The organism is Curtobacterium sp. 'Ferrero' (genome assembly GCF_002412165.1).
In the GTDB taxonomy this organism is placed as follows: domain Bacteria; phylum Actinomycetota; class Actinomycetes; order Actinomycetales; family Microbacteriaceae; genus Curtobacterium.
The window spans coordinates 55,768-138,897 of record NZ_NXIA01000008.1; the positions used below are offsets into that span (position 1 = coordinate 55,768).

Consider the following 83,130-nt stretch of genomic DNA (forward strand, 5'->3'; position numbering starts at 1 on the left):
CGAGGACCCGCACGGCGTCCGTGGTGTCGGCGACGACGACCCCACCGAGCCGGACGACGACCCGCTCGGCGACGGGTTCGACGGCGGGCGGCCGGGGGTAGTCCCACACCGACTCCTGGCCCGGTCCTGGTTCGATCCGCTGGGGTCTGCGCATGCACCCGTTCTACCGCCGCCGGACCGGAGCCGCCCGTGAGGGTGCAGAGTGGAGCGATGACAACGACGTCACCACGTGCGACCCTGTTCCGCCGCAAGCCCATCGACACCATCGAGGACGAGGCCGGGACCGAGGGCGGCCTGCAACGGCACCTCGGGCTCTGGCAGCTCACCGCGATCGGCATCGGCGGCATCATCGGCGCGGGCATCTTCACCCTCGCCGGGACCGTCGCGCACGGGATCGCCGGACCCGCCGTCCTCATCTCGTTCCTCGTCGCCGGGGTCGCGAGCGCCGCCGCCGCCCTGTCGTACGCGGAGTTCGCGGGACTCATCCCGAAGGCCGGCAGCGCCTACACGTACGGGTACGCCGTGCTCGGCGAGATCGTCGGGTGGTTCATCGGCTGGGACCTGCTGCTCGAGTACACCGCGATCGTGGCCGTCGTCGCGATCGGCATCTCCGGGTACGTCGGGTTCCTCGTCGGCCAGTTCGGCGTCGACCTGCCGGCGTGGATGCTCGGCGCGCCCGGCACCGGGGACGGGCACGTGGTCGACGTGTTCGCGATCATCCTCTGCCTGCTCACCGCGTTCGTCCTCACCCGGGGCATCCGGAGCGCGGCCCGGTTCGAGCTCGTCGCGGTCGGCATCAAGGTCGGCCTCGTGGTGCTCATCGTCGTGCTCGGGGTGTTCCACATCAACAGCGCGAACTACTCGCCGTACTTCCCGTTCGGGTTCGGCGGCGTGATGACCGGCGCCGCGACCGTGTTCTTCGCCGTGTTCGGCTACGACGCCATGTCGACCGCGGCCGAGGAGTCGAAGGACGCCCGGAAGCACATGCCGAAGGCGATCCTGCTGTCGCTCGGCATCGCGATGATCCTCTACGTCCTCGCGACCCTGGTGCTGACCGGCATGCAGAAGTACACCGACATCGACCCCGCCTCCGGCTTCTCGTCCGCGTTCGCGTCGGTCGGCCTCGGCGGCGTGGCGAACGTCATCGCGATCGGTGCCATCGTCGGCATCGTCACCGTGCTCATCACCTTCATGCTCGGGGCGTCCCGCGTCTGGTTCTCGATGAGCCGCGACGGGCTCATGCCGAAGTGGTTCGCGCACACCGACCCGAAGCGGCACGTCCCGACCCGGGTGACGTGGATCATCGGCATCGCGTCGGCGGTCCTCGCGGGCCTGCTGCCGATCAGCATCGTCGCCGAGCTCACGAACATCGGGATCCTGCTCGCGTTCGTCGTCGTCTGCTCCGCCGTGATCGTGCTCCGCTACCGGCAGCCCGACCTCCCCCGCACCTTCAAGCTGCCCTTCATGCCCGTCATCCCCGCGATCGGCGTCATCGCGTCGCTGTGGCTCGTGACGTTCCTGCAGTGGGAGACGTGGGTGCGGTTCGCGGTGTGGTTCGCGATCGGGCTCGGCGTGTACCTGGGGTACTCCCGGAAGCACAGCAAGCTGGCGGGTTCTGAGCCCGTCAAGAGCCAGTAGTCCGCAAATCGTCCGCAGAATCGGCCATGGAGCTCATCAGCGCCGACGCTGCAGCCCGGGTGCGGTCCGCAGCGTCGGGCCAGATGTGGGCGTAGACCTCGAGCGTGATAGCTGGCGAGGAGTGGCCGAGGGCTCGCGAGACGGCTACCGCGTCCAGCCCTCCGCGGATGAGTCCGGACGCGTAGTGGTGTCGCATGTCGTGCGGTGTGATGCCGGAGATGCCGGCCGTGCGGCACGCATTGACGAAGTAGTGGCGGAGCGCGGTCGGGGACGGCGGATGGCCGAACATCCACCCCTGTTCGCCGTGCACGCCCACATGCTCGATGTGCAGCGAGAGTCGTTCGACCAGGGCATCCGGTACCGGCACCACGCGCTCTGACCCGTGCTTGGGTCCGACGATGTCGAGTCCTCCGACGCGGTTCTGGATCTGGCGCTGCACGTGGATGGTCCGTCGGAGGAAGTCGATGTCCCCGACTTGCAGAGCGGCAGCCTCACCGATCCGGAGGCCGGCGTACGCCATGACATCGACGAAGGCAGCCCAAGCGGGGTCGATGGCTGCACGGATCGCGCGCACTTCCGCGGGCGACGGCACTTTCATCGTGTGCTGCGTCTTGCGTGCGACGGGCAGCTTCACACCGTCGAGTGGGTCAGCAGCAAGTCGTCGGTCAACGATCGCGGCGCGGAGCGTCATCCGGACGTAAGCAGCGCGTGTCTTGACGGTCGTCGGCGCGAGCCTGCTCGCGAGCTCCTTGACGTACGCCTCGCCGTGCGAACGCCGTAGTCGTCCGAACGGCACCGACTTGAAACTGCACTCCCCCACGGCTCGGTCGGCGAGGCGCCGAGTGTTGTCGGTCCACATCTGCCGGCTCGACCAGTCGGCGTAGAACTGCTCGAGTGTGCCGCGGCTCTCCGCTGGCGCGACGTAAGTGCCAGTGAGACGTGACGATGCGACCTCGTCCAGCCATGTTTGTGCGTCGCGCTTCAGCTTGAAGTGCTTCGCGTGCTCCTTGCCGTCGTCATCGCGGTAGCGGGCTCGCCACTTCCCATTCGGACGCTGTTTGATGCTCATCGAAGGACCTCCGGTTGACGGATGAATCCCGAGGCCTTCGCCTTCGCAATCCAGTTCGCGGCGGTTCGCGGGGGCAGGCCGAACTGCCGTTCGACTGCCTTAGCCGGGGGCTGCGAAGAGAGCTGCGCGATCATGTAGCTCTGCGCGATCAGCTGAAGGTTGCTGTCTATCGGGCCCCGGTTCCTGATCACGTCGCCGATCTCACCGGCCGCGTACCGGGGTTCGCCTTCGGGTCCGAACCAGCTCAGGAGTGACTGCGCGGGTTCGCCTTCGTTCATATGCACGAACACTCCTCCGCTCACGCCCAGTCGTGCAATCTCCCCAACACGGACCTGACGCAGCAGGACCGAGTTGATCTCGTGCAAGTCGTTCTCGCGGAAATCGAGAGCTGACGTCGCAGCGCTCCGCAGCTTCGCCTCTGAATCGATGCCAACCTCGACACTTCTGACGAGGTACCGCACCTCGGGGACCGAGAACAGCATGGTCATCTTGACGTAGTGGTCCCACGAGTCGTCGCTGACGAAAACCTCGAGCCACGAGACCAGGTTCGCACCGATGTCGAGACAAATGTCCGCGTCGCGGGGGCCAGGGACTCGGCCAGATGACGTCCGCACAGTTACCTTCACTCGCCTCATTATGCCGAGGGTTGACACGGCTCCGCAATCCCCTACTATGGACACCAGCGGAGCCATGACAAGGCAACGCCACTGCGGCAGAAAGGTCGCGTCAGCTTCAACGCTGAAGTCCGAGACCCACTGTTGCCTTACCCGAAGGAGCAACCTTGACGATCCTCAGAGACACGAAAGAAGCGGGGCCTCAGTTCCGCAAGTCGGAAGCCGCCTTCCGGTGGTGGATGAAGCAGCCCGACTTCCCCCTACCCATCGTTCGCATCGGGCGCCGTGTGTACGTCACGCAGGAGTCCATCGACAAGTTCTTCGCGGACGCGACCAAGGACGCGGCGCGATGAACAACCCCAGCGTCTTTCGCCACGACCAGCTCGACCTCCGCGCGGGCATCGACGAGCAGGGCGAACCCTGGTTCGCCGCTGCCGACGTCGCCCGGTTCCTCGGCCACCGAGACGCCGCGAACCTCGTCCGCTCACTCGACCCGGACGAGAAGGGTACTCACCAGACGAGTACCCCCGGCGGATCGCAGCTCATCACCACCATCACCGAGGCCGGTTTCTACCAGGCGATCATGCAACGGCAGACCGGCCGGATGGATGAAGTGCAGGCCGCCGCGATCAAGCGGTTCCAGCGGTGGGTGACGCACGACGTGCTCCCCAGCATCCGCCGCACCGGCTCGTATGCGGCGCCGGTCCAGTCGGACGACGAGATCGTGGCTCGGGCGCTGCAGATCACCGCGGCTCGTGTGCAAGCGCTTGAGGCAAAGGTCGCCGAGGACGCGCCGAAGGTGCTGTTCGCCGACTCCGTCGCGACGTCGCAGACGACGATCCTCGTCGGCGACCTCGCGAAGATCCTCAAGGGCAACGGCTTGGACATTGGCGGTACGCGCCTGTTCGAGCTGCTCCGCAACGACGGCTACCTGATCAAGCGGCAGGGCACCGACCGGAACATGCCGACGCAGAAGGCGATGGAGCTGGGCCTGTTCAAGGTGAAGGAGACCGCGGTCACGCACTCCGACGGTCACGTGACGATCTCGAAGACGCCGAAGGTGACGGGCAAGGGTCAGGCGTACTTCGTGAACCGGTACTCGGCGCTTCGGGCGGTGGCCTGATGGGCCCCGCCATTGACCACCAGCTTGGTCCCGTCATCCGCCGGGTGCGCGAATCGCACCAGCTGGACGCTCAGGAGATCGCCGCGCGAGCGGGCATCAGCACTCGAATCCTCCTGCGGGTCGAAGCCGGCGAGGTCGCTCCAACAGATAGCTGGATCCGTCGGGTCACGTTCGCCATCGCGAGCCTCATGCCCACCCCGCAGCCCGCCTGCGAGGTCGTGGGTTGCGACGGGACCCATCAAGACCTGCGCCAGATCATCGGCGCCAAGAAGAAAGCCCCTGGAAACCAGAGCGCCAACTCTGCCAGGGGCGAGATCGAAACCAACCGCCAGGAAGGAACGACCATGTCTACGAACATCACGGTACAGGAAACGACTGACGCAGCGCGACCCCCGAAGGGGTGCATGACGCTGGGGTGCGACAGCTCAGGGATGCACGAGGCGAACGAGCCGCTGTGGCACCACGCCTCGAGCTTCAGCAGTGAAGGCTGGGAGGTCTCGGTCGACCGCTTCGAGGGCCAGCTCAACAAGTGGGCCGTGTACGTCACTGTCGAAAACGACGACGCCCTCTCGGTCGAGAACTTCAGGGCTCTTGCTGTTGCTCACGAGAAGGCGACCGCTCTCGCCACCTCGCTGAACCGTCACCCTGCGGCGGTGGCCCGATGAGCGCGTGGGAGCCGACGCCGGCTGAACGTCGCAAGTACGCCGGCTACGAGGTGGAGTTCCGGGAGGCGCGGGCGCACGCCGTCCGCATCACCGAAGTCGACGGGCAGGTCGGGCGTGCGGTGACGCTCTACTACCGGATCCCGTCGCTGCGAAAGTTCGTCGTCTACTACTACGCCGACACCTCGGCGCGAGAGCGTCGCCTCATCACCTCATGGGGTCGCGCGCTGCCGTCCGGCGGATGGGCACGACACGCTGACCGTTGGCGGCGGCGTCGCATCGCGGGGCGATCCGTTCACGTGCAGGAAATCGCTGTGCTCGCCGAAGACCCATTCGCGCAGCTCGAGCTCGAGCTGATGATCGACGCAGACAGCGAGGTGACGGCATGAAGCGCGGGACCGTCGTCGGCATCAACGACGACCCGGCATGGGCGCAAGTCTCGGAGTTCGACGATGACCGCGTCGCCTACCACTGGGCCGAGCTGCTCACGATCGACCTCCCTGGCGTCGTCGGAGAAGGTGGGGTGAGCCCCGCCGTCTGCGTCGAACGGGTGGACCAGGTGACCGCAGACGAGCAGCAGATGGTCGTCGGCGACTACACCGCCACCCTCGACCTGCAGGCGGCTGTCTGCCGCCTCTCCGGGCCGGACGACCTCGATGCAATCGCTGCAGCGTTCCGCTCTGCCGGCGACAGGCTGCGCGCCTTCATCGCCGCTGAGGACGTCACGAGCATCACGACGCCGACACCTTGCGCGAAGAGCATGGGGGCGTGATGGCAGTGTCGCAATCGCTGCTGATCGATCCGGACTTCATCCCAATTCGAGCTGCGCTCGTTCGGGAGCTCGGCGCTATGGAAGCGATCGTCTGGCAGCTGATCTACTTCCGAACGGCCGAACGCAGCCCGCACCGGTACGAGCAGGAGGGGCAGTCATGGTGGCGCGCCAACCGGGAGGAACTCGCCCTGGCGTCAGGACTTTCTCCGGACCAGGTGAAGCGCGTCATCGCCAAGCTCGAGAAGTCTGGCCACCTCGTCGCGGCTGAACACCGGGACGGCGGCATCACGGACCGGACCAAGTCCTACCACTGCGTTACGGACGAATCCGCGCAGTCGATTGGTGCGAATCCGCCCAGTCAAGAGCGGGGTGATTCCGCCCACTCTTCCTCTAAGAAGTCAGAAGAAGGAGTGAGTACTTCGAACTCACCACCATCGGACGGATCCGCACTCTCGGAGCTCTTCGAGGAGGCGTGGAAGCACTGGCCGAAGAAGGACGCGCGGAAGCCCGCCTTCGAGAAGTTCCAGCTGCTCATCCGGGACCGAGTAATGAGCGCCGAAGACCTCGCCGCCGCGATCGTCCGGCATGGAGACGCGTACGCCGCCTCAGGACGTGACGTCCAGTTCGTCCCGGGGCTGCGGCCGTGGCTCCATCAGAGGCGCTGGTCCGATGACCTCGCTCGGCCCGCTACCACTCAGCCCAAGCAAACCGCATTCCGCCGCAACCTCAGCACCGTCGAATACTTCGCCCAGGAGGCACAGCATGAACAAGCTCGAGCTCTCGAAGCTGCTCACCACGTTCTCCCTCGTTGACCACCGCAACGTCGACCCAGAGACCGTCAACGCCTGGTACGACGTACTTGGCGACCTCGACGTGGACTTCGCTTATCGGGCGGGCGTGGAGCACTTCCGTGAGTCCACGGACTATCTGACGGCAGCGCACATCGTGGCCGGCGCCATGCGGCTGCAGAAGCGCAACGCAGCCGATGTCCGCGAGGGCCAGGCTCGTGGCGTCGTCCCCTCCGACTGGCCGGCGTCTCGGGCTCTGACACCGCAGCTGGCTGACGCTCTGGCAGCAGATCGCGTTGCTCGCAGCGGCGTGTGGATCGGAAAGTCCTGGTTTGAGTCCTGGGACGACTTCCACGAGCACGAAGAGCAGCGAGTACTCGCGATGGAGAAGGCCGGATCGGGAGCGATCGCGCGTCCGGCCGAGCCCGCGGCGCAGGAGTATCTCCGATGACCTCGCCCGAGCCCAACGCCACCGCTTTCGACCGAAACAGGAGCAGCATGACCCCGCACCAGCATCAGGAGGAGACCATCGACCCCGTCGCGCTGCTCTCGCTGGCAGCCGCCCGAGCCCGCCACCGGCTCAACGAAGCACCCGGCCTCATCGCCTACATCCGCACTCTGGTCGTCCCTGCGGGGGCACAACGATCGGACGGGCTCCCCCGGCCCGCCTCAAAGGAAGCTCCGGCGCCTCTCCGAGTCGATGCGGTCGACGAGTCTGACTCTGCCTACGCGCAGCTGCTCAACTGGGTGTCGTACTGGTCGGACGAGTTGCGCATCGCTCCCCCGGTCACGGCGACGTACGCGTGGGCCAACGGGCGGGAAGTGCAGGGCTTTCGGGCCGGCGTCACTCCGGAAGGTGCTGCAGCGCTGGTGCTGAACGTAACCATGTGGCTGCTCACCCACCAGGACAAGGTCGAACGACACCAGCAGGCCGGCGCCTACTTCGACGACGTCGCTACCATCGTCTGGGAGCTCCGCAAGAAGTTCCCGCGCGACGGGCGCGGCCTCCGTCCGGTACTTCCCCGGCCCTGCTGGCTCTGCGGCGGCGAGTCGATGGGGGTCGAATGGCATTCTTCCGAGCTGCGCGACTTCACTCTCGTCTGCTCGTACTGCGGCGCCGAAGGCGACACGGCGCTCCTCTTGAAGGAGGCGGACGTGCGTCTGCTCCTCGGCGACATGCGAGCAGAAGACGCCCACGAACCCACCACCTGGTGGACGAAGAAGCAGGGCGCTCGTGAGATGAGAATCACACCGCAGACCCTCAACCGGTACATCCAGAACGACGGCCTGAAGACCCACACGGCCGATGGCGAGGTGTACGTCAACGCCGACCAGCTGCGGGAGATCTGGCGGAACAAGCGAGCACGCGACCGGAATCCCCGGGCGGCTCGGATGGCCTCGTAGTCGATCGGACGGGGCGCTGTCGGTAGAACGGCGCCCCGTCCGATCGCATCAAGAGTGCTGGTCGTCATCGACCCACTGCATGGACTTCAGTCGCAGTCGCCGTTGGTCCGGTGTCAGAGTGTTGGTTCGCCACTCGGTGATGAAGGTGCTGCGTCGCTTGAAGGCTTCGGCGCGCTTGTAGCGGGGCTGTTTTGATGCAGCCTCGAAAGCATGCAAAACGTCCTGCACCACCGCCCTGTCCCCGCGGCGAGATGTCAAAAGTGCGACCTGCAGGGCAGCGCGCAAGTCACCCTCTCGAGGCGTCGCGAGCGTTAGGCCGATCGAATCCCAAGCATCGGGACTCGAGATGCGGCGGTCGATCAGAGCTTGCTCCTCATTCCCGACCTGCCTAGTCCACTCCTCCGCCTCGTCGGCCGCTCGATGAGCAGCCTGGATCACCTTGGCAAGTGACTCATCGAGTCGGGTGCGGTAGGCAGCTCGCCGCTCGATGGCGACAGGCAGCAAACCCACAGCTGCGCCAGCCAACGTCGCGATGAGCGTACTCAGGAACGCAACGGGATCCCAGCCCCCGAGACTCGCCCGCAGTTGGTCGATGGCATGGACGATTCGTTCGAGATCCGGACTCACCTGGGCAGGATATTCGACCGAGGCATGCTCGCCCGAGATGGTGGGCGGGGCTCGGTTGGGCCTCAGTTCTGGTGCGGGGGTCCGCTAGATATGGTGATTTCGGGCACGGTCCAGCCGAGCTCCGGCTGGCTGCGAACCACATCCTCTCCGGCAGCACGGCCGGCCGCAGCGACCGCAGCCTCTAGTTCTGGAACCCGCTGTGCGTTCAGCTCGCGAAGCAGCGTTGCAAGGCGTCGCAGCTGCGTGATTCCGGTCGCATCATCAGCGACCCGTCGGGCAGAAAGATAGCCGGTTCCGACAACGTCCCAGGGGTCCCCTGGTCGCGTAACGATGACGCCGATACGAAGTTCCGACTGGTCTGAAACGGCGTGAGCGACGTGACGGTTTCGCATCGCAATGATGTGACGATGGAAGTTGACTGCGCTTGGGCCGGCGACTTCGCTGATGCTGCGCTCTGTGATCTTGTCTCTGCGGCCGCTGTTGAAGCACCGCGCATATGAGATAACTGCCGACTCGTACAAAGCCTGTACGAGTGGTCCTTGCTGCCCGAGCCGTCCAGCAAGCAATTCATCGCAGCAAGCGATGACGTGGTCCAGGTCACCGATGTGCTCCAATGCTCGACGAAGCTCGTCGACCTCCGGTCCGTTCAGCTGGTGAGCGGGCAGCTCAACGCCGAGCGCATCTTCCATGTACGAAGCCTAAAGCCGCTGGACGTGTCGATGCATCTCCGACCTTCAAAGCTCGCTCCACATGGTGCGCCAGAACAATAGCTATGTTGCGAACACGGCTCGGAGCTGACGCATCGGCTCCCGGTAAGGAGACCCGACCGCATGGGAGTCGTTCAACGGCGGAAGGAGCTCCCCAATGATGGCAGCTTCAGCATCGGCAGGGCCCGGCAGCTCTAACACTCCGTGATCATCAATGTGGGCAGGTGTTCGCCTCTCGGCTATGATGTTCGTAACACCGCATGCCCGCCCGAGATGGCGGGCATTGTCGTTTCATCATCCGCCGGGGTTCACGATGGCGACTAGGACAAGCGCCGCGCCGACGAAGCTGGCCCAAACCGCGACGGCAGACACCCAACCAGAGGCACGCTTAGCGTCGGCACCCCACTGGTCCCACATCGCCGTGATTCCCTGAAGGACGACGGCGAACCCAACGAACGCGGCTCCGATCAGGTCCGCTTGTTCACGAGCCCAGCCGTCTTCGGGTGAGTACGCCACGAAGGACCAAGCCGCGAGCCCAAGAGCAATCGCGACAACGATGACTCCAACGAACGACGTCCACAGTTCCCAGCGCTGAACCGGCTTCGACGCGATCTGCCCGTTGAGTGACCGTGTCTTCTCGTCTAGCTGATTGAGCTCTGCTTGTAGTTGTGTGATGGTTCGCGCCACGCGGGCCGTGCGCTTCGCCAGTTTCTTCCTCTTCCAATCTTTGAACACATCTCAGCTATCGGCGCTTCGGGTGTAGCCGTTAGCTCGGGATGGGAGCGCTGCCGCGAGTTGGGCTCGCCGGCAGCACATGGTGGTCAAACCCACCCGCTGAGTAACACAGCGACAACAAATCGCCTACGGATCCGGGCTGCGAACGGCGGTGCGCCAGGCACCGAGGGTCGAGCGGACGTCCACCGCACCTGGCACCACATACTTCCTCGTCGACCCGCAGATCACACACCGCCATCGCGCTGCGTCGAGTCACGAGGAGCTACCTGGCCGAGACCCCTGACGGAAGCCGCGACTGACGATGCGGACCGCAGACGGGTCGGCCGACCACCATCGAGGAGGACGTCATGGCTGACCCGATCGTCGAGACCGTGTACTGCGTCGCCCGCGGCAAGCAGGCCATCACGTCGTACGTCACTACTGAGGACGCCGCGGCGAACGACCTGTACCGGGTGCAGCAGAACATGCGCGCCGCGATGCTGGAACCGGACGTGTACCTCGCCACCGTGTCGAAGACCACGAGCTACGGGGAGCCGGTCGAGGTGAAGGCATGAGCGCGGCGTGGGCACCGATGATGGCTCCTCCGCTCCCGCTCCGAAACGACGCCGAGCGGAACACATGTCCGCACGCCTACCCTGACGAGGACTGCCTCGGTGGGGTCACCCACATCGACGACAGCGGGGACGTCTACTACGCCGCGCTGACGCCCGAGGAGCGCGCCCGCGGCGAGTTCGACCAGGCCGCCTACCTCGACCACCTCCGGCGAGTAGCGGCGGCCTTCCATGTCCGGTGACCTCAGCCTCGGCGAGTACCGGGCCGCGAAGCTCAACCTCCTCGCCGGCATCGAGGCGAACCTCGCCCTCATCGTCGCGAACACCGGCCACGCCGACGTGCACCTCACCACCGAAGCCGTCGAAGCCGCCTGGGAGAACCAAGGGCAACGGATCGACGCGGACATCGTCATCGAAACCATCCGCTCACTCGGCATCGACGTCGACTGAACGGGGTACGAAAGGCTCGGCTGAGACGGGCCGAGAGGTAATCAGCCTCCGAAACGGGGTACATCGTGAGCATGGGACACCGACAGCGGCGCACCGCGTCCGAGTGGGACGCCTTCAGCCGATGGGGCCGGCGGTACCTCGCGTACATCCAACGCCCCGGCGTGCGCAGCAGCATCAAGCGAGGCGCACGCCGACGCGACCGGCACGAGGCGCGGCAGGCGGTACGCAATGAGCACTGACGACGACGTCAGCAGCCACCGAGTCCGCTCCAACCGGTGGCCCCAACCCGCACCCCCGCACCCCTCCGCGGCCCTCGGACAAGCCGTCGAGGACGTGTACGACGCGTTGGAAGACCGGGGCTGATGCCTACTCGCCCACCGGTGCGATGCTCAACCCTCGACTGCGACGAACTCGCCACCAACCGGGGCCGGTGCGCTGACCACCAGCGGAAACGCAAGAGCGGCGCACACCGGGTAATCCCAGGCGACGACAGAGACACCCACCGATGGCGGACAGAGTCACGCCGCTACCTGGTCATGCACCCACAGTGCAAACTCTGCGACCAGCCCTCGACCGACGTCGACCACATCGTGGAGATAGCCGACGGCGGAGCCATGTGGGACCACGCCAACTGGCAGCCCCTCTGTCACCCACACCACCTGACCAAGACCAAGCAAGCAGCACGCAACCGTGCAGCACGCCTTGCCAAGCAACGCCGAACCGAAGCCAACGAACCATCCCTCGCGATGAGGATGTGGAACCAACTCCCCTGATCGGGCGCAGCCACCTGACGGTGAGCATCGCAGGGCAGTCCACATCCCATTCGAGGCGGTTGTTCGAACGTGATTTCGAAAATCCGGGAAATTCGGCCCTTGTACCAACGGTTGTACCGGGGTAGGGGCGTGTGCGTCACATGTCACATGTCAACTGCTGCGCCCGCCGGTCCATCAGATGTTCGCGTCTCACTACGACGACTAGGGGGTCCCCGATGCCTCGTGCGGCGAAGCCGGCAGCCCTCCGTCTGATCGAGGGCAGGGGTGGTGGACGCGACAGCGGTGGTCGGAAGGTCACGGATGGTCCGGCGTTCAAGCGGGTGCCTCCGTCGCCTCCGGAGTGGTTGTCGGATGAGGCGGTTGAGGAGTGGAACCGGGTTGTTCCTGAGCTGGCGCGGTTGGACATCGTGAAGGCGGAGGATCGGGCGGTTCTGGCGACGTACTGCGAGACGTGGGCGGAGTTCAGGTCGGCGACGTTGGCGTTGCAGGCGCATGGGTCGTTGACGATCGAGGCAAAGCAGGGTGAGATCCCGCATCCTGCGGTGGCGATCCGGCGGAATGCGGGGCATCGGCTGCAGCTGCTGGCTCGGGAGTTTGGACTGACGCCGAGCTCGGAGCAGAGCTTGGCGAAGGAGTCCGACGATGGGGACGACGACAACCCGTTCTGATGCGCTCGATGAGGCGACTCTCGAGCGGCTGAAGCTGTCTCCGGAGGTCGCCTGGTACTTGCAGGATCGCGGCTACCCGCTGCCGGAGATCCCGCCGAAGTTCAAGACGCCGGAGCCGCGCGAGGTTGAGGGCGCGCAGTTCGACCCGGAGCGGGTCGACCGGGTACTGAAGACGTTCCACCTGCTACGTCATACGCAAGGCAAATGGGCCGGTCGCCCCTTGGACCCGGACCCGTGGCAGATCGCGTACGTGATCGCGCCGGTGTTCGGGTGGGTGCAGTGGGACGAGGACGCTCTCGCGATGGTGCGGATCATCCGTGACGTGATGGTCGACGTTCCCCGTAAGAACGGCAAGAGCACTCTGGCGGGCGGCATCGCCGTGTACATGACCGGCGCCGATGGCGAGTCGGGCGGTCAGGTGGTGACGGCCGCTTCGACGGAACGTCAGGCGGGGTTCGTGTTCGGGCCGATCAAGCAGCTGGTGGAGAAGACGCCGGCTCTGGCTGGTCGGTTCAAGGCGCATCAGAAGCGGATCGTGCACCCGAAGTCGGGGTCGTACATCGAGGTCATCTCGTCGGCTGCTGACGCGCAGCACGGCGCGAACCTGCACTGCTTCATCGTCGACGAGCTCCACGTTCACAAGACGCCGGACCTGGTTCGAACGCTCGAGACTGGTCGTGGTTCGCGGACGCAGCCGTTGGGCATCCGGATCACGACGCCGGACGCGTCAAAGTCGGGGACGATCTATGACGAGACGCGACTGTACGTCGAGAAGCTCGCCGCGGGCACGCTCGTGGATCCGTCGTACTACGGCGTGATCTGGGGTGCGGACGAGACGGACGATCCGTTCGCTCCGGAGACGCAGAGGAAGTCGAACCCCGGGTACGGGATCAGCCCGTCGCGGAAGTACCTCGAAGCTGCCGCGCTGAAGGCGAAGAACTCCCCCGCGGAGCTCGGCGACTACCTGCGGCTGCACCTCGGGATCCGCACGAAGCAGGAGGCGCGCTTCCTGACGCTCGACTCGTGGGACCGGAACGCCGGCAAGGTCGATGAGGCGAAGCTCGCGGGCCGGAAAGCGTTCGGCGGGTGGGACCTTGCGTCCGCGTCAGACCTCACGGCCTGGGTGTTGCTCTTCCCGGATGGGAACGGGTACGACGTCCTGGCGCGGTTCTGGATCCCGGAGGGCGCGTTGGACGCGCTGAACAAGCGCACCGCGGGAAACGCTTCGGCGTGGGTGCGGCAGGGCCACCTGCGGACCACGCCAGGCAATGTGACGGACTACGCGTTCGTGCAGGCGCAGATCCAAGCGGACCTGGACCGGTTCGATGTCGTGTCGATCGGGTTCGACCCGTGGAACTCGACGCAGATGGTGAACAGCCTGCAGGACTCGGGCGTGAAGAACCTGGTGCGCGTGTACCAGGACTTCCGGCGCTTGTCGCCTCCGTTGAAGGAGTTGCAGCGGCTGCTGCTGACGGGCACGGAGGAGAAGCCGCTGTTCCGGACTGGCATCAACCCGGTGCTGCGGTGGAACGTCGACAATCTGTCGGTGGACATTGACGCGAACGGGAACGTGAAGCCGAACAAGGCGAAGTCGATGGACAAGATCGATGGTGTCGCCGCGGTGGTGAATGCGTTGTCGGAGGCGTTGGTCACGAAGCCGAAGAAGAAGAACCCGTACAACGACCCGGACGCGAGTGTGTTCGGGAGCTCGGAGGTGGCGTGATGACTCGTGCAGCTGTTGTGGTCCTCCTCGAGATCCTGGGCGTGCTGCTCGTCACTGCGGGTGTCGCTGCCGTGTTCTGGCCGGCGGCGCTGGTCGTTGCTGGTGTCGCGCTGCTGCTGATTGCCTGGAGGATGACGTGAGCCTGTTCTTCAAGAAGTCGTCGGAGCAGTCGAACGGTCAGATCCTTGCGGAGTTCCCGTCGATGGGGACGCCGTGGCGGTACGACGGGCGTGCGATCGTCGCGGACCCGGGCATGCCGTTGACGGAGCATGCGCAGACGGCGTACGGCATCTGGCAGACGCAGCCGTCGGTGCGGAAGGTCGTTGACTTCATCGCGTCGAACATCGCGTCGATCCCGATGAAGGTGTACCGCCGTGAGGGCGACACCGATCGGAAGCGGGTCACGGACGGGCCGCTCGCGGAGCTCATCAAGGAGCCGCAGAAGCACCTGACGCAGTACCGGTTCTGGCACACGTTGCTGTGCGACTTCCTGGTTTACGACCGGTTCATGGCGCAGCTGGTGCCGTCCGCGGATTCGCGGGCGGGTGTGGTGCTGCAGCACTGGCCGGCGCAGTCGTGGCGGTTCACGTACACGGGGACGTCGCTGGTGGACGGTGTCGACCTGATGGTCGGGGACGGGAAGCCGAAGCACATCGGCCTTGACGGGCTGCTGTTCGACCGGGGGTACGGGTCCGGGAATGGCACTCCCCCGATCGAGACGTTGCGGCACATCCTCGAGGAGTACGTCGAGTCGGTGAAGTACCGCCGGTCGATCTGGCGGAAGGGGGCCCGGTTCCCCGCCGTTGTGACGCAGCAGGCCGTGCAGGATGTGGAAGGCCTCAGCGGCGATGCGATGAAGCGTCTCGAGGCGGAGATGTCGAACTGGACGGACGGCGGCGGCAGCGAGGGCAAGATGCCCGTCCTGCCGATCGGCGCGGACGTCAAGAAGGTCGACGTGTTCTCCCCGAAGGACATGCAGGAGGTTGAGGGGCGCACCCTCACCGACATCGAGGTCGCGTCGGCGTACCACATCCCTCCGGAGATGATCGGGGCGCGGCAGGGGAACTACTCCAACATGGAGGCGTTCCGTCAGTCGCTGTACCGGGACGCTCTCGGCGCGACGATCGTGCAGTTCGAGCAGGCGTTTAACGCGCACATCACTCCGCTGCTGAACGGTGGCGACGAGTCGGTGTACGTCGAGTTCGACCTGGGTGTGAAGCTCCGCGGTTCGTTCGAGGAGCGCGCGGCGATCATGTCGACCGCGACTGGTGGGCCGTGGCTGACCGTCAACGAGGCTCGGGCGATGGACAACCGGCCTCGCATTGACGGTGGTGACGACATCATCACCCCGCTGAATGTGGTTCGTGGTGGTGGCCCGCAGGCTTCCCCGGGGGATGCGACGCCGGAGGTTGCGAAGGCGTACGACCTGCTCCGCAGCAAGGGTCTGGACCCGAAGCAGGCGATGGAAGTGCTCTGGGCGACCGGGCAGTTGGAGCAGAGCGCATGAACGTGGCTGCCTCGACTTCCTCACGCATCTGCACCGTCCGAGGATGCATGCAGCAGCTCGAGTGCCGCGGTCTCTGCAAGAAGCACTACTACCGGTGGCGAGCGAACGGCGATCCGAACATAGTCAAGAAGCCTCATCGCGTACCGGTGGTCGATGGTAAAAAGCCGTGCTCGAAGTGCCAGCGGTTGCTTCCGGTCAGTCAGTTCTCGCCGAGCTCCGTCGCATCGACCGGTCTGATGTCCCAGTGCTCTGGGTGCCGGTCACATGGTAAGCGGGCGGCCAAGTACGGACTCAGTCGGGCTGACTTCGAGCGCATGGCCGAGGAACAGTCCGGCCGGTGTCGTATCTGCGGCGAGCAGCCTGGTGTGAAGGGGCTGGTGGTTGACCACGACCACAGCACGGGCGCTGTCCGAGCGCTGCTCTGCGGGCCGTGCAACTCGGCGATCGGGCTCCTGCGTGAGGATCCCGCCGTGTTTGCGTCCGCTGTCAGCTACCTGAAGCACTACAAGGAGGTGTGATCGTGCAGACGAAGAACTTCGATGCTTCGATCAAAGCAGTAGGTGGTTCGGGCGGTCTCTCGGCTGGCCAGTTCACCGCGCTCGTGGCCGTTTTCGGCAACGTCGACCACGGCGGAGACGTCATCGTCCCTGGCGCGTTCAAGGACTCGCTGGCGCAGTGGGAGGAGTCGGGTGCACCGATCCCCGTGATCTGGTCGCATCAGTGGGCTGACCCGATGGCACACATCGGACATGTTCTCGCGGCTGAGGAAACCGCGGACGGCCTCCTCATCACTGCCCAGCTCGATCTCGACAACCCCACCGGCGCTCAGGTCTTCAAACTCCTCGACCAGAAGCGAGTCAAGGAGTTCTCGTTCGGCTACGACGTCCGAGAAGCAGGTCCTGTGACCGTCAACGGACAGGATGCGTTCGAACTCCGACAGCTCGACCTAATCGAGGCGGGACCAACGCTCCGCGGCATGAACCCGGAGACGCAGCTGCTCGGCACGAAGTCCGACGACGAGATCCGCCGCATCGTCCGTGAGGAGATCGCTGCGGACAAGGTCGTCGAGGACACCACGGGGACGGCGGAGCTCGAAGCGCCGCCCGACCCGATCGAAACTTCCGGCACCCCGCCGGAAAGCTCACCTCCCCAGGGTGGGGAACCGTCAGGCCCGTCGAAATCGGCGGGCCTTTCTCATGCCCAAGTCGCGGCCTGGGCGACCGCAGCAGAACTGATCCTGATGGAGGAACGATGAGCAAGACGCTCCGTGAGCAGCTGTCGGCCGTCCTGGCCGAGGCCAAGAGCATCGCCGACGCGGCGAAGAACGAGGACCGCGAGTTCACCGCGGACGAGATCACCAAGATCGGTGAGCTCAAGTCGCAGGCGGACAGCCTCGACACGCAGGTGAAGGCAGCGGACGACGCGCAGCAGCACATGAAGTCGCTGCTCGCCTCGACCGCTCCAGCGAAGACCGACGACGAGCCGAAGGCCGAGGTGGAAGCCCCCGCCGGTGCGAAGTCGTTCGGTGAGGCGTACACCGAGTCGGAGCCGTACAAGCAGCTCCTGAAGTCGAACCCGGGCGGGTTCGGTGAGGGGTCGCTGATCGCGCTCCCGAAGGTCACCGTCGGCGCGAAGGGCCGTGGCTTCAAGGCCGACCCGAACCCGCTGTCGGTCGCTGTCGGTCAGCTGCAGCCCACCCGGCTGCCGCAGGTCGACCTGACCTACCAGCGTCCCCTGACGCTGCTCGACCTCGTGTCGACGGGTTCGATCACCGGCAACAGCTTCGACTACGTCCAGATCACTTCCGTCGCCCGCAACGCGGCGATCGTGAAGGACGAGATCCTGCCGACGGACCCCGCGTCCGCGCTGAAGCCGCTGTCGGACCTGTCGACGGCGATCGCGACCGGCAAGGTCTTCACCTATGCCGACGGCTACACCGTCACCAACGAGCTCCTCGCCGACGCGGGCGCGTTCGCGTCGTACCTGAACGGGCAGCTCGCCTACAACATCCGCGCCGTCATCGAGAACTACCTCCTGAACGGTACGGGTGCTGCGGGGCAGCCGACGGGCATCCTGAACACCACCGGCATCCAGCAGATCGCTGCTGCTGGCACCGACCCGGTCAAGATCCCCGTGTCGATCCGCAAGGCCCTCACCGCCCTCGACGAGGTCGGCGCGCAGGTCACCGGCATCGTCCTGAACCCGGCTGACGCTGAGGTTCTCGACCTCATGCAGGACGGCAACCAGCGGTTCTACGGCAACGGCCCGTTCGGCGCCGGCCCCCGCACCCTGTGGGGGCGTCCGTACGTCACCGCGCAGTCGATCCCGGAGGGCACCGCGCTTGTCGGTGACCTGTCGACGATCAACGTCCTCGAGCGTGAGGCGCTGTCCGTGGTCGCGTTCAACCAGCACGCCGACTACGCACGCCGCAACCTCGTGTACGTGCGCGCGGAGCTCCGTGCAGCGCAGGTCATCTACAAGCCGGCGCACCTCGCCCTCGTCGAGCTCGGCACCGTCGCGGCTGCCTGATGACGGACGGCATGGTCGTCGTCAACGGGATCCGCTACCGCATCGAGGACGCTCACCGGCTGGGTCTGGTGAAGAACAAGGCGCGTGGCGTGGAGGAGGCAGGCAATGGCTCTGACGGACCTGGAACTGCCTCCTCTGGCCGATCCGGCCGATCTCGCGGCAAGGCTCGGCAAGCCGAGTGAAGACCCTGGGATCGTTCTGGCGCTCCGAATGGCGTCGGAACGGTTCCGGGGTCAGACCCGCAACCCTGTCAGCCTCGTCGAGGACGACACGGTCGTTCTCGACGGGGCGGGGGCGCGGGTTCTGCGGCTCCCGGTGTGGCCGGTCCGGCAGGTCACTAGTCTGACGGTGGCGGGGCAGACAGTCACGGACCCTGAGTGGTCTGAGGCTGGTCTGCTCCGCCTCCCGGCACGGTTCCCGGACGTGTGGCGGTCGATCGAGGTTGTGTACACGCACGGCTTCGACCCGATCCCCGGGGACGTGCAGGAAGCGGTCCTCGACCAGGCGTCCGCGATCTCGGAAGCGTCGCCGTGGTTGTCGCAGGTCACGTCGGGGCAGGAGCAGGTTGCGATGGCGTCGGCTGCGACGGTGGGGACGACGTCGCAGTGGGCTCGGGCTGTGGCCCGGTATCGCATTGGCGGTGACCACTGGTGAGCCTGACGAATCTGCTGCACCGCGATGAAGTGACGGTCAAGCGCACCACGGAGGGTGAGCCTGACGATGACGGTGTCCCCACGGACACGGTCATCGAACAGACCATCGGCGGGTGCACGGTGCAGCCGGTCGGGACGAAGGAATCGCTCGGTCAGAACGACATCGTCACCTCGAGGTGGATGGTGTCGACACGGGAACCGCAGGACTGGGTGCAGGCCGCGGACACCGTCATCTGGCGCGGTCAGACGTACTACGTGGATGGCCGGCCGCAAACGTACTGGAACGTGCTCCCGCACACGGAGTTCGTGATCACCGAGACGAAGGGCTGACTGATGTCGGACAAGATCAGCGTGAACGGCAACGAGTACTGGCTCGTGGACGCGGTCCGTCTGGGGCTGGTGCAGCCGAAGCACACTCCGGACGTGGACGTGGTCCCGTCGGAAGTGTGGACGAACGCGGAGATCGATGCGTGGGCTGACAGCCGCAGCATCGATCTGGCGGGGGCGAAGACGAAGGCGGAGAAGCTGGCTGTCATCGCGGACTTCGAGTACACGGTCCAGCCGGAGGCATCGTGAGTGTCTGTTGGCGCACGCTCGGCAAGCGTGTGTCGTGGCTGACGGGTCGTCGTTGGTCGTGGCGCGCTGCCGACCAGTACCACCGCCCGGTGTTCTACCGCGGCCGACAGGGCCGGTATCAGTCGACCAAGTTCGGTATCGGCACGGTGGCCGTGTTCATCGACTGGAAGCTGGGGCACAACCTCCCGCACGAACCGAATCGAATCCGGCGGTGGCTCACGGGGCGACTCGACTGATGCCGAAGGTCGTCCTCGGGAAGAGCATCCTCGACGAGGCTGCACGCACCGCTGAGGTACGGCGAGCCCTCCGGGACAAGGCCGCGCGGGTGCTTCCTCGGGCGCAACGGTTGGCGTACGCGGCCGGCGCGAAAGCGTTCGGTGACTCCCTCCGCGTGGAGGAGGGCACCCGGCCGGGTACGAAGTCGCCGACCGGAATCAAGCGGCCGTTCGCGCGGGTCATCGCGACGTCTGCTGACGCGTCTGCTGTCGAGTACGGCGACGTGAACGTCAACAAGCAGGCGATCCTGCGGAGGGCGATGGGCGCATGAACGTGTACGGGCAGTGGCCCAACGTGGAGCGTCTGCTTCTGACGTACCTGAAGCAGGAAACCGGTGTGACTGTGTACACGGAGACCCCGTCGAACCTCGAAACGAGGGTGCCTGCCGTCGTGGTGGAACGCATCCCTGGCGGGTTCGGCGAGGACTACGAGAAGACGTTCGTGGTCGACGTGACCGCGTTCGCTGCGACCCGTGGCGCCGTGTGGGACCTCGTGCAGAAGCTCGAGGTCGCGATGGTCCGCTGTCCCCTGTTCGACGAAGTCCGGGAACCCGATTCGTTCGGGATGGTCGCGTACTCGAACCCGGCGCTGCGGCGTGCTGTCGGCACGTACGAGCTTGATGCGCGCCCCCAGTAGACCGCTCACCAACAACCATCCATCCATCAGCCGTCCGCACGTCGGGCGGCTTTGTCGTTCAAGGAGAACGCATGCCTGACGTGGTCGACCAGATGGTCAACGACAACCGCAACGTCCACAAGTGGCGGAGGGTCATCCTCGCGCTCGCGGACATCACCGCCGACGTGCCGGAGGCGTTCTTCGGCTCCGACGGGCTGCCGATCGCGCTGCCGACCGGCTACAAGAACATGGGCTACGTCACCACCGACGGCATCGCCCACTCGTACGACGTGTCGTCTGACGACACGGACATGCTGCAGGACCTCGAGCCGGTCCGTTCCGACACGACCAGCCGGGGGCACACGTTCCAGGTCGCGTTCGGTGAGACGAACGGGTGGACGAAGGCCCTCGCGTTCGGGAAGCCGGTCGCTCACTGGCCGACGGACAAGAACGCGGCGTGGATCTACGACGACGACCCGGACTCGGGTGACACCTACTACCGGGCGATCACGCTCGCGCAGGACGGTGTCGGCGCTTCGGCTGTGTACCGGGTGGAGGCGGCGTACCGCATCAAGGTCACCGACATGGGTGACCGGTCGCTGAACAAGTCGGACGTGGAGGAAGTGAACCGCACGTTCACGATCTACCGCGACCCGGTGCTGGGGAAGTCGTACACGGAGGCGCAGTCCGCAGCGGCCGGCGTCGTCGTCGCTGGCGGCTGACCCTCCCCATAGACCAGGTGGCGGCGTCGTTTGGTGAGCTGCGCCGCCGCCACCTGTTACCTGCTCACGAGCTCACCAAGCTCACTAGGAGACACGCATGACCAGTCAAGGCGAGAAGAACCGTCGCACGTCGTACACGCTTGCGCAGGCGCGCAAGAAGGTGGAGGACTCCGTCGGCGGTGACCGCATCGAGATCTTCGTGGAGGAGGGTGGGGAGCCGTTCTACATCCCGCACCCGTACTTCTACGACAAGGCGACGAAGGACGCGCTGCAGGCGCTGTCAGAGAGCGACAGCGACGACGAGGACGCGCAGACGCGGCTCCTCCTCGGCGATGAGCAGTACGGCCGGTTCGTGGAAGCCGGCGGAACCACGGAGCAGTTCAACTTCGTGATGATCGCCGTCGGTCAGGACCTGAAGAAGTCCCAGGGAAACTGACGGGGGTAGACCTCGACGACTACGACTCGGTGATCGGGGACCTGCCAGCCACTGACCCGGTGGCTGTGCAGGTCCGCACCGAGGCGATGCTGCACCTGCTTGGCGACGAGTTCCGTCGTGGGGATGCTGCATTGCAGGCCACGTACGGCGGCAGGGATGTGCTGCGTGAGTACCTCCGCGGCGACATGTCCACTTGGCAGCTGCGTGGCTTGGTCGAGGCTCTACCACCTGACTCTGCGCTGCATCGGGCGCATCGGGAGAACGACTGGTCCGACTCGGACTGGATGCTCCGCGACTCGAACTGGGTGATGAAGCGGCTGCTGTTCTTCGTTGAGGGGTTCCTCGGGAAGGGCACTCCGGAGAAGCCGGAGCCGTTGCCGTCGCCGCTTGATGGGCGCGACTTCCGAACTGAGGCGGAAGCGGAGCTGGACGCTCAGCAGAAGGCCGAGATGGACGAGCTCGCCGTCGGGTGGTTCGCGAACAACTAGACAGAGGAGTCCACCGTGGCCGGTTCCGCCGTATGGCTCGATGTTCTGCCCTCAATGTCGAAGTTCGGGGCGCAGCTGTCGAAGCAGGCTGGGACTGCGGCGAAGGCTGCTGGGGTCACGGCGGGTCGGCAGTTCTCGGCAGCGGTTGCTGCGGGCTCCACGAATGGTGCTGCGACTGCGATGGTCGCGGAACTCGAGCAGGCGGCGAAGAAGGCTGCCCGGGTGGTGCAGACCGAGAAGGTCGCGATCGCGAAGGCGCGTGCTGATGAGGCGGCGGCGGCGAAGGGTGTTGAGGCTGCGGAAGCGCAGCTGGCTGCGTCTCGGGTGAAGAACCAGGCTGCTGCTGCTCGGATCGCTTCGGCGGATGCGCAGCTGGCTGCTGCCCGTGTGAAGCACGGGGCGTCTTCAACGCAGGCTGCTGCGGCTGAGCAGTCGCTGTTGCGTGCGCAGGCTGCGGCAGCGACGGCGTCTGCTGGGTCGTTGAAGGCGGAGCAGGCGCTGATCGGTGCGCGTGGGAAGGCGGAGAACGCCGGCCTGAAGGTGGTCGCGGTTGAGGATCAGCTGCGGGCTGCGTTCGGTGAGCAGAAGGCGGTGACGTCGCAGCTGGCTGCAGCGCAGTTGGCCGGGTCGAAGCAGACGGCGCTGATGGAGTCCCGGTTCAGCAAGCTTGCTGCTGCCGGGGCTCCGCTGTCGTCGGGGTTGGGGAAGGTTGCTCGGGGCGCGAAGAACGTCGCCACGAACGCTCTCGCCACGTTGAAGCCGCTCGCGGGGATGGCTGCCGGGTTCGGCGCGATCATCGGCGTCGGGCAGGTCATCAGCCTCGGCAACCAGTACACGGCGACGTTGAACGAGCTGCAGGCGGTTGCTGGTCTGACGGACAAGCAGATGCAGCAGGTGTCCGCGGCGACCCGTCAGCTCGGTTCCGACCTGACATTGCCGGCGACGTCCGGCAAGGACGCAGCCGACATCATGCTCGAGCTCGCGAAGGGTGGCCTGTCCGCTGCTGACGCGATGCAGGCGGCGAAGGGGACCATCCAGCTTGCTGCTGCAGCGCAGGTCAGTGGTGGCCGGGCGGCTGAGATTCAGGCGAACTCTCTGAACCAGTTCGGCCTGGCTGCGAGCGACGCGTCGAAGGTGGCGGACGTTCTCGCGAACACGGCGAACGCGGCGGCTGGTGGTGTCGATGACATCGCCCTGTCGCTGAAGTACGTCGGCCCTGTCGCTCGCGCGTTCGGGGTGAACATCGAGGACACCGCATCGTCGATTGGTCTCCTCGCCAACCAGGGCCTGAAGGGCGACACGGCAGGTACCGCGCTGCGGGGCATGCTCGCGTCGTTGGCGTCCCCGTCGAAGGCTGCGAGCAACGCGCTCGAGGATCTCGGGGTTGTCGCGTTCGACTCCTCCGGGAAGTTCGTCGGGATGCGCACGATCATCGATCAGCTGTCGAAGGCGCAGAAGGGTATGACGCGGGAAGCGTTCGCGTCCGCTGCTGCGACCGCGTTCGGTCGGGAGCCGCTTGCTGCGGTCACCGCTCTCGCGAACGAGGGCACGAAGGGCTTCGACAGCATGTCGAAGGCGGTTGCCCGTCAGGGTGGCGCTGCCGCTGTCGCGCAGTCGAAGATGAAGGGTCTCGGCGGTGCGATGGACAAGCTGCAGTCGCAGCTTGAGGACGTCGCGCTCGGCATCTACCAGACCGTCACCCCTGCACTGACGGGGATGGTTACCGGGTTCGCCGGCAGCCTCGACGGTGTCGGCAACAAGGTGCAGAACTTCCTCGACCTGGTCGGGGGCATCGGGAACCTTGCTGTCACGGGGAAGGTGTCTGGTGACCTGACCGCGGTCACGAACTGGGTTCCGGACACCGCAGCGGTGCAGGCGATCCTCGCCGCCCGCAAGGTGATCATTGACGCGTTCACGGACATTCAGGTGTTCGTGACGCAGGCGCTGATCCCGTCGATGAAGAACCTGTTCATCGCGGTCGGTCCGGTCGCTGCGATCATCGCCGGCGCGCTGCTGGGAGCGTTCCGTGCTGCTGCCGCGGTGCTGAAGTTCATCGGTCCCGTCCTGGTGGCGGTGACCGGGTTCTTCCGCAACAACGTCGGTGCGACGCTCGCTGTCGCTGGTGCGATGGCTGGCCTCGTGTTGGCGTACAAGGCGTTCCTGGTGCAGCAGAAGATCGCTGAGGCCGGCGGATTCGTCACATGGGCGAAGAAGCTGCGCATCGTTGCGGCCGCGACGAAGGCTTGGTCGTTCGCCACGTGGCTAGCGAAGGGTGCGCAGGAAGCGCTGAACTTCGCGATGCGGCAGAACCCGATCGTGAAGGTCATCGCGCTGATCGGGTTGCTCGTCGCTGGGTTCGTGTGGGCGTACAAGAACATCGGCTGGTTCAAGACCGCGGTCGACGCGGTGTGGGCTGGCATCAAGATCGGCGTGAAAGCCGTCGGTGACGCGTTCGTGTGGCTGTGGACGAACGGCATCAAGCCGGCCGTCGACTGGATCGCGCAGGCTGCCACCTGGCTGTGGACCACGGTCCTGCAGCCTGTGTTCGATGCGATCGCAACCGTGGTGAAGGTCGTTGTTGGCATCTACATCAGCTACGTGAAGATGTGGATCGCCGTGTTCAAGGGCATCGGCGCTGCTGCGGTGTGGCTGTACCAGAACGCGCTGGTTCCGGCGTTCAACGGCATCATGGCGGCGGTCCGGTTCGTCGGGTCCGTGTTCACCTGGTTGTGGCGCAACGTCGCCGCTCCGGTGTTCAACGGCATCGCCGCTGTCGTGGGTTGGTTCTGGAACACGATCAGCGCCATCTTCGACCTCGTTGTCGCGATGGTGAAGGCTGTTCTCGCTCCGGTGTTCCAGCTGCTGCAGCAGGTTGTTGCGGCTGCGTGGGCGGGCATCGTCACCGCCGTGCAGGTCGCGTGGGGTGCCATCTCCGGCGTGTTCAACCTGGTTGTCGGGTTCATCCGAGCGACGCTCGCTGCCGCGTTCACGTGGCTGTGGACCTCAGTGATCAGCCCTGTCGTGAACTGGATCGTCGGCGGCGTCACCTGGCTGTGGTCGATGGTGAAGACCACGTTCACCGCCGTGGTGACGTTCATCCGCGCCACGCTCGCTGCGGCGTTCCTGTGGCTGTACCAGTCGGTCGTCCAGCCGGTCGTGAACTGGATCGTGACCGCGTTCCAGACGTGGTGGGCGAGCGTCAAGGTCGTGTTCAACGCGGTCGTGTCGTTCCTCCGCAACACCCTCGGGACTGCGTTCACGTGGCTGTACCGCAACATCATCAAGCCCGTGTGGGACGGTATCCAGTCGACGATCTCGGCGGTGTGGAACAAGGGCATCAAGCCCGTGTTCGACACGGTGTCGAAGTTCGCGACGAAGACGATCCCGGACGCGTTCAACGCGATGCGCGACGCGATCGGGGAGGCGTGGAAGGCGATCAGCGACACCGCGAAAGCGCCGATCCGGTTCGTGGTCGACACGGTCATCAACGGTGCGCTGATCGGGAACTTCAACAAGGTCGCGAAGGTGTTCGGGACGAAGAAGATCGACCCGATCTCACTGCCGAAGGGCTTCGCTCGAGGCGGTGTGATTCCCGGCTACCAGCCGTCACGTCGCGATGACGTGATGACGCCGATGCGTCGCGGTGAGGGTGTCCTCGTTCCGGAGGTTGTGAAGGCGCTCGGGCCGGGGTTCGTGCACTCGTTGAACGCTGCCGGCAACACTGGCGGTGTTTCCGCTGTGCGCCGCGCGACCGGTTACGCGTCGGGTGGGATCGTCGGCGTTGGGAAGGACATCCTCTCCGGCGTTGTCGACACCACCCGCAATGTGGCGTCGTTCGCGTCGGACCTGGTGACGGACCCCGCTGGGACGATCACGTCCGCGGTGAAGGCGCTGATTGGGAAGATCCCTGGCGCCGGGTCCATGGTCGAGCTCGCTGGCGGGTTCGGTCGGAAGGTGCTCGATGGGGCGGTGCAGTCGCTGCAGAACCTGGTCGGGTCGTTTCTGCCTGCTGGTGGGACGGGCGCAAACGGGTCAATCCCAGCAGACCAGTTGGGGAAGGCGGCGAACTACCGTCCGGGCAGTGGTGTCGGTCGGATGGGCGGCTACCTGCGGGCTCCGGCTGCTGCTGCGTGGAACGCGATGGTCCGAGCGTCCGGCGGACTGCTGACTCTCACTGAGGGGTACCGGGACCTTGCGTCGCAGCAGTACCGGTGGGCGCAGTACAAGGCCGGCCGCGGGAATCTCGCGGCAGCTCCTGGCACGTCAGTGCACGGGTACGGGTTGGCGGCGGACATCGGTGTGGGTCAGGCGTGGGCTCGTGCGAACGGTGCCCGGTACGGCTGGTACCCGACCGGGTTGTCGTTCAGTCAGCGGGAGCCGTGGCACTTCGAGTACAAGGGCGCGAAAGCGAAGGGGTACGCCTCCGGCGGTGTCGTCGGCGGGTTGCAGCCCACCTTGTACGACAAGGGCGGCGTGTTGCCGCGTGGCCTGTCGTTGGTGCAGAACAACCTCCGCGACCCGGAGTTGGCGCTGCCGATGGGGACGCTGCGGGAGCTCGTGTCTGAACGCGGTGGCGGCGACACCTATCAGATCACGGTCGGGTCGGACGCTCGCCCTGACACGGTGCGGACGCTCGAGCGCTGGATGCATCAACGCGACGTGTTGGCGAATGGCTGAACGGAAGGGTGCTCATGGCGACTCTGATCGACGGTGGATCACCATCATCCGCGTTGGAGGACGTCCTCGACGGCGGGTCGCCGGACACTAAGTACGACGTGGTCGACGGGAACGGCGCATCTCCGGGTGTGCCGTTCCCGACGGTCCCGCCGGTGCTGCCACGCGCCGACTCGCGTGTGTACTGGTTCGAGTCGATGGACGGCTCCACGGTGATCCCGTTGAACGTGGACGCGGAACGGATCCTGATGTCGGGCGCGACCGGCTTGTACTTGCCGCCGGTGGATGTGGTGACCGCGACCATGCCGGGTGTTCCCGGGTCGTGGCTGCAGGAAACGAACATCCTCGAGCGGGAAGTGTTCCTGCCGATGAAGTTCGCGTCGGACACGGCGCAGGAGAACTTCTTCACCAGCTTGGCGGAGATGGCTGGGCTGGTGACGTCGAACTGGTTCGGGCAGTCGTTGGGGTCGTCGGGTTCGTTCCGTCTCGGGGTGCTGTCCTCGAAGGGGGAACGGCTCCTCGACGTCACCTACAAGGGCGGCATGGAGGGCAAGTCCGGCGGTGGTGATTCCGGCACCCGGTGGGAGAAGTTCGGGTTGACGTTGGTCGCGACGGACCCGTTCTTCCACGCCCGCGAACGGACCACCTTCACGTATCAGGTGGCTGACGGGGAAGTGTTCCTGTCTTCGACGGACGCGAACCCGTGGCCTCGAGCACTGTCAGCTTCGACGGTGATCGGGAACGGCATGCAGATGCTGGTCCGTGGGGATGTGCCGGCGTGGATCGACATGGACGTGTCGGGGCCGGCGACGTTGGCTTCGGTGACGTTCCCGGGCACGGATGTGGTGATGACGTCGGCGATTCCGTCGGGGTCGCAGCTGTCGTTGGTGACGGATCCGCGGAAGCGGTCGGCTCGGCTGAACGGTGCTGTGGCGTGGTCGAAGATCGCGTTCGATTCGACGTTCGCGCCGCTGATGCCGGGGTCGAACATGGTGAACGTGTCGCTGAACTCTGCCGGTGATGGGACGTCGTTGACGGTCGGTTGGACGGAACGGTTCCTGTCGGCGTACTAGGAGGTTCGGATGGCGACGTGGACGATTCAACCTCGGGACAAGAACCTGGTTCGGTCGTCGGATCCGGTGCGGTTCTGGTCGCAGCTGGTCGTCATCGAACGGCACAACGTGACTGGGGCGGCGGCGGGTACGTGGCAGGTCACGGCCCGCAATGAGGGGCTCGTGGGGCTGCTGACGGCTGGTGCTGGGGTGATCATCACTTGCGACGACGATCTGCGCATGTCGGGACCGGTGACGTCGATTCAGCGCGGCCCGACCGTGTCAACAGTGTCGGGGGTGTCGGACACAGCAGTGTTGGGTGATCGGATCATCTACCCGGATCCGACGCAGCCGATCACCGCGCAGCCGGCGGCGTACGACAACCGGTCCGGTCCTGCTGAGACGGTGCTCCTCGGCTACGTGAACGCGAACGCCGGTCCGGGAGCTTTGACCGCCCGGCGAGTGCAGGGGCTTCGTGTTCCGGCGTCGCAGGGGCGGGGGAAGAACCAGTCCATCAAGGGCCGTCTCGGGCTGCTCAGCGATGTCGTGTCCGATGTGGCCGAGTCGGGCGGGTTGCACGTCGACATCGTGCATGGTGAAGACACAGCCCCGTACCGGCAGTTGAACGTCCGCACGGTCCGTGACCTGACGTCGAACATCCGGTTCGGGTCCGCCGCTGACTTCACCGGTTCTGTCATCGGGCAGGACTGGTCGTACACACTGTCCCGCCCTACCGTCACCGACGCGATCGTCGCGGGTGGCGGGCAGGGCGTGAACCGGCTGTTCAACGAGCAGACCGACAGCACGTCGGAGGCGTTGTGGTCGGCGAAGGTGGAGCAGCTGATCGATCAGCGGCAGACCACTGACGTGTCGGAGCTGCAGCAGGCCGGTGAGGATGCGTTGTCGGATGGTGCGAACCCGGTGTCGGTGTCGTTCACGATCACTGATTCGGCGGACATCCGCTACCGGGAGGACTGGCGGGTTGGCGACAAGGTCGGTGTGTTCATCGACGGTCTCGACCTGTCGAACGTGGTCCGTGAGGTGACGACGACTGTGCAGGCGCAGACGGGTTCACCGTCGGAGACGGTGTCCGCGGTGGTCGGGTCTCGGGACTCGTCGAACTGGGTGACGAAAAGCAACGCGGATGTGGCCCGCAAGTTGAAGCAGCTGCAGCAGCTGCAGACGATCTAAGGAGCTGACCATGACGGAGACTTCGTTCCCGATCGTTGACGCGAAGCTGTCGGATGAGACGTGGGGTGTGACGGTTGGTGCTGCCGGGAACGGCATCATCGACGACTGGGGGGCGCCGTACGCGTTGGTGGTTAACACGAACGACACGGTGACGGTGAAGCGGTCGTACCGGACGGGTATCGCTCAGGCGGTGGTGAACGGGTTCCAGCATCAGATCGACGCGGATGTGGTGTTGTCGGTGCCGGCGGTGACGTCGTTGACGACGTACCAGATCGGGTTGCTGTACGACCCGCAGAACGCGTCCCTGCCGGTGAAGCTGGTGGTGTTGAAGGGTGACCCGCCGACGTTGGGTGACGGTCAGGAGTTCCTGCCGTTTTACGTCATCGTCCGCGGGTCGGGGCAGACGTTGGCTGCGGCGCAGCTGTTCTCCCCGAAGCCGCGTCGGCAGTACCGGATCCTGGTCGCGAAGGAGGGCGACTTGGATGCGTTGAACGCGTCCCTGTTCCCGTACGGCACTGAGGCGTACGCGACGGACCTGAACGGCACGTGGCGTGCTGCTGGTTCGTACGCGTCGGGTGGCGAGTGGGTGCGGAACGCGACGGAGGGGACGATCACCCCACAGTCCGGGTACTCGGTGTACTCGGGTGCGTCGTTGCGGATCGTTGAGGGCATGGTCGAGCTGTACCTGCACTTGACGGGTTCGTTCCCGACGCACACAGCCCGGGTGGTTGCGAAGATCCCGTCCGCGTACGCACCGTCGGGAACGGTCCTGGGGACTGCGATGGCGAACGGTGGCGACTTCCCGGAAGCGGTCGGCATCTCGATCAACAGTTCCGGGAACGTCACCTACTACGGCGGTTCGGGTACGCACAACCAGTTGGGCGGGTTCGTGAAGTTCCGGTACTCGCCGTCCTGACCCCTGTTCCCTGCAAGCTCATCTCAGCCACCCCTGCCGGGTGGCTTTCGTCGTTCTAGGAGGCTCCCTGTGGGCTATTCAGTAGGCCGGTCGTCGTTCGGCGACCTCAACGGCGTCGAGCAGTTCGTTTCGACGCTGATCGTCGCTCAGCAGGTGGCGTCGCTCTGCTACGAGTTCGACACGCAGTTCCCCGGCGCACGCGGACGCGGCGACCGCCTCACCGTCAACGAGGGCATCCGTTCGAAGCGGCGGATGGAGCTCCTCCGTGCTGCGTGGGAGACGTACCTCCGCGACGGCCATCCGTGGGCGGCTCTCGCAGCTGCCCTGTACTTCTCCACCCACCGGGAGGAGATCGGCACCGCACTCGACTTCGGCATCACCCGGAAGGACGGCACGAACCGGGCGATGACCGCTGCGGAAGCGCAGTGGGTGCACGACCACGGACCCGCCCGCGGGATCCGGTGGACCGGGCAGTTCTTCAACCCGCAGGAGTCGTGGCATCACAACGGCGGCTACGCGTACACGCTGCCGCCGATCACCGGGGTGAACCTCCCCGGCGCCCCGTTCTTCACCGACGTCGCAGAGACCCACGAACAGATCAGGAGAGCCCTCATGGCTGCCAAGGACACCCTCACCTACTACCAGCGGACGGAGGGCGGTAAGGACCAGGACGTGTACTTCATCGCCGGCGGCGGGGTCTTCCTCGACCTCGAGCGTCGCGGCGAGAAGTCGAACACGTCGTGGATCGTGAAGCGCACCGGCCTCGACTCCCGCGCCATCCGCGTCCTCATGAACGCGGAGGGCATCAACGCGGTGAAGCTCGACGCCCGCGCGTACGACGAGCGCCGCATCTTCTACGCCGCCATCTCCGAAGCCGCCCTCGGCGCGGCAGTTGGGAAGTGACCCGATGAACACGTTCCTCTCCCGCTACTCCACCGCACTGCTGCCTCTCGCCGTTGGGGTGCTCGGCATCCTGCAGGCTGCTCAGGCCGCTGGTACGGGCACGCTCCTCGACTGGCAGACCCTGACCCAGATTGGTCTGCTGCTGCTCGGCACGGGCGTCGTGTACTGGCTGCCGCTGGTCGACAAGCGGTGGCAGGGTGCCGCGAAGACCGGTTCCGCGATCGGGTTCGCGGTCCTGTCGGCTGCGGTCGCGGTCGTCCCGGACGGTCACTTCACGAAGGCGAACGCGATCCTGGTGATCACCGCGATCGTGAAGGCTGTCGCGACGGAGCTCGGTGTGCAGATCCGCACGGACGCCGCGAAGACGATCGACGTCCGCGACACGGTGGGGACACCGATCGTCACGTCACTGCCGTCGACGTCGCTGCCGGCGTCGGACGCGCTCGTCGTCGGTGATGGTCTCGCCGACCCGGGCAACAGCAGCATCCCGGAGTCCGACGAGCCGAAGCACGCCGCGAAGTCCTGACCTCGGGGAGGCACGAACGATGAAGACGATCTGGTCAAAAGACGCGCTGCCGCTCGTGCCTCCCCGGTTCCGGAGCATCTACACGGTGCTCCTGCCGACGGTTGATGTGGGGCTGATCGTGTTCGGCATCACGTCGCTCACTGTCGGCTCGAGGATCATCGGCGACTTCGCGTTGCCGTGGTTCCGGGTGGCGTGGGGGTTGGTGATCCTGCTCGGCGCCGCCGTCGCTTTGGTGGCGCTGATCTTGCAGCTGAAGCGGACGGAACTGTACGGCCGCTTCGCGGTCGCGTTGGGGTTGCTGATCTACGTCGCCGCGATCGTCGTGTACATCGCGTCTGGGCAGGCGAACTCGACGTTGACGCTGGTTCTGGTCCTCATACGGCTTGCAGCGCTCTCCTGGCGGGTCAACGACCTGATCAGTGAGATCGCCCGTGAAGAAGCGGACCGGGAGGCGATGTCGAGGGGGGAACGTGTCTGACGAGGTCTGGACCACACTCATCGCGACTGGCGGCACCATCGTTGTCGCGTACATCGGGCAGGTTGCCGCGAAGCGGGTGATCGCGCAGCGGAAGTCGAAACGGCAGCATGAGGTCTCTGAGGACGAAGCGGAAGCGGTTGATCGGTACACGTCCGATCCGGGGCAGTTCGTCCGTGACGTGTTGAAGTCGAACGATCAGCTGACGAAGCGGGTTGAGGCGGCGGAGGACAAGGCCGACAAGTTGCAGCGCGCGTTCGACGCGTTCCGGGACAAGGACCGGAAGTTCCGCAACGCGTTGGCTCGGTGGTTCGTCGACATCATGGCCGCGTTCGAGCACAACAACATCGACATGCCGTACCCGCGTGAAGCCGACTCGGAGATCCTCGCGGACGTGATCCCGTCCGCTCTTGAAGCTACGCAGCCGCGACGACCTCCGCGTCGTTGAGAGCTCACCGAACGAAAGGACACGTCCATGGCGACGGAGTACAAGACCCTGGTGGTGAAGCGGGGTTCCGCTGATGAGTGGGCGGCGTCCACGAACCCGTTGGAGTCGGGTGAGTGGGGGTTGGACGAGACCAACGGCATCGTGAAGATGGGTGACGGGTTCAACCTGTGGCCCGGGTTGAAGGCGGGCGTGTCGGCGGACGCGGACGGCCAGCTCCCCGACGCGGTACGCGAGGCGCTCGCAGCGAACCTGGTCGACCCGGCCACCCCGGAGGGCGCAGCCGTCGCTCAATTTTCCGGCAGCGACGACCTCACAGCATCGTGGCTTCGGGGGTCGGACACCGAAACCCGAGCAGCAGCAGAAGAACTCGTTACTGTCACGGTGTCCGCTCAAGTGCCAGCCGAGGTGGCTGCAGCCATTGCGGCAGACCCAACTGTTGCCGATGCTGCAGCAGACGCGGTGACGAATGCACTTGTCAGCCGCAACGTGCCAGAAGTGGTCGACGCCTACGATCGGAACTTGCTTTGGAGTGTCGTCGACAAGACGGGTCGGCGGACCGCCCTCGAGCTTGACGGGGCCGGCAACCCTACGCCCCGCATGGCGGGAGCCGTGGCATCTGCTGGCGCGCTGCCAGCAACAGCGCCCATGTACTCGCCTGGCCTGGCTGTGACGGACTCCAACGGACGGATCATCCCGGACGCGCAATACGGATCAGACGGCACGTTCGCTGCACCGGTCGTGGCGCGACTGGTCTCCCGCCTCGATGCGGCAACTCCGAAGAAGATCCCTCGCATGGTTCGTCGTCTTCCGAGCGCCGCGGACGGGAAACTTCTCACCGCCACGAACACCGCCGCGAAGTTCATGCTCGGAACGTGGATCCCGGGACGGTTCCCGGGAACCGCTCCAATCACCCCCACTGATGTCGGGGCGACCGGCGCGAGCACGGACGAGGGGAAGGTGCGGCACCCCTGCGCGGCGGCATTCTCTGTCGCCGCATTGATCTTCACGGGTACGTACGACTCATCGGTCACCGGTGTCACGTTGGCTGACGCGAAGGCGCAGGTGCTGCGAGTCATCAAGGGAATCGCGAAAGCTCACCAGGCAACCACCGCCGGAGGGTGGGGTAGGTACTGGCAGTCGTCCGCGTGGGCTCAGATGCTTGACGCGGCAGCCTGGATGATGGGCGCAGACGTCGACTCTGAGGCGCAGGGGTACCTCAACGCGCTTGTTCCGGTCGAAGCAGACTTCGTGCTGAGCGGCTACAACGGCGGCCTCGGAACCGGGGTGATCCCGTACTGGACCCGCTACGACGGAACGGTGATCACACCTGGCGACTCCAAGGCTGAGGAGAACGCCTGGATGGGTGGTTTCCTCGCCTGGGCGGCAACGCATTACCCGTCAGCGACTAACGCCGCCGCATGGCAGTCCGCCGCCTACCGTTGGCTCCTGTCGGCGGGCACTGTACCGAGCGACATCCTGACCGACCGGACCGTGCAAGGCGTGAACCTCACGACGACGTTCGATGGGTGGAACGTGAACCAGGACGGTTCGATCATCAACCACGATCGGCTGCACCCGGACTACATGTGCTCGTCACCGGAGCTCGCCTGGTCCGCTGGCGTCCTCTGGGCGCACGCCGGCAAGCGCATCCCCGACGCGTTTGTGCTGAACGCGGAGAAGATCTACCGGGCTCTCGCGCAGGTGTCGTACGGCGGGCGTTCGATCTACACGCCGGGATCGTGGGAGCTGTTCTACCCGCAGGGCAACGACTGGGGTACTGGACGCATGGCGGACAAGGCGATGGCTGATGTCGTCACCTACTGCATGGGGCTCGATTCGCAGGTCGCGACTTCAGCGGCCGACTGGGCGGACCTGCATCTGCAGCGCTGCCTCGACATGCAGAACCGGTTCACCGATGGTCACACATACCTGAACTCAACGGAGGACACCTACTCGGGGGCCGAGCCGTGGGTCGCTCGAAACCTCGCTCTCGGCCTACTCGCGGCCCGCATGCCGACCACGACCCGTTACACCTACGCAAGCATTGGAGCGTGACATGGGAACCGTCCTCCGAATCCCCGGTCTGATCATCAACAACCCGTCCGCACCCGTCGCTCTGACTGAACCATTCGGGGTGTCAGGGTTGTCACATCGCTACGAAGCGGACTCGTTCGCAACGGTGCCCACCGGAACTGCTGTCACACCCCCGTGGCCGGACAAGGTGACGGGTGGCGGCACGACGGTCTCAAGCGGTACGACGAAGAAGGGGCCGCAGCTGCAGGCGTACGGAAGTCTGGACAAGTTCGACTCCCTCGACTGGTCGACCTCGACAGGTGACGTGGGTGTCGATTCCTACCCGACCGGCGACAACACGGTGGCGATCGTGTTCGGTTACACCGGCACGGGTGCTGCGAAGGTGTTCGATCTCCTCGGCCGCAAGATGGTTGTCGGAACTTCCGGGTGGGTCGTGCAGCCGAACGACGCTAGCTCGGGAACGGGGATTCAGTACCCGTTCACCTCGCAGCCGAAGCCTGACGCGAACCAGATGGCTGTGGCGGTTGTGACTCTCCCTGCTGACACAGCGGCGGCAGTCGGTCTGACGCTTCGGACTGCGGGTGTGACGTCGAAGGCATCTGCTGTCGCTTCGATCATCACGTCCGTACCGGCTCGTCTACGCATCGGTGCCGGGTCCCAGGGGGGTAGCGGGAACTCCCCGCAGATCGCAGCGTTCGGTATCTGGCCGCGGCTGCTCACTGACTCCGAGATCACCGGGACGGTTGTTCCTGCGCTCCGAACTCGGTACGGGATGCAGTAGAACCATCGTCAAGGGACACGGGTAACCGGCCGTCGCCGCGGAGCCGCTTCTCGAGCGGCTTCTCCACGTACTCACAGAGCACCGCGGCGACGGCCACCCCGATGACGAGCCCGAGAGCTGATGTGGCCCACCACGGCATCGGAACAGTCCGATTCGTCACCGCGATCACGACGCGCAGCACCACGAGGTGCACCAAGTAGAAAGCGAACGACCACTCGCCGAGCTTCACGATGGGCTTCCACGCGAAGATGCTGCGTTTCCCCGCACGGTCAGCGTCTGCAGCGCTCGCGAGGAGGAGTACGAACGGGATCGCGGTGGCCGCGACGAGCAGCCAGTATCGGGGCAGCCAGTTCGACGCGATCGACACGGCGAGGGCGAAGGTTGCAGTTGCCGCCACCGGAACGGGGAAGCGCACTCCGCTGCGGAGGATCATCGCCAGGCTCATGCCGACGACGAACTCAAAGAACCGGGTCACGGGGAACAGGTAGATCAGCCAGTATCGGATGCCTGCTGCTTCGGTCGGGTGGAGCGTCAACGGGATCGCGAAGATGAAGAACAGCGCGACAACGGCGACGATCACGGTGCCGCGGACGCTGAGCCTGCGCAGGAGGACAAACACAGCCGGGAACATCAGGTAGAAGAACATCTCCGCCGACAGCGACCAGCCGACAGAGTTGCCTGCGAAGTGAATGTCCTTCTGAGGGAACCAGCTCTGCAGCAGGACGACCGACGGAACCAGGCTGCTGAATCGCTGGTGGTCGGCGACGATCGCGTAGGCACCTCCGACGATCCATGCGATCCAGTACAGCGGGAGGATACGCGCGGCGCGGCGGCGGTAGAACTGCCCCGGGGTGTCGGTTGCTCGTCCGTTCCACGCGAGGACGAAGCCGGACAGCATGAAGAAGAACGAGACTCCGTCGTCGCCGGCGTTCGTAATGAAGCCCGCCCAGTCAGGAGACTCCTGGTAGGCAGTTGCGTGATGCAGGAATACTGCCAGCGCTGCGAACGCTCGAAGTCCGGTCAGCGAGTCTAGGCGCGGCATTCGGTTGAGAGATTCCCCCACGACACCGATCCTAAGCGACCCTCACGATGCGCCCCACCCCCGTCACTGGGGGTGGGGCGTTTTCGTCGTTCACCGGCTGATCCGCCGATGCGTCACCTGCCCCCGTTCCACCCACACATGATGCGTCCGCCCGAGGTACTGCAGCTGCACGTACACGGCGAGCGGTGACGCTTTCAACGCGAACCCGACGACGCGCTGCACTCCCATGCCCTCGACGTCGATGCGGACCCATACGGGCGGGGGCGGGTTGAGGTCGCGGGCGTCCGGGTCGGGCGCCATCTGCACGATGTTCGGCCGTCGTGGATCGGAGTGATGCGGCGGCGACCACTGGTAGTCGGACATGACTGCAGCATCACCCCGACTGCCGACATGCCCTACTCGAAGCCGCTACTCGCAACCCGCTTGAAGCCTTCAACGATCCGCACCCGCCCTCGGGATGGTCTCCGTGGCTCCACGAGCCCCGGGCGATGTGAGTGGTCGCGTCTACCGTTGGTGCCATGAGATGCCCGAACTGCAGGAGCAGACGAATCAGCCACGTCCAAAACGCGTCCATCGCGGATGAGTCCCGCATGTGCCAGGACTGCGGTCACCACTTCACGCCGGACACGACAGACGGCATCGCTTAGTGTCAGACCGCTTCGCTGGATGAGCCTTGCTTTCGGGCGCGCGTCGCCCCGATGGTCGGTACTCGCCGCTCCGCCGCCGATCGCTCGGCTTCTTCCCTACATCGAACCGCTCACTCCGGGGGCATGCGTCTTCTTGATCTCGTCGGAAATCTTGTTCGCGATCTGGTTCTGCGAGTAGGTCCCGTAGCTCTTCACGATCAGATGCGCCTGCGACTGGATGTCTGTAGCGGCGACTGCGTGGGCGGTCCCGGCTGCGAGAATGAGCGCTTTCGCGGCGGAGTAGATTCGGCTCGAGAGATCGGACATTGGGGTCTCGTTTCTGCTGATGCGGTCGATGCGACGCTGAACTCCGGACGTCGCGGGAGATAGCTGGGGTCAGCTGCTCGGTTCGAACTGCTTGGTGTAACCGGTGATCTTGTCGTAGAGGTACTTCGACGGCGCTCCTGCCGATTGCGGATCATTCGGATCGCCGGCCTCGGGGCGGATCCATCGGGGCGCGATCGTGAAAACGGCCCAGTCACGCATCGGGTATATGAGCTGTTCGCGTATCGAGTCGAGCTCGTACCCTTGCGACAAGAGGTAGGCCACGACGGCGCTGAAGCGCTCGAGAATGGCATCAGCGCCACCCCGAGGGTCAGCGCCGCTCTCGGTGATGGCTTGTTGATAGGCGCCGACTTCGTCGAGTAGCAGTTCGGCGTGCTCGGTATCCCGGATGTGCATGAGGTGCCGCCTCACTCTTGAGCTGCTAGCCGCACCCACGGTGCGTGAGCCGAGACTAGTGACGTTTCCTCCGGTAGCACAAGCGTCGAGGCACGTGGAGAAGCGGTGTCTCGGTCAGCGCTTTCACGTCGCGGTTGCCTCCACCTCGTCGAAGCCGCCAGCTGGCATGACGGTGACCCGCCACGCGGAGGTCACGGGCGAGGGAAACGCCACGATGGCCGTGCCTTTCGCGCCCTTCGCAAGGTCGAACATGGCGTACTTGCTCTCCGTGTCGATGAGCGCGTTGTACTTCTCAGCGTCGTCGCCGGCGGCATCCCGCCAGCTACTGAAGTAGTCGGCGAGGTCGACACTGTCGATTTGCTGCCCGTCTTTCGTGATGACGGTGATGCTGTACATGTTCAGGGGCTCCGTACCGTTGGTGTTGTCGATCGTCACCGGGACGAGAGTGACCGCTTCCCCGTTGACCGACGCTCGGGCTTGCTCGATGGCGGCGACCGCCGGATCAGTTTGGTCGCCTGCGAGCTTGAACGTGCCGGTCGCACCTTGGTAGTCGAACGTCCAGTTCTTGCCCACATTCTCGACCGGTGTCTGCTCCGTCGGTGTCGGTGTCGGTGTCGGTGTCGTTTCGACGCCGGCGGCTGATCCGTCGGCGGTCTCTGCCTGCCCACTGCACCCTGTCATCAGAAGTGCGATGAGAAGTGCGGACGCAGCCGCGACGGTGCGTGCAGTTCGGATCATGTGGTTCCCCCTTGTTCGGTGGCAGATGCAGTGGTGAATGGCTTGTAGGCACGAATGAGTGCGTCACGAAGGTTCCGACGGTTGCCGCGGGTCCTGTACTTCCGCGACATCAGGTAGGTGGAGTGTCCGACGAGCTCAGCGATCGTCGCCTCGTCAACGTCTTCGGCCGTGTAGAGCAGATCGACGGCCGTGTGACGGGCGGAGTGCAGCGTCGCGTCGGGGAGGCCGGCAGTTCGTAGTGCGGTGTGCCAGGCTCTGTTGTCGTCGCGCGGGTCGATAGGGCGTCCGGTGAGTGTTCCGATTCTTCCGTTCGGATCTGAGGTCCACAGCAGCCCGTGCGGGTTCGGTTCCGACGCTGCAGTCTCCACCCGCCGTTCGATGATGGACCGCAGCGGGTCCACGAGGGGGATGATCCGCCAGCCCGCTTCCGACTTCGGCCGTGACAACCAGAGCCCACCCTCGAGGTGCCGGTACTCCCGGTCCTCGGGAGCGTCCAGGTATCGGGCGGGGCACTTCGCACCCTGCCGCTCGCCGCAGGATCGCTTCCACCGCTTCAAGGGGTCGCAGCCGTGTGACCACGAGAACCGCTTGAGTTGCCAGGACAAGTCGAGCTCGTCGGACACTCGGTCAAGCTCGAGGCCGAGGAGTTCACCCTGACGGGCGCCCGTCAAGAGCGCAGCGGCAACGCGAGAACCGAGACGGTCGTGCTGCACGGATTCAAGAAGGCGGATCCCTTCTGCCGCGTCGAGGACGGTCATCGTTGGAAGTTTCTTCTTCGGCAGGTCGACCAACGTCGCGACATTGCGGGTGACCCGTCCGTCGCGCATCGCATCACGGAGGGCCAGGGACAGCACACGATGCGCCTGCTGCGCGCTGGCACCACCCAGCCCCTTCGACCGGATGTAGTCCTCCACCTTCCGGACGTGCTGCGGGGTGAGCTTGTCGAGGCGGGTCTTCCCTATCGCCGGCACGATGTACTGCTCAATCGAGGTGCGGTACGACGCGATCGTCTTCGGGGCGATCCTCTTCGAGTGGATGTGCGCAAACCAGAAGCGGATCCACGACTCGAGCGGTTCCGATCGCGAGTCGTCGACCGCAGCAAGAGCGGCGGCGAGCGAGCGGCGGCTTTCGGCGCTCATCTCCCCGACGATCGTTTCCCAGGTCATGCCTGGAGACTGCTGGCGCATGCCGTCTCTCGTCAAACGTCCAATCGGATACATCCGCGCATTCATGGGTATCCACGCCGGTCACGATCGCGTAACGCTGCACGTCGGGCCTCTTTTCGAGCGCAGCTCATCCACTTAGCGTCAGCATCGAGAGCCACCCCGGCTCAGCAGGAGGAGTGACATGAGAACCATCTGGATCGACCACGTCAGCCACTGGAAAGCAGCTGGCGAAGAGCACGCGGACGGAAGCATGTCCGACGCGACGGTGGACGACAACAACGGAACGACGCGCACCCGAAACGCATCGTTTTCTTCGAAGTCGGACTTCTCGTCCTGGGTGAAGTCGCATCAAGGCCGCAGCTACTAGTCACCCCGGCGCCACCCACTCCCCGCCGCTGGGAGGGATTAGACAGCTGATCACCCGGAACGCCCCGCCCCGCCTCGCGAGGCGGGGCGTTCTGTCGTTCGTATCGCCCCGGAGTACCGGGACAATCGGATCGGAGAACGACCGTTCCCGTTCTGGGGGTCGCCAACCCACGGGACACCTGATTGGCTCATCCCTGCTGAGCGCCTCTGGATGCCGGTAAGTCGGGAGCCGCAGTTACCTCTAGGCGAGGGTCCCTGCTGGCTGTGATCGACTGTGATGAGCGTCGTCGTGTCGATTCGGGTTCGGCACGGCGACGACATCCTCTTGTCGGCGAGCCACTGCCGTCGTACCCTCGCAGCAGCCCGGTTTGAGCAGGCTCCTGGATCTGGGGCTCCATCCGATCGTTCGGGGTTCCCGGCTGAGGCGTCGAACCGCGAACGGAGTTCGACGCCTCGAGCGCGCGGGGGTCATTCTGCCGCTGGACGGACGTCCCCCGCGGCCGAGCCTTCGTCCTGGATCAGGAAGGAAGACGCTCTCGCCGGTAACCAGCCGGCGACTCCCAACCCTCTCACAGCGTCAGACTCGGCTTGCACCACGCGTAGGTCGAGGCCCGGACGCCTACCAGCGACCGAGGTCGAAGTCCCACCGCTCGACAGCCGTCCGTGGGTCGGGCACGGACGCAGCAAGATCCTCGAAGTCACCCCGGCGCACACGGCGTCGGACTGATCGGAACGTGGCGATCTTGGCCGGCTTCACGCCGGCCTGCCCTTGGTGCTTCGACTGCGCCATGCTCAGACCCCTCGCTGCCTCATCCACCAGCATGGACCGACGCGGTGGACATGTCCGGTACGCGAGCCGGGCAGAGGAGCGGACCGCACGATTTTCACCTTTCCCAAACTGCCCTCAAACTGCAACACAGCTTCACCAGACGGGCCTTCGCGCCAGACGCGCAGAAGTCAGTGGTTGCCGAGACGATCGGGGCATGAGCCACCGCCGCAGCGATCGTTGGGATCCGCCGGAACCCCTGACACTTCCCGCCGAGGCTCGTGGTGGCCCCGAGCGCACGATGACACCACCCGCTGACGTGAGAGTCTGGGTGCAGCTCGGGAACAGACTGGTTCGAGTTGAGGCTCGAGCAGTTCGGGCGACCGACGACGCTGTCCTCGTCGAGTGGGGCGAACGGTCGACGCGTCAGTCTGCGTGGGTGTGGCGCAGCGCCGTGAAGCGGCGTCGGTCTGACTAGATGCGCCGCACCTTTCTGTCACGCCTCAACCGGGTTGCCCTCGTCGTTTCGTTCGAGCCTCTGCCGATCTTCCATCGCCTGTCGCAGCTTGCGCAGCTCAGGACTGATCTCGCCAAGACGCTGAGAGATTCCTGGCGTGAAGGGGCGCGTTGGTCGCCTCCGGCTCGGACGGGTCGCGGCGCTTCTCGAAGCGGAGGAGACCTTTGCGTGAAACGCGTCGTCGCGGGCGAGCGACTTGCTATAGATGCCAGCGTCGCTGTCATGGAACCGGATCTTCGAGTCCGAGATGCATCCGCCGGCTCCGAAACATCGTCGGAAGAGCTCTGTGGACCAGCCGAACTCAGACCCCTTGACGAAGTGGAAGTGGGAGCTGCGCGCAAGCATGGCGCAGATCCAGTCGGCGTACTGGGTGGTCCCGTAGAAGTGACTCTCAAGCTGCATGGGAACTTCCATGACTCGCTTCACGTGCTCGGGTCGACCCGAGTAGATGAAGCTGGCTGTCGCTGAGACAGCCGCCAGGCGCGGCTCAGTGTCGACGGCATCCAGAAAGATCATGATGCCCTCGTCGCGGTCGTCGGCGTACTTGCTCAGACGCAGGATCACCTGGCGCAGCATGTGTGCGCTGCGATCCGCACTGCTCTCACCTGTCTCCTTCGCGCTGCCGACGGGCTTGACTTGCCCATAGAACACAGCTTTCCCACCGAGCTGGTTGAGCTTCCGCGAGAGTCTGCGTAAGACCGGGTCGATCTCGGTGCCATAGCGCTCGTGGTTCCGCGTCGTCAGCAGGGAAGCACCCTTCTTCTCCCATCGCCGGGGGTGCGCGCCCGCTTGCTTGATCTCAAAATCGAGAAGCGACTCCTTCAGATGCTCGAAGTAGCCGCCGAACGCTCTCACGCTCTCAGCGGGCAGGACGAACCCGCCGTACCCGAACACGGGATGCGTGTTGAACTTCGGGTGGTCTGGAGCGATGTACGGACCGATGTGGCCGAACTCGTCGAGGTAAGCGAGGAGCACTCGCAGATCGTAGCCTGTGACCCCAGACAGCACGAAAGCCCGCCGAAGCGGGCTTCCGGAATCGGCGCGTGGTTCGCGGAGGAACTCGCTGCCTGGCAGAAACACTACGCGGTTTCTCGGGGGACCGTCAACTTTGGGTTGATGACTTTCGGCATCCACGAAGCCTCGGAGTCGAGGTTACAGACATAGGTTGTCGGCCCGAGTTCTCGCTCTGGCTAAGAGCCACGGCCAGAACGGACGTTGGCGTGATCAGTCCGCATCGAGTCCGCAACAGCACCACTCAGGCACTCGTACCGACTGTCTGCGGCCACAGACCGATCCCCGTCAACTCAACGGTCCCACCAACAGGCATCACTCAGCTACACCCACGCGCGTGTACCTGGGGTACTCGCGCAAGCACAGCAAGCTCGCGCAGGAGGAGGCGGCGCAGCACTGAGCGGGAGCGCGCCCACGTCCGGCCCGGTGACCGTCAGTCGCGGCGGTGCTTGCCCTTCGCGGCCGCCGGGTCGGCGAGCGGGTGCGACCGGAACCAGCGCAGCAGCTCCCGTGAGCGGCTCGTGTCGGCACTCCGGTCGCCCTCCGGCAGGAAGTCGCTGAAGCCGGCCGGCGGCTCGGTGCCCTGATCGCCGCGGTCGTACGCCATCGTCCACTCCGGGAACCGTCGGGTGTGGATCGACTCCTCGGCGAGGAGCACCACGCTGTCGTGCCGGTCGTCCTCGAGGATGCGCCGGTACGTCGACATCACGGCGTCGTAGGGGCCCTCGAGCAGCTGCATGAACCGCCCGCCGCGGGCCACGAGGAGTCCGGTCAGCCCGTCCGCGGTGTTGCGCTGCCGGGCGTGCGCGAGCACCGCGTCGAGGTCGGCGTCCTCGAACGGGGTCGTGGCCGAGCTCATGTACACGAGGGACTGCAGCATGCCCTCGATCCTGCTCGCATCGTCGCGCCCGCGAAGCCCCCAGAACGGGAATCCGCCGAACGCAGCGCCCGCGCCCCCGCGCACCCACGCGACCCGACCGCCGGAGCCGACCCGCGCCTCCCGTCCGACACCCCGGACGGGGGCTGCCGCGCCGTGGCGGCGACCGCCATCCTGGCGACGCCGCACCACGAAGGAGCCCCATGCGCCGCACCGTCCTCGCCGCCGCCCTGTCCGTCGGTCTCGCCGCCACCGGAGTCCTCGGGCTCGATGCCGCACCGGCGCAGGCGGCGACCATGCCGGCGTCGGTCCGGGCGCAGTACGACCACCAGTACGGCACGTTCACCCCGTTCACGAAGTCCGGCCACAGAGACGCCACCATCGTGCTGCCGCAGAACGCCAGGAGCGGGATCATGCTCGCGACGTTCACGCCCGCGAGCGCGGACGCCCCCGACTTCGAGGTGGCCGAACTCCTCAGCAACGGGACGCTCGTCGACGCCCCCGTGTTCCTCAGCGGCACGTACCGGGGCCGCGTCGCCTACGGCACGGATTCCTGGCGGAAGCCCGCCGCACTCCGCGTCACGGGCACGGGCCAGTGGACGCTCCGGTTCAGCCCGGTCTCGAGCGCGCCGGCCCTGACCTCCTCGGGACACGGGGACAACGTGATGCTCTACTGGGGTGCCACGACGACCCGGCAGTTCACGTGCGCAGCGAACAAGCAGACCGGGTGCCTGCTCCGCGAGACGCTGCTCCGCAACGACTACGAGACGATCCTCGCGCACGACGACGAGGGGCGCGGCGGCTCGAAGCGCGTGACCCTGACCAGCGGTCCGTCGGTCCTGCAGGTGAACGAGGGCGGGGACTGGTCGCTCCGCTGACGCGGTGTGCGGCGTCGGTGGGTGCTGGCACGATTGACCCGTGCCAGCCGTCCCGATGATCGACGCCGTCGACGTCATCCGCTTCGTCGGACCGCAGGCGTTCGGGCGCGCACGTGACGTCGTCCGCGCCGGGCTCGTGGAGGCGGCCGACTGGCACGACGTCGACGGGACCGTCACCGCGAGCGTCTCCGGCACCGCGGACGACCCGTACGAGGTCCGCGTCGACACCACCGCCGCACGCGGCGACTTCGTCCGACCCGTGCGGAGCTCCTGCTCGTGTCCGCTCGGCGGCGACTGCAAGCACGTCGCCGCAGCGCTCCTGACCGTCAACGCGCGCGCCCTCGCGGCGGCCGCCGGTCCGCAGCGGCAGGACCCGGCTCCGCCGGCACCGGACTGGAGGCACGAGGTCGCCCGCCTCGCCGGCGACGTCGAGCAGACGATCGCGCCGCAGGGCACGCCGATGGGGCTGCAGTTCGAGCTGCGGGACGCGGTGCCCGCGCGCTTCGCCGCCCGGGCACGAGCGTCCGGGCGGGCACTGCCCGCGCCGGCACGGACCGTGCGGCTCGGCGTGCGACCGGTCACCCGGAGCGACGCCGGCAACTGGGTGCGCGGGCAGCTGACGTGGAGCTCGCTGCCGTACTCCCAGAACCGGCTCGGGCTCGTGCCGGAGCAGCACGCGTGGTTCCTCCAGCTCGCCGCCCTGCACCGTGCGGGTGCCCTGGCCGGGTTGCCGGGCGAGAGCGACTGGATCCACCTCGACGACTTCCCGAGCCCGCTGCTCTGGCCGCTGCTGCGCCAGGCCGACGGGCTCGGCATCGCCTTCGTGACGGGCAAGCAGGCCGCGGGCGTGACGCTCGGGGCCGAGGCACGGGTGCTCCTCGACACCGCACGATCCGACGACGGCCTGGTGATCGGCGCGAGCGCGGTCGTCGACGGCCGACCGGTCGTCCACGGGGCCGCGCGGATGATCGGCGACCACGGCGTCTGGACGTTCCGCGAGTCGCCGTCGTTCGCCGTGACGCTCGCCCCGACCCCCGAACCCGTGCCGGAGGACCAGCGGCGCATGCTCACCGAGGGTGCCCGCATCACGGTGCCCGCCGCCGAGGTGTCGGAGTTCCTGGCCGACTGGTCGCCCCGGCTCCGCGGTGCCCGCGGGCTCGTCAGCTCCGACGGCTCGGTCGAGCTGCCCGAACGCGAGGCCCCGGAACTCGTCCTCACCGCGACGTTCGAGCCGGCCCGGGCCCCGCGCACCGACGACCGGGTGCACCTGCAGTGGCGGTGGCACGTCGACGGGCGGAAGGACCCGGTCGCCCTGCACGGCCCCGTCCCCGACCTGTCCGAGGTGCGCGCGACCGACGAGGCCACCGTCGGCCCGGGTGGCGGGCTCGCGTGGTTCGTCGACGGGGTGGTCGAGGGCGCCGACGTCGCCGCGTTCGCCGACGAACTGCTCCCCCAGCTCGCCGCGCACGGCGTCCGGACCGTCGTGCAGGGCGAGCGCCTCGACTACGAACGGCTCAGCGGACGCCCGAACATCCGGGTCACGACGATGCCGTCCGACAAGCACGACTGGTTCGACCTCGGGATCATCGTCAGCGTGAACGGCAAGGAGATCCCGTTCACGCCGCTCCTGCGCGCGCTCGCGTCACGGGCCCGGCGGCTCAAGCTCGTCGACAACTCGTACCTGTCGTTGGCGGACCCGGCGTTCGACCGGTTGAAGGAGCTCATCGACGACGCCCGCGACCTCGGCGAGTGGGAGCCCGACCAGCCGCTGGCGATCACCCCGCTGCAGGCCGGGCTCTGGCAGGAGTTCGACCAGCTCGCCGACGAGACCGCACACGACGAGCGCTGGCAGGCGATCGCCGCCGGGCTGCTCGGTGCGACACCGCCCGGTGACACCCCGGTGCCGGACACCCTGCACGCCGAACTGCGTCCCTACCAGCACGCCGGGTACGCGTGGCTGTCGTTCCTCCGCGCGCACGGCGTCGGCGGGGTGCTCGCCGACGACATGGGCCTCGGCAAGACCCTGCAGGTGCTGGCGATGATCGCCGAGGCCCGGGCCGCCGAACCGGACGCGCCGCCGTTCCTCGTCGTCGCGCCGACCTCGGTCGTCGGGAACTGGGCCTCCGAAGCGGCGCGATTCGTGCCCTCGTTGCGCGTGTCGACCGTGACGTCGACGTCGCTGAAGGACCCGACGCTCGTCGCCCGCACGGCGGCGGAGTCCGACGTCGTCGTGACCTCGTACGCCCTGCTCCGGCTCGACGCCGCGGCGTGGTCGGCGCAGTCGTGGTCGGCCATGGTGCTGGACGAGGCGCAGTTCGTGAAGAACCCGCAGTCGCAGATACACCGGGTCGTCACCGAGCTGCGGGCGCCGGTGACGTTCGCAATCACGGGCACGCCGCTCGAGAACGGGCTCACCGACCTGTGGGCGCTGTTCCACGTCGTCGCGCCCGGACTGCTGTCGTCGTGGACGCGGTTCGGCGACGACTACGTGAAGCCCCTCGCCTCGCCGGACCTCCGCGGCGACGCCCGCAAGCAGCTCACCGAGCGGCTCCGACGGCGCATCCGGCCCCTCATGCTCCGACGGACGAAGGAGAGCGTCGCGCAGGACCTCCCGCCGAAGCAGGAGCAGGTCGTCCGGGTCACGCTCGACCCGGCGCACCGCGACCTCTACGAGCGGACGCTCAACCGTGAGCGGCTGAAGGTGCTCGACCTCATCGACGACCTGCCACGGAACCGCATGATCGTGTTCCGGTCGCTGACGCTCCTCCGGATGCTCGCCCTGTCCCCCGCGCTCGTCCCGACCGCGGCGCCGTCGGGTGACCTCGACGCACCGCCGGAGGTCTCGGACATCCCGTCCGCCAAGCTCGACCTGCTGCTCGACGAGCTCGACCAGCTCGCCGCCGAGGGACGCCGCGCCCTCGTGTTCAGCCAGTTCACGTCGTTCCTGCGGATCGTCGCCGAGGCCCTCGACGAGCGGGGCGTCGGCTACGAGTACCTCGACGGAGCCACCCGCCGTCGGCCCGAGGTCATCGACCGCTTCCGGAACGGCACCGCACCGGCGTTCCTCATCTCGCTCAAGGCCGGCGGCTTCGGGCTCACCCTGACCGAGGCCGACACCGTCTTCGTCCTCGACCCGTGGTGGAACCCGGCCGCCGAGAACCAGGCCGTCGACCGCACGCACCGCATCGGGCAGACCCGGTCGGTCAACGTGAACCGACTCATCGCCGAGGACACCATCGAGGAGAAGGTCCTCGCCCTCGCGACCAAGAAAGCGGAGTTGTTCGCCACCGTGATCGACGACGACGCCCTGTTCGCCGACGACCTGACGGCGGACGACATCCGGTCGCTGCTCGCCTGAGCCCGAGCCGACCGCCGCCGCCGCACCACCCTGTCCTGTCGTCTGGAGTCCCAACCGCATGTCGTCCCGCCGCCGCGCTCGCACCAGCACCGCCTCCGTGTTGTTCGTCCTCGGCCTCGCCGTCGCGGGCTTCGTCCTGCACGCCGTCGGACTGCTCCCACCCGCCACGGCCGAGCACGGACCCAGTGGGACGGGCACCGCAGCCGACACGAGCACCACTCCTGGCACGGAGACCGCACCCGGCACGGACACCGCGCCTGGCACGACCGGGACGGATGCCGCGCCCGGCGCGACGGGCGCGGCCGGGCCGAGCCATGCCTCCAGTCCGGGTGTCGACGCGGCAGCGTCGCTGCGGACCCTGGCGACCCTGCCGGTCAAGGGCAAGGCACCGGCGACCGGCTACGACCGGTCCGCCGACTTCGGCACGGCGTGGCTCGACGTCGACCACAACGGGTGCGACACCCGCAACGACGTCCTCGCGCGCGACCTGACCGCGGTCGTGCGGCGCGGACCGTGCACGGTGCTGACCGGGCGACTCGTCTCGCCCTACACCGGGCAGACGATCGCGTTCACACGGGGGCGGGCCACCTCGACCGAGGTGCAGATCGACCACGTGGTGGCGCTCGAGAACGCCTGGGTGACCGGGGCGCAGGGGGTGTCGCAGTCCTCCCGCGAGGCGCTCGCGAACGACCCCGACAACCTCTTCGCCGTCGACCAGCACTCGAACGCGCAGAAGCGCTCCGGCGACGCGGCGACCTGGCTGCCCGCGGCGAAGGAGTTCCGCTGCACCTACGTCGGACACCAGGTGACCGTGAAGGCGCGGTACCACCTGTGGGTGACGCCGGCCGAGCGTGACGCCATGGTGCGGGTGCTCGATCGCTGCTGAGGTGCAGTCAGACCGGTGTGGCGGGCGCGCGCTCCCCGTGACGTGCCACCTGGCCATCCGGATGGCAAGTTCGTTTCCGCGCGTGGCCGATCGGGTGCGCTGACCCCGGGATCCGCGAACCCGATCGGCCACGACGCATTCTGGGGTGCAACTCCGGCGGGAGCGGGCGATCGGCGTCCGCGGACCAGCACCAACCCGGCGACTGGCGACCGGCGGGCCGTCAGCGGCGGGCGGGCCATCGGCGACCGACAGGCGATCGGCGATCTCCGGCGGGCGGCAAGGGGCGTTCGGGCGCTGGAGCGTGACGCTTCAGCCGGCCGCCGCCAGCGCCGCCGCTGCCGTCGCCCACCAGAAGCCGAGGAGCGCACCCGCCGGGACCGCGAGCCCCGCCACGACCGATCCGCGACGGAGCAGTCGCCGCCGGGCCGTCGCCGCGGCGATGTCCCGCTCGAGCCGTTCGAACCGCTGCACGTGCCGGAGGGTGTCGTGCACCACGACGGCGTCGACGTGCCAGGTCCCGCGCTCCTCGGCGAGCATCGACAGGAAGCGCACGGCCTCGTCGGAGTGCACGCGCGGCAGTCCCGCGATCCACGCGCCGACCTGCTCCGGGCGCAGCGTGACGGCGGCCGGGGCCTTCTCGCCGAAGCGCACACGCTCCGCCGCGACGACGATGACGGGCTGCACGGCGATCGGGCCGCCCGCGGCCGCTGAGAGCAGCGCGGTCGCTCGCTCGCCCTCCTGCACGGAGCGGTGGACGTGCGGCGTGCGGTGCCCGTTCACCAGGAACGTCCGGCCGCCGACCCAGACGTCCTGGCCGGAGTGGTTCTTCGTGTTGATGCAGAACACGCCAGTCGGCCCGACGACCAGGTGGTCGATGTCGGTGGAGCGCTTCCCGATCGGCACCGCGTGCAGCACGGTGAACTCCGGGCCGAGCGCTTCGAGCTCGGCCGCGACCTGCCGCTCCCCCTGCGCACCCTTGTACCAGGACCGCGCGTCCTCGTGCAGCGGATCGCGCCCGACGAACCGCTGCCACCAGGACCGCTCCGGTGCCTCGGCCTGGATCGCGAGGCACTCCTGCATCACGGCGTACCCGGGCTTCCGGGCGCGGAGCGTGAGCGGTGCCCCACCGCGGGCGGCGGGCATGGTCGACTGTTCCCCCATGCCGTCACCATCCCAGTCCACGGGCAGTGCTCGCTCACCCCACTTCTGGGGATCACTCAGGTCTCTCAGCGGGCACTAAGCGACAGGTGTAGCCTTACTACCGATGCGAACGCATCGAACGGACTCGCTGCCCGCGCTGGGCGCGGACGCCGAGCCCTGCACCGACGAAGACCGCAGGAGGCCTCCCCACATGTCCGACACCACCACCCGTTTCACCGACCGCGTCGTCCTCATCACCGGCGGCGGCTCCGGCCTCGGTCGCGCCACCGCGGTCCGTCTCGCGTCCGAGGGCGCGAAGCTCTCGCTCGTCGACGTCTCCGCCGAGGGGCTCGAGGCGACGAAGGCCGCCGTGCTCGACGCCGCACCCGACACCGAGGTCCTCACGACCGTCGCCGACGTCTCCGACGAAGCCCAGGTCGAGGCGTACGTCACCGCCACCACCGAGCGCTTCGGCCGCATCGACGGCTTCTTCAACAACGCCGGCATCGAGGGCAAGCAGAACCCCACCGAGTCGTTCACCGCCGCCGAGTTCGACCGGGTCGTGTCGATCAACCTCCGGGGCGTGTTCCTCGGGCTCGAGAAGGTCCTCCGCGTCATGCGCGAGCAGGGCTCCGGCATGATCGTCAACACCGCGAGCGTCGGCGGTATCCGCGGCATCGGCAACCAGTCCGGGTACGCCGCCGCCAAGCACGGTGTCGTCGGGCTGACCCGCAACTCCGCCGTCGAGTACGGGCAGTACGGCATCCGCATCAACGCCATCGCTCCCGGCGCGATCTGGACGCCGATGGTCGAGAACTCGATGAAGCAGCTCAACGCCTCGGACCCGCGGGCGGCGGCCGAGGAGTTCATCCAGGTCAACCCGACGAAGCGCTACGGCGAGGCGCCCGAGATCGCCGCGGTCGTCGCGTTCCTGCTGTCCGACGACGCCTCGTACGTCAACGCCGCCGTCGTGCCGATCGACGGCGGGCAGTCGGCGAAGTACTGAACGCGGTCCGTCCGACGCTCGCCCCACGTGGGAGCATGGCCGGGCACACCGCGGCAGAGGGAGCCTCATGAGCAGCAACGACACGAGCGGGTCCGCGTTCGGCCCCGGAGCCGGCAAGACCGAGTCGCCTGCCGGTGCCCTGCGGCGCCGCATGGCATCGTCCGCGCAGGGGTTCCTCGGCAGCGCCGCCTGGGTGCCGTGGAAGCCCGCGGGCGACCCCGAGGGCGGGAGCATCGCGCACGTGATGATCCGCGACCTGCCGTTCGTCCCGGTGTTCACCGACCCCGCCGAGCTCACCGAGGGCGTCCCCGGCACCGAGGCCCGCCCGGTCCGCATGGCCGAGCTGGTGACCGGGGTGCCCGAGGAGTTCGGCATCGTCGTCGACCCGACCAGCGCCGAGGATGCGAACTTCCTGCATGCCGACGTGCTCGCCGGCATCCGGGCGCAGATGCGCGGCGAGATCCCCGGCGATGAGGACACCGCGGGCGGGGACGCCGCTCGGGGCTGACCTCGAGTCTTCGCGCCGCGCTGGGGAAGAACACCCACCCAGTTCTGGGGATCGCTCATCTCGCAGCCGGAGGCCAGACTCGGACCGTCGTTGAACACGGAACGAGGGGGCGACGATGCCGCTGGGCGGTCCAGGACCACGCGACTGGTCTCCTCCGGGGTACTTCGCCGACGCACCGTCGGGGCCACCGCCACGACGACCCCGGTCCGCGTTCCTGACCGCTGAACCGCCGCGCGGCCATCGGCGAGCCACCCGTCCGTGGGCATGGGCGACCCTGGCGATGCTCCTCGGGCTCGGCAGCCTCGTCATGGCCCTGGCGGAGCCGCAGGAGGGCGGGGTGCAGAGCGGGTTCATCGCGTCGACGATCGGCGTGACGGCGATCGTCATCGGTCGCCGTCTCGTGACCGACAGGAGCCGCTTCGGGAGCGTGGCGCGGGCGTTCGGGCGCGGCGCGGTCATGCTCGGCACCGTCGGCACGGCACTCATGGCCTACGCGGTCCTGGCGTTCGGGCTGTCCACCGTCGGCGTGCAGTGGCCTGCGCTCTCCCTGCCGGCAGCGCACGAGGGCCCGATCGGCAACGCTGCGCTCCCGCCGGCGGTGTCCTCGTCCGAGCCGACGCCGGCCGGAGCGGCCGTTCCGCAAGCACCCACGGTCCCCGAGCCGACGACCTTCGACGCCGAGCGTTCGGCGGTCGCCATGGGCGCCGGGACCCTGGCCACCGCCCTCGAGCAGCGGTTCGGACCAGGGACCTACCCGGCCGACCTCGCGACGACGAACGATCCGGCGCGGATCGCTCTGCCCGACGGAACCGGCCTGGCGCCGATCCCGGCTGGTGCCCGGATCCTGTACTCGGTCGCTCCGGACCGGAAGGCTTGGTCGATCACGATCATCGGCGCTCGCTTCGGCGCGACCGCCAGCTACAGCTCGGCGGTCGGCACGGTCCAGGCCGGCTGACCACCGTCGCCGTGCGGGCGTCACCGGCGCGGCTCGACCAGCTCGATGAACCGGGAGAGCAGCGACAGCCCGGCGATCGACGGCGGCAAACCCGTCGTGAGCGCGGGCGAGTACACGAGGTACGCCGCCCACTTCGCGCGCGACAGCGCCACGTTGAGCCGGTTCGGCATGAGCAGGAAGTCGAGCCCGCGCGGGATGTCGGCCGCGCTCGACGCCGCGAGGGACACGATCGACACGACGGCCTCGCGCCCCTGGAACATGTCGACCGTCCCGACCTGGGTGCCGGTGAGCCCGGCCCGGTCGAGCTCCTGCCGGATGAGCGCCCCCTGCGCGTTGTACGGCGCGACGACGATCACGTCCTCGTCCGTGAGCGTCCGGGTGCCGCGGTCGTCCGTCCACGAGCGGCCGAGGACGTTCCGGGCGAGGGCGACGACCCGCGCCGCTTCCTCCTCGGACGACGTCGTGTTGCCCGCGTGCACGACCGGCACCGGGTGCACGCCCGCGTCGATGTCGTCGAGGTGCCGTCCGGACGCCATCGACGACAGCTGCCCGTCGTAGGACAGGCTCGACACCGAGGCGGTGAGCGCCGGCTCCATCCGCCGGGTGCGCGCGAGGAAGTACCCGTACTCGGCGGGCAGCACGTGCTCGCCGTCGGTCAGCCACCCGAGGGCCGAGACGTCGACCGGCTCCGGGTGCGACCCCTGCGACACCTGGGGCAGCTGCTGGGGGTCACCGAGGAGGAGCAGGCGGGTCCCGGCGATCGAGGACGCGATGGTCGGCGCGAGCGAGAACTGCCCGGCCTCGTCCACCACGAGCAGGTCGAGGGAGCGCCGCGGGATCGTGCCCTCGTTGGCGAACGTCCACGCGGTCCCGCCGACGACCCCGCCTGTGCCGGTCTCCGCGCACGAGGCCAGGAACGCGGCCACGGCGGCGTTGTTCTTCACCGGCGTCCAGTCCGCGGCCTCGAGCTCGTCCTCGGTCGCGCCGTTCTTCGGCACCTTGACGACGCGATCCGCCGGGACGCCAGCGGCGACCACGGACGACAGGAAGTTCTCCGAAGTCGCGTGCGACTGCCCGACGACACCGACCCGCCAGCCGTGCTCACGGACGAGCCGGGCGACGACGTTCGAGCCGACGTACGTCTTGCCCGTCCCGGGAGGGCCCTGGATCGCCAGGTACGACCGGTCGAGCCCGAGCAAGGTCGTCACGACCGCGGACACGGTGTCGTCGCCCTGCACCGGAGCGATCGGCCCCCGCGGTGGCACCCGACGGAGCAGGTCGAACGCGGGATCGGGCAGCATCGACGGCAGGGCGTCGAGGACCTCCTGCCCCCATTCGGCGATGGCCTCGGGCTGCGGCTTCGCCCGCGGCGGCGCTGCCGGGGCGAGCGCGACCGGGAAGTCGGAGTGCGGCTCTCCCCCATCTACCGGCAGGCTCTCCTTGACCAGGACCTCGTACGTGTCGCCGTTGTCTGACGCTTCCAGCACGACGGCGCGAGCCGACGCGCCCTTCGATCCCGGGGCCGGAGCGGTGATCGACGGCGGGAGTGGGTCGTCGTAGACGAGGTGGGGCGTGCCTCCCGGCCGGATCCGCGAGCCGGGCGCGAGCGTCCCCGACAACCGGATCTCACGCGACTGCGAGCGGGCGCGCGGCAGCGTGCCCCAGTCGCGCTCGACCGACGCCCGTTCGACCACGAGCACGTCGCGGGTGTCGGCCCAGTCGTCGACCGGGTTGCGGAGGCGGTCGAAGTGGTCCTGCCAGAAGGTCTTGGCCTCGCGGCGGTGGTAGTCGATCGCGGCGGCGGCGAGTGCCAGGGCGGTCTGGTCGGCGTCGCGGTCGAGGGGGTCGACGTTCGCGAGTTGCGCGGCGAGCGCGGTGTACACGGGGTTCGGCTCGCGGTCGACGGGGATCGGGGGCAGCAGCTCGGCCGGTTCGTCGATCGTCGGCGCCGGTGCTGGTGCCTGTGCTCGCAACGACAGGAGCCAGTCGCGGAGCCGCAGCGTGGAGCGGCAGTCGTAGGCGTTGTAGTCGGCGACCTCGTCGAGCATGTGCTGCCCGGCCACCGCGTCGCCGTTCCGGAGTTCCTCGATCGCGTCGACGTAGGCGGTGATGCTGTCCGCAGCGTTCGTCACGTCGCTCAGCCGCAGGTCGTCGCCCATGTAGAGGGGCTCGAGCTTCTTGATCGAGTAGCTGTGGCTGCCGACCACGAGGGCCTTGCGGACGATCGGGTACAGGTCGACGAGGACGCCGGCGCGCAGGAGGTCGTCGACCGCGTCCTCGCCCACGCCGTGCCGGGCGGCGAGGGACAGGAGGTGCGTCCGCTCGTACGCCGCGTAGTGGTAGACGTGCATGTCCGGGTACTGCTCGCGGCGCTCCTCGATGAAGGCGAGGAACTCCTCGAGCGCGACGCGCTCGTCGCGGAGCGTGTGTGCCCAGAACGCCGTGAAGCGGGCCTCGGGGTCGACCAGGCCGAAGAGGTAGTCGATCCCCCAGTGCACGCCGTCCTCGGTGTAGAGCGGGTCGCCCTCGAAGTCGAAGAAGACGTCGCCGGGATTCGGTGCCGGGATCGCGTCGAGGGCGCGCGGGTCCGCGACCTCGAAGACGGGTGCGCGGCTGGCGGATGCCTCGGACTCGACCTGGAGGCGCGCCTGACGCACCAGCCGATCTTGCGTGCTCCGCGACATGCCGGGCACGGCCGCGGTGCGGTCCGCCAGGTCGTCGATCGTTCGCACCCCGGCGCGGATCAGCTTCGTCCGCTGGTCGAGGCGCATCCCGGCGACGAGCACGAGGTCGCGGTGGTCGGCGACCTGGGTCGTGCAGATCGGGCAGCGGCCGCAGCTGCTGTAGCGAGGGTCGCCCCAGGCCAGCTCGTCGTCGGCGGCCATCCGCTCGGCGATGACGCGCTGGAGCTCGGCGCGCTGCGTGCGGTACACGGGGGCGATGTCGGCGAGGTCGTGGGTGGTGGTGCTGCGGTCGCCGAGGACGAGGTGGACCTGTTGCCCGGTCGGGATGCCGTGCGACTGCATCTGCTCGGCGTAGGCGGCGAGCTGTAGGAGGGCGCTGATCTTGGCGTGGCGGGCGAGCTTGGTGTCGTAGACCTCGTACTCGCCGGCATCGTTGCGGATGATGAAGTCGGCGAAGCCGATGAACCCGGGAGCCCCCGGCGCGGGCGGCCGGTGGAACGTCGGCTGGTAAAGGACGTCCGCGCCGTCGTGCATCGAGCGTCGTGCTCGTTCGGCTGCGTCGGCGTACTGCGCCGGTTCCGGGCGGTCGAACTCCACGACCTGCCGGGTCTGCTTGAGGATGTCGAGGTAGTCGAGCTCGTGCTGGTCGCCGAGCCTGGCGGTCCGCTCGAGCATGTCGTCGTGGACCTCGGGCAGGGGTGCGCCGCGGCCGAGCTTGGCGTCGAGGCGTCGGAGGAACGCCCACTCGCACGCGGCCCACGTCGACAGATCGCTCGGACTGAGCAGGACCTGCCCGTCGGTGCTGATCTGCATGCGCTCCCCAGGGGTCTCAGTGCCGCCCAACCGAATGGTGCTTCACCGACTCGGAGTTAGAGGGCGGAGGCTACCGCAACCGCCCGCGCCCATTCTTCTTGCCCTTCAACGCCGACCCCGATTTCCTCGAGCCTCGCCGCGTATCGTCTAGTGAATAATTCAGTCGCCTTGTGGTAAGGCAGGTGTGACCAGGAGATAGCATCATTCAGGAAGTCAAGAATTCCACCATAGACGCGCAGTTGAGCCAGCACATCGACTTTGGAGCTATTCAAGATAGCCGGATCCCACCCGTCCGAGCCTGTGTCTACTAGCACTATTGCCCGCCCGATTCGATGAGCAGCGCAACTGTGGGCAAATGCGACAAGGTCCGACTCGGTCACTTCTTTACCACGCGCTTCGAGCGCCGTGACGATCTCGCCACCAGCAACTACGTGCACATCACCAGGCACGTCCCTGGATGGGTCATGAAGCGGCCTGGTTCTGATGTCACTGTGTACTAGTTCGAGGCAGGCGGCAGCGAACGCTTGGAGCCGCCGAGGACGGTCTCTGGCATTTGCGCGCAGGTAATCACTCGATGCCACTCTCAGCGCATCGATATTGAGGCCTTGTGCCCTCAAAACCACCGAGTGGACGCGATCAGCTTCTTCTTTGGCAACAGATAGGAAAGCCGCGAAAGCATGCAGGGCGCTGGATCCGTCGAGAGAGTTCGCGGATTTTGCGATCGACAGAAAGTAGGCAAAGTCCTTCGGATGCCGGACGCGGTCGATTTCGTCGATTCTCTCATAGCGAAAGAACGGCTGATTATTGATTGGCTCGCGGCCTTTAGTCCTGATGGAAAAACCCTCAACGCGAGCTGCCGGTACGAGCACACCGTGAGCTAGGCCGCGCATGCTATACCCTCGGTTGCCCTCCGCCTTAATAGAAAGGCTGTCGACTTCTGCGTCTATCGCTTTCGCGAGAAGCAAAGTCCCGAGTGCCGGAGTGTAAGTCGCCGCCGTAAATCGAAAAACGGCCCGCGTGTGACTGATCCACTCGATTGGGAGCACGGATGCGTCCGTCGCAAGCTGCAAGGCGACCGCTAGAACTTCCTTTGCCTTATCGACCGGCATGGCAATGCTCATACGAGGATACTCCGTCTCTGACGTCGGTCGAGAGCTTCATGTTCGGCCTCCGTACGGGGCTCTACGTGGCCGAGCTGGAGCGATAGCGCGCGAAGCACGGCCTTACCCAGCTCCATCGGGACAGCATTTCCAATCTGGCGCTGAACATCCGCTCGACTACCGACGATCTGAAAATCATCAGGGAAAGTCATAAGGCGGAGCATTTCGGGCACTCGCAGCCTTCGCGCTCTCTGCCTACCGGCCTCGTCCATGCCATTTTCCCAATGGAAAGGACCAACGTAGGGACCCGGCTGCGCCTGCAACGTCGAACTCGGCTTCTCTGGCGAAAGTCGGAGAAGGAATGTCCAATAGCGCGAGCGCCACTTGAACTCATCTCGCCCCCCGTAGCGGTCTGTGTGCCAAAGATAGTTCTGTCCCCCGGGAATCTCGGCGGCCAAGTCGCCATACTTGCCCTCGACTAGCTCGCCGTCCTCAGGGACGCCGATCAGGCCTTGGAACGCCTGAGCCGCCGTCACGTGAGGCAACTTCGACTGATCCCAGACTCGAGTCGTCTCGCTTGGGCCGGCGTGAGTGGCCTCGGGGAATTCAAACGCTGTGCCGTCTCGTCGGCCAACTATGAAGACGCGCTTTCGCAGCTGTGGCACACCGAAATCTGCCGCGAGAAGAGTTTTCCATTGCGGGTTGTAACCCAGTTCTTTGAGCGCTGCTAGCAGACGGCTGAATGCAACTTGATGAGTCCTGTAGGTCAAGGCCTGTACATTCTCGAGAACGAATGCTTCGGGCCGCGTCTGTGCCACTACCCTCACGTATTCTTCGAGTAGTGACGCATTGGGGTCTCTCGACTCCCGCTTTTCAGCGAGCCAGAAACCAGACTTCGAAAATGGTGTGCAGGGCGGGCCGCCGATAACGAGCGCAGCGTCTCCCTCCTGAAGTGACCCCATCCTCAAGAGCTCAGAACTCGGTGTGTCTCTGATGTCACTTGGAAGTATTGCCGTTCCGGGCAGGTTCAAAGCAAGCGTTTCGAGAGCCTGCGAGGAGTAGTCGGTCGCGACTGCAACTCGGAATGGCCCAAGTGTCGCCGACCGCGGAATGTCCAACGGCTCGTCGGCAACCCTTTCAACGGCGAGATCGAGGCCGCCAGCTCCGGAAAAGAGGCTGATGACGGGGAGCTGGCTGCCCTGCGAACCGGGGGTCAGATCGTGCGTTTCGGGCATGCAGATGATCGTATCGTGCGGGTCCGACAGCGGATCGACCCTCAAGGCCGCGCCCGCGGCAACGAAGCCGCTGAGCAGGTGAGCATCCGAACCCTCTGCGGCAATAGCTACCCTCTCCAGTTTGAGAAGGCGCAGTGAAGTGAACCTCCCGCACCACCACCGCATCCGCCGCCGGCGGTCTCCTGTGCGCCTCCCGGTGGTTCCTGGAGAAGTGCGACGCACTCCGGACCCCCCCCTCCCGGAGCCGCAGCCTGCGCCGCAGTGTCCCCGTGCAACACCATCCGCCGCCGTGTCTCCCCCAGCCGCGTTCGCTTGAGGTACTGTGCCGGCGTTATCCCCGTCGCCGCCTCGAACCGCGCGAACAACGTCGACTCGCTCACGCGCAGCTTCCGTGCGAGCTGCTCCATCGACCAGCCCTCAGCCATCCGCCCGTTCAATAGCGGCGTGACTCCGACGACCACCGAGGCCCCGGTCCTGTCCAGGGCCGCCGTGATCCGCGGCGCATGTTCGGTCTGCAGCAACCGCAGCACGACCTCCCGCGACACGAGCGGGATGAGCATGAGGATGTCCTCCGGGGTGTCAAGCAACCTGATCTACCGGGCGAGCGCGTCCGGGAGCGGCGCCGTCCAGCTCCCCAGTCAAGGTAGCGGCGCCATCGCTCCCGCAGGCGACGAAGCCTAAGCAGCAGAACCCCTAGCGCCCGCAGCACCAGCCGGCACCGTCATCGACGCCACGACCGCCCCCACCAGCGCCGGGTCGAGCCGCCACACCACAGCGATGAAGCCGTCCTCCCCCGCGGCCTCCACCGCCCCTGCGACGACCGGCAGGTCCAGGGGCGTGAGGATGAACCGCCTACGCCCCCGCACCTGGTCGTCGTCCCCGCACCTGGTCGTCGTCCCCGACGATCGTGCGCTTACTGCCGCGCAGCACGACGGCCTCCGCATCTGCGCAGGCCGTGGACGTGTCGGACTCGAAGCTGATTGCGCAGGTGCTGCAGGAGGAGCGGGGACCGACGCCCACTTCCGCGACGTCGACACCGACGAATGGTTCTGGCTCTCCGGTCCGAAGCGCGACCGCACCGACGCCCGGTACGGCCACGGCGCCCCCACCGTCGACGACGATGCCCGCTCCGACTACGAGGCGTTCCTCGACGGTGCCCCACTCCCCGGCCGCGAACACGGCTGACGTTCGGGCACGCGCGTGGTCGCGCAGCCCAAGTCCGCGAGCGGTGCCGACCCCCCTCCCCAGTCGAAGCAGTGCGGCGCCGCTCCCGCCCTCACACCTAGTCTTCATCTCCGCCGATCAAGCACTGTGTGGAGGCGATGCCGCCGTCGACGCGATGGTGCTGCGCGGGCGGACACGCTCACCCCACCTGCACGAACCGCGCCCCCTCGTACCCGTCCCGCGACACCCACGCCGTGAAGTCCGCCAGCGACCGCACCCAGTGCCCCCGCTCCCCGTACAGCGCCTGGTACACGACCACCGGCTCCTCGGTCTCGACGTCCCGCGCCACGAGCACCACCTCGTACTCGCCGCCCTTGAAGTGCCGGTAGCGTCCGGGAACCACGGAGTCAGTCACCCGCCACAGCGTAGGGCGCGTCACACGAGGTCACGATCCACGAACCACTCGGGGAAGCGACGTACCGTCGCCGCATGACCGTCTTCTCGGCAGTCGCCGTCCTCGTTGGTGTCCTCGCCCTCGCGACCGTGCTCGGGCTCGTGCTCCGCAGCCGCACCGGCCGCGCGCAGTACACGACCGCGCCCGCAGCCCCGAACGGCAGCCACACCCCCGACGACGCCGGCAGCACCAGCGTCGGGACCACCGACCGCAGCAGCACCACCGCGCACGGCCTGGCACCCGAAGAGGCCTTCGGCCACCGCGCCACCCTCGTTCAGTTCTCCACGCCCACCTGCGCCCGCTGCCCCGGCACCCGCCGCCAGCTCGACGCCGTCGCCGCCGAGCACGAGGGCGTCGCACGGCTCGAGATCGACGTCGCCGACCGCCCCGAGGTCGCCGCCCGCTACAACGTCCTCCAGACCCCGACGGTCCTCCTCGTCGACGGCGACGGCACCGTCCGCACCCGCTTCGGCGGTCCCCCGCGTCGTGACGAGCTCGACCGGGCACTCGACGCGGTCCTCGCACCGGCGAGCTCCGGAGCAGCACGATGACCGACACCCGCCCCACCGGCATCGACCCCCGCTCCCCGCGCTTCGGAGCGGCGATCACGACCGTCCTCCTCGCGCTGACGATCGTCCTCACCCTGGTCCCCACCACGTACGTCGTCGGCATCGTCCTGCTCGCCGTCATCGTCGCGCTCTTCGCCGTCGGCGGGATCGGCGGCATCCGACGCCACCCCTACGGCGCGTTCTTCCGCCGCTTCGTCCGCCTGCGCCTCGCCCCGCCCGCCGACCTCGAGGCGCCGGAGCCCCCGACCTTCGCCCAGCAGGTCGGTCTGTTCGTCACCGCCGTCGCGCTCCTCCTCGCCCTGGTCGGCGTCCCGTACGCCGCCCCGGTGGGCGCCGCCGTCGCGCTCGTCGCCGCGTTCCTCAACGCCGTCTTCGACGTCTGCATCGGCTGCATCCTCTACGTGTGGCTGGTCCGCGCGGGCGTCCTCCGTCCGCGCCGCACCACCGCCTGACCGCCGGAGGCACGCCCCACCCGACCGCCTGACCGCCGGGAGGCCCGGCCCGCCTGCCCGCCTGACCGCCGGGAGGCACGGCGCACCCGACCGCCTGACCGCCGGGAGGCACGCCCCACCACCGCCCCGCACGCCGCGTCGGCATGGTGGTCCGGTCCGCCGACGCGACACACCTCGACGACGGACCGCGCCCCGCCACGGTGATCCGTTCCTCCCGTCCGTGCCCGGCGAGCGCGACGCTCGCGAACGCGCCGGCGCAAGAAATGTGATTCCAAGACTGGCACTCACGTCCGCAATGCTCTTTCATGGCACGCATGCCGACGACGACCCCTGCAGCGCCCGCGACCCCGCGGACCGACCGCGCCGACGCCTTCGCGCTCGTGCGCACCCAGTCGGCCGGCATGCCGGCGAGCATGCGTGCCATCGCCGACGCCGTCCTCCAGGACCCGGAACGGGCCGCGGAGGGCAGTGCCGCCGACCTCGCCCACCGCGCCCGGGTGTCGCCCGCGACCGTGTCGCGCTTCGCCCGGCACCTCGGGTTCCCGAGCTACGCCGACCTGCAGCGCAGCATGACCCGCGCCGTCGAGCGCGGCATCGCGGTGCACGCCGAGATCCACGCCGGGGTCGGGGTCGACGACGACGTCGCAACGGTGATCGCGAAGGTCACCGAGGACGTCCGCGCCGTGATGACCGACACCCGCGCGGCCCTCGACCCGACGGCGCTGAGCGACACGGCCGACGCGATCGTCCGAGCACGCCGGGTGGTCCTGTACGGCGTCGGCGCGAGCGGCATCGTCGCACGGGACCTCCACCTCAAGCTCGAGCGCATCGGTATCCCGAGCTCGATCGCCGAGGACCCGCACAACGCCCTCACCCTCGCGAGCGTGATCGGCCACGACGACGTGATGCTCCTCGTCAGCCACTCCGGCACCACCACCGAGTCGCTCGAAGTGGCGACCCAGGCGAAGCTCAACGAGGCCACCGTCATCGCCGTCACCGGCCACGCGCACGCGCCCCTGACGCACCACGCCGACCACGTCCTGCTCGGCGTCGCGGGCGCCGAGAGCGAACTCCGCCCGGCGGCGATGGGCAGCCGGATGAGCCAGCTCGCGATCGTCGACGCCCTGTTCATCGTCGTCGCCCAGCGCACCGACGCCCGGTCGCGCCCCCTCCTCGAGCGCACCCGCGCCGCCGTCCGCACGCACCACCGGAGCTGAGCACCATGGCCCACGACGCCCTCCGCGACGAACTCGCCACCCTCACGACCGAGGCCGCGGACGCCGCGCTCGACGACATCGACCTCGTCCCCACCCTCGAGGCGGCCCGACGCATGAACGCTGCGGACCGCAGCGTGCCCGCCGCGATCGAGCCGTGCCTCCCGGCCGTCGCCGAGGCCGCCGACCGCATCGCCGCAGCGTTCGCGCGCGGCGGCCGGCTCGTCTACGTCGGCGCCGGCACGCCGGGCCGGCTCGGCGTCCTCGACGCCAGCGAGTGCCCGCCCACCTTCGGCACCGACCCGTCGCAGGTCGTCGGCGTCATCGCCGGCGGCGACGTCGCCCTCACCACCGCCGTCGAGGGGGCCGAGGACGACGAAGCAGCGGCCGTCCACGACCTCGACGCGCTCGGCCTGACGGCCGACGACGTGGTCGTCGGCATCAGCGCGTCGGGACGCACCCCGTACGTGCTCGCGGCCATCCGGGAGGCCCGGCGCCGCTCCGCCACGACCGTCTCGGTCGCGTGCAACGCGGGTTCGGCCGCGGGGCGGCTCGCCGACATCGCGATCGACGTCGTCGTCGGACCCGAGTTCATCGCGGGGTCGACCCGACTCAAGGCCGGTACGGCGCAGAAGCTCGTCTGCAACATGCTCACCACGCTGGCGATGGTCCGGCGACACAAGACCTACGGCAACCGCATGGTCGACGTGCGGGCGACGAACGAGAAGCTCGTCGCCCGGGCCTTCTCGCTCGTGCAGGACGTGACCGGCGCCCCCGACGCCGAGGTGTCCGCCGCGCTCGAGGCCTGCGACGGCGAGGTGAAGACGGCGATCGCGATGCTCCTCACCGGGGTGTCGGCCGACGTCGCCCGCTCCCGCCTCGCCGAGGCCGACGGCTCCCTCCGCGCCGTCCTCTGACCACCCACTCCCCTCCATCTCCCTTTCCCCGAGGAGCACATCAATGGCCGATGCACAGCAACTCGCACACCGGATCCTCGACACCGTCGGCGGACCCGCGAACATCGCCGACGTCGAGAACTGCATGACCCGCCTGCGCGTCGAGGTCGTGTCCACCGACGCGGTCGCACTCGACGACCTCAAGTCGACCGACGGGGTGCTCGCCGCGATCGCCGCGGGATCGAACCTGCAGATCGTGCTCGGCCCAGGGCTGGTCGACCGGGTGGCGACGGACCTGTCGGCGTTGCGGGCGGCCGGAAGCGCGGGCGGTGCGTCGGGCTCCGGCGCGTCCGGGGCGTCCGGCACCACCGGTGCGTCGCCGGCGGAACTCGCCGCCCGCGGCGCCTCCATGAAGGCCGCCGCCCGCTCGCGTGCCGACGGCCGCACCATGCGGTCCATCCGGAAGATCTCCGCGATCTTCATCCCGCTCATCCCCGCCCTGATCGCCTGCGGGCTCATCGCCGGGATCAACGGCATCCTGACGAACCTGCACTGGCTGCCGGCCGTCACCCCGTTCCTCGGGGTGCTCTCCAGCGGGTTCCTGTCGCTCCTCGCCGTGTTCGTCGCGATGAACGCCGCCAAGGAGTTCGGCGGCACGCCGATCCTCGGTGGCGCGGTCGGCGGGGTCGTCGTCGCCGCCGGGGTCGCGAACGTCACCGTGTTCGGGCAGACGCTCGCCCCAGGACAGGGTGGCGTGCTCGGGGCGATGGCGGGCGGCATCCTCGCCGCCCTGGTCGAACGGTTCATGCGGAGGCACACGCCCGACGTGATCGCCCTCATCGTCGTGCCGACCGTCACCGTCCTCGTCGCCGGCACCGTCACCCTCGGCGTCCTGATGTCCGTCGCCGGGGTCGTCTCGGTCGCGATCGGCTCGGCCGCGACCTGGCTCCTCGCCAACGGGGGCGCGTTCGCCGGGTTCGTGCTCGGCGGCTTCTTCCTCCCGCTCGTCATGACCGGCATGCACCAGGCCCTCACGCCGATCCACACCACGCTCATCGACCAGACCGGGTGGACGGTGCTGCTGCCCGTCCTCGCGATGGGCGGTGCCGGGCAGATCGGCGCGGCCGTCGCCCTGTGGCTGCGCTTCCGCCGCAACGAAGCGCTCTCGCGGACGATCCGTGGTGCGCTGCCGGCCGGACTCCTCGGGGTCGGCGAGCCGCTCATCTACGGCGTGACGCTCCCCCTCGGGCGGCCGTTCATCACCGCGTGCATCGGCGGGGCGTTCGGCGGCGGGGTCGTCGGCCTGTTCGACCAGCTCGGGCACTCCGTCGGCGCGATCGCGATCGGCGCGTCGGACCTGTCGCTCCTGCCGCTGCTCAACGGGTCCTCCGGGTACGGCTGGGCGTTCCTCGGCTACGGCTCGGGGCTGCTCGTGGCGTACGTCGTGGGCTTCATCGCGACGCTGCTGTTCGGGGTGTCCGCCTCGGTGCGGGCCGACCTCGAGGCGCAGTCCGCCCCGGGAGCGCCGCTCGACGTCGTCGCCTCGGCAGAGCCCGCGGACGCCAGTTCGCCCGTGACGTCCGCAGCGGCCGCAGCCCGTGCCGAGGCCGGTGCCGGCGCTGGTGCCGGTGCCGGTGCCGGCGCTGGTGCCGGTGCAGGGGCGGTGCGCTGATGCGGTCGGGCGCGAGCGCGTACCTCGGTCACGCGGAGCTCGCCGCGCCCACCTTCGACGCCGCGGCAGCCGCCGGAGCGACGCTCGCATTCACCTCGCTGCACATCCCCGAGGACTCCCCCACCGGTGCCCGGGACGCTGCGACCGCGATCGTCTCGGCCGCCATCGACTGCGGGCTCGCGGTCGTCGCCGACGTCTCCCCGAACACGGCCCGGCTGCTGGGCGACGACCCCTGGGCGTTTCTCCGGTCCATCGGGGTCGCCCGGGTCCGCATCGACTTCGGGTTCCCGGAGACTGCCATCCGGTCCATCGCCTCCGTCCTGCCGATCGCCCTCAACGCGAGCACGCTCGGCCACGAGGACCTCGCGCCGTTCGCCGACCTCGACGTCGAGCTGATCCACAACTTCTACCCGCGAGTGGACCGGCCTGGCGCTGTCCTCGGTCGCCGCGTCGGCAGCCACCGCCCGGTCGTTCGGATGGCGGCTCGGGGCGTTCATCGCCGGTGACACGGTCCGACGCGGGCCGCTCGGCGAGGGGCTGCCCACCGTCGAGGCGCACCGGAACGCCCCGCCGCTGCACCAGGCGCTCGCGCTGGCCGAGGTCGGTGTGGACGACGTGTACGTCGGCGACCCGGCACTCTCCGACCGGTCGTGGTCGCGGCTCGGGACCTTCGTCCGCGACGGGGTCGTCGTGCTCGACGGCACCGCCGCCCCCGGTGTGCACCCGGCGGTCCTCGCCGGGCTGGCCGTTCCCGACCGCGAACGACCCGACGCTGCCGAGGCGATGATCCGCCTGGAGCACTCCCGCGAGCGCTTCGCCGACCTGCCGCTGCCCGAGGCCGGCGGGCAGCCCCGACCAGCAGGGTCCGTCACCGTGCAGCTGGCATCGGCGGGGCGGTACCGCGGCGAGGTCGCCATCACGCTGCGCGACCTGCCGGCGGACGACCGGGTCGCGGTGCTCGGGACCGTCGAGGGCGCCGTCCGTCCGCCTGGCCGTCCGGAACTCAGCGTGCGGCTCGCAGCCCCGGCGCCTCGCCCGGGCGATCATTGACCCGTGCCGCACACCGACGCCACGATCGTGCTCGTCCGCAGGTTCGCGACGTACCTGCCCGACGAGCCGCGTTCCGGGGCGAGCGACGTTGTCCCCGGGTACCTCCCGAGTGAGCAGCGAAGAGCACCGCGTCGGCTCGAGATCGGCGGTCGACTCGTCCTCAGCCCCGACGTCCTGTGGTTCCGAGCACTCCGCACGACACTCCTCCGGGCCGACTGCGGCTTGCCGGTCGAGGAGATCGTCCGCCTCGAGGACGTGTCCGCCGGACTGCGCAAGCGGCGCGCAGCGCGCGCTGATCCCCCGTCGATCCGGCGCGGTGCGCCGTCAGAAGGAGCCGGTCTGGAGGCGCGACCCACCTGCGCGACGCACGGCACGCTGGCGGGTCGATCCGTGCCTCCAGTCCGATCGCGGGCGTTCCTCGTAGGGTGGGGCGCATGGGGGACTACGAGGGCATCGCTCGGCGGGCGTGGCGGCGGACCGTTCCCATCGCGATCATCGGGTTCGTGGTCGGGGCGGTGGTCGGGATCATCGTCTCCAGCGGCGACGACGTGCTCGCCCGGGTCCTCGCCATCCTCGGTGTCGGGATGAGCTTTGGTGGTCTCGGCGGTGCGCTCTCGCTCGCCCCCGCGTCGTTCCGGCTCGCGCCGTCGATGCAGTGGCCGATCCGCGAGCTGGACAAGTCCGGACGCAAGGCAGTCCGGCGGGCGGTGTTCTCCGGACGGCCGCTCGGGGAGCCGGGATCCGAGATGGCGCACCGGGCCTTCGACTGGGCTCGGGGTGCCGCAGTGACGTTGCCGGTCATGATCGGGCAGTTCCTGCTGCTCTACGCCGGGATCGCCGGGTCGCAGCTGCCGAACCTCGAGCGGGACGACCTCTGGCTCGGAGGTTTCGCGCGGATGTTCATCGCCGTGATCGTCGTGGTCGGGATCGCGGTGAGCATCTCGCTCGGGCGGCAGATCCGGGGGGCGCGGCGGTACCTCGAGGCTGTGTCGGCGCGGTAGCCGGGCGCGTCCTTCCAATGGGGCGTGGCCGTCCACAGATCCGGAAGACCGCCTTGCCGGGATGCCTGGGCTCCCCCCACGATCGAGGCATGTCGCACTGGGAAGCCGACGATGCCCGACGACGGCACATGGCGCGGTTCGGTCGGCGGGACACCGCACCCGAACTGGCCTTACGGCGGGAGCTCCACCGCCGCGGGCGACGGTTCTTCGTCGACCGCCGAGTGAGCACGCGCTGTCGCGTTCGTCCGGACCTGGTCTTCCCGCGTGCCCGGGTCGCGGTGTTCGTCGACGGCTGCTTCTGGCACTACTGCGAGGAGCATGCACACCTGCCGAGGGCGAACGCCGAGCTCTGGCGCCGGAAGCTACTGGCGAACCGGCAGCGTGACGCGCAGAACGAGGCGGTCCTGGTGTCCGAAGGGTGGCGGGTCCTGCGGTTCTGGGAGCACGGAGATCCGGGCGCTGCTGCGACCAGTGTCGAGCGGGAGCTCGACCGCTGGGACGGCATCACTCGGTCCGGCGGACGCCCGGGGGCAGGACGGATCCCGTGAATGCGTCGTTGCCGGTGTCCCTTCCTGCGAGCACCGAACGTGCCCTGCCGCCCACGCTCGTGAGCCTGGCGCCGCTCAGCCGGTTCCCGCTGGATCGGGTACGGACCTGGGACGAAGTCCCCGTCGGACCGGGCTGCGCTCCCGACGGCGGCGGCCAGTGACACTGAGGGAGAAGCGACCCTCCATGGGGCTCGGATTAAACGGGGTACCGAAATCCGGAACTCGAGCTCCAACGTGCGCATGCGATTTGTGACGGCCAGGAACGGTGCCTACGGAAGATCCGTGGGGCGCGGGTTCATCGGTGTGCCGAGAGCGGGTACCTCTCCGGGCACGCAGTGACCGTAGATGATGATGCCGACGAACTCGGGGTCCATCTGGAATTGCAGCCCGTAGCCGTCGGAAGCGGTCCCCATGTTGTATCCATTCGGGTAACCGATGACCGTACGGGGAGGCGAGAACGTCTTGTCGTGCTGAACACGTATCCCTCTCATGCCCAACTTCGACTCGAGCCTGTCCGCGACCTGCTTCGTCACCTCGTCCGGGGTGCCGGCGAGTTGCTGCTTTCGAACTGCGGTCAGCATGAACTGCGCTCCTGATCCGCCGTTCGATGAGCAGTCGTTCCATTCCGACTCAGTCCCGCTGGTCCACCCGTCCTCGCCCACGACTGACTTGATTGCCTCGAAGATGTCGTGAACCTGCTGATGGGACGCCTGCACCGTCATGGATGAGTCCTTACTCGCTGGGGCCTGGGGGCCGGTCTCGGAGCAGCCGGTGAGGAGCGTCACGAACATCGCGCACAAGGCACCCGGGATGACCCGTCGGTTAGAACGTCGGGTCACCGGTCAGTCCTGTCTGCCGCTCGTACACAAACTCCGGGGATCTGCATCACGGGAGATCGGTCGGGCGCGGATTCAACGGCGTCCCGAACTCCGGAGCCTTCCCGCTGACGCAGTGGCCTTCGATCGACACGTCTGCGTGGGAGTCGTAGGCCTGGAACTGCACGAGGAACCCGTCGGCAGCAGCTCCCCTGTTGTAGCCGTTCGGATAAGCGATGACCGGTCGTGGCGGAACGAGCGTCTCATCACGTTGCACTCGAGCACCGCCGTACCCGATCTCCTCCAGAGCGCCGACGACGCGGCTCGCTACCTCGTCAGGAGCGGCGGGAAGGGGCAGTTTGCGGGTGGCCGAACAGGTGTACTGAGCCGCCTTCTTGCCGCCGCTTCCGCAAGCGAACCAGCCCGGCTGCTCATCAGTCCAGCCATCCTCGCCCACGACGGACTGAACCGCGGCGAAGATCCGCTCCACAGCCCCGTGAGACTGTGCAACAGTCATGGACGAGTCCTTCCTTCCAGGGCGGTGAGGGTCCGTTCCCGCGCAGCCGCTCATGAACAACGAGGTGACCCCGATCAGGGTCGCGGCTCGGACCCAACGCTTGAATTGTCGAGTCACCGATGATTCCCATTCATGACGAACCGGTCACTGCAGCGACCGTCGGCGTTGAACCACACTACGGAAGTTCGCTCGACAGCGGATTCGGGCGGGTTCCGAGCTTCGGTACGTTCCCGGGCACGCAGTGTCCGTAGACCGAGAGGTCGGCGTATCCGTCGTTGACCTGGAACTAAATGGCGAACTTGTCGGGCGAAGCGCCTGCGTTGTACCCGTTCGGATACCCGATCACCGTGCGTTCCGGCGTCAGCGTTGTGTCGTACTGCACGTGCGCTCCTCGGTACCCGAGTGTGTCCAGGCCTCCCGATCGGTCTGGTGTCGTTGCTTGCGGCGTTCGTACCGCGGGTACTGCGCTGCGAGCATCCGAGGGTCTCACTCGTCGTCGTCATCGACGGCCCCCGGCGCGCATTCGGACGTGATCTCGATCGCAACCGAGATCACACTGAGTTGGTACGCCGCTCGCGGCCCGCTGTCACGATGAGCAGTCGCTGCATAGATCGTGTTGCCCCGGCTTCCGAAGTCCGTGACGGACGGCGAGACCGAGAGCCCTTCGGATCGCCAGAACATCGCCAACTCCGCGGCGTTCGCCTTCGCGTCGTTGTCCACGGTGACGACCGCGCTGTAGACGAAACGAACACCGTCATCACACTGTTCAAGGATGGGTTCCGGGATGTCCTTCCAAGGGACGTTCACCACCTGCTCACTCCGGCTGAGGAACTGGACAGCGTCTCTCTGAACATCAGCCGCGCTCGGCATCGATGTTCCTTCCTCTGCACAGGCCGACAGGCCCACGACGAGCAGGCCTGCGAGGAGAGACGCGACCCGGCTTGCGTCCTTCTTCATCACGACAGCGTCGCCTTCGCCACAGCGACCAATGGGCACGCACTGGCGTCGCGATCGATCAGGCCCTGTCCCGATCGAGTCACCGGAGGTGGCGATCCAATCGCCGCCCGCACCGGAGGTATTGTTCTTGGCCACCTCAATCGCCTGCCTCGCCAGCGACGCACTGGGAGTCGATGTAGACCAGGGCGTGCAGCCTCGTGATCTCGAAAGCCGCCCCGGGCGACCCTTGCGCTCGGGCGGTGGCCGCATAGACAAGGCCGTAACCGGCACCGAAATCCTCCTGAGTTCGTTCAACACTCAGGCCCTCCGAGCGCCAGTAGGCCGCCAGGGTGTCGGCGAGCTCGGACTGTGTCGAGGACAGAGGAGCATGCACCAGGTACTGGAACTTGACCCCGCCAGAGCATCGCTCAGCGGTCGGCTCGCGAGGAGCGGACCAGTCGAGCGCGGCCCGCCTCGTCGTCTGATCGAGGAACAGAAAGGCTTCGCGCTTCGCGGCTTCCGGTGTCACGGTCGTTCCTCTTGCTTCACAACCAGCCAAAACTGCAGTGATGACCACGAGCACAGCCGTCAGCGCGACCCGCCGACATCGAGAACCCGCCCGCACCGCGGTCATGGAAGCGTCACCCTTGCCGTGGTCAACAGCGAGTTCGTTCCCGCGTCGAGGTAGCCGTAGTCGTCGTTCGTCGCGCTGTGCACGCCGAGATCGTGGACGTTCACACGGTTCCCCTCGAACGTGTCGATCCTCGTCGCCCCGAAGTGGTCGGTCGGGTCGAGCCGGTGTGGAACGCTGTACTTCCGACCGATGAAGGCGACGTCGTACCGTTCGACGGCCTGCGCCGCGTACATGTGCTCCGCGTGGGTCGCAGCGGCGTCCGGGACGTCCGACGGGATCCCAGCCGAGCCCAGCGTCACGAACGAACGCACACCGAGCTCAGGGTGATCATGGAGCGCGATCGCCGCGACCGTGGAACCGTACGAGTGAGCGACGACGTCCAGGTGCGCTCCCGGTCGCGTCGCACGGAAGCCCTGCAGATCAGCGGCGAGCTCCTTGGCTCCCGCGATCGCGTACTCGTCTTCGAAGACCCCGCGATCGCCCGTCGTGAGGAAGTTCGGCGGCGCTTCGTATCCGATCCAGGTCACCATCGCGGTGGTGTGCTCCGTGTTGAGCACCTGGTGGAGAGCGACCACACGGGAGGCAGCCGTCATGTACTGCGTCGTGTCCTGCAGCGAACTCCCCATACCCGGCACCAGGTACGACACACTGTCGGCACGGTCGAGGTCGCCCACCGAGAACGCGCCGGTCGGCGGATGCGAGGGAGCGAACGACACCATCTGGCGCGCGACCTCGTGCAGGAGCTGCAGATGCTTCCGGCCGCCCGCAGTCAAGTTCTCGAACTGGTCGCACCGTTCCCGGGCCGCGATCAGCTCCCGCTGCGCGACAGCCTGTGCAGCCCGGCCGACCGCGCGCTCGTACTTGTCCTGGGCCAACTTCACGGCGTCCTTCGCCTCCGCGTACGCCCGCTGCGCCGCCGATCGGTTCGCCTGGTCCCGCGCCCAGTACGGCACCCCTTTGAGGTTCCCGATGACGCCGGGCAACCCCGTGATCAACGCGTCCTGCGCCGCCGAGTGCTCCCCTGCGCTCCCCCGACCCCCGAGCCCGTCCCACCACTCCTGCACGACTCCGGGTGACATGCCCTCCAGGCGATCCGCGACATCGCGCCCCTGTTCGGCGAGCACCTCCGGCGGCAGGCCCGCGATGGCGCGAAGGAAGTCTTGGTCGCTCATCGTCCGCAGTGCACCGAGGTACGAGGGAGCCACGCCGAGCACATGGGCGTCCGAGAGTCCGGACGCCGCCTCGCGGTCAGCAGCCGCTCGACGCCGGACCAGGTCGTCCCACGCTCCTTCGTACCGCGCAGTCGCTGCTGCGAGGTCGTCGGCCTCCGACGCCAACCGTCTGACCCGCGTGGCGTCCGACTCGGTGGCGTCGGCGCTCGACGTCGCCATCCGCGCTGCGGCGAGCGCGACCGCGTTCGCCGCGGCCTCCGCTTCGAGCTGGACCTGACCGCACCGGAGCCGCTCCGCCTCGTCCCGGATCTGCCGCACAGCAAGTGCGTAGCGGTCGAGCACGTCGACGGCGGTGTCGAGTCGGGAGACCAGTCGTCGGGCCGCGGGCGTCATGCTCGCGACCGTGACCGAGAACCGCTCCTTCGCTGCTCCGGTCCAGTCGTCGGCATCGGCACCGGACCGTTCGACTCGGCGCGCACCTGCCTCCACATCGTCCCGGTGTTCGGCGAGGGCCCTGGACAGCAACAGGATCGCGTGCGGATCCCCGGCGAACGGGTCGGCGGTCACTGGACGGCCATCGCCGGGCCGCGTGCGAGGTCGGTGTCGGTGTCCGGCACGAGTTGACGGGTGTCGTACGCGAACTGCGCGAGCGTCCGGCTCGTGTCCACCAACCAGCCGGTCGAGCGCTCCTGGGCGGCACGGAACCTCGCGAAGGCCGACTCGACCGGTTCCGCTCCGAACGCGCCGTTAGCGCTCGGGATCGGACGTTCCGCGAACGTGTTCCGTGCGACCGTGAGCGTCCTGCTCACCCCCTCGAGCGCCGCGTACGACACCCGCAACTCCCCAGACATGCCGACCTCCCCCTTGCTCCCGCGAACACCTGCAAGATACCAGTTCCAGTATCAGATGCAAAACAGTGGAGAGATCGCGCCACTCCAGCGCGAGCACCACCCAGCCACCCCGCCTACGCTCGAACCAATGCCCGCCCCGCACGACCAGCCCGCCAGCAGCCCCGCCCCCGCTCCCGACGGCTTCATCCACGTCCGCGGCGCCCGCGAGCACAACCTCCAGAACGTCGACGTCGACATCCCCCGCGACCGCATCGTCGCCTTCACGGGCATCTCCGGCTCTGGCAAGTCGAGCCTCGCCTTCGGCACCGTCTTCGCCGAGGCTCAACGCCGCTTCCTCGAGTCCGTCGCCCCGTACGCCCGCCGACTCATCGCGCAGGGCAGCACGCCGCACGTGGACGCGATCACGGGCCTGCCCCCGGCCGTCGCCCTGCAGCAGCGGCGGGGCGCGCCGAGCACCCGCTCGACCGTGGGCACGCTGACGACGCTGAGCAACTCGGTCCGCATGCTCTACTCGCGCGCCGGCACCTACCCGGAGGGCGCGACGCAGCTCTACTCCGACTCGTTCTCCCCGAACACCGTCGCCGGGGCGTGCCCGCGCTGCCACGGCCTCGGCACGGCACACGAGGTGACCGAGGCGTCGGCGGTCCACGACCCGTCGCTGTCCATCCGCGAGGGCGCGATCACCGCCTGGCCGGGTGCCTGGCAGGGCAAGAACCTCCGCGACGTGACGGCAGTCCTCGGCTACGACATCGACCGGCCGTGGAAGGACCTGCCGAAGGCCGACCGCGACTGGCTCCTCTTCACCGAGGAGCAGCCCGTCGTCGAGGTGCACCCGAAGCGCGACCGTGTCGCGAAGCCGTACAAGGGCCGGTTCTGGAGCGCACGCCAGTACACGCTGCACACCCTCGCCGATTCACAGAGCGAGACGCAGCGGAACAAGGCCCTGCGGTTCGTGGAGTCCGGCCCGTGCCAGCTGTGCGGCGGCTCGGGACTGACGCGGGCGGCCCTCGCGGTGACGTTCGGCGGGCTGAGCATCGCCGAGTTCAACGGGCTGCCCCTGAGCGAGCTCGCCCAGGTCCTCCGCCCTGCCGCCGAGCTGACGGACCCGACGCCGGCGCAGAGCACGGTGACCTCGGGCGAACGGTCGGAGGTGGCGAAGTCGATCGCCCAGGACCTCGGCAGCCGCATCGGCGTCCTCATCGGCCTGGGGCTGGGGTACCTCGGGCTCGACCGGGCGACCCCGACGCTCTCCCCCGGCGAGACGCAGCGCCTCCGGATCGCGACGCAGCTCCGTTCGGGGCTGTTCGGCGTGGTCTACGTCCTCGACGAGCCGAGCGCGGGCCTGCACCCGGCGGACACGGAGTCGCTCGTGCAGGTCCTCGACGACCTGCGCGCGGGCGGCAACAGCGTCTTCGTGGTCGAGCACGACATGGACATCGTCCGGCGGGCGGACTGGATCGTCGACGTCGGACCGGGCGCGGGCTCGGGTGGTGGGCGCGTGTTGTACAGCGGCCCGCCGGACGGCCTCGCCGACATCGAGGAGAGCGTCACGCGCCGATACCTCCACCCCGGCGGCGAGCGCCCCGCCCACGAGCCGAGGGAACCCGTCGGCACCCTCGAGATCCGCGACGCGACCCTCCACAACCTCGACCACCTCGACCTCGACCTCCCCCTCGGCGTGATGTCCGCGGTGACGGGCGTCTCCGGCTCCGGCAAGTCGTCCCTCGTCGGCGGCGTCCTCCCCACCGTCGCAGCACGGCACCCGCTCATCACCCGCGTCGTCGAGGTCGACCAGAAGCCGATCGGCCGCACGCCCCGCTCGAACCTCGCGACCTACACGGGCATGTTCGACGCCGTTCGGCAGGCGTTCGCCGCCACCGAACAGGCGAAGCAGCGCGGCTGGACTGCCGGGAGGTTCTCCTTCAACGTGGAGGGCGGCCGCTGCGAGGTGTGCCAGGGCGAGGGCTCGGTCTCCGTCGAGCTCCTGTTCCTCCCCGGCAGCTGGGCGCCGTGTCCGGAGTGCCACGGCGCCCGCTACAACGCCGAGACGCTCGAGGTCCGCCGCGACGGCTCCACCATCGCCGACGTCCTCGGCATGACCGTCGACGAGGCCGCGGACGCCCTCGCCGACCTCCCCGCCGCCGCCCGAGCGCTGACGGCCCTGCAGCAGGTCGGCCTGGGCTACCTGCGGCTCGGCCAGCCGGCGCCGGAGCTCTCCGGCGGCGAGGCCCAGCGCATCAAGCTCGCCACGGAACTCCAGCGCGCACGCTCGGGCCACACGCTGTACCTGCTCGACGAGCCCTCGACCGGTTTGCACGCCGCCGACCTCGAGCTGCTCACCGCGCAGCTCCACCGTCTCGTCGACGCCGGCAACACGGTGGTCGTGGTGGAGCACGTCATGTCGGTGGTGGCGCAGGCCGACCACGTCGTCGACCTCGGCCCGGCGGGCGGGGAGGACGGCGGCCGCGTCGTCGCGACGGGCACGCCGTCCGAGGTGGCGGCCTCCGCCGCCAGCCGCACCGCGCCGTACCTGCGGTCCGCCATCGGCTCCTGACCACCCACTGGACTGGAGGCACGGCACCAGCCCGCCCCGCGCCTCCCGTCCGCCACCCACCGGGAGCACCCGCGCTCGTCGCCCTGGCCGATCCGGTGCACGATCCTCGAGGATCGGGAACCCGATCGGCCACGAGTCGAACCGAGGACATCCTCCGATCGGAGGATGCCGGTCGGCCGGACCGGTCGAACCGTCCGACCGCGCACCGCGTCAGGCTGGACCCATGCCCGACACCCCCGCCATCGAGGTCCGCGACCTCCGCAAGCTGTACGCCACCGGCACGGTCGCCGTCGACGCCGTGTCGTTCACGATCGCTCCCGGTGAGACCTTCGCCCTGCTCGGACCGAACGGCGCCGGGAAGTCCACCACCGTCGAGATCCTCGAGGGGTACCGCTCCCGCACCGCGGGCGAGGTGCGCGTCCTCGGCCACGACCCCGCCCGTGCCAGCCGGCGGCACAACGCTCGCGTCGGCATCGTGCTGCAGACGAGCGCGGAGTCCCCGAACGTCACCGTCGCCGAACAGCTGCGGCACTTCGCGACCCTGTACCCGCGGCACCGCGACGTCGACGAGCTCCTCGACGCGGTCGGCCTCACCGAGCAACGGAACGGCCGAATCAGTCGCCTGAGCGGAGGCCAGCGTCGGCGGGTCGACGTCGCGCTCGGCATCATCGGGCGGCCGGAGGTGCTCTTCCTCGACGAACCGACGACCGGCTTCGACCCCGAGGCCCGCCGCCAGTTCTGGGCCCTCATCCGCAGCGTGCAAGCCGAGGGCACCACCGTGTTCCTGACGACGCACTACCTCGACGAGGCCGCTCACCTCGCCGACCGCGCCGCCGTGATCGCGAACGGCCGGTTGCTCGACATCGCCCCCATCGACGAGATCGGCGGCCACGAGGCCCGCACCCCGATCGTCCGCTGGCGCGACACCGCCGGCACCCGACACGAGGAACGCACGAGCGACCCCGTGTCGTTCATCCGCTCCCGCACCGAGGACGGCTTCACCGACCTCGAAGTGATCCGCCCGTCCCTCGAGGACGTCTACCTGGAGATGGTGGCCTGACCATGATCGCGCTCGCCCGTATCCGCTACGAGATCCGCTCGTACTTCCGTGCTCCCGACTCGGTGTTCTTCACCTTCCTGTTCCCCATCGTCATGCTCGCCCTGTTCTCCGTCGCGTTCAGCAGCGCGCCGGACATCAGCGCGGGACCGGGCGTCAGCGTCGACTACGCCACCTACTACCTGCCCGGCCTCGTCGCGACCGGCATCCTGCTCTCAGGCACCCAGTCCCTCGGCGTGGACATCGCCGGCGAGCGGAGCGACGGCACGCTGAAGCGCCTCGGCGGGACGCCCCTGCCCGTGCTGTCGTACTTCGTCGGCAAGATCGGCATGGTCCTCGTCACCACGGTGCTGCAGACCGCGATCCTGCTCGCCGTCGCCCGCTTCGTGTTCGACGTCGACCTGCCGACGGACGGCGGCCGGTGGTGGACGTTCGCGTGGATCATGCTCGTGTCCATCGCGACGAGCAGCGTCCTCGGCATCGCGATCTCGGCACTCCCCCGCGAGGGCCGCCGGGCCACCGCCACCATCGTCCCCGTCGTCCTCGTCCTGCAGTTCATCTCCGGGGTGTACCTGCCGTTCACGCAGCTGCCCGACTGGCTGCAGAACGTCGCGAGCGTCTTCCCGCTGCGGTGGATGGCGTCGGGCATGCGGTCGGTGTTCCTGCCGTCGCAGTTCGCATCGGCCGAGCCGGGAGGCGCGTGGCACCTCGGGACGGGAGCGGTCATCCTGGCAGCATGGCTGGTCGTCGGCGTCGTCGTCTGTCTCCTGACGTTCCGGTGGAACCGCAAGGACGCCTGATGCCGTCTGTGGAGAACTCCCGCGCGGGGTCGGTCGGGTGGGATGCTGGTGCCGTGCACCGCATCACCCGTCACCGCTACTGGGGCCTCCACGTGGGCTTCGTGGTGACGATGGTGCTCATCGCGATCATCGCGGCGTTCGGGTGGTCGCCCTGGCCGTCCCGATGGGCAGCTTTCGCCATGATCGCCGTCCTGTCGATCAGCTATACGACGTTCGGCCGACGGGGCTACGACGACCGTCGCGCCGCCGGGGCGTTCCTCGTGGTGATGGTCATCGCCGCCTTCGTCCTGCCGGCGGTCGCCCCGAGCACGGCGTTCGTGCAGAGCATCCTGTTCCCCGTCCTCTGGTGCCAGCTGGAGTCGATCCGCGGATCGATCGCGGCGTCGGCCCTCATCGGCATCGCCTCCGGCGCGGGACTCCTGGTCGCCTCCGGGCCGGACGGCGCCGTCGGCACCATCCTCATCGAGGGTGTGAGCATCGCCGGCGCCTGCGCCCTCGGCCTCTGGATCACCCGCATCGCGACGCTCTCGGACGAACGCCGCCAGCTCATCGACGAGCTGCAGGCGACACAGGACTCCCTCGCCGAGGCACACCGCCGCGCCGGGGTCACGAGTGAACGCGAACGCCTCGCCCGGGAGATCCACGACACCGTCGCACAGAACCTCGCCGGCATCGTCATGCTCACCGAACGCGCCCGTGGCGACCTCGCCGCCGGACGCACCGACCGGCTCGAAGACCGTCTGTCCGTGCTCGAGGAGTCCGCCCGCGCCGCCCTCGAGGAGTCCCGTACCCTCGTCGCCGCCGGAGCAGCCGGGGTCTCGGGCGACGGCCTCGGCGCGGCACTCCACCGACTCGCCGAGCGCTCCACCCGCGAGACCGGCATCCCCGTCACGGTCGACGCCGGAGACTGCGTGCTCGACCGGGACGCGCAGGTCGTGCTGCTGCGGGTCGCCCAGGAGGCCCTCGCGAACGTCCGCGCACACGCCGGCGCCGCCTCGGTGCAGGTCGCACTGCACGTGGCAGCCGACCGGGTCGGTCTGCGGATCGCGGACGACGGCGTCGGCTTCGACCCGGCGGTCCCGACCGCGGGCCACGGGCTGCGCGGTCTCCGCGAGCGGCTCGCCCTCGCAGGCGGCACCTGCACCATCACCAGCGCTCCCGGACGCGGCACCGTCGTCGACGTGACGCTGCCCACCGGGGCCGAGCCGCGCCTCCCGGCCGCTGCCGCGCCGGCCCATACCGCGGCGGCCGAGGCGCTCCGGTGATCCGCGTCGTCGTCGCGGACGACCACCCGATCGTCCGCGCCGGGATCATCGCGCTCCTCCAGGACGCCGACGACGTCGAGGTGGTCGGGCAGGCCGCCGACGGCGACGCCGCCGTGGCGGTCGTCCTCGCGGAACGGCCGGACGTCGTCCTCATGGACCTCCGCATGCCGGGCGTGAACGGCGACGAGGCCACGGCGAGGATCCTCGAACAGTACCCCGGCGTCCGCGTGCTGATCCTCACCACGTACGAGTCCGACGACCAGATCCTCGCCGCGATCGAGGCGGGGGCCTCCGGCTACCTGCTCAAGGCCGCGCCCGAGTCCGAGATCCTCGCCGGCGTCCGCGCGACGGCCCGCGGCGAGACCGCCCTCGCCCCCTCGGCCGCCGCCGCCCTCGTCCGCCGGACGACCGGCAAGCCGACTGCCGGCCCGACGCTCTCCCCTCGTGAACTCGAGGTGCTGCAGCTCGTCGCGCAGGGCAACTCGAACCCGTCGATCGGTCGCGCGCTCTTCCTCAGCGAGACCACCGTGAAGACGCACCTCGGGCACGTGTTCGACAAGCTCGGCGTGAACGACCGCACCCGCGCCGTCACCCGCGCGATGGAGCTCGGCCTCCTCCCCTGACGGCTACTCCCAGGTCAGCACGAACCGGCCGCGCGTCCCACCCGCCTCGAGCCGCGCATGCGCCTCCGCTGCCCGCGCAGCCGGCAGCACCTCGGCCACCCGCGGCGTCAGCGTCCCGCTCTCCACCGCGTGCCGCAGCTGCTCGAGCTTGTCGAACGACCGGTACTCCCCGAACACCATGATCTGCTCGAACCGTATCCCGCGAGCCCCGTTGCCTCCCCAGCCCCGCACGTCGAGGAACACGCCTCCGTCCCGGACGGCGTCCACGACCTCGTCCCGCTGGACGGCAGCATCGGCGAGCGCGTCGACCCCGTCCGGCACGAGCGCACGGACCGCGGCGGCGAACCCCGCCCCGCGCGCCACGACGTGGTCCGGCCCGAGCGACCGCACGAGTGCCTCGTCCTGCGGCGCGGCGTCCGCGATCACGGTGATCCCCGCGGCCCGGGCCAGTTGCACCACGTAGTTACCGAGCAGCCCGGCCGCTCCGGTGACGGCGAGTGTCTGCCCCGGTTCGAGCTCGGCCCGGGCCAGGATCTGCAGCGCGGTCAGCCCGTTCATCGGCACCGTCGACGCGAGTGCGGCGGACAGTCCGTGCGGCACCCGGGTGAACGACCCGACGGGTGCGACGAGCTCCTGCACGTACGCCCCACCGTGCGTGCTGAGCGGGAGGGCCATCGCCATGACCTCGTCGCCGACCGCCCACCCGGACACGTCGGGGCCGACCTCGTCGATGACCCCGGCGGCGTCCATCCCGGGAACGTACGGCGGTGACGCCTGGGACGAGTCGCGCTGCCCGGCACGCACCCCGGTGTCCGTCGGGTTCACGGCGAACGCCTCCACCCGGATGCGCACCGATCCCGCGCCGGCGTGCGGCTCCGGGACCTCGTGGACGGCGAGGGCCTCGGGCCCTCCGAACTGCTCGACTCCGACGACCTGCATCCTCCCGGTCTACCCGGGCGTTGCTCGACGCACCCAGTGACGGCCTGGAGGCGCAACACCAGCCCGCACCGCGCCTCCCGTCCGGTGCGTTCCGGCTCCGGGGCTGGACGGCCGCCGCCAGGGCGCCCCGCGGTCGGCCGCTGTCACGCGCCGCTCCGTTGCCGGTACCAGCGCGGCGTGAGCCACGCCGGCACACCGAGAACGAACAGTCCGACCGCGACGAGGATCAGCACGAAGGCCGCGACCACCATCACCGCGGTGAGCACGAACGCGTGCGTCGACAGGAGCGCCGCGAACGTTCCCAGGCAGATGCCGCCGAGCCCGAGGAACGTGGTCGGGAAGACACGGTCGGCGCTCCACGAGCGCGTCCAGCTCCGCCAGAGGCCGGTGTACGCCGTCAGCCCCACGAGCGTGAACGATCGCTCCCACGTTCGGTCCCCCGTCTTGCTCACGTACCAGGCCCATCGTAGGGTCGAGCGGTACGAGTTCCGAACCGGGGGACGACATGACGAGCTGGCAGATCCAGCCAGGGCAGGCCCGCGCGATCATCACGCAGGCGGAAGCCGACTCGGCAGGCATCGCGACGGCGACGCGGACGCTCGAGTCCGCGATCGCCCAGGCGATCGGAGCCGTGCGCGGTGGGACGCAGAGCGCCGCCGCGCTGGCGGACTTGGCGATCGATCCGATCGGCGTCGATGTCCTCGCGGCGAAGCAGCAGGTCAGCACGGCGATCGCAGCGACGCGCTCGGCCATCACGGCCTACGAGCACGGCGACGAGGAGATGGCGACTGACGCCAACCGGCACGTCGCCGACGTGGAGTGGGGCGGTGACGAATGACGGCCGTCGGCACCCCCGCGGAACTCCCCGACGCGACAGCGGTCAGCGAGGCCGCCGCAGCGTTCACGGCGATCGCCACGCAGACGACCGAAGCGACCGACGCGGTCGCGTCCGGATGGGCCGGGCTCTCCGCACCCGGTGTCTACCAGGCACCCGAGGCTCACCGGGTCCACGTCGCCATGGACGCGCCGAAAGCCGTCGCGGAGATCGTCGCGGGCGACGTCCGACAGGTCCAGCGAGTGCTCGACGCCTACGCGACCGTCCTGACCGATCTCGCGGCGCGTCGAGCGACCCTGCTGTCGGACATCGGCTCGCATGAGACCGCAGTGCGCGAAGCGGCAGACGCACCGGCCGACGCGGACCCCGACGGCACGACAGCCAATGCGCTCGCGACGGCGGCCACCGACCTCTCCGGACGGGTCCGCACCTTCAACGCCGATGTGGAGTCCGCGGACGCCGACTGTGCGGACGGCCTGCGCTCCCTCGCCAAGTACGCCGGGGTCACACGGATCCGAAACGTGGTCGACGCCGCTGCCGGCGAGCCGTCCGGCACTGCGATCGGTCTCGCCGAAGAGGCCACGAACCGGGTCCGCCGGCTCGAGATCGCCGTCGAGACGGGGTCGATCGAGACGATCAAGGTCCAACCGGTCCTGGAGTGGAAGGGCGCTTCCTTCGCCACCAGTCCCGGCAGCCCGTTGCTGATCCCGGAGCGGACGGCGCAGTCGTTCATCACGCAGCCCGAGCCGGACGTGATCACGAAGAACCACCTCTTCATGATCTGGGACGACGGCGCGACGAAGTCGGCCCTGCCGAAGGTCGCAGAGGTCGGCGGTCGCGCCCTCGGTGTTGCCGGGACGGTACTCACCGTCGGTTCGGCGTACGCCGACCAGTACCAGGAGGACTCGCAGACCCACCCGGAGTGGTCGGAGGGCGAGAAGCAGGCGAGTGCGACGGAGAACGCCGTGTTCGTCGGCGGCGGCTCGGCAGCGGGTGCCTGGGGCGGAGCCGTCATGGGCGCAGAGCTCGGCGCCGCGATCGGCAGCGTGTTCCCCGGCCCGGGCACGGCCATCGGCGGGATCGTGGGTGGCATCGTCGGCGGTATCGTCGGCAGCGGGGTCGGCGAGGACATCGGCCGAGCCGCCAAGGGACTATGGGACAAGATCACGGGATGACCGGAGCAGACACCACGACAGCGGGCTGGCGAACGCGTGCGACCGCGGCCGGAGGATTCCGGGTCCCTGCGGGGTGGATCGACGACGACCGCACCGGAGCCCTCGCGGTCGTCCGGCCGGAGGTCGCTGCGAACCCGAACGGTACCTTCCGCGAGAACGCGGTGCTCTCGGTGGTCGAGTCCGCCGGGGACATCGTCGCCGACTCGTCGAACGCGATTGCCGAGGCCCGAGCAATGCTTCCGTGGTCGCACGTCGTCTCGGTCACCCCGTGGCCGGAGGGGCCGTTCGAGCGCAGGATGCAGTTCCTCTACGAGTACGAGGGGGTGACGGTCGCCGTCACGAAGTTCACCGGGACGACGCGCGGCGGACGCGTCGATCTGACGTGCAGCGCCGGACTCGACACCTACCCAGCCATGATCGGGACCTTCGACTCGATCGCCGCGCTCAGTCCCCTGGAGCTCCTCTCGTGAACGATCTCCTCGACCCCTTCGCGACGAAGTACGCCGGCCAGCCGCTCGAGCGCCTCGACCGGACCCCGGGAAGGCCGCTCCCCGAGCCGGCGTACGCACTGCCGTCCGGCGCACTGCAGGCGCTCTTCGATCTGCGCGGCCGAGGCCTCGTATCCGCGGCGAAGCGCAACACCCCGGCGGCCGCTGCACTGCGCGAGAGCGGCTTGCTCGGTCGGTTCGGCGGAGCGAGCGAGACAGCGACGACCATCACCGGCATCGTCGAGCGTGCGCGCCGCACACTCGCGGCCGAACGCGTCTCCCGCACCGGCACGACGACGTGGTCCTGCTGGGCCGACGGTGCCGACGCCGTCGTCCGGACGGTGCACGACGACACCGAGACGATCGACCTCCTGCCCGTCACCGCGGCCGTCGGTCGCCTGATCGCCTGGTCTGGCATCGAGCCCTTCTGGCCCATCGCCGACCCGGACGACGACGAGTCGCGAGTGATCCCGGACGACGTCGTGGACGCCAAGGTCTCGGGCCACCAGGTCGAACCCCCCGCGGAGGTCGGCCCGGTCCTCGCCGCCCGTTGGTACAAGCCCTGGTCGACGGTCTCGATCGCGGTACCGGGATCCGACGACGGGCTCCCCCTCGTGTTCATGGGTTCGGCATCGCACCTGCGCATCCGCGTGGAGGGTGGCTCACGACTGCAACTGGTGCCGTCGTACTGGGTCTTCGAAGCGCTCCCGCAGTTGCTCGAACGAAGCTGGAGCACGACGTGATCTGGATCATCGGCGCCGCCTGTATCTTCGTCGGCCTGCTCGGCTACACCGGAGTCTGGCGTTCCTGGGCGAAGGGCGGCCTGTCTTACTGGGTCTTCGGCCTCTTCTGGTTCGGTCTCGGCATCGTGCTGGTGAGCATCGTCCTCGCGCTGCCGGACCGCCCGAGCTGGCTCTTCTGGGTCCCCGCGGTCATCGCCCTGCTCGGCGCGGCCTCGACCTGGTACCTCCCCTCCGCGCTGACACCACGCTGGTTCCGCGCGCTCCGCAGCAGCTGGCGCTGATCCCGGACGACTCCTCCGACGTCCTACGACATCGGAGGCGTCGTTCCGAGTCCGTCCCTCCCGAAAGCAGCACCGCACCTCCCACCGGACAGGAGGCGCGGCCCCTGCCCGCACCGTGCCTCCCGTCCCACGCATCCACCGTCCGCCATCCGGCGCGCGCGCTCAGATCCGCGCGTCCGCCCATCCGACCGGGAGCGGAGCACTCCGCCGTCGGGATCGCACCGCCGTCGTCGAGATCCAGCGCCCGCAGAAGCTTCCTTCGCAACCTCTCACGGCTCGAGCGACGTCGGGAGCAGAAGCTCCTCGGACATCAGCCGTCCGGCGAACTCCGGCAGCGGCAGCGACACACGTGACGACCCGCTGGGCGGCACCACACCGACAGAGGCAGATGGCCGGCCGACGCCAGCAGGCCGACCGCGACCTCGGTGTCCTCCCCTTCAAACAGCCGCTCCGCCGTCGCGGCGTCGACCGCGTCGAGCACCGCACGATGCACAGCGATCGCGGACACGACAACCGACGCCACGCGGAGAACACCCCGATGGGTACACCGACAGCATCCCCGCCCGAGCACCCCGCTCACCGACGGCACCGGTCACGCCCAGCTGCCCGCCTGCTCGGACAGCATCGCGCCAGGAGCGGCGGATGCGATCAACGCGGACAGAACGGGGTCATGTTGGTCCGAGGTGGACTGCACGAGTGGCCGCGGAGGCATCGCAACGTCGCTGGGCGTCGCTCGCGAGCCCGAGCACTCGATGAGCAGCGAAGAGAGCCGTTCCTGCACGGCGGCGGGTGCTCCTGTCGCTCCCGAACAGCCCCCGTGAACGCAGGAAACCCCTGACCACATCATGGTCAGGGGTTCCCTGGTGTTACCAACATTTGAGTCCGGCGGCGTCCTACTCTCCCACA

92 protein-coding genes and 1 pseudogene (1 of these 93 only partly in view) are annotated in these 83,130 nt (G+C 68.1%); 65 read left to right on the forward strand and 28 right to left on the reverse strand.

What is annotated here, in order from left to right:
- Positions 1–154 carry the 5' portion of a DUF427 domain-containing protein gene (locus Csp2054_RS08965; RefSeq protein WP_096898960.1) on the reverse strand. It extends 344 nt beyond the left edge of the window, so only the first 154 of its 498 coding nucleotides appear in the window; it begins with the start codon at positions 152–154; its stop codon lies beyond the left edge, outside the window.
- Between the two features lie 56 nt (positions 155–210).
- Between Csp2054_RS08965 and Csp2054_RS08970 the strand changes: the two genes are divergently transcribed.
- Positions 211–1,638, forward strand: a complete 1,428-nt coding sequence (locus tag Csp2054_RS08970; RefSeq protein WP_096898961.1) for an amino acid permease — start codon at positions 211–213, stop codon at positions 1,636–1,638.
- On the opposite strand, the gene Csp2054_RS08975 is transcribed toward Csp2054_RS08970, so the two are convergent.
- The gene (locus tag Csp2054_RS08975; RefSeq protein WP_096898962.1) at positions 1,625–2,707 is read right to left on the reverse strand and encodes a tyrosine-type recombinase/integrase; all 1,083 of its coding nucleotides are present in this window, start codon (positions 2,705–2,707) and stop codon (positions 1,625–1,627) included. The genes Csp2054_RS08970 and Csp2054_RS08975 overlap by 14 nt on opposite strands.
- Entirely contained in the window at positions 2,704–3,195 is a 492-nt protein-coding gene (locus Csp2054_RS08980) for a hypothetical protein (protein ID WP_141399194.1), read from the reverse strand. The genes Csp2054_RS08975 and Csp2054_RS08980 overlap by 4 nt, the downstream gene beginning before the upstream one ends.
- A 293-nt stretch (positions 3,196–3,488) precedes the next feature.
- Between Csp2054_RS08980 and Csp2054_RS08985 the strand changes: the two genes are divergently transcribed.
- The 8 genes from Csp2054_RS08985 to Csp2054_RS09020 are packed head-to-tail and all read left to right on the forward strand — an operon-like array spanning position 3,489 to position 8,070.
- Positions 3,489–3,674, forward strand: coding sequence for a hypothetical protein (locus tag Csp2054_RS08985; protein WP_096898964.1), 186 nt, complete (start codon positions 3,489–3,491; stop codon positions 3,672–3,674).
- On the forward strand, positions 3,671–4,444 hold the full coding sequence (locus tag Csp2054_RS08990) for a phage antirepressor KilAC domain-containing protein (RefSeq protein ID WP_096898965.1): 774 nt from the start codon (positions 3,671–3,673) through the stop codon (positions 4,442–4,444). Before Csp2054_RS08985 ends, Csp2054_RS08990 begins: the two co-directional genes overlap by 4 nt.
- Entirely contained in the window at positions 4,444–5,109 is a 666-nt protein-coding gene (locus tag Csp2054_RS08995; protein ID WP_096898966.1) for a helix-turn-helix domain-containing protein, read from the forward strand. Before Csp2054_RS08990 ends, Csp2054_RS08995 begins: the two co-directional genes overlap by 1 nt.
- Positions 5,106–5,495, forward strand: coding sequence for a hypothetical protein (locus Csp2054_RS09000; RefSeq protein WP_096898967.1), 390 nt, complete (start codon positions 5,106–5,108; stop codon positions 5,493–5,495). Before Csp2054_RS08995 ends, Csp2054_RS09000 begins: the two co-directional genes overlap by 4 nt.
- Positions 5,492–5,878, forward strand: coding sequence for a hypothetical protein (locus Csp2054_RS09005; RefSeq protein WP_096898968.1), 387 nt, complete (start codon positions 5,492–5,494; stop codon positions 5,876–5,878). Before Csp2054_RS09000 ends, Csp2054_RS09005 begins: the two co-directional genes overlap by 4 nt.
- Positions 5,875–6,690, forward strand: coding sequence for a hypothetical protein (locus tag Csp2054_RS09010; RefSeq protein WP_096898969.1), 816 nt, complete (start codon positions 5,875–5,877; stop codon positions 6,688–6,690). The genes Csp2054_RS09005 and Csp2054_RS09010 overlap by 4 nt, the downstream gene beginning before the upstream one ends.
- Complete coding sequence (locus tag Csp2054_RS09015; protein WP_096898970.1) at positions 6,641–7,117, forward strand: hypothetical protein; 477 nt, start codon at positions 6,641–6,643, stop codon at positions 7,115–7,117. Before Csp2054_RS09010 ends, Csp2054_RS09015 begins: the two co-directional genes overlap by 50 nt.
- Positions 7,114–8,070: a hypothetical protein gene (locus tag Csp2054_RS09020; RefSeq protein ID WP_096898971.1), complete on the forward strand. Its 957-nt coding sequence runs from the start codon at positions 7,114–7,116 to the stop codon at positions 8,068–8,070. Before Csp2054_RS09015 ends, Csp2054_RS09020 begins: the two co-directional genes overlap by 4 nt.
- A gap of 48 nt (positions 8,071–8,118) precedes the next feature.
- On the opposite strand, the gene Csp2054_RS09025 is transcribed toward Csp2054_RS09020, so the two are convergent.
- From Csp2054_RS09025 to Csp2054_RS09030, 3 genes are all read right to left on the reverse strand, one after another.
- Complete coding sequence (locus Csp2054_RS09025) at positions 8,119–8,697, reverse strand: hypothetical protein (protein WP_096898972.1); 579 nt, start codon at positions 8,695–8,697, stop codon at positions 8,119–8,121.
- Positions 8,698–8,759: 62 nt separating this feature from the next.
- Positions 8,760–9,386, reverse strand: a complete 627-nt coding sequence (locus Csp2054_RS17740; RefSeq protein ID WP_141399195.1) for a hypothetical protein — start codon at positions 9,384–9,386, stop codon at positions 8,760–8,762.
- A gap of 312 nt (positions 9,387–9,698) precedes the next feature.
- Positions 9,699–10,139: a hypothetical protein gene (locus Csp2054_RS09030; protein ID WP_096898973.1), complete on the reverse strand. Its 441-nt coding sequence runs from the start codon at positions 10,137–10,139 to the stop codon at positions 9,699–9,701.
- A 347-nt stretch (positions 10,140–10,486) separates the two neighbouring features.
- Here Csp2054_RS09030 and Csp2054_RS09035 point away from each other — a divergent pair, with 347 nt between their 5' ends.
- The 29 genes from Csp2054_RS09035 to Csp2054_RS09170 all read left to right on the forward strand — a co-directional run bounded on the left by Csp2054_RS09035 (position 10,487) and on the right by Csp2054_RS09170 (position 35,106).
- Positions 10,487–10,693 (forward strand): hypothetical protein, encoded by a 207-nt coding sequence (locus tag Csp2054_RS09035; RefSeq protein ID WP_096898974.1) that lies wholly within the window; start codon positions 10,487–10,489, stop codon positions 10,691–10,693.
- Positions 10,690–10,932, forward strand: coding sequence for a hypothetical protein (locus Csp2054_RS09040; protein WP_096898975.1), 243 nt, complete (start codon positions 10,690–10,692; stop codon positions 10,930–10,932). Before Csp2054_RS09035 ends, Csp2054_RS09040 begins: the two co-directional genes overlap by 4 nt.
- Positions 10,922–11,140, forward strand: coding sequence for a hypothetical protein (locus Csp2054_RS09045; protein ID WP_096898976.1), 219 nt, complete (start codon positions 10,922–10,924; stop codon positions 11,138–11,140). Before Csp2054_RS09040 ends, Csp2054_RS09045 begins: the two co-directional genes overlap by 11 nt.
- Positions 11,141–12,128: 988 nt before the next feature.
- A complete protein-coding gene (locus tag Csp2054_RS09050) occupies positions 12,129–12,581 on the forward strand; it encodes a phage terminase small subunit P27 family (RefSeq protein WP_096898977.1) in 453 nt (150 codons plus the stop codon).
- A complete protein-coding gene (locus tag Csp2054_RS09055; RefSeq protein WP_096898978.1) occupies positions 12,556–14,304 on the forward strand; it encodes a terminase large subunit in 1,749 nt (582 codons plus the stop codon). Before Csp2054_RS09050 ends, Csp2054_RS09055 begins: the two co-directional genes overlap by 26 nt.
- On the forward strand, positions 14,304–14,444 hold the full coding sequence (locus tag Csp2054_RS18080) for a hypothetical protein (RefSeq protein WP_176491633.1): 141 nt from the start codon (positions 14,304–14,306) through the stop codon (positions 14,442–14,444). Before Csp2054_RS09055 ends, Csp2054_RS18080 begins: the two co-directional genes overlap by 1 nt.
- The gene (locus Csp2054_RS09060; protein WP_176491634.1) at positions 14,441–15,811 is read left to right on the forward strand and encodes a phage portal protein; all 1,371 of its coding nucleotides are present in this window, start codon (positions 14,441–14,443) and stop codon (positions 15,809–15,811) included. The genes Csp2054_RS18080 and Csp2054_RS09060 overlap by 4 nt, the downstream gene beginning before the upstream one ends.
- A gap of 47 nt (positions 15,812–15,858) precedes the next feature.
- Entirely contained in the window at positions 15,859–16,329 is a 471-nt protein-coding gene (locus Csp2054_RS09065; RefSeq protein WP_176491635.1) for an endonuclease VII domain-containing protein, read from the forward strand.
- A 2-nt stretch (positions 16,330–16,331) separates the two neighbouring features.
- On the forward strand, positions 16,332–17,066 hold the full coding sequence (locus Csp2054_RS09070) for an HK97 family phage prohead protease (RefSeq protein WP_176491636.1): 735 nt from the start codon (positions 16,332–16,334) through the stop codon (positions 17,064–17,066).
- A complete protein-coding gene (locus tag Csp2054_RS09075) occupies positions 17,063–18,340 on the forward strand; it encodes a phage major capsid protein (RefSeq protein ID WP_096898982.1) in 1,278 nt (425 codons plus the stop codon). Before Csp2054_RS09070 ends, Csp2054_RS09075 begins: the two co-directional genes overlap by 4 nt.
- A 105-nt stretch (positions 18,341–18,445) precedes the next feature.
- Positions 18,446–18,994, forward strand: a complete 549-nt coding sequence (locus Csp2054_RS09080; RefSeq protein ID WP_096898983.1) for a mobile element protein — start codon at positions 18,446–18,448, stop codon at positions 18,992–18,994.
- Positions 18,991–19,323, forward strand: a complete 333-nt coding sequence (locus Csp2054_RS09085; RefSeq protein ID WP_141399196.1) for a hypothetical protein — start codon at positions 18,991–18,993, stop codon at positions 19,321–19,323. The genes Csp2054_RS09080 and Csp2054_RS09085 overlap by 4 nt, the downstream gene beginning before the upstream one ends.
- A 3-nt stretch (positions 19,324–19,326) precedes the next feature.
- The gene (locus Csp2054_RS09090; protein WP_096898985.1) at positions 19,327–19,569 is read left to right on the forward strand and encodes a hypothetical protein; all 243 of its coding nucleotides are present in this window, start codon (positions 19,327–19,329) and stop codon (positions 19,567–19,569) included.
- Entirely contained in the window at positions 19,566–19,805 is a 240-nt protein-coding gene (locus Csp2054_RS09095) for a hypothetical protein (RefSeq protein WP_141399197.1), read from the forward strand. Before Csp2054_RS09090 ends, Csp2054_RS09095 begins: the two co-directional genes overlap by 4 nt.
- Positions 19,805–20,116 carry a hypothetical protein gene (locus Csp2054_RS09100; RefSeq protein WP_096898987.1) on the forward strand — a complete coding sequence of 104 codons (312 nt, stop codon included), beginning with the start codon at positions 19,805–19,807 and terminating at the stop codon, positions 20,114–20,116. Before Csp2054_RS09095 ends, Csp2054_RS09100 begins: the two co-directional genes overlap by 1 nt.
- On the forward strand, positions 20,113–20,481 hold the full coding sequence (locus Csp2054_RS09105) for a hypothetical protein (RefSeq protein WP_096898988.1): 369 nt from the start codon (positions 20,113–20,115) through the stop codon (positions 20,479–20,481). Before Csp2054_RS09100 ends, Csp2054_RS09105 begins: the two co-directional genes overlap by 4 nt.
- Positions 20,482–20,552: 71 nt before the next feature.
- Positions 20,553–21,182 carry a hypothetical protein gene (locus Csp2054_RS09110; RefSeq protein WP_096898989.1) on the forward strand — a complete coding sequence of 210 codons (630 nt, stop codon included), beginning with the start codon at positions 20,553–20,555 and terminating at the stop codon, positions 21,180–21,182.
- A 97-nt stretch (positions 21,183–21,279) separates the two neighbouring features.
- Entirely contained in the window at positions 21,280–21,618 is a 339-nt protein-coding gene (locus Csp2054_RS09115; RefSeq protein ID WP_096898990.1) for a hypothetical protein, read from the forward strand.
- A 59-nt stretch (positions 21,619–21,677) separates the two neighbouring features.
- A complete protein-coding gene (locus Csp2054_RS09120; RefSeq protein WP_141399199.1) occupies positions 21,678–22,106 on the forward strand; it encodes a hypothetical protein in 429 nt (142 codons plus the stop codon).
- Positions 22,107–22,160: 54 nt separating this feature from the next.
- Positions 22,161–26,783 carry a phage tail tape measure protein gene (locus tag Csp2054_RS09125; protein ID WP_096898992.1) on the forward strand — a complete coding sequence of 1,541 codons (4,623 nt, stop codon included), beginning with the start codon at positions 22,161–22,163 and terminating at the stop codon, positions 26,781–26,783.
- A gap of 14 nt (positions 26,784–26,797) precedes the next feature.
- Positions 26,798–27,853: a phage distal tail protein gene (locus Csp2054_RS09130; RefSeq protein ID WP_141399200.1), complete on the forward strand. Its 1,056-nt coding sequence runs from the start codon at positions 26,798–26,800 to the stop codon at positions 27,851–27,853.
- Positions 27,854–27,862: 9 nt separating this feature from the next.
- A complete protein-coding gene (locus Csp2054_RS09135; protein ID WP_096898994.1) occupies positions 27,863–29,023 on the forward strand; it encodes a siphovirus ReqiPepy6 Gp37-like family protein in 1,161 nt (386 codons plus the stop codon).
- A 10-nt stretch (positions 29,024–29,033) separates the two neighbouring features.
- The gene (locus Csp2054_RS09140) at positions 29,034–29,939 is read left to right on the forward strand and encodes a hypothetical protein (protein WP_096898995.1); all 906 of its coding nucleotides are present in this window, start codon (positions 29,034–29,036) and stop codon (positions 29,937–29,939) included.
- Between the two features lie 69 nt (positions 29,940–30,008).
- Positions 30,009–30,842, forward strand: coding sequence for a hypothetical protein (locus Csp2054_RS09145; protein ID WP_096898996.1), 834 nt, complete (start codon positions 30,009–30,011; stop codon positions 30,840–30,842).
- Between the two features lie 4 nt (positions 30,843–30,846).
- Positions 30,847–31,368, forward strand: coding sequence for a hypothetical protein (locus tag Csp2054_RS09150; protein ID WP_096898997.1), 522 nt, complete (start codon positions 30,847–30,849; stop codon positions 31,366–31,368).
- Positions 31,369–31,387: 19 nt separating this feature from the next.
- Entirely contained in the window at positions 31,388–31,846 is a 459-nt protein-coding gene (locus Csp2054_RS09155; protein ID WP_096898998.1) for a hypothetical protein, read from the forward strand.
- On the forward strand, positions 31,839–32,291 hold the full coding sequence (locus tag Csp2054_RS09160) for a hypothetical protein (protein WP_096898999.1): 453 nt from the start codon (positions 31,839–31,841) through the stop codon (positions 32,289–32,291). The genes Csp2054_RS09155 and Csp2054_RS09160 overlap by 8 nt, the downstream gene beginning before the upstream one ends.
- A 27-nt stretch (positions 32,292–32,318) precedes the next feature.
- Complete coding sequence (locus tag Csp2054_RS09165) at positions 32,319–34,346, forward strand: hypothetical protein (RefSeq protein WP_096899000.1); 2,028 nt, start codon at positions 32,319–32,321, stop codon at positions 34,344–34,346.
- 1 nt (position 34,347) lies between these two features.
- A complete protein-coding gene (locus tag Csp2054_RS09170; RefSeq protein ID WP_141399201.1) occupies positions 34,348–35,106 on the forward strand; it encodes a hypothetical protein in 759 nt (252 codons plus the stop codon).
- Here the strand turns inward: Csp2054_RS09170 and Csp2054_RS09175 are convergent.
- From Csp2054_RS09175 to Csp2054_RS09200, 6 genes are all read right to left on the reverse strand, one after another.
- Positions 35,057–36,169 carry an acyltransferase family protein gene (locus Csp2054_RS09175; RefSeq protein WP_141399202.1) on the reverse strand — a complete coding sequence of 371 codons (1,113 nt, stop codon included), beginning with the start codon at positions 36,167–36,169 and terminating at the stop codon, positions 35,057–35,059. The genes Csp2054_RS09170 and Csp2054_RS09175 overlap by 50 nt on opposite strands.
- A 69-nt stretch (positions 36,170–36,238) precedes the next feature.
- A complete protein-coding gene (locus Csp2054_RS09180; protein WP_141399203.1) occupies positions 36,239–36,511 on the reverse strand; it encodes a hypothetical protein in 273 nt (90 codons plus the stop codon).
- 380 nt (positions 36,512–36,891) lie between these two features.
- The gene (locus tag Csp2054_RS09185) at positions 36,892–37,101 is read right to left on the reverse strand and encodes a hypothetical protein (RefSeq protein ID WP_096899004.1); all 210 of its coding nucleotides are present in this window, start codon (positions 37,099–37,101) and stop codon (positions 36,892–36,894) included.
- A 69-nt stretch (positions 37,102–37,170) separates the two neighbouring features.
- Positions 37,171–37,515, reverse strand: a complete 345-nt coding sequence (locus Csp2054_RS09190; protein ID WP_141399204.1) for a hypothetical protein — start codon at positions 37,513–37,515, stop codon at positions 37,171–37,173.
- Between the two features lie 123 nt (positions 37,516–37,638).
- The gene (locus tag Csp2054_RS09195; RefSeq protein ID WP_141399205.1) at positions 37,639–38,253 is read right to left on the reverse strand and encodes a hypothetical protein; all 615 of its coding nucleotides are present in this window, start codon (positions 38,251–38,253) and stop codon (positions 37,639–37,641) included.
- Positions 38,250–39,419: a tyrosine-type recombinase/integrase gene (locus tag Csp2054_RS09200; protein ID WP_176491637.1), complete on the reverse strand. Its 1,170-nt coding sequence runs from the start codon at positions 39,417–39,419 to the stop codon at positions 38,250–38,252. The genes Csp2054_RS09195 and Csp2054_RS09200 overlap by 4 nt, the downstream gene beginning before the upstream one ends.
- Positions 39,420–39,600: 181 nt before the next feature.
- On the opposite strand from Csp2054_RS09200, the gene Csp2054_RS17745 reads away from it, so the two are divergent.
- Positions 39,601–39,786 carry a hypothetical protein gene (locus Csp2054_RS17745; RefSeq protein WP_141399206.1) on the forward strand — a complete coding sequence of 62 codons (186 nt, stop codon included), beginning with the start codon at positions 39,601–39,603 and terminating at the stop codon, positions 39,784–39,786.
- 1,261 nt (positions 39,787–41,047) lie between these two features.
- Here Csp2054_RS17745 and Csp2054_RS09210 read toward each other — a convergent pair.
- Both Csp2054_RS09210 and Csp2054_RS09215 read right to left on the reverse strand, forming a co-directional pair.
- Positions 41,048–42,043: a DUF3800 domain-containing protein gene (locus Csp2054_RS09210; RefSeq protein WP_176491638.1), complete on the reverse strand. Its 996-nt coding sequence runs from the start codon at positions 42,041–42,043 to the stop codon at positions 41,048–41,050.
- A 469-nt stretch (positions 42,044–42,512) separates the two neighbouring features.
- Positions 42,513–42,959: a BLUF domain-containing protein gene (locus Csp2054_RS09215; RefSeq protein WP_255252679.1), complete on the reverse strand. Its 447-nt coding sequence runs from the start codon at positions 42,957–42,959 to the stop codon at positions 42,513–42,515.
- A gap of 200 nt (positions 42,960–43,159) precedes the next feature.
- On the opposite strand from Csp2054_RS09215, the gene Csp2054_RS09220 reads away from it, so the two are divergent.
- The 3 genes from Csp2054_RS09220 to Csp2054_RS09230 all read left to right on the forward strand — a co-directional run bounded on the left by Csp2054_RS09220 (position 43,160) and on the right by Csp2054_RS09230 (position 48,078).
- Positions 43,160–43,834: a hypothetical protein gene (locus tag Csp2054_RS09220; protein ID WP_096899010.1), complete on the forward strand. Its 675-nt coding sequence runs from the start codon at positions 43,160–43,162 to the stop codon at positions 43,832–43,834.
- 40 nt (positions 43,835–43,874) lie between these two features.
- Complete coding sequence (locus Csp2054_RS09225) at positions 43,875–47,192, forward strand: DEAD/DEAH box helicase (protein ID WP_141399207.1); 3,318 nt, start codon at positions 43,875–43,877, stop codon at positions 47,190–47,192.
- Between the two features lie 97 nt (positions 47,193–47,289).
- Positions 47,290–48,078 (forward strand): HNH endonuclease family protein, encoded by a 789-nt coding sequence (locus Csp2054_RS09230; RefSeq protein ID WP_255252680.1) that lies wholly within the window; start codon positions 47,290–47,292, stop codon positions 48,076–48,078.
- Between the two features lie 309 nt (positions 48,079–48,387).
- Here the strand turns inward: Csp2054_RS09230 and Csp2054_RS09235 are convergent, their stop codons facing one another.
- The gene (locus Csp2054_RS09235; protein WP_096899013.1) at positions 48,388–49,239 is read right to left on the reverse strand and encodes a nuclease-related domain-containing protein; all 852 of its coding nucleotides are present in this window, start codon (positions 49,237–49,239) and stop codon (positions 48,388–48,390) included.
- Positions 49,240–49,429: 190 nt separating this feature from the next.
- On the opposite strand from Csp2054_RS09235, the gene Csp2054_RS09240 reads away from it, so the two are divergent.
- The 3 genes from Csp2054_RS09240 to Csp2054_RS09250 all read left to right on the forward strand — a co-directional run bounded on the left by Csp2054_RS09240 (position 49,430) and on the right by Csp2054_RS09250 (position 51,687).
- On the forward strand, positions 49,430–50,224 hold the full coding sequence (locus Csp2054_RS09240; RefSeq protein ID WP_096899014.1) for an SDR family oxidoreductase: 795 nt from the start codon (positions 49,430–49,432) through the stop codon (positions 50,222–50,224).
- A 67-nt stretch (positions 50,225–50,291) separates the two neighbouring features.
- Positions 50,292–50,732, forward strand: coding sequence for an SseB family protein (locus Csp2054_RS09245; RefSeq protein ID WP_096899015.1), 441 nt, complete (start codon positions 50,292–50,294; stop codon positions 50,730–50,732).
- Positions 50,733–51,012: 280 nt separating this feature from the next.
- Positions 51,013–51,687: a hypothetical protein gene (locus Csp2054_RS09250; protein WP_096899016.1), complete on the forward strand. Its 675-nt coding sequence runs from the start codon at positions 51,013–51,015 to the stop codon at positions 51,685–51,687.
- Between the two features lie 20 nt (positions 51,688–51,707).
- On the opposite strand, the gene Csp2054_RS09255 is transcribed toward Csp2054_RS09250, so the two are convergent.
- From Csp2054_RS09255 to Csp2054_RS09270, 4 genes are all read right to left on the reverse strand, one after another.
- Positions 51,708–55,184, reverse strand: a complete 3,477-nt coding sequence (locus Csp2054_RS09255; RefSeq protein WP_096899017.1) for a TM0106 family RecB-like putative nuclease — start codon at positions 55,182–55,184, stop codon at positions 51,708–51,710.
- Positions 55,185–55,240: 56 nt separating this feature from the next.
- Positions 55,241–56,305, reverse strand: a complete 1,065-nt coding sequence (locus tag Csp2054_RS09260) for a restriction endonuclease, SacI family (RefSeq protein ID WP_096899018.1) — start codon at positions 56,303–56,305, stop codon at positions 55,241–55,243.
- A complete protein-coding gene (locus Csp2054_RS09265; RefSeq protein WP_096899019.1) occupies positions 56,302–57,519 on the reverse strand; it encodes a DNA cytosine methyltransferase in 1,218 nt (405 codons plus the stop codon). Before Csp2054_RS09265 ends, Csp2054_RS09260 begins: the two co-directional genes overlap by 4 nt.
- Before the next feature lie 107 nt (positions 57,520–57,626).
- Complete coding sequence (locus tag Csp2054_RS09270) at positions 57,627–58,079, reverse strand: helix-turn-helix domain-containing protein (RefSeq protein WP_141399208.1); 453 nt, start codon at positions 58,077–58,079, stop codon at positions 57,627–57,629.
- A gap of 283 nt (positions 58,080–58,362) precedes the next feature.
- On the opposite strand from Csp2054_RS09270, the gene Csp2054_RS09280 reads away from it, so the two are divergent.
- Complete coding sequence (locus Csp2054_RS09280; RefSeq protein ID WP_096899022.1) at positions 58,363–58,704, forward strand: hypothetical protein; 342 nt, start codon at positions 58,363–58,365, stop codon at positions 58,702–58,704.
- 178 nt (positions 58,705–58,882) lie between these two features.
- Here the strand turns inward: Csp2054_RS09280 and Csp2054_RS09285 are convergent, their stop codons facing one another.
- Positions 58,883–59,098, reverse strand: coding sequence for a DUF1653 domain-containing protein (locus Csp2054_RS09285; RefSeq protein ID WP_255252681.1), 216 nt, complete (start codon positions 59,096–59,098; stop codon positions 58,883–58,885).
- A 74-nt stretch (positions 59,099–59,172) separates the two neighbouring features.
- Here Csp2054_RS09285 and Csp2054_RS09290 point away from each other — a divergent pair, with 74 nt between their 5' ends.
- The 9 genes and pseudogenes from Csp2054_RS09290 to vsr all read left to right on the forward strand — a co-directional run bounded on the left by Csp2054_RS09290 (position 59,173) and on the right by vsr (position 66,539).
- A complete protein-coding gene (locus Csp2054_RS09290; RefSeq protein WP_096899023.1) occupies positions 59,173–59,688 on the forward strand; it encodes a TlpA family protein disulfide reductase in 516 nt (171 codons plus the stop codon).
- Positions 59,685–60,158 carry a DUF4395 domain-containing protein gene (locus Csp2054_RS09295; RefSeq protein ID WP_096899024.1) on the forward strand — a complete coding sequence of 158 codons (474 nt, stop codon included), beginning with the start codon at positions 59,685–59,687 and terminating at the stop codon, positions 60,156–60,158. Before Csp2054_RS09290 ends, Csp2054_RS09295 begins: the two co-directional genes overlap by 4 nt.
- A 314-nt stretch (positions 60,159–60,472) precedes the next feature.
- A complete protein-coding gene (locus Csp2054_RS09300) occupies positions 60,473–61,375 on the forward strand; it encodes a MurR/RpiR family transcriptional regulator (RefSeq protein WP_176491639.1) in 903 nt (300 codons plus the stop codon).
- Positions 61,376–61,380: 5 nt separating this feature from the next.
- Positions 61,381–62,289, forward strand: a complete 909-nt coding sequence (murQ, locus tag Csp2054_RS09305; RefSeq protein ID WP_096899026.1) for an N-acetylmuramic acid 6-phosphate etherase — start codon at positions 61,381–61,383, stop codon at positions 62,287–62,289.
- A 43-nt stretch (positions 62,290–62,332) separates the two neighbouring features.
- Entirely contained in the window at positions 62,333–63,940 is a 1,608-nt protein-coding gene (locus Csp2054_RS09310) for a PTS transporter subunit EIIC (RefSeq protein WP_096899027.1), read from the forward strand.
- Positions 63,940–64,543 (forward strand): annotated as a pseudogene (locus Csp2054_RS09315) (MupG family TIM beta-alpha barrel fold protein); the annotation flags it as partial. The gene Csp2054_RS09310 and the pseudogene Csp2054_RS09315, both read left to right, overlap by 1 nt.
- Positions 64,544–64,546: 3 nt before the next feature.
- Complete coding sequence (locus tag Csp2054_RS09320; RefSeq protein WP_255252682.1) at positions 64,547–64,990, forward strand: phospho-sugar glycosidase domain-containing protein; 444 nt, start codon at positions 64,547–64,549, stop codon at positions 64,988–64,990.
- A 434-nt stretch (positions 64,991–65,424) separates the two neighbouring features.
- A complete protein-coding gene (locus Csp2054_RS09325) occupies positions 65,425–65,991 on the forward strand; it encodes a hypothetical protein (RefSeq protein ID WP_096899030.1) in 567 nt (188 codons plus the stop codon).
- An 89-nt stretch (positions 65,992–66,080) separates the two neighbouring features.
- Positions 66,081–66,539 carry a DNA mismatch endonuclease Vsr gene (gene vsr, locus Csp2054_RS09330; protein ID WP_096899031.1) on the forward strand — a complete coding sequence of 153 codons (459 nt, stop codon included), beginning with the start codon at positions 66,081–66,083 and terminating at the stop codon, positions 66,537–66,539.
- A 269-nt stretch (positions 66,540–66,808) separates the two neighbouring features.
- Here the strand turns inward: vsr and Csp2054_RS09335 are convergent, their stop codons facing one another.
- The 6 genes from Csp2054_RS09335 to Csp2054_RS09360 form a co-directional block, all read right to left on the reverse strand.
- Positions 66,809–67,261: a hypothetical protein gene (locus tag Csp2054_RS09335; RefSeq protein WP_096899059.1), complete on the reverse strand. Its 453-nt coding sequence runs from the start codon at positions 67,259–67,261 to the stop codon at positions 66,809–66,811.
- 163 nt (positions 67,262–67,424) lie between these two features.
- Positions 67,425–67,871: a hypothetical protein gene (locus Csp2054_RS09340; protein ID WP_255252683.1), complete on the reverse strand. Its 447-nt coding sequence runs from the start codon at positions 67,869–67,871 to the stop codon at positions 67,425–67,427.
- Positions 67,872–68,357: 486 nt separating this feature from the next.
- Positions 68,358–68,963 (reverse strand): hypothetical protein, encoded by a 606-nt coding sequence (locus Csp2054_RS17750; RefSeq protein ID WP_141399209.1) that lies wholly within the window; start codon positions 68,961–68,963, stop codon positions 68,358–68,360.
- Position 68,964: 1 nt separating this feature from the next.
- On the reverse strand, positions 68,965–69,336 hold the full coding sequence (locus tag Csp2054_RS09350) for a hypothetical protein (protein ID WP_096899033.1): 372 nt from the start codon (positions 69,334–69,336) through the stop codon (positions 68,965–68,967).
- 101 nt (positions 69,337–69,437) lie between these two features.
- Positions 69,438–71,180, reverse strand: a complete 1,743-nt coding sequence (locus Csp2054_RS09355) for an alpha/beta hydrolase (protein ID WP_096899034.1) — start codon at positions 71,178–71,180, stop codon at positions 69,438–69,440.
- Entirely contained in the window at positions 71,177–71,464 is a 288-nt protein-coding gene (locus tag Csp2054_RS09360) for a hypothetical protein (RefSeq protein ID WP_141399210.1), read from the reverse strand. The genes Csp2054_RS09355 and Csp2054_RS09360 overlap by 4 nt, the downstream gene beginning before the upstream one ends.
- Positions 71,465–71,591: 127 nt before the next feature.
- On the opposite strand from Csp2054_RS09360, the gene Csp2054_RS09365 reads away from it, so the two are divergent.
- From Csp2054_RS09365 to Csp2054_RS09385, 5 genes are all read left to right on the forward strand, one after another.
- The gene (locus Csp2054_RS09365) at positions 71,592–74,018 is read left to right on the forward strand and encodes an ATP-binding cassette domain-containing protein (protein ID WP_096899036.1); all 2,427 of its coding nucleotides are present in this window, start codon (positions 71,592–71,594) and stop codon (positions 74,016–74,018) included.
- Positions 74,019–74,241: 223 nt separating this feature from the next.
- Positions 74,242–75,078, forward strand: a complete 837-nt coding sequence (locus Csp2054_RS09370) for an ABC transporter ATP-binding protein (RefSeq protein WP_096899037.1) — start codon at positions 74,242–74,244, stop codon at positions 75,076–75,078.
- A 2-nt stretch (positions 75,079–75,080) separates the two neighbouring features.
- On the forward strand, positions 75,081–75,875 hold the full coding sequence (locus tag Csp2054_RS09375; RefSeq protein ID WP_096899038.1) for an ABC transporter permease: 795 nt from the start codon (positions 75,081–75,083) through the stop codon (positions 75,873–75,875).
- Positions 75,875–77,140 carry a sensor histidine kinase gene (locus Csp2054_RS09380; protein ID WP_176491640.1) on the forward strand — a complete coding sequence of 422 codons (1,266 nt, stop codon included), beginning with the start codon at positions 75,875–75,877 and terminating at the stop codon, positions 77,138–77,140. The genes Csp2054_RS09375 and Csp2054_RS09380 overlap by 1 nt, the downstream gene beginning before the upstream one ends.
- Positions 77,137–77,763: a response regulator transcription factor gene (locus tag Csp2054_RS09385; RefSeq protein WP_096899040.1), complete on the forward strand. Its 627-nt coding sequence runs from the start codon at positions 77,137–77,139 to the stop codon at positions 77,761–77,763. The genes Csp2054_RS09380 and Csp2054_RS09385 overlap by 4 nt, the downstream gene beginning before the upstream one ends.
- A gap of 3 nt (positions 77,764–77,766) precedes the next feature.
- Here Csp2054_RS09385 and Csp2054_RS09390 read toward each other — a convergent pair whose 3' ends face one another.
- Positions 77,767–78,702 carry an NADP-dependent oxidoreductase gene (locus tag Csp2054_RS09390; protein ID WP_096899041.1) on the reverse strand — a complete coding sequence of 312 codons (936 nt, stop codon included), beginning with the start codon at positions 78,700–78,702 and terminating at the stop codon, positions 77,767–77,769.
- A gap of 143 nt (positions 78,703–78,845) precedes the next feature.
- Complete coding sequence (locus Csp2054_RS09395) at positions 78,846–79,154, reverse strand: hypothetical protein (RefSeq protein WP_096899042.1); 309 nt, start codon at positions 79,152–79,154, stop codon at positions 78,846–78,848.
- 53 nt (positions 79,155–79,207) lie between these two features.
- Here Csp2054_RS09395 and Csp2054_RS09400 point away from each other — a divergent pair, with 53 nt between their 5' ends.
- From Csp2054_RS09400 to Csp2054_RS09420, 5 genes are read left to right on the forward strand one after another with little or no spacing between them, the layout of a single operon-like run.
- Complete coding sequence (locus tag Csp2054_RS09400; protein ID WP_096899043.1) at positions 79,208–79,540, forward strand: DUF6507 family protein; 333 nt, start codon at positions 79,208–79,210, stop codon at positions 79,538–79,540.
- Positions 79,537–80,712: a hypothetical protein gene (locus tag Csp2054_RS09405; RefSeq protein WP_096899044.1), complete on the forward strand. Its 1,176-nt coding sequence runs from the start codon at positions 79,537–79,539 to the stop codon at positions 80,710–80,712. The genes Csp2054_RS09400 and Csp2054_RS09405 overlap by 4 nt, the downstream gene beginning before the upstream one ends.
- Positions 80,709–81,182 carry a hypothetical protein gene (locus Csp2054_RS09410; protein ID WP_096899045.1) on the forward strand — a complete coding sequence of 158 codons (474 nt, stop codon included), beginning with the start codon at positions 80,709–80,711 and terminating at the stop codon, positions 81,180–81,182. The genes Csp2054_RS09405 and Csp2054_RS09410 overlap by 4 nt, the downstream gene beginning before the upstream one ends.
- A complete protein-coding gene (locus Csp2054_RS09415) occupies positions 81,179–81,943 on the forward strand; it encodes a hypothetical protein (protein ID WP_096899046.1) in 765 nt (254 codons plus the stop codon). Before Csp2054_RS09410 ends, Csp2054_RS09415 begins: the two co-directional genes overlap by 4 nt.
- Positions 81,940–82,224 carry a hypothetical protein gene (locus Csp2054_RS09420; RefSeq protein ID WP_096899047.1) on the forward strand — a complete coding sequence of 95 codons (285 nt, stop codon included), beginning with the start codon at positions 81,940–81,942 and terminating at the stop codon, positions 82,222–82,224. Before Csp2054_RS09415 ends, Csp2054_RS09420 begins: the two co-directional genes overlap by 4 nt.
- Positions 82,225–83,130: the final 906 nt, after the last annotated feature.

What these genes read in the sequence shown, in the direction of transcription:
- Csp2054_RS08970 (WP_096898961.1), top strand. Translation starts at nt 211, where the DNA reads ATGACAACGACGTCACCACGTGCGACCCTGTTCCGCCGCAAGCCCATC.
- Csp2054_RS08975 (WP_096898962.1), bottom strand. Translation starts at nt 2,707, where the DNA reads ATGAGCATCAAACAGCGTCCGAATGGGAAGTGGCGAGCCCGCTACCGC.
- Csp2054_RS08980 (WP_141399194.1), bottom strand. Translation starts at nt 3,195, where the DNA reads ATGACCATGCTGTTCTCGGTCCCCGAGGTGCGGTACCTCGTCAGAAGT.
- Csp2054_RS08990 (WP_096898965.1), top strand. Translation starts at nt 3,671, where the DNA reads ATGAACAACCCCAGCGTCTTTCGCCACGACCAGCTCGACCTCCGCGCG.
- Csp2054_RS08995 (WP_096898966.1), top strand. Translation starts at nt 4,444, where the DNA reads ATGGGCCCCGCCATTGACCACCAGCTTGGTCCCGTCATCCGCCGGGTG.
- Csp2054_RS09000 (WP_096898967.1), top strand. Translation starts at nt 5,106, where the DNA reads ATGAGCGCGTGGGAGCCGACGCCGGCTGAACGTCGCAAGTACGCCGGC.
- Csp2054_RS09005 (WP_096898968.1), top strand. Translation starts at nt 5,492, where the DNA reads ATGAAGCGCGGGACCGTCGTCGGCATCAACGACGACCCGGCATGGGCG.
- Csp2054_RS09015 (WP_096898970.1), top strand. Translation starts at nt 6,641, where the DNA reads ATGAACAAGCTCGAGCTCTCGAAGCTGCTCACCACGTTCTCCCTCGTT.
- Csp2054_RS09020 (WP_096898971.1), top strand. Translation starts at nt 7,114, where the DNA reads ATGACCTCGCCCGAGCCCAACGCCACCGCTTTCGACCGAAACAGGAGC.
- Csp2054_RS17740 (WP_141399195.1), bottom strand. Translation starts at nt 9,386, where the DNA reads ATGGAAGATGCGCTCGGCGTTGAGCTGCCCGCTCACCAGCTGAACGGA.
- Csp2054_RS09035 (WP_096898974.1), top strand. Translation starts at nt 10,487, where the DNA reads ATGGCTGACCCGATCGTCGAGACCGTGTACTGCGTCGCCCGCGGCAAG.
- Csp2054_RS09040 (WP_096898975.1), top strand. Translation starts at nt 10,690, where the DNA reads ATGAGCGCGGCGTGGGCACCGATGATGGCTCCTCCGCTCCCGCTCCGA.
- Csp2054_RS09045 (WP_096898976.1), top strand. Translation starts at nt 10,922, where the DNA reads ATGTCCGGTGACCTCAGCCTCGGCGAGTACCGGGCCGCGAAGCTCAAC.
- Csp2054_RS09050 (WP_096898977.1), top strand. Translation starts at nt 12,129, where the DNA reads ATGCCTCGTGCGGCGAAGCCGGCAGCCCTCCGTCTGATCGAGGGCAGG.
- Csp2054_RS09055 (WP_096898978.1), top strand. Translation starts at nt 12,556, where the DNA reads ATGGGGACGACGACAACCCGTTCTGATGCGCTCGATGAGGCGACTCTC.
- Csp2054_RS18080 (WP_176491633.1), top strand. Translation starts at nt 14,304, where the DNA reads ATGACTCGTGCAGCTGTTGTGGTCCTCCTCGAGATCCTGGGCGTGCTG.
- Csp2054_RS09065 (WP_176491635.1), top strand. Translation starts at nt 15,859, where the DNA reads ATGCAGCAGCTCGAGTGCCGCGGTCTCTGCAAGAAGCACTACTACCGG.
- Csp2054_RS09075 (WP_096898982.1), top strand. Translation starts at nt 17,063, where the DNA reads ATGAGCAAGACGCTCCGTGAGCAGCTGTCGGCCGTCCTGGCCGAGGCC.
- Csp2054_RS09080 (WP_096898983.1), top strand. Translation starts at nt 18,446, where the DNA reads ATGGCTCTGACGGACCTGGAACTGCCTCCTCTGGCCGATCCGGCCGAT.
- Csp2054_RS09090 (WP_096898985.1), top strand. Translation starts at nt 19,327, where the DNA reads ATGTCGGACAAGATCAGCGTGAACGGCAACGAGTACTGGCTCGTGGAC.
- Csp2054_RS09100 (WP_096898987.1), top strand. Translation starts at nt 19,805, where the DNA reads ATGCCGAAGGTCGTCCTCGGGAAGAGCATCCTCGACGAGGCTGCACGC.
- Csp2054_RS09105 (WP_096898988.1), top strand. Translation starts at nt 20,113, where the DNA reads ATGAACGTGTACGGGCAGTGGCCCAACGTGGAGCGTCTGCTTCTGACG.
- Csp2054_RS09110 (WP_096898989.1), top strand. Translation starts at nt 20,553, where the DNA reads ATGCCTGACGTGGTCGACCAGATGGTCAACGACAACCGCAACGTCCAC.
- Csp2054_RS09115 (WP_096898990.1), top strand. Translation starts at nt 21,280, where the DNA reads ATGACCAGTCAAGGCGAGAAGAACCGTCGCACGTCGTACACGCTTGCG.
- Csp2054_RS09125 (WP_096898992.1), top strand. Translation starts at nt 22,161, where the DNA reads ATGTCGAAGTTCGGGGCGCAGCTGTCGAAGCAGGCTGGGACTGCGGCG.
- Csp2054_RS09130 (WP_141399200.1), top strand. Translation starts at nt 26,798, where the DNA reads ATGGCGACTCTGATCGACGGTGGATCACCATCATCCGCGTTGGAGGAC.
- Csp2054_RS09135 (WP_096898994.1), top strand. Translation starts at nt 27,863, where the DNA reads ATGGCGACGTGGACGATTCAACCTCGGGACAAGAACCTGGTTCGGTCG.
- Csp2054_RS09140 (WP_096898995.1), top strand. Translation starts at nt 29,034, where the DNA reads ATGACGGAGACTTCGTTCCCGATCGTTGACGCGAAGCTGTCGGATGAG.
- Csp2054_RS09150 (WP_096898997.1), top strand. Translation starts at nt 30,847, where the DNA reads ATGAACACGTTCCTCTCCCGCTACTCCACCGCACTGCTGCCTCTCGCC.
- Csp2054_RS09155 (WP_096898998.1), top strand. Translation starts at nt 31,388, where the DNA reads ATGAAGACGATCTGGTCAAAAGACGCGCTGCCGCTCGTGCCTCCCCGG.
- Csp2054_RS09165 (WP_096899000.1), top strand. Translation starts at nt 32,319, where the DNA reads ATGGCGACGGAGTACAAGACCCTGGTGGTGAAGCGGGGTTCCGCTGAT.
- Csp2054_RS09170 (WP_141399201.1), top strand. Translation starts at nt 34,348, where the DNA reads ATGGGAACCGTCCTCCGAATCCCCGGTCTGATCATCAACAACCCGTCC.
- Csp2054_RS09180 (WP_141399203.1), bottom strand. Translation starts at nt 36,511, where the DNA reads ATGTCCGACTACCAGTGGTCGCCGCCGCATCACTCCGATCCACGACGG.
- Csp2054_RS09185 (WP_096899004.1), bottom strand. Translation starts at nt 37,101, where the DNA reads ATGTCCGATCTCTCGAGCCGAATCTACTCCGCCGCGAAAGCGCTCATT.
- Csp2054_RS09190 (WP_141399204.1), bottom strand. Translation starts at nt 37,515, where the DNA reads ATGCACATCCGGGATACCGAGCACGCCGAACTGCTACTCGACGAAGTC.
- Csp2054_RS09195 (WP_141399205.1), bottom strand. Translation starts at nt 38,253, where the DNA reads ATGATCCGAACTGCACGCACCGTCGCGGCTGCGTCCGCACTTCTCATC.
- Csp2054_RS09200 (WP_176491637.1), bottom strand. Translation starts at nt 39,419, where the DNA reads ATGACCTGGGAAACGATCGTCGGGGAGATGAGCGCCGAAAGCCGCCGC.
- Csp2054_RS17745 (WP_141399206.1), top strand. Translation starts at nt 39,601, where the DNA reads ATGAGAACCATCTGGATCGACCACGTCAGCCACTGGAAAGCAGCTGGC.
- Csp2054_RS09215 (WP_255252679.1), bottom strand. Translation starts at nt 42,959, where the DNA reads ATGCTGCAGTCCCTCGTGTACATGAGCTCGGCCACGACCCCGTTCGAG.
- Csp2054_RS09220 (WP_096899010.1), top strand. Translation starts at nt 43,160, where the DNA reads ATGCGCCGCACCGTCCTCGCCGCCGCCCTGTCCGTCGGTCTCGCCGCC.
- Csp2054_RS09235 (WP_096899013.1), bottom strand. Translation starts at nt 49,239, where the DNA reads ATGGGGGAACAGTCGACCATGCCCGCCGCCCGCGGTGGGGCACCGCTC.
- Csp2054_RS09240 (WP_096899014.1), top strand. Translation starts at nt 49,430, where the DNA reads ATGTCCGACACCACCACCCGTTTCACCGACCGCGTCGTCCTCATCACC.
- Csp2054_RS09245 (WP_096899015.1), top strand. Translation starts at nt 50,292, where the DNA reads ATGAGCAGCAACGACACGAGCGGGTCCGCGTTCGGCCCCGGAGCCGGC.
- Csp2054_RS09250 (WP_096899016.1), top strand. Translation starts at nt 51,013, where the DNA reads ATGCTCCTCGGGCTCGGCAGCCTCGTCATGGCCCTGGCGGAGCCGCAG.
- Csp2054_RS09255 (WP_096899017.1), bottom strand. Translation starts at nt 55,184, where the DNA reads ATGCAGATCAGCACCGACGGGCAGGTCCTGCTCAGTCCGAGCGATCTG.
- Csp2054_RS09260 (WP_096899018.1), bottom strand. Translation starts at nt 56,305, where the DNA reads ATGAGCATTGCCATGCCGGTCGATAAGGCAAAGGAAGTTCTAGCGGTC.
- Csp2054_RS09265 (WP_096899019.1), bottom strand. Translation starts at nt 57,519, where the DNA reads ATGCCCGAAACGCACGATCTGACCCCCGGTTCGCAGGGCAGCCAGCTC.
- Csp2054_RS09270 (WP_141399208.1), bottom strand. Translation starts at nt 58,079, where the DNA reads ATGCTCATCCCGCTCGTGTCGCGGGAGGTCGTGCTGCGGTTGCTGCAG.
- Csp2054_RS09280 (WP_096899022.1), top strand. Translation starts at nt 58,363, where the DNA reads ATGAACCGCCTACGCCCCCGCACCTGGTCGTCGTCCCCGCACCTGGTC.
- Csp2054_RS09290 (WP_096899023.1), top strand. Translation starts at nt 59,173, where the DNA reads ATGACCGTCTTCTCGGCAGTCGCCGTCCTCGTTGGTGTCCTCGCCCTC.
- Csp2054_RS09295 (WP_096899024.1), top strand. Translation starts at nt 59,685, where the DNA reads ATGACCGACACCCGCCCCACCGGCATCGACCCCCGCTCCCCGCGCTTC.
- Csp2054_RS09300 (WP_176491639.1), top strand. Translation starts at nt 60,473, where the DNA reads ATGCCGACGACGACCCCTGCAGCGCCCGCGACCCCGCGGACCGACCGC.
- murQ (WP_096899026.1), top strand. Translation starts at nt 61,381, where the DNA reads ATGGCCCACGACGCCCTCCGCGACGAACTCGCCACCCTCACGACCGAG.
- Csp2054_RS09310 (WP_096899027.1), top strand. Translation starts at nt 62,333, where the DNA reads ATGGCCGATGCACAGCAACTCGCACACCGGATCCTCGACACCGTCGGC.
- Csp2054_RS09325 (WP_096899030.1), top strand. Translation starts at nt 65,425, where the DNA reads ATGGGGGACTACGAGGGCATCGCTCGGCGGGCGTGGCGGCGGACCGTT.
- vsr (WP_096899031.1), top strand. Translation starts at nt 66,081, where the DNA reads ATGTCGCACTGGGAAGCCGACGATGCCCGACGACGGCACATGGCGCGG.
- Csp2054_RS09335 (WP_096899059.1), bottom strand. Translation starts at nt 67,261, where the DNA reads ATGACGGTGCAGGCGTCCCATCAGCAGGTTCACGACATCTTCGAGGCA.
- Csp2054_RS09340 (WP_255252683.1), bottom strand. Translation starts at nt 67,871, where the DNA reads ATGACTGTTGCACAGTCTCACGGGGCTGTGGAGCGGATCTTCGCCGCG.
- Csp2054_RS09360 (WP_141399210.1), bottom strand. Translation starts at nt 71,464, where the DNA reads ATGTCTGGGGAGTTGCGGGTGTCGTACGCGGCGCTCGAGGGGGTGAGC.
- Csp2054_RS09365 (WP_096899036.1), top strand. Translation starts at nt 71,592, where the DNA reads ATGCCCGCCCCGCACGACCAGCCCGCCAGCAGCCCCGCCCCCGCTCCC.
- Csp2054_RS09370 (WP_096899037.1), top strand. Translation starts at nt 74,242, where the DNA reads ATGCCCGACACCCCCGCCATCGAGGTCCGCGACCTCCGCAAGCTGTAC.
- Csp2054_RS09375 (WP_096899038.1), top strand. Translation starts at nt 75,081, where the DNA reads ATGATCGCGCTCGCCCGTATCCGCTACGAGATCCGCTCGTACTTCCGT.
- Csp2054_RS09380 (WP_176491640.1), top strand. Translation starts at nt 75,875, where the DNA reads ATGCCGTCTGTGGAGAACTCCCGCGCGGGGTCGGTCGGGTGGGATGCT.
- Csp2054_RS09390 (WP_096899041.1), bottom strand. Translation starts at nt 78,702, where the DNA reads ATGCAGGTCGTCGGAGTCGAGCAGTTCGGAGGGCCCGAGGCCCTCGCC.
- Csp2054_RS09400 (WP_096899043.1), top strand. Translation starts at nt 79,208, where the DNA reads ATGACGAGCTGGCAGATCCAGCCAGGGCAGGCCCGCGCGATCATCACG.
- Csp2054_RS09405 (WP_096899044.1), top strand. Translation starts at nt 79,537, where the DNA reads ATGACGGCCGTCGGCACCCCCGCGGAACTCCCCGACGCGACAGCGGTC.
- Csp2054_RS09410 (WP_096899045.1), top strand. Translation starts at nt 80,709, where the DNA reads ATGACCGGAGCAGACACCACGACAGCGGGCTGGCGAACGCGTGCGACC.